This is a genomic window from Pseudoalteromonas sp. NCCP-2140, from assembly GCF_023708065.1.
Lineage (GTDB): Bacteria > Pseudomonadota > Gammaproteobacteria > Enterobacterales > Alteromonadaceae > Pseudoalteromonas.
In genome coordinates this window covers 230,687-346,029 of record NZ_BRCZ01000003.1, presented here as the reverse complement: position 1 = coordinate 346,029, position 115,343 = coordinate 230,687, and the positions used below count along the sequence as shown (strand labels likewise).

At 42.0% G+C, this 115,343-nt stretch carries 105 protein-coding genes, 1 pseudogene and 1 riboswitch (1 of these 107 cut by a window edge); of the genes and pseudogenes, 61 read left to right on the top strand and 45 right to left on the bottom strand.

Features of this window, described 5'->3' with window-relative positions:
* Both NFU46_RS08215 and NFU46_RS08210 read left to right on the top strand, forming a co-directional pair.
* Positions 1 to 739: the 3' portion of a capsular biosynthesis protein gene (locus tag NFU46_RS08215; protein WP_251601088.1), read on the top strand. Its footprint begins 332 nt before the window's first position; 739 of the gene's 1,071 nt are visible here — the last part of the coding sequence; its start codon lies off the left edge, out of view; its stop codon occupies positions 737 to 739.
* The gene (locus tag NFU46_RS08210) at positions 739 to 1,578 is read left to right on the top strand and encodes a sulfurtransferase (RefSeq protein ID WP_251601086.1); all 840 of its coding nucleotides are present in this window, start codon (positions 739 to 741) and stop codon (positions 1,576 to 1,578) included. Before NFU46_RS08215 ends, NFU46_RS08210 begins: the two co-directional genes overlap by 1 nt.
* Here NFU46_RS08210 and NFU46_RS08205 read toward each other — a convergent pair.
* The 3 genes from NFU46_RS08205 to NFU46_RS08195 form a co-directional block, all read right to left on the bottom strand.
* Entirely contained in the window at positions 1,553 to 3,091 is a 1,539-nt protein-coding gene (locus NFU46_RS08205; protein ID WP_251601084.1) for a sulfotransferase, read from the bottom strand. The two genes, NFU46_RS08210 and NFU46_RS08205, sit on opposite strands and share 26 nt — an antisense overlap.
* An 83-nt stretch (positions 3,092 to 3,174) precedes the next feature.
* Complete coding sequence (locus tag NFU46_RS08200; RefSeq protein ID WP_251601081.1) at positions 3,175 to 5,607, bottom strand: TonB-dependent receptor; 2,433 nt, start codon at positions 5,605 to 5,607, stop codon at positions 3,175 to 3,177.
* 180 nt (positions 5,608 to 5,787) lie between these two features.
* Complete coding sequence (locus NFU46_RS08195; protein WP_062566463.1) at positions 5,788 to 6,144, bottom strand: DUF5522 domain-containing protein; 357 nt, start codon at positions 6,142 to 6,144, stop codon at positions 5,788 to 5,790.
* A gap of 43 nt (positions 6,145 to 6,187) precedes the next feature.
* On the opposite strand from NFU46_RS08195, the gene NFU46_RS08190 reads away from it, so the two are divergent.
* On the top strand, positions 6,188 to 6,511 hold the full coding sequence (locus tag NFU46_RS08190; protein ID WP_251601080.1) for a hypothetical protein: 324 nt from the start codon (positions 6,188 to 6,190) through the stop codon (positions 6,509 to 6,511).
* 40 nt (positions 6,512 to 6,551) lie between these two features.
* Here NFU46_RS08190 and NFU46_RS08185 read toward each other — a convergent pair whose 3' ends face one another.
* Positions 6,552 to 7,520: a class 1 fructose-bisphosphatase gene (locus NFU46_RS08185; RefSeq protein ID WP_251601079.1), complete on the bottom strand. Its 969-nt coding sequence runs from the start codon at positions 7,518 to 7,520 to the stop codon at positions 6,552 to 6,554.
* A gap of 160 nt (positions 7,521 to 7,680) precedes the next feature.
* On the opposite strand from NFU46_RS08185, the gene NFU46_RS08180 reads away from it, so the two are divergent.
* Positions 7,681 to 10,110, top strand: a complete 2,430-nt coding sequence (locus NFU46_RS08180; protein ID WP_251601078.1) for a zinc-dependent metalloprotease — start codon at positions 7,681 to 7,683, stop codon at positions 10,108 to 10,110.
* 105 nt (positions 10,111 to 10,215) lie between these two features.
* Complete coding sequence (locus NFU46_RS08175; RefSeq protein ID WP_251601076.1) at positions 10,216 to 10,998, top strand: YggN family protein; 783 nt, start codon at positions 10,216 to 10,218, stop codon at positions 10,996 to 10,998.
* Positions 10,999 to 11,060: 62 nt separating this feature from the next.
* Here NFU46_RS08175 and NFU46_RS08170 read toward each other — a convergent pair whose 3' ends face one another.
* Together NFU46_RS08170 and rsuA are read right to left on the bottom strand one after the other, a co-directional pair.
* The gene (locus tag NFU46_RS08170) at positions 11,061 to 12,635 is read right to left on the bottom strand and encodes a methyl-accepting chemotaxis protein (RefSeq protein WP_054561198.1); all 1,575 of its coding nucleotides are present in this window, start codon (positions 12,633 to 12,635) and stop codon (positions 11,061 to 11,063) included.
* A gap of 154 nt (positions 12,636 to 12,789) precedes the next feature.
* Positions 12,790 to 13,488, bottom strand: coding sequence for a 16S rRNA pseudouridine(516) synthase RsuA (gene rsuA, locus NFU46_RS08165; protein ID WP_058585860.1), 699 nt, complete (start codon positions 13,486 to 13,488; stop codon positions 12,790 to 12,792).
* A gap of 58 nt (positions 13,489 to 13,546) precedes the next feature.
* On the opposite strand from rsuA, the gene zapE reads away from it, so the two are divergent.
* On the top strand, positions 13,547 to 14,659 hold the full coding sequence (gene zapE, locus NFU46_RS08160) for a cell division protein ZapE (protein ID WP_251601074.1): 1,113 nt from the start codon (positions 13,547 to 13,549) through the stop codon (positions 14,657 to 14,659).
* A 60-nt stretch (positions 14,660 to 14,719) separates the two neighbouring features.
* Here zapE and NFU46_RS08155 read toward each other — a convergent pair whose 3' ends face one another.
* Positions 14,720 to 17,740, bottom strand: a complete 3,021-nt coding sequence (locus NFU46_RS08155) for a TonB-dependent receptor domain-containing protein (RefSeq protein WP_251601072.1) — start codon at positions 17,738 to 17,740, stop codon at positions 14,720 to 14,722.
* 330 nt (positions 17,741 to 18,070) lie between these two features.
* Between NFU46_RS08155 and NFU46_RS08150 the strand changes: the two genes are divergently transcribed.
* Entirely contained in the window at positions 18,071 to 20,200 is a 2,130-nt protein-coding gene (locus tag NFU46_RS08150; protein WP_251601070.1) for a winged helix-turn-helix domain-containing protein, read from the top strand.
* On the opposite strand, the gene NFU46_RS08145 is transcribed toward NFU46_RS08150, so the two are convergent.
* Positions 20,201 to 20,530 (bottom strand): 5-carboxymethyl-2-hydroxymuconate Delta-isomerase, encoded by a 330-nt coding sequence (locus NFU46_RS08145; RefSeq protein ID WP_054560998.1) that lies wholly within the window; start codon positions 20,528 to 20,530, stop codon positions 20,201 to 20,203. It abuts the gene before it with no gap.
* A 10-nt stretch (positions 20,531 to 20,540) separates the two neighbouring features.
* Positions 20,541 to 21,128, bottom strand: coding sequence for an outer membrane beta-barrel protein (locus NFU46_RS08140; protein WP_251601068.1), 588 nt, complete (start codon positions 21,126 to 21,128; stop codon positions 20,541 to 20,543).
* Between the two features lie 103 nt (positions 21,129 to 21,231).
* Between NFU46_RS08140 and NFU46_RS08135 the strand changes: the two genes are divergently transcribed.
* From NFU46_RS08135 to NFU46_RS08110, 6 genes are all read left to right on the top strand, one after another.
* On the top strand, positions 21,232 to 21,702 hold the full coding sequence (locus NFU46_RS08135) for a CreA family protein (RefSeq protein ID WP_251601066.1): 471 nt from the start codon (positions 21,232 to 21,234) through the stop codon (positions 21,700 to 21,702).
* A gap of 3 nt (positions 21,703 to 21,705) precedes the next feature.
* A complete protein-coding gene (locus NFU46_RS08130; protein ID WP_054560995.1) occupies positions 21,706 to 22,488 on the top strand; it encodes a hypothetical protein in 783 nt (260 codons plus the stop codon).
* A gap of 6 nt (positions 22,489 to 22,494) precedes the next feature.
* Positions 22,495 to 23,115 carry a LysE family translocator gene (locus tag NFU46_RS08125; protein WP_251601064.1) on the top strand — a complete coding sequence of 207 codons (621 nt, stop codon included), beginning with the start codon at positions 22,495 to 22,497 and terminating at the stop codon, positions 23,113 to 23,115.
* 7 nt (positions 23,116 to 23,122) lie between these two features.
* Positions 23,123 to 23,638 carry a gamma-glutamylcyclotransferase family protein gene (locus tag NFU46_RS08120; protein ID WP_175078479.1) on the top strand — a complete coding sequence of 172 codons (516 nt, stop codon included), beginning with the start codon at positions 23,123 to 23,125 and terminating at the stop codon, positions 23,636 to 23,638.
* Positions 23,635 to 25,182 (top strand): serine hydrolase, encoded by a 1,548-nt coding sequence (locus tag NFU46_RS08115; protein ID WP_251601062.1) that lies wholly within the window; start codon positions 23,635 to 23,637, stop codon positions 25,180 to 25,182. Before NFU46_RS08120 ends, NFU46_RS08115 begins: the two co-directional genes overlap by 4 nt.
* A 68-nt stretch (positions 25,183 to 25,250) precedes the next feature.
* On the top strand, positions 25,251 to 26,171 hold the full coding sequence (locus NFU46_RS08110) for a histone deacetylase family protein (protein WP_130166215.1): 921 nt from the start codon (positions 25,251 to 25,253) through the stop codon (positions 26,169 to 26,171).
* Here the strand turns inward: NFU46_RS08110 and NFU46_RS08105 are convergent.
* The gene (locus tag NFU46_RS08105) at positions 26,168 to 26,461 is read right to left on the bottom strand and encodes a DUF4144 domain-containing protein (protein ID WP_251601060.1); all 294 of its coding nucleotides are present in this window, start codon (positions 26,459 to 26,461) and stop codon (positions 26,168 to 26,170) included. The two genes, NFU46_RS08110 and NFU46_RS08105, sit on opposite strands and share 4 nt — an antisense overlap.
* Positions 26,462 to 26,539: 78 nt before the next feature.
* Here NFU46_RS08105 and NFU46_RS08100 point away from each other — a divergent pair, with 78 nt between their 5' ends.
* Entirely contained in the window at positions 26,540 to 29,044 is a 2,505-nt protein-coding gene (locus NFU46_RS08100; protein ID WP_175078477.1) for an EAL domain-containing protein, read from the top strand.
* Here NFU46_RS08100 and NFU46_RS08095 read toward each other — a convergent pair.
* From NFU46_RS08095 to rsmD, 14 genes are all read right to left on the bottom strand, one after another.
* The gene (locus NFU46_RS08095) at positions 29,041 to 29,850 is read right to left on the bottom strand and encodes a DUF2797 domain-containing protein (protein WP_251601057.1); all 810 of its coding nucleotides are present in this window, start codon (positions 29,848 to 29,850) and stop codon (positions 29,041 to 29,043) included. The two genes, NFU46_RS08100 and NFU46_RS08095, sit on opposite strands and share 4 nt — an antisense overlap.
* Before the next feature lie 46 nt (positions 29,851 to 29,896).
* Positions 29,897 to 31,705, bottom strand: coding sequence for an EAL domain-containing protein (locus NFU46_RS08090; RefSeq protein WP_309296739.1), 1,809 nt, complete (start codon positions 31,703 to 31,705; stop codon positions 29,897 to 29,899).
* A gap of 50 nt (positions 31,706 to 31,755) precedes the next feature.
* Positions 31,756 to 32,394, bottom strand: coding sequence for a 7TM-DISM domain-containing protein (locus tag NFU46_RS20490; protein WP_309296738.1), 639 nt, complete (start codon positions 32,392 to 32,394; stop codon positions 31,756 to 31,758).
* Positions 32,395 to 32,488: 94 nt separating this feature from the next.
* Positions 32,489 to 33,775 carry a phosphoribosylamine--glycine ligase gene (gene purD, locus NFU46_RS08085; protein ID WP_175078475.1) on the bottom strand — a complete coding sequence of 429 codons (1,287 nt, stop codon included), beginning with the start codon at positions 33,773 to 33,775 and terminating at the stop codon, positions 32,489 to 32,491.
* A 15-nt stretch (positions 33,776 to 33,790) separates the two neighbouring features.
* Positions 33,791 to 34,612, bottom strand: coding sequence for a class I SAM-dependent methyltransferase (locus NFU46_RS08080; protein WP_058585847.1), 822 nt, complete (start codon positions 34,610 to 34,612; stop codon positions 33,791 to 33,793).
* Between the two features lie 102 nt (positions 34,613 to 34,714).
* On the bottom strand, positions 34,715 to 36,301 hold the full coding sequence (gene purH / locus NFU46_RS08075; protein ID WP_138619132.1) for a bifunctional phosphoribosylaminoimidazolecarboxamide formyltransferase/IMP cyclohydrolase: 1,587 nt from the start codon (positions 36,299 to 36,301) through the stop codon (positions 34,715 to 34,717).
* A 231-nt stretch (positions 36,302 to 36,532) separates the two neighbouring features.
* Positions 36,533 to 36,823 carry a DNA-binding transcriptional regulator Fis gene (gene fis / locus NFU46_RS08070; protein WP_002957804.1) on the bottom strand — a complete coding sequence of 97 codons (291 nt, stop codon included), beginning with the start codon at positions 36,821 to 36,823 and terminating at the stop codon, positions 36,533 to 36,535.
* 21 nt (positions 36,824 to 36,844) lie between these two features.
* Entirely contained in the window at positions 36,845 to 37,816 is a 972-nt protein-coding gene (gene dusB, locus NFU46_RS08065; protein WP_054551040.1) for a tRNA dihydrouridine synthase DusB, read from the bottom strand.
* Positions 37,817 to 38,087: 271 nt separating this feature from the next.
* Complete coding sequence (gene prmA / locus NFU46_RS08060; protein ID WP_055020740.1) at positions 38,088 to 38,969, bottom strand: 50S ribosomal protein L11 methyltransferase; 882 nt, start codon at positions 38,967 to 38,969, stop codon at positions 38,088 to 38,090.
* Positions 38,970 to 39,033: 64 nt separating this feature from the next.
* Positions 39,034 to 40,893 carry an RNA polymerase sigma factor RpoD gene (gene rpoD / locus NFU46_RS08055; RefSeq protein WP_175078471.1) on the bottom strand — a complete coding sequence of 620 codons (1,860 nt, stop codon included), beginning with the start codon at positions 40,891 to 40,893 and terminating at the stop codon, positions 39,034 to 39,036.
* Positions 40,894 to 41,016: 123 nt separating this feature from the next.
* Positions 41,017 to 42,768 (bottom strand): DNA primase, encoded by a 1,752-nt coding sequence (gene dnaG, locus NFU46_RS08050; RefSeq protein ID WP_251601055.1) that lies wholly within the window; start codon positions 42,766 to 42,768, stop codon positions 41,017 to 41,019.
* 136 nt (positions 42,769 to 42,904) lie between these two features.
* Positions 42,905 to 43,351, bottom strand: a complete 447-nt coding sequence (locus NFU46_RS08045) for a GatB/YqeY domain-containing protein (RefSeq protein ID WP_054551044.1) — start codon at positions 43,349 to 43,351, stop codon at positions 42,905 to 42,907.
* A gap of 21 nt (positions 43,352 to 43,372) precedes the next feature.
* Complete coding sequence (rpsU, locus tag NFU46_RS08040; protein ID WP_002957797.1) at positions 43,373 to 43,588, bottom strand: 30S ribosomal protein S21; 216 nt, start codon at positions 43,586 to 43,588, stop codon at positions 43,373 to 43,375.
* Positions 43,589 to 43,733: 145 nt separating this feature from the next.
* On the bottom strand, positions 43,734 to 44,351 hold the full coding sequence (gene rsmD, locus NFU46_RS08035; RefSeq protein ID WP_175082459.1) for a 16S rRNA (guanine(966)-N(2))-methyltransferase RsmD: 618 nt from the start codon (positions 44,349 to 44,351) through the stop codon (positions 43,734 to 43,736).
* 209 nt (positions 44,352 to 44,560) lie between these two features.
* Between rsmD and ftsY the strand changes: the two genes are divergently transcribed.
* The 5 genes from ftsY to glsB all read left to right on the top strand — a co-directional run bounded on the left by ftsY (position 44,561) and on the right by glsB (position 50,523).
* On the top strand, positions 44,561 to 46,702 hold the full coding sequence (ftsY, locus tag NFU46_RS08030; RefSeq protein WP_251601297.1) for a signal recognition particle-docking protein FtsY: 2,142 nt from the start codon (positions 44,561 to 44,563) through the stop codon (positions 46,700 to 46,702).
* Between the two features lie 53 nt (positions 46,703 to 46,755).
* Positions 46,756 to 47,433 carry a cell division ATP-binding protein FtsE gene (ftsE, locus tag NFU46_RS08025; RefSeq protein WP_054560978.1) on the top strand — a complete coding sequence of 226 codons (678 nt, stop codon included), beginning with the start codon at positions 46,756 to 46,758 and terminating at the stop codon, positions 47,431 to 47,433.
* Entirely contained in the window at positions 47,430 to 48,416 is a 987-nt protein-coding gene (gene ftsX, locus NFU46_RS08020; RefSeq protein ID WP_251601053.1) for a permease-like cell division protein FtsX, read from the top strand. Before ftsE ends, ftsX begins: the two co-directional genes overlap by 4 nt.
* Before the next feature lie 242 nt (positions 48,417 to 48,658).
* Positions 48,659 to 49,522: an RNA polymerase sigma factor RpoH gene (gene rpoH, locus NFU46_RS08015; RefSeq protein ID WP_054551048.1), complete on the top strand. Its 864-nt coding sequence runs from the start codon at positions 48,659 to 48,661 to the stop codon at positions 49,520 to 49,522.
* A gap of 80 nt (positions 49,523 to 49,602) precedes the next feature.
* Complete coding sequence (glsB, locus tag NFU46_RS08010; RefSeq protein ID WP_251601051.1) at positions 49,603 to 50,523, top strand: glutaminase B; 921 nt, start codon at positions 49,603 to 49,605, stop codon at positions 50,521 to 50,523.
* 6 nt (positions 50,524 to 50,529) lie between these two features.
* Here glsB and NFU46_RS08005 read toward each other — a convergent pair whose 3' ends face one another.
* A complete protein-coding gene (locus tag NFU46_RS08005) occupies positions 50,530 to 51,834 on the bottom strand; it encodes an inosine/guanosine kinase (protein ID WP_054560976.1) in 1,305 nt (434 codons plus the stop codon).
* A gap of 180 nt (positions 51,835 to 52,014) precedes the next feature.
* Here NFU46_RS08005 and tadA point away from each other — a divergent pair, with 180 nt between their 5' ends.
* Positions 52,015 to 52,512 carry a tRNA adenosine(34) deaminase TadA gene (tadA, locus tag NFU46_RS08000; RefSeq protein ID WP_054560975.1) on the top strand — a complete coding sequence of 166 codons (498 nt, stop codon included), beginning with the start codon at positions 52,015 to 52,017 and terminating at the stop codon, positions 52,510 to 52,512.
* Here the strand turns inward: tadA and NFU46_RS07995 are convergent, their stop codons facing one another.
* On the bottom strand, positions 52,513 to 52,683 hold the full coding sequence (locus NFU46_RS07995; protein WP_165385080.1) for a hypothetical protein: 171 nt from the start codon (positions 52,681 to 52,683) through the stop codon (positions 52,513 to 52,515).
* A gap of 102 nt (positions 52,684 to 52,785) precedes the next feature.
* The gene (gene mltF, locus NFU46_RS07990; protein ID WP_251601049.1) at positions 52,786 to 54,249 is read right to left on the bottom strand and encodes a membrane-bound lytic murein transglycosylase MltF; all 1,464 of its coding nucleotides are present in this window, start codon (positions 54,247 to 54,249) and stop codon (positions 52,786 to 52,788) included.
* 311 nt (positions 54,250 to 54,560) lie between these two features.
* Here mltF and purL point away from each other — a divergent pair, with 311 nt between their 5' ends.
* The 4 genes from purL to NFU46_RS07970 all read left to right on the top strand — a co-directional run bounded on the left by purL (position 54,561) and on the right by NFU46_RS07970 (position 61,574).
* Complete coding sequence (purL, locus tag NFU46_RS07985) at positions 54,561 to 58,445, top strand: phosphoribosylformylglycinamidine synthase (protein ID WP_251601047.1); 3,885 nt, start codon at positions 54,561 to 54,563, stop codon at positions 58,443 to 58,445.
* Between the two features lie 140 nt (positions 58,446 to 58,585).
* A complete protein-coding gene (locus tag NFU46_RS07980; RefSeq protein WP_251601045.1) occupies positions 58,586 to 61,054 on the top strand; it encodes a YdbH domain-containing protein in 2,469 nt (822 codons plus the stop codon).
* On the top strand, positions 61,047 to 61,229 hold the full coding sequence (locus tag NFU46_RS07975; protein WP_054551055.1) for a YnbE family lipoprotein: 183 nt from the start codon (positions 61,047 to 61,049) through the stop codon (positions 61,227 to 61,229). The genes NFU46_RS07980 and NFU46_RS07975 overlap by 8 nt, the downstream gene beginning before the upstream one ends.
* A gap of 9 nt (positions 61,230 to 61,238) precedes the next feature.
* Positions 61,239 to 61,574, top strand: a complete 336-nt coding sequence (locus NFU46_RS07970; protein WP_251601043.1) for a YdbL family protein — start codon at positions 61,239 to 61,241, stop codon at positions 61,572 to 61,574.
* A 75-nt stretch (positions 61,575 to 61,649) separates the two neighbouring features.
* Here NFU46_RS07970 and NFU46_RS07965 read toward each other — a convergent pair whose 3' ends face one another.
* Positions 61,650 to 62,192: a DUF1415 domain-containing protein gene (locus NFU46_RS07965; RefSeq protein WP_251601295.1), complete on the bottom strand. Its 543-nt coding sequence runs from the start codon at positions 62,190 to 62,192 to the stop codon at positions 61,650 to 61,652.
* Positions 62,193 to 62,242: 50 nt separating this feature from the next.
* Positions 62,243 to 63,502 carry a lipid IV(A) 3-deoxy-D-manno-octulosonic acid transferase gene (gene waaA, locus NFU46_RS07960; protein ID WP_251601041.1) on the bottom strand — a complete coding sequence of 420 codons (1,260 nt, stop codon included), beginning with the start codon at positions 63,500 to 63,502 and terminating at the stop codon, positions 62,243 to 62,245.
* 153 nt (positions 63,503 to 63,655) lie between these two features.
* Between waaA and NFU46_RS07955 the strand changes: the two genes are divergently transcribed.
* The 3 genes from NFU46_RS07955 to hldE are packed head-to-tail and all read left to right on the top strand — an operon-like array spanning position 63,656 to position 67,205.
* Positions 63,656 to 65,143, top strand: coding sequence for a capsule assembly Wzi family protein (locus tag NFU46_RS07955; protein WP_251601039.1), 1,488 nt, complete (start codon positions 63,656 to 63,658; stop codon positions 65,141 to 65,143).
* A 32-nt stretch (positions 65,144 to 65,175) separates the two neighbouring features.
* Positions 65,176 to 65,766 carry an SIS domain-containing protein gene (locus NFU46_RS07950; RefSeq protein ID WP_054560969.1) on the top strand — a complete coding sequence of 197 codons (591 nt, stop codon included), beginning with the start codon at positions 65,176 to 65,178 and terminating at the stop codon, positions 65,764 to 65,766.
* Complete coding sequence (gene hldE, locus NFU46_RS07945; RefSeq protein ID WP_251601037.1) at positions 65,766 to 67,205, top strand: bifunctional D-glycero-beta-D-manno-heptose-7-phosphate kinase/D-glycero-beta-D-manno-heptose 1-phosphate adenylyltransferase HldE; 1,440 nt, start codon at positions 65,766 to 65,768, stop codon at positions 67,203 to 67,205. Before NFU46_RS07950 ends, hldE begins: the two co-directional genes overlap by 1 nt.
* On the opposite strand, the gene NFU46_RS07940 is transcribed toward hldE, so the two are convergent.
* Positions 67,195 to 67,917, bottom strand: a complete 723-nt coding sequence (locus tag NFU46_RS07940; RefSeq protein ID WP_251601035.1) for a 3-deoxy-D-manno-octulosonic acid kinase — start codon at positions 67,915 to 67,917, stop codon at positions 67,195 to 67,197. The genes hldE and NFU46_RS07940 overlap by 11 nt on opposite strands.
* Positions 67,918 to 68,041: 124 nt before the next feature.
* Between NFU46_RS07940 and NFU46_RS07935 the strand changes: the two genes are divergently transcribed.
* The 6 genes from NFU46_RS07935 to glpG all read left to right on the top strand — a co-directional run bounded on the left by NFU46_RS07935 (position 68,042) and on the right by glpG (position 73,262).
* Complete coding sequence (locus NFU46_RS07935) at positions 68,042 to 69,100, top strand: glycosyltransferase family 9 protein (protein WP_251601033.1); 1,059 nt, start codon at positions 68,042 to 68,044, stop codon at positions 69,098 to 69,100.
* Positions 69,100 to 69,651: a D-glycero-beta-D-manno-heptose 1,7-bisphosphate 7-phosphatase gene (gene gmhB / locus NFU46_RS07930; protein WP_251601031.1), complete on the top strand. Its 552-nt coding sequence runs from the start codon at positions 69,100 to 69,102 to the stop codon at positions 69,649 to 69,651. The genes NFU46_RS07935 and gmhB overlap by 1 nt, the downstream gene beginning before the upstream one ends.
* A gap of 149 nt (positions 69,652 to 69,800) precedes the next feature.
* Positions 69,801 to 70,997: a glycine C-acetyltransferase gene (locus NFU46_RS07925; RefSeq protein WP_054560964.1), complete on the top strand. Its 1,197-nt coding sequence runs from the start codon at positions 69,801 to 69,803 to the stop codon at positions 70,995 to 70,997.
* Positions 70,998 to 71,052: 55 nt separating this feature from the next.
* Positions 71,053 to 72,078 (top strand): L-threonine 3-dehydrogenase, encoded by a 1,026-nt coding sequence (gene tdh / locus NFU46_RS07920; RefSeq protein ID WP_054551064.1) that lies wholly within the window; start codon positions 71,053 to 71,055, stop codon positions 72,076 to 72,078.
* A gap of 54 nt (positions 72,079 to 72,132) precedes the next feature.
* Entirely contained in the window at positions 72,133 to 72,450 is a 318-nt protein-coding gene (gene glpE, locus NFU46_RS07915) for a thiosulfate sulfurtransferase GlpE (RefSeq protein WP_054560963.1), read from the top strand.
* The gene (gene glpG / locus NFU46_RS07910; protein WP_251601029.1) at positions 72,447 to 73,262 is read left to right on the top strand and encodes a rhomboid family intramembrane serine protease GlpG; all 816 of its coding nucleotides are present in this window, start codon (positions 72,447 to 72,449) and stop codon (positions 73,260 to 73,262) included. Before glpE ends, glpG begins: the two co-directional genes overlap by 4 nt.
* Before the next feature lie 41 nt (positions 73,263 to 73,303).
* Here glpG and NFU46_RS07905 read toward each other — a convergent pair whose 3' ends face one another.
* Positions 73,304 to 73,672: a flagellar basal body-associated protein FliL gene (locus NFU46_RS07905; RefSeq protein WP_371351978.1), complete on the bottom strand. Its 369-nt coding sequence runs from the start codon at positions 73,670 to 73,672 to the stop codon at positions 73,304 to 73,306.
* A gap of 201 nt (positions 73,673 to 73,873) precedes the next feature.
* Here NFU46_RS07905 and NFU46_RS07900 point away from each other — a divergent pair, with 201 nt between their 5' ends.
* On the top strand, positions 73,874 to 74,419 hold the full coding sequence (locus NFU46_RS07900) for a chorismate lyase (RefSeq protein ID WP_175078456.1): 546 nt from the start codon (positions 73,874 to 73,876) through the stop codon (positions 74,417 to 74,419).
* Positions 74,416 to 75,294, top strand: a complete 879-nt coding sequence (ubiA, locus tag NFU46_RS07895) for a 4-hydroxybenzoate octaprenyltransferase (RefSeq protein WP_058585825.1) — start codon at positions 74,416 to 74,418, stop codon at positions 75,292 to 75,294. The genes NFU46_RS07900 and ubiA overlap by 4 nt, the downstream gene beginning before the upstream one ends.
* On the opposite strand, the gene NFU46_RS07890 is transcribed toward ubiA, so the two are convergent.
* The 4 genes from NFU46_RS07890 to NFU46_RS07875 form a co-directional block, all read right to left on the bottom strand.
* Positions 75,295 to 75,915 carry a 2OG-Fe(II) oxygenase gene (locus NFU46_RS07890; protein ID WP_175082443.1) on the bottom strand — a complete coding sequence of 207 codons (621 nt, stop codon included), beginning with the start codon at positions 75,913 to 75,915 and terminating at the stop codon, positions 75,295 to 75,297.
* Between the two features lie 140 nt (positions 75,916 to 76,055).
* Positions 76,056 to 76,943 (bottom strand): LysR family transcriptional regulator, encoded by an 888-nt coding sequence (locus NFU46_RS07885; RefSeq protein ID WP_251601027.1) that lies wholly within the window; start codon positions 76,941 to 76,943, stop codon positions 76,056 to 76,058.
* Between the two features lie 118 nt (positions 76,944 to 77,061).
* Positions 77,062 to 78,588, bottom strand: a complete 1,527-nt coding sequence (locus tag NFU46_RS07880; protein ID WP_058585823.1) for a response regulator — start codon at positions 78,586 to 78,588, stop codon at positions 77,062 to 77,064.
* A 51-nt stretch (positions 78,589 to 78,639) separates the two neighbouring features.
* Complete coding sequence (locus tag NFU46_RS07875; RefSeq protein WP_054560956.1) at positions 78,640 to 79,047, bottom strand: DUF2721 domain-containing protein; 408 nt, start codon at positions 79,045 to 79,047, stop codon at positions 78,640 to 78,642.
* Between the two features lie 86 nt (positions 79,048 to 79,133).
* Here NFU46_RS07875 and NFU46_RS07870 point away from each other — a divergent pair, with 86 nt between their 5' ends.
* The 3 genes from NFU46_RS07870 (at position 79,134) to tsaD (ending at position 81,149) form a co-directional block, all read left to right on the top strand.
* Positions 79,134 to 79,499 carry a DUF2007 domain-containing protein gene (locus NFU46_RS07870; RefSeq protein WP_251601025.1) on the top strand — a complete coding sequence of 122 codons (366 nt, stop codon included), beginning with the start codon at positions 79,134 to 79,136 and terminating at the stop codon, positions 79,497 to 79,499.
* The gene (locus NFU46_RS07865; protein WP_058585822.1) at positions 79,483 to 80,073 is read left to right on the top strand and encodes a YjaG family protein; all 591 of its coding nucleotides are present in this window, start codon (positions 79,483 to 79,485) and stop codon (positions 80,071 to 80,073) included. Before NFU46_RS07870 ends, NFU46_RS07865 begins: the two co-directional genes overlap by 17 nt.
* A 62-nt stretch (positions 80,074 to 80,135) precedes the next feature.
* Entirely contained in the window at positions 80,136 to 81,149 is a 1,014-nt protein-coding gene (gene tsaD, locus NFU46_RS07860) for a tRNA (adenosine(37)-N6)-threonylcarbamoyltransferase complex transferase subunit TsaD (RefSeq protein WP_054560954.1), read from the top strand.
* 9 nt (positions 81,150 to 81,158) lie between these two features.
* On the opposite strand, the gene plsY is transcribed toward tsaD, so the two are convergent.
* Positions 81,159 to 81,761, bottom strand: coding sequence for a glycerol-3-phosphate 1-O-acyltransferase PlsY (plsY, locus tag NFU46_RS07855; RefSeq protein WP_251601023.1), 603 nt, complete (start codon positions 81,759 to 81,761; stop codon positions 81,159 to 81,161).
* 228 nt (positions 81,762 to 81,989) lie between these two features.
* Here plsY and folB point away from each other — a divergent pair, with 228 nt between their 5' ends.
* From folB to NFU46_RS07815, 8 genes are all read left to right on the top strand, one after another.
* The gene (folB, locus tag NFU46_RS07850) at positions 81,990 to 82,346 is read left to right on the top strand and encodes a dihydroneopterin aldolase (protein WP_251601021.1); all 357 of its coding nucleotides are present in this window, start codon (positions 81,990 to 81,992) and stop codon (positions 82,344 to 82,346) included.
* A gap of 1 nt (position 82,347) precedes the next feature.
* On the top strand, positions 82,348 to 82,836 hold the full coding sequence (gene folK, locus NFU46_RS07845; RefSeq protein WP_251601019.1) for a 2-amino-4-hydroxy-6-hydroxymethyldihydropteridine diphosphokinase: 489 nt from the start codon (positions 82,348 to 82,350) through the stop codon (positions 82,834 to 82,836).
* Entirely contained in the window at positions 82,833 to 83,636 is an 804-nt protein-coding gene (locus NFU46_RS07840; RefSeq protein WP_054560951.1) for an undecaprenyl-diphosphate phosphatase, read from the top strand. Before folK ends, NFU46_RS07840 begins: the two co-directional genes overlap by 4 nt.
* Before the next feature lie 159 nt (positions 83,637 to 83,795).
* Positions 83,796 to 85,139 carry a UDP-N-acetylmuramate:L-alanyl-gamma-D-glutamyl-meso-diaminopimelate ligase gene (mpl, locus tag NFU46_RS07835; protein ID WP_251601017.1) on the top strand — a complete coding sequence of 448 codons (1,344 nt, stop codon included), beginning with the start codon at positions 83,796 to 83,798 and terminating at the stop codon, positions 85,137 to 85,139.
* 22 nt (positions 85,140 to 85,161) lie between these two features.
* On the top strand, positions 85,162 to 85,785 hold the full coding sequence (locus tag NFU46_RS07830; protein ID WP_054551081.1) for a flavin prenyltransferase UbiX: 624 nt from the start codon (positions 85,162 to 85,164) through the stop codon (positions 85,783 to 85,785).
* Entirely contained in the window at positions 85,782 to 86,711 is a 930-nt protein-coding gene (locus tag NFU46_RS07825; protein ID WP_054551082.1) for an ABC transporter ATP-binding protein, read from the top strand. Before NFU46_RS07830 ends, NFU46_RS07825 begins: the two co-directional genes overlap by 4 nt.
* Positions 86,711 to 87,478 (top strand): ABC transporter permease, encoded by a 768-nt coding sequence (locus tag NFU46_RS07820; RefSeq protein WP_251601015.1) that lies wholly within the window; start codon positions 86,711 to 86,713, stop codon positions 87,476 to 87,478. The genes NFU46_RS07825 and NFU46_RS07820 overlap by 1 nt, the downstream gene beginning before the upstream one ends.
* Complete coding sequence (locus NFU46_RS07815; protein WP_251601013.1) at positions 87,478 to 88,143, top strand: tRNA (guanosine(46)-N(7))-methyltransferase TrmB; 666 nt, start codon at positions 87,478 to 87,480, stop codon at positions 88,141 to 88,143. Before NFU46_RS07820 ends, NFU46_RS07815 begins: the two co-directional genes overlap by 1 nt.
* On the opposite strand, the gene NFU46_RS07810 is transcribed toward NFU46_RS07815, so the two are convergent.
* Complete coding sequence (locus NFU46_RS07810; RefSeq protein ID WP_251601011.1) at positions 88,140 to 89,990, bottom strand: GGDEF domain-containing protein; 1,851 nt, start codon at positions 89,988 to 89,990, stop codon at positions 88,140 to 88,142. The two genes, NFU46_RS07815 and NFU46_RS07810, sit on opposite strands and share 4 nt — an antisense overlap.
* 248 nt (positions 89,991 to 90,238) lie before the next feature.
* Here NFU46_RS07810 and panP point away from each other — a divergent pair, with 248 nt between their 5' ends.
* The gene (gene panP, locus NFU46_RS07805; protein ID WP_251601009.1) at positions 90,239 to 91,867 is read left to right on the top strand and encodes a pyridoxal-dependent aspartate 1-decarboxylase PanP; all 1,629 of its coding nucleotides are present in this window, start codon (positions 90,239 to 90,241) and stop codon (positions 91,865 to 91,867) included.
* Positions 91,868 to 92,142: 275 nt separating this feature from the next.
* Here panP and argE read toward each other — a convergent pair whose 3' ends face one another.
* A complete protein-coding gene (argE, locus tag NFU46_RS07800; RefSeq protein WP_251601006.1) occupies positions 92,143 to 93,309 on the bottom strand; it encodes an acetylornithine deacetylase in 1,167 nt (388 codons plus the stop codon).
* Positions 93,310 to 93,530: 221 nt separating this feature from the next.
* Here argE and argC point away from each other — a divergent pair, with 221 nt between their 5' ends.
* The 9 genes and pseudogenes from argC (at position 93,531) to NFU46_RS07755 (ending at position 101,397) form a co-directional block, all read left to right on the top strand.
* Entirely contained in the window at positions 93,531 to 94,541 is a 1,011-nt protein-coding gene (gene argC / locus NFU46_RS07795) for an N-acetyl-gamma-glutamyl-phosphate reductase (RefSeq protein ID WP_251601004.1), read from the top strand.
* Complete coding sequence (gene argB / locus NFU46_RS07790) at positions 94,541 to 95,302, top strand: acetylglutamate kinase (RefSeq protein WP_175082434.1); 762 nt, start codon at positions 94,541 to 94,543, stop codon at positions 95,300 to 95,302. Before argC ends, argB begins: the two co-directional genes overlap by 1 nt.
* A gap of 7 nt (positions 95,303 to 95,309) precedes the next feature.
* Positions 95,310 to 96,230 carry an ornithine carbamoyltransferase gene (locus NFU46_RS07785; protein WP_251601002.1) on the top strand — a complete coding sequence of 307 codons (921 nt, stop codon included), beginning with the start codon at positions 95,310 to 95,312 and terminating at the stop codon, positions 96,228 to 96,230.
* Between the two features lie 9 nt (positions 96,231 to 96,239).
* Entirely contained in the window at positions 96,240 to 97,442 is a 1,203-nt protein-coding gene (locus NFU46_RS07780) for an argininosuccinate synthase (RefSeq protein ID WP_054551091.1), read from the top strand.
* A 52-nt stretch (positions 97,443 to 97,494) separates the two neighbouring features.
* Positions 97,495 to 99,359: pseudogene (gene argH, locus NFU46_RS07775) on the top strand (argininosuccinate lyase).
* 251 nt (positions 99,360 to 99,610) lie between these two features.
* Entirely contained in the window at positions 99,611 to 99,817 is a 207-nt protein-coding gene (locus NFU46_RS07770; RefSeq protein ID WP_063527393.1) for a hypothetical protein, read from the top strand.
* 13 nt (positions 99,818 to 99,830) lie between these two features.
* Complete coding sequence (locus NFU46_RS07765) at positions 99,831 to 100,361, top strand: hypothetical protein (RefSeq protein ID WP_105174861.1); 531 nt, start codon at positions 99,831 to 99,833, stop codon at positions 100,359 to 100,361.
* 3 nt (positions 100,362 to 100,364) lie between these two features.
* Positions 100,365 to 100,871 carry a hypothetical protein gene (locus NFU46_RS07760; protein ID WP_251601000.1) on the top strand — a complete coding sequence of 169 codons (507 nt, stop codon included), beginning with the start codon at positions 100,365 to 100,367 and terminating at the stop codon, positions 100,869 to 100,871.
* Complete coding sequence (locus tag NFU46_RS07755; protein WP_251600998.1) at positions 100,864 to 101,397, top strand: hypothetical protein; 534 nt, start codon at positions 100,864 to 100,866, stop codon at positions 101,395 to 101,397. Before NFU46_RS07760 ends, NFU46_RS07755 begins: the two co-directional genes overlap by 8 nt.
* Positions 101,398 to 101,407: 10 nt before the next feature.
* Here the strand turns inward: NFU46_RS07755 and NFU46_RS07750 are convergent, their stop codons facing one another.
* Positions 101,408 to 102,784: a capsule assembly Wzi family protein gene (locus NFU46_RS07750; RefSeq protein WP_251600996.1), complete on the bottom strand. Its 1,377-nt coding sequence runs from the start codon at positions 102,782 to 102,784 to the stop codon at positions 101,408 to 101,410.
* Positions 102,781 to 103,263, bottom strand: coding sequence for a pantetheine-phosphate adenylyltransferase (gene coaD, locus NFU46_RS07745; RefSeq protein WP_058585805.1), 483 nt, complete (start codon positions 103,261 to 103,263; stop codon positions 102,781 to 102,783). Before coaD ends, NFU46_RS07750 begins: the two co-directional genes overlap by 4 nt.
* Before the next feature lie 217 nt (positions 103,264 to 103,480).
* Here coaD and NFU46_RS07740 point away from each other — a divergent pair, with 217 nt between their 5' ends.
* Complete coding sequence (locus NFU46_RS07740; protein WP_251600994.1) at positions 103,481 to 104,134, top strand: TetR/AcrR family transcriptional regulator; 654 nt, start codon at positions 103,481 to 103,483, stop codon at positions 104,132 to 104,134.
* Between the two features lie 108 nt (positions 104,135 to 104,242).
* Positions 104,243 to 105,700, top strand: coding sequence for a tRNA uracil 4-sulfurtransferase ThiI (gene thiI, locus NFU46_RS07735; protein ID WP_251600992.1), 1,458 nt, complete (start codon positions 104,243 to 104,245; stop codon positions 105,698 to 105,700).
* Between the two features lie 94 nt (positions 105,701 to 105,794).
* Here thiI and NFU46_RS07730 read toward each other — a convergent pair whose 3' ends face one another.
* Positions 105,795 to 106,688, bottom strand: a complete 894-nt coding sequence (locus NFU46_RS07730; RefSeq protein WP_251600990.1) for a ketopantoate reductase family protein — start codon at positions 106,686 to 106,688, stop codon at positions 105,795 to 105,797.
* Complete coding sequence (locus NFU46_RS07725; RefSeq protein ID WP_055021578.1) at positions 106,681 to 107,031, bottom strand: VanZ family protein; 351 nt, start codon at positions 107,029 to 107,031, stop codon at positions 106,681 to 106,683. Before NFU46_RS07725 ends, NFU46_RS07730 begins: the two co-directional genes overlap by 8 nt.
* 157 nt (positions 107,032 to 107,188) lie before the next feature.
* Here NFU46_RS07725 and NFU46_RS07720 point away from each other — a divergent pair, with 157 nt between their 5' ends.
* From NFU46_RS07720 to NFU46_RS07710, 3 genes are all read left to right on the top strand, one after another.
* A complete protein-coding gene (locus NFU46_RS07720) occupies positions 107,189 to 107,671 on the top strand; it encodes a YajQ family cyclic di-GMP-binding protein (protein ID WP_054551104.1) in 483 nt (160 codons plus the stop codon).
* A gap of 143 nt (positions 107,672 to 107,814) precedes the next feature.
* A complete protein-coding gene (locus NFU46_RS07715; RefSeq protein ID WP_054551105.1) occupies positions 107,815 to 108,054 on the top strand; it encodes a hypothetical protein in 240 nt (79 codons plus the stop codon).
* 165 nt (positions 108,055 to 108,219) lie between these two features.
* Positions 108,220 to 108,374, top strand: a riboswitch (cobalamin riboswitch).
* Positions 108,375 to 108,407: 33 nt separating this feature from the next.
* Positions 108,408 to 110,261, top strand: a complete 1,854-nt coding sequence (locus NFU46_RS07710) for a TonB-dependent receptor domain-containing protein (RefSeq protein WP_251600988.1) — start codon at positions 108,408 to 108,410, stop codon at positions 110,259 to 110,261.
* 148 nt (positions 110,262 to 110,409) lie between these two features.
* Here NFU46_RS07710 and msrA read toward each other — a convergent pair whose 3' ends face one another.
* The 3 genes from msrA to NFU46_RS07695 all read right to left on the bottom strand — a co-directional run bounded on the left by msrA (position 110,410) and on the right by NFU46_RS07695 (position 115,182).
* A complete protein-coding gene (gene msrA, locus NFU46_RS07705) occupies positions 110,410 to 110,943 on the bottom strand; it encodes a peptide-methionine (S)-S-oxide reductase MsrA (RefSeq protein ID WP_251600986.1) in 534 nt (177 codons plus the stop codon).
* Positions 110,944 to 111,027: 84 nt separating this feature from the next.
* Positions 111,028 to 114,126, bottom strand: coding sequence for an efflux RND transporter permease subunit (locus NFU46_RS07700; RefSeq protein ID WP_055021553.1), 3,099 nt, complete (start codon positions 114,124 to 114,126; stop codon positions 111,028 to 111,030).
* A 3-nt stretch (positions 114,127 to 114,129) separates the two neighbouring features.
* The gene (locus NFU46_RS07695; protein WP_105181361.1) at positions 114,130 to 115,182 is read right to left on the bottom strand and encodes an efflux RND transporter periplasmic adaptor subunit; all 1,053 of its coding nucleotides are present in this window, start codon (positions 115,180 to 115,182) and stop codon (positions 114,130 to 114,132) included.
* Between the last annotated feature and the right edge of the window lie 161 nt (positions 115,183 to 115,343).

Here is a 115,343-nt window from a genome sequence, read left to right as displayed (position 1 = left end):
CTTAGATCCTAAAGGTATTAACTTTGCGGCTTCTGTACCACGAGATAGTCAATTTTATTTAAACTTTGATCCGCAAGGGGAGTTACCATTCTCTGCACCTGATTTAATCCCAAGAGCAAATCATAAAAAGCGCTGCAAGTTTGACGCAATTGAGTTACCCAAAAAATACTTATTTGTGCCATTTCAAGTTCCACACGATACCCAAATAGCATGTTACTCTCCTTGGCTTAAGTCAATGGAAGAGTATTACGAAGCTGTAGTTTCAGCAGTAAATAAGTTAAATGACCCAGAACTTAAAGTCGTTTTTAAAGAGCACCCTTCATGGCATAAGCATTATGAACACTTGTACGATAAAGATAGTGTTGCCGTTTTTGCGAACGGAAATTGTACTCGAGAACTCATCAATGGCGCTGAGGCTGTGATCACTATCAACTCATCCGTTGGTTTAGAGTCCTTACTACTTGATAAAAAAGTGATTACCTTGGGGCTTGCTTGTTACAATATTGATGAGCTTGTACTACACGCAAGTGATCAAGGTACTTTAGTTAAGTGCTTAGAAAAATTGCAGAATGGCTGGCAGTCCAATAGTATTTTAAGGGATAAGTTTTTTACCTATTTAAAGCATGTGTATTGCTTGCCCGGTGTTTGGAAAGAATGTGCGACTGAGCATGTTAAAGCGGTCGAAAAGCGCTTAACTCAGCAAGATACATTTGCACAGCTATCGCAAAAGGAAAATTAATGAAGAACATCGTCTCGCCAGAATGGCTTAACGAGCATTTAAACCAGGATAACTTGGTTATCTTCGATGCAGGAATGGTGCGCCCTGGTCTACCGGGTGAGTATACTCCTAAGGCGATGCTTCCTAATGCACAGCGTTTTGATTTTAAAAAAACGCTGGCAGATAACAGTAATCCTGTACCAAGTATGATGTGCAGTAGCGAGCAGTTCACAGAACATATGCAGCTTGCTGGTGTTAACCAAGACTCTCTGGTTGTGATTTATGAAGACCAAGGCTTATTCAGTTCAGCCCGTGCGTGGTGGATGTTTAAAGCCATGGGCTTTAATAACGTAAAAGTTTTAAGTGGCGGTTTAGCTAAGTGGCAGGCACTTGGCTTTGCTACACAAGCAAGCTATTCAGCTGCTACTGGTCAAGGCAATTTTGTTGCAAGCCCGCGTATTGATTACTTTATTAGTGCTGAGCAAGTACTTAACTCACTTGATGAACAAAGCACACTAACACTCGATGCTCGTCCTTATGAGCGCTTTACCGGTGAACACGCTGAGCCACGCGAAGGTATGCGCAGTGGTCATATTCCAAATAGTCGTAGTTTATCACTTACAACAGTGCTAAATAACGGTGAGCTTAAACCCCTTAGCGAGTTGCAGGCATTATTTGAACAACACATAGCGCCGCATCACACCCAGTTGCAGTTTAGCTGTGGTTCAGGTGTTACTGCTTGTGCAATTGCATTGTGTGCCGATGAATGCGGTTACGCTAACTTACGTGTTTACGATGGCTCATGGAGTGAGTGGGGCGCTCGTCACGACCTACCTATTGAAACAGGCCCACATCAATAAAGTCAGCGTAATTTTGCCAGCTGCCGATACTGTTTTTATTCAGTGGCTGGCGAATTTGCTTTTTACTCGCCGTGGCTGATGCTGCATTGTTTTTATAAAAAGTGAGGCAGTTTTCCTGCCAGCTTAAATCACAAAACGCATAGAGCTTTTGCGTTTGTTGGGTAGGCTCTGCCACCAATTGCTCATAGCTTTGCAAAAAAACATTTTCAGGATACTTGTTAGCAAAATGGCTGACTAATGCCGAGTAATCTTGATGGAACGAGGCAATATCTTCAAGTGTAAAACTGTAGTGATGAAACACACTTTGCGGGCTATACATCTGCCTAAAATTGGCAATGCTGCAATCTTGCCAGCCCCGCTGCATACAAACGATTTTAGCATTAGGAAAAACCGCTAAAATAAAATCAATATAGTAAAAGTTAAATGGCTGTTTATCACAACTTCTTAGGCCGTCACTTAGCAGCTCGGCTCTCTGTTGATAGTTAGCCAGTGCTGTTTTTATTGCCTCTGATTCATATGCCTTATCGAGCATTTCGCTGTCAATCACACGAGCTGATTGCGTGGCGTGTTGTATGAGTTGCGCAATATCATTTAACTCCCCAACCCCTTGCAGTTGTGTACTTTGATTAAGGATTTTTTCAACTAAGGTTGTGCCAGAACGGGGCATACCAACAACAAAAACGGGTGAGAACTCAGAGTCAGTCCTTGCAGGTGCTTGTTGTTTGCTTTGAGTAATGAGCTTTTGACAAAAGTGGTGGTGTTGGCTTGCTTGATAGTTAAGTTTACCGGCTATCGCTTGCTTACTTAGTGCAAAGTATTTAAATGCATTTTTGTAGTCATTAAGGTGCTCATAATTAAGAGCAAGACTATGAAAATACACTTGTTGTTCAACAATGCTTTTTTCTTTATCCGCCAAGGCTTGAAGTTTTTGGATATGTTGCTCTGCATCTATAACAGTATTAAGTTCAGCCAGCGAATAGTGGGCTTGATAAAAGCTAGGTTGCTTTGTGGTTAGTTGCTGCAATAAGCTTTTAGCTTCATCGAACAGTCCGTGAATTTTATAACATACCGCCAAATTATAGCTAATTTGTGGGTTATCTTTATTGCGCTGGTAGGCTGCTTGTTGGAAGCTAAGAGCGTCGTCATAATGCCCTAAACGGGTCGCAATGTTGGCTAATGTATCAAAGTCTGCGCCACTAAAACCAGCTGTTTGTAGAGCGCTTTGATAATGCACAGCTGCATTACTTACTTTGCCTAACAGTACGTATAACTTGGCAAGTGCTAAATGATAAACTGCAAAAGGGGCTAGGCTTAGGGCTTTTTCAAGGAGCTTAATCGCTTTGGTGATATCGCCAGCTGCGGTGTTGACTTCGCTGAGTAAAAAGTAACAAACATGGTCTTCAGGATTTTGTTTTAGGCGCTGCACAAGTAAGTGATGTGCATCGGTTAGTTGTTTGTTGTTTAACAACTGTTGGATATGAGCGCGAAGCGCTTGTTGGGTATCATTTAGCATAAGCGCATAGTATACCAATTAATTATTTTCAGGTATTAAAAAGCCCTGCCTAAAGGTGGCAAGGCTTTTATGGGGATGTTTAATTACAGCTCAAAGTTGTAGCTAAACTTCATACCGATAGTACGAGGTGCTGTGGTGTAGTGACCATAAACACGCTGTAGCTCAGGTAGTTCTTTGTTTAGCTCAGCATATTGTGACATACCTGCCCAAGACTTATCACGACGTACAGAAGTAAATGCATATTTATCGAATAAGTTGTCTACGTAAAGCGTTGCAGACCACATATCACCAGTAATTTTGGCAGATAAGTTACTTAGTGCATAACCTGGTAATACTTCGCCGTCTGCTTTTAAGCCTACTTTGGTGATCACATCGCTTTGCGCTGTAATACCGTAGTTTACGCTTAATAGTTTATCGCCTAGGATATCTTGCTCGTAACGAAGACCAAACGAGAATTGATGCTCAGGAGCGCCCGGTAAACGGTCGCCTTTGGCACCATCATAGTAGCTTTGGTACTGCACTAAGTCATCGCCTAACACGCCAAACAAGTAAGGCGCATCTTCGGTCAATTCAGCCTTTGCATACGCGTATGTCGCATATGCAGCCCAATTATCACCAATCATTGCGCGAGTAGAAAGTTCAACACCTTTTGAATTAGCAGAGCCTGCATTCGAAGTAATTAACTCTTGGCCATTTACTGTACTGCTACCAACTTGCGCATCTTTCCAATCAACATTAAATAGCGCCGCATTGAAATGTAGGCGGTTACGTAACCATGATGACTTAAAGCCTAGCTCGTAGTTGACCGTTGTATCTGGTTTGTAATCTTCTTCGTTTGGCAGGGCACAAACAATTTGTTGTTCAGGCAATACATCAGGGCAAGGAGCAATACCGTTACCACCACCAATACGGAAACCTTCACTCACGGTAAAGTAAGCAAGTACACCATTATCGAATGTATAGTTAGCATTAAACTTAAATAAGTTACCGTTATCGCTAGCGCTCACATTTTCCATAGCTAGATTATCGAGTGAATCAAAATCACCAGAATAAAGCGGTGTAGCAGAGCCTGATGTTGTTGATACATCGTATTCGTAAAAACGAGCACCTAAAGTTATATCAAACTGCTCTGTAATGCTGTAGCCGATTTCACCAAAAAGTGCTTTTTCAGTGGTTTCGCTATCTGAAATTAGAATGTACTCAAGGTCTTGTTCAACATTTGGAATACCACCACCCCAGTACTCAGTCAGACCCGGCGTGTACTCACGGTCATCTGAATGACTTTCTAATTTGTTATAGAAGCCACCTACGATCCAGTTAAAAGCGCTGTTACTATTTGATACTAAACGAAGCTCTTGCGTAAAGGTATCGCGATCTGAGGTATCATGCGTGTAGCCAACAAAAGAAGGGAAGTCGGCATAACCTGACCAAATATCGTAAAGTAGGTCAGTTTGATCGCGCTGACCAGATTGCTCATAGCTAGACCAACCAGATGCAGATACCAGCTCAGCAAAACCAAGATCTGCTTTTACTTCTAAACTTAATAAATCGTTTTCTTCTTCACCTGGTTCAAGCACACGAGCTACGTTTTCGTATTTTCCAGGAATCCCTTGTAGTGCACTACTATCAGCAAGTGAGCCGTATTGCGATGTTGAGTTACCGCCATTTTCTTGCTTTTGATAGAAGTAGTTAAGCGTTGCATCAACATCTTCGGTTGCAAGCCAACGCAGTGATAAACGTGCTGTGGTGATTTGCTCATCATTAACATCGCTTACGCTTTTTAAGTTGGCATTTACATCGCTGCTGTCTGAAAAATCAGGATTTGGGTTTGATACACCCGGTTCTTGAACCACGTGGGTGTAGTCAATGTAACCAGGGTTATCGTAATAATTTAAGCTAGCACGAAGCGCTAGTTTTTCTTCAATTAGCGGGGTATTGAATACAGCGCCAAACTCACCGCCAGTGCCGTCACTTTCGTTAATGCTAAATACATCGCCGGTAACCTTACCTTCGGTGATATCAAGCTCAGGTTGCTTTAGCAAGTAACGAATTGCACCACCTAAAGTACCTGCACCATACAGTGTACCTTGTGGGCCAATAAGCACTTCAACACGGTCAACATCAGTTAAGCGTAAGTCGATGCTAAGTGGAATTTCACCAACATAGGTTGCCACTGTGCCGCTATCAGAAATACGGTCAGACGTATTCGTATTCAAACCACGAACGATAATCGGAGAACCTTCACGGCCACCTTGATCAGAAATTGTTAAGCCAGGTACCCAGCGTGCGACATCTTCTAGATCGCCAATGTTTTGGTCGCTAATTACATCGCCATTGAGCGCTGTGATATTAAGCGGTGCATCTTGCACAGAGCCTGCACGTCGTGTTGCAGTAATTTGAATAGTTTCAATTGATTTATCAACTTCGATAGCATCTTCTGCAGCAAACGCCATATTGCTATTGATTAAAACTGCAGAAATTGCACTTGCAAGTAGAGCAGGCTTAAAAGTGTTCATGATTGATTCCGACTTAGTTACAGTAAATTTATGCTTAAAAAATAGACATTACTAGTAATTTAAGCTTAAAAATTGATGATTTAGTGAATTTATATCCAATTATAATGTATTTTTATTCTTATCGTCCATGCGATATTTGCAATTAAATGCAAAATAATTGAATAAATACTCTGTAAGGGATTAGCTATCGGAATAAGGGCAATGAGTACAGCCATTACTACAGCAATGGCCGCGTTTTAAAAAGAACCAGCGGCTAAATACCATGTAGTTGTTTTGCATAGTGTAATCGAGATTTTCTATTAAATTACCTTGAGTAAAATAAGGCTTAGCAAAGGCAAGCTGCTGTTCAAGAGGCTGTTGGTAAAGTTTAGATAAAAATGAATTTATCTTTTTTATAGTACAGTCTCGGCATAAACACTCTGTTGCTGCCTCATCGAGTGGTAAAATGTTGGGCAGCTCATTACACCAACAGGCATTAATATTGTCGGCTTGGCAGTTAAGCGTTGCTTTGCATTGTGAGCAAGTAAGGGTTGTCATTAAGTAAAAAGATGCTTTGAGATTGAAAAGGTAAGCATAGCAAATGGATAAATTAGACGCATTAGATGAGTTTGCCCGCTTTGGTGATAACCGATTTGAGGCAATCTCAGTAATTACCAGTACTCCAGACACGCAAGGTGGTGTCTACATTCTGACGCAAGATGTTTTCTGCCAGGTTTTACAGCGTGCTATAGATGGCGAAATAGATATTGATGAATTAGAACTTTGGGCAAACGTAGTAGAGTCTAGGCAAGACATAGACGAAAGCGCCGTTGAAGGAGCTATTTATGCGCTAAGTAATAACGAGCAAATGGGTGAGTTGAGTACAAGTACGCTAAAGAAGTTATTAGCAGTGACTTTAGGCTGAAAGAATTTTATACCTTTCAGCCTAAGGCATTTACTGCTGGCTATTTATGGTAGCTTAAGCAGGTTTCCACTTCGTTCTTCGAACCTAAGATCACCGCCACACGTTGGTGAATAGCATCAGGTTGAATGTCCATGATGCGCTCAGTGCCTGTTGAGGCAATACCGCCAGCTTGTTCGATTAACATTGCCATTGGGTTTGCTTCGTATAATAAACGTAATTTGTTAGGTTTATTTGGATCTTTTGTGTCGGTTGGGTAAGTAAAAATACCACCTCGGCATAATACACGGTGCACATCACCCACCATTGCCGCAATCCAGCGCATGTTGAAGTTACGGCTACGTGGGCCTGTATCACCAGCAATTAAGTCATTGATGTAATTTTGCATCGCCGGTTGCCAATGGCGTTGGTTTGAAGCATTGATAGCAAATTCGCTGGTCTCTTCAGGTATGCTTGCAAAATCTTGCGTTAATAAGAAGGTACCGTGTGTTTTATCTAAGGTGAAAAAGCGTGTGCCTTTACCGGTTGTTAACGCCAGCACGGTAGATGGGCCATATAATACATAACCCGCTGCAACTTGGTTTTTACCCGGTTGCATAAAAATACTAGGATCAGCCGGATCAGCCCCTTCAGGCGCCGCCATAATTGAGAAAATCGTACCAACGAGTGAGTTGATATCAGTATTTGATGAGCCATCAAGTGGGTCGAATGCAACAATGTAGTTGGCATCTGGATTACCCGCAACAGTGAAGTCTTCTTCTTCAGAGGCAATGGCTTTTACGTAGCCCGATTCTAATAAAATATCTTTTAAAAGTTGGTTAGTTAGAACATCGAGTTTTTTCTGAGTTTCACCCTGAATGTTTTCGTCTAGGGTTGAGCCTAATACGCCAGATAGGGCGCCTTGACCAACACGAAATGAAATTTCTTTACATGCCGCAAGTACCGTTCTGATCAATGAGATCAGTTCACGAGGGCAACCATCTTCTAACAATACCGGTGGGAGTCTACGCATTCTATTTTCCTGATAACGTTGTAGCCAGACATTTTTAGTGTGAGAGAGAATGTCTTAGCAAGCGCTGAATTTCGTCTTAAATAGCTGATTTTTCTTGGCGGTACTTTATACTGCTTAATACCTATACAGTATTTAAAACGCGAATAACAAAGATAAGATTATGCAAAAAATACCATTACTACGATATCTGCTCTTAGCTGTGCTACTTACTATGATAACTCAAGCACACGCAGCAATTAAGTCTATAAATGATTTTACTGAAAAAATGACTCATTTTTCAGGCTATTTTTCATTTTACTACGACACAGAAAACGGCAAATTGTATCTTGAGGTGGATAAACTCGAGCAACAATTTTTATTACAACAAAGCTTACCTTACGGTGTTGGTTCAAATGATATTGGCTTAGATCGCGGTCAGTTAGGCGATACTCACTTAGTTCAATTTGAGCGTTTTGGCGATAAGGTGATGCTAAGAGCTATTAATACTTATTACCGAGCTAATACTAATAACCTTGCGGAACAACAAAGTATTAAAGAGGCGTTCGCATCAAGTATTTTAGCGGGCTTTAATGTTGTAGCTCAGTCAGACACTGCTGTAATTGTGGATTACACCCCTTATTTATTAAGCGATGTTCATGGTGTAAGCCGTCGTTTATCAGCAACCGGGCAGGGAAGTTTTAATTTAGATAGCAACCGCAGCGCGGTTTATTTAGCACGTTCAAAAGCATTTGAAAAAAATACTGAATTAGAAGCCGTGCTTACTTTTCAAGGTAATAACCCAGGTAAGTATGTACGCCAAGTGAGCGCAGACCCTTATGCACTGACAGTGCATATGCATCACTCATTAATTGAGTTACCGGACGATAACTACACCCCTCGCAAATTCCACCCTCAAGCAGGTTTTTGGAGCATTGAGCACAAAGATTATGCGGCAGCGCTGGGTGAGTCTATGTATGTGCGTTACATTCCACGTCATCGTTTAGCGAAAAAAGATCCGAGCCTGCCAATCAGCGAGCCCGTTGAGCCGATTGTTTATTACTTAGATCCGGGCGTACCAGAGCCAGTTAAAACAGCGTTACTTGATGGTGCTAAATGGTGGAATGATGCCTTTAATGCAGCAGGTTATAAGAACGCATTTATCGTTAAAGTGCTCCCTGATGATGCCGACCCTATGGATATACGCTACAACGTAATTCAATGGGTGCACCGTGCAACACGTGGTTGGTCGTATGGCAGTTCAGTGATTGACCCTCGAACAGGCGAAATTATCAAAGGTCATGTGACACTGGGTTCACTGCGTGTTCGTCAAGACATCCTAATTGCAGAAGCATTAGCAGCTCCCTATTTTGAAGGCAATGAAGTGGCTAAGCGTTTACAAGCCATGGCGCTTGATCGTATTCGTCAATTAAGCGCTCATGAAGTAGGGCATACTTTAGGTATTTCGCATAACTTTGCAGCGTCAGTGGCAGACAGAGCCTCTGTGATGGATTATCCACATCCACTACTGAGCTTTAATGAGCAAGGTAAATTAGATGTAAGTCGTGGCTATGCTGCAGGCATGGGCGTATGGGATACCCAAGTGGTTAAATACGGTTATAGCGACTTCACCAATCAAGATGAAGCACAGCAATTGGCCGCAATTTTAGCTGAAAACAAAAGCAAAGGGCTGGAATTTATTTCAGACAGTGATGCCCGCGCTCAAGGTGGTGCTCATCCAACAGGGCATTTATGGGATAACGGCAGTTCACCAAGTGATGAGCTAATGCGTGTACTTGATGTTCGTAAACAAGCGCTGACGAGCTTTGGTATCGAAAACATCAAAACAGGCACTGCTTTATCGCAATTAGAAGAAATGCTGGTGCCACTTTATTTGTTCCATCGCTATCAAGTAGAAGCTGCGGTTAAACTAATTGCTGGTGTGAATTATGAGTACGAAGTACGTGACGGCTCGCAACCAAAAGGGGCACAGGTTGTGGCAAAGCAAACGCAACAAGCAGCAGTAGATGCACTCCTTGCAACGCTAAAAGCCGAAAACCTTGTTTTACCTGAGTCAATATTAGCGCTTATTCCACCAAAAGCGTATGGTGAATCTAAATCACGCGAAAGTATTGTTGGTCGCACAGGACTAACGCTTGATGCGATGGCGCTGCCTGAGGTTGCTGCAGCACATAGCTTGAGCCTACTTTTTAATAGCCAACGCATTAACCGTTTAGCACAGCAGCAAGCACGAAGCGATGCATTTTATGGTTTAGATGCGCTATTAGCACAAACTTATCAGCAAGTTTTTGAGCAAAAAATTGCTTCAGGGATGGCAGGTAAAATTAGCCAACGTGTGCAGCTTTTAACTGCAAAACAGTTTGCTGACTTAGTGGCAAGCAATGAGGTGGCACCCGAAGTACAAGCACAGCTTCGTTACTACTTAGCTAAACTTGCAAAGAGTTACCAGCAAGAATCAATGCTAGGCAGTGCATCCGTTGGTAATAGTGCATTTAAGCAATACTTAAGCGAGCAAATCAGCTTATTTTTAGAAAACGGTGAATGGCCTGCAAACTTTAAAGTGTTGCCAATGCCACCGGGCTCACCAATTTAATCCATTTTTACTTCAAAGCGCCTAGCATAGCTAGGCGTTTTACTTGCATAAAATTGGATATTTGCTAATCTAGCGGCCTTCCTTTTTTGTCTTTTTGAGGTGTATATGGCGTTCTTTTCTCGCTCGTTGTTAGCAGCGGCCATTACATTCTCTAGCTTTTCCAGTTACGCAACCTTAGAAAAAAAACAATGCGATGTAGAGCTAAGCCATGGCTTAATCATCACTGATGATGTCATTCGTATTGTTGATAAAGGTCAAACTCGTGTACAGATCAACAACGATCACCAATTGTTTATAAGAGGCTACTGGGTTGATTTAAGCCCAGATGAAAGCAAAGTTGTGGAGCAGTTCAGTCGAGGCATTAGGCAAACAGTCCCTGAACTTGTTGACTTGGCGACCGATGGTGTAAACCTTGGCTTAAGTGCCATCGAGCAAGTTGTTGAGGGCATGTCAGACAAAGAGCCAGAAGTGTTAAAAACTCAGCTGCAATATGTTGAGCGTGCGCTGATGGATAAATTTAAGCGTGGTGATGACTTTTTCTTTATTGCCCCGCAATCGCTGTCGAAAATTGATGACTTTTTTACCAAAGAAATCAGCCAAAAAATTCACTCTGCAGTGCATGGCTCACTTGGCGCTATTTTAGTCTCGTTAGGTGATGCTTTTAAATCGCGCGAAGGTAATATCGAAGACCGTATCAATGATATGGGGCAGCGTATGGATATCATCTCAACTGAAATTGATAAATCACTGCAAAAGAAAGCAGAGCAGTTAGAGATGAAAGCGTCAGAGTACTGTGAGTGTTTGAACTCGTTAGATGTCACTGAATCGCGCTTACAACAAATGGTGCCTGGTATGGCCGATTTTGATTTGGTACAAATAAAGTCTTAATGCGAATTTAAAAAGAAAAAGCCCAGCAGTTGCTGGGCTTTTTCGTTTTAAGTTGATTTAAATTAACTGAATTTAGCGGTTTCAGTTTCTAAATTGCTAGTAAGACCTTTGATCAAATCGGTTGCTGTATGGGCCTGATTTGATACATCAGCCGTTTGTGAAGCCGTGTCTGAGATAGTCACGATACGTTTGGCGGTGTCTTCACCGGCATCAAGCTGCTCTTTTGCAGCAATGGCTATCTGATGGCTCATTTGCGCGATTGCGCTGAGTGAACTGGCAACGCGTTTTAGTTCTTCATTGGCTTTAGTCGACTTTTCAACGGTTTGTTCACTGGTACTAATACTAAGCGAAACAGATGACTTGGCATCTTGGGTTGCAGCTTGCAGTTTGCCAATCATATTGCGGATTTCTTCAGTGCTGGTTTGTGTGCGCTGAGCAAGCCCACGAACTTCATCAGCAACCACCGCAAAGCCTCGTCCTTGCTCGCCTGCACGGGCAGCTTCTATCGCCGCATTAAGCGCAAGTAAGTTCGTTTGTTCGGCAATACCTTGAATAACACTCAGCACATTTGCGATGTTATTTACCTCATCATCAAGCACTTGAATGTTATTACCAGCGCTGTCAATTTGCTGCTCTAAAAGCGCGATGGTATCAGCAGCCTCGCTGGTTAAGTGGCTGGCACTTTGACCTTGTTGCTCAGCTTCTTGCACTGAGTAAGCTGCTTGTTCAGCATGTTCTACAACGGTTTGCGCTGAGGCTGTTAACTCGGTAATAGCTGAAGCAACCATTTGAGTTTCTTCGTTTAGGCTACGAGTCAGTTTGTCGAGCTCAACAGAGCGAGATTCGTTATCAACACTTTGATTTTTTAAGCTATCAGTAACCCCTTTAATACCGCCAACAACACCACGTAAGCCTTGCTGCATATAATGCATAGCAGCAATAATGCTCTCAGGTGGGGCATCTTGGCGAATATGTGAGTTTAAGTTGCCACGAGAGACGTTTTTTACAATACCGATTACTTCATCAATTTCGCCGCCTAAGGCATTAGTGAGCGATGAACCAAAGCGGGCAATGGCAAAGGTCAGCGCAATGGCAATAAGCATAGATAAGCCAAGCAACCACTTTGCAGTATTCCAATAACGTTCATCAACTTCTTTGGCGCTAATGCCTGTACCAACATACCAGCCAAACAGCGGTGTTTTTTGTACTACAGAGGTTAAATCAACGGTTTCACCATCTCGCACTGAATCCCAGTGATAGGTAATGATTTTATTGGTCGTGTTGCCCACGAGATTTTCGACCATACGGCCGATACTGTTGCCGCTGGCATCTTTAAAATCGTTAAAGCTGGTGCCGTGTAGTTCTGGGTCGTGCGGAGTGGCGACAAAATCTAAGTTGTTGTCGACGACGTAGACATATTCTGAGTCGTGGTATTTATTTTCTCGAAGTACCTGAATAGCAAGCTTCTTTGCTTGTGCTTCTTCGAGTTGATTGCTTTTAACCATCAACTCAAATTGCTCAACAATATTGGTGGTGCTCTTCATGAGCTGGTTGATACGCGCGATGTTGTCGCTTTCGCTGGCATGGCGTAAAGATTGTAAGCCAAGTAACGCTATCGCAGATAACGCAATAAACATAGCGATAGCAAATAAGGTGATTTTTGTTTTTAAAGCTAGTCCTGATAACACAGTCAGCCTCCTTTATTATTTCCCCTGTTAACTTTTACCACGTTTGTCTGGTTTTATTAAGGAAAAATGACAGCGTTATCATGACTTTTGCTCAAGTACCTATTTAGAGCTTCAGTTCGGCTTCTGTAAGGGCACGATATTCACCGCTAGCAAGGCTTTCATCGAGGGTAATGTCAGCTATTTTTTCACGATGTAATTCAACAACTTTATTACCTACAGCAGCAAGCATTCGCTTAACTTGATGGTATTTACCTTCGCAAATTGAAAGGCGTAAGCTGTAGCTTGCAAGTTTTTCAACAATCGCAGGGCGAGTTAGCTCTTTTTCGTTGTGCAATTGCACCCCTTGCTCTAACGCTGTAATGGCTTCTTCATCAATAGGTTCTTGAGTTTCAACTAAATACGTTTTGAATTTGTTATGCTTTGGTGCAGTAATTTTGTGTGACCAGTCGCCGTCATTAGTGATGATCACTAATCCTGTGGTATCGATATCTAAACGGCCTGCAACATGAAAGTCGCTCATATTTGGTTCATCAAGCAAGTCAAATACAGTCGGGTGAAGGTCATCTTTATTGGCACATACATAGCCAGCAGGCTTGTGGAGCATGAAGTAGCGCTTACCTAAAAACACCAGCGGCTCGCCTTGCCAGCGCACGTCATCATCTTGGCTGATTGAATAATCAAATGAGGTGATCACTTCGCCATTAACAGTGGCGTATTTACGTTTGATACCTGCTTTGGTTTTGCTGCGAGGTAACTCGGCAATATGGCTGATAAATTTATCTAAACGGCATGGAAATTTCATTGGGATCACATTTTTAGTCGGCTACAATGGCGGCGAGTATAGCGGATACTAGTTACCTATGACAGTACAGCAAGGACAAATATTACAGCATTACCAAGCGCAAATAGCCAAAGGTGATTTGCAAGAAGACTGTGCCCAGCGCACAGCGATAAATGCTCTTGATAATCTAGCCACAGAATTGGCTGCACCAAGCCATTGGTGGCAAAGCGCTAAGCCAATAAAAGGGGTTTATTTATATGGCCCAGTAGGGCGTGGTAAATCCATGTTAATGGACGTGTTTTTTCGGCTTGTTAATATTGACGCTAAGCAGCGTTTGCACTTTCATCATTTTATGAAGCAAGTGCATGAGCGCTTAACTCAGCTGCAAGGGCAGAAAAATCCGCTGACGGTGATTGCTAAAGAGTGGGCAGAGCACATTCGCTTGATTTGTTTTGATGAGTTTTTTGTTTCTGATATTGGTGATGCCATGATCTTAGGTGGCTTATTCAAAGCCTTGTTTGAGCAGCAAGTAGTGTTAGTGGCAACGTCAAACTGTCAACCGGAGCAGCTATATCGCAACGGTTTACAGCGAGCACGATTTTTACCCACTATCGATTTATTAAATGAGCATTGCCATGTTTTAAGTGTTGAAGGCGACAAAGATCATCGCTTTCGCTTTGGCAAACAAACCGCACATTATTTTATTAATAACAAAGAGGCGCTAACAGAGCGCTTTTTAAAGCAAGAGCAAGTAATACAAAGGCAAACAACGATAGAGGTTTGCCACCGCGAGCTTAGCTGTATCTTGCTCGCTCAAGACGCCATTATGTTTGATTTTATGACGCTTTGCTCAGGACCTAGAAGCACCGCGGATTATATTTATTTGGCAGAGCGTTTTCAGCGCGTTTATTTACTCAATGTGCCAGTAATGGGGCGCGGAGCAACAGGTAAACAAATTGTGCATGGCATTGAAGATAGTTATCAGCGAGAAAAGCAGGATTTACAAGAACACTTTTTAGATGATGAAGCACGGCGCTTTATTGCTTTGGTTGATGAGTTTTATGATCGCAGCCGATTACTGGTGATTTCGGCCAAGGTGGGTATTAGCGATTTATATCAAGGCCAAAAACTGGCATTTGAGTATACACGTACCGAGTCTCGATTAGTTGAGATGCAAAGCTGGAAAAGATAAAAGGCGCAATAAAAATGCGCCTTTGATGTCAGCATAGCTGGGGATCTTCATATGAAACGGTTAAAAGCTATATTGAGCACCTACATACACGTAGCGACCAGCACCACCGCCGTATGCGCTGTAGTAGTTACCACGGCCATATGGATAAAAATCACCTTTATTATCAAACACGTTATTCACACCACCGAATACGCGCAATTGGCTCTGTTCACCAAGTGACATGGTGTAAGACGCTGAAAGGCTGTGTTTTAAGAACGAACCATAATCTTGGTAGGCAAGTTTTTCTGGATTACTGATACAAGTATCTTCACCAGCGTCACAGCGGGCATCATTTTCGGCAATATACTCTTGATAATCTTCTTCAAGACTCTGGCTTGCTTTAAACGAGCCTAAGTAATTTGTACGCCAGCGAATACGCAAGTTATCGTTACGCCATGTCAGTGACATTGAGGCTTTATCTTTGCTGCTGCCGTAACCTGCGTAGTGACTGGTTACTAAGCTGCCATCAAGGCCTTCATAAGTTTGCGAGTTTTCGATTACATGGTTGTAATCTAGTTTAAACGATAACTGACCTAGGTTATCTAAGTCGAGTTTGTACTGTGCAACCACATCATAACCACGTGCAGTTAGCTCATCGAGGTTATATTGACGCTGTAGAATCTTGATAATGTTACCTTCGCTATTACGGGTAATATCATTACAAAATACGTTGTCTTCACCCCATGCTGCTTCTGAGTCGTAACATTCACGCATGATGTTTTCATTGCTGATCTGCGAAATCGCATCAACAATAGCAATATCGTAGTAATCAACAGCAAGATTAAAGTTTTCTAAAAAGGCAGGAGCCACTGTCACACCAAAGGTATAGGTATCAGCGGTTTCTTCTTTTAGATTTTCGTTACCTGCCCCTGGAGAGTAACTGTTGTTCTCATCGCTAAATTCAAAGTTAGGATCAGCAGCAAGTTGAGCAGCTAACGTCGGCTCTTTGCGGCAGTTGTCGTGACCTGCTTTAGTTGATGTTGCCGTTAAACCGTCACAAATATCATCATAGCTGTCGTAATCGCCACGCGGTGGTGACATAAGCTCTGTGATTGTGGGGGCACGTTGAGCGCGAGCGTAGTTTGCTCTAAATGCATAGCCTTCGATTGGTTCCCAAAATACACCTAGCTTGTAGCTGGCAACGGTGTTGACGTTTTCCATGCTATAGTTAGCCAAACGTAATGAAGTTTCTGCGCTTAAATTCTTTGCTAAAGGAGCATCTTTTAAAAGTGGGATCGCAAGCTCTGCAAAGGCTTCATAGACCTCAACTTCACCATAAAAATTTGGTACATAGTTGAAGGTAATACCGCCTGCTTTCATGTCGTCGCTGGTTGATAGGTCTTGGCTGTCTTTACGGTATTCACCACCAAATACTGCGGATACTGAGCCTGCTGGTAATTCAAATAAATCACCCGCTACGTAGCCAACCACACCGTATTGTTTTATTTCAGTATCAATAATTGGGTTGGTACGGATCCAAGCAGCCATTTCTTCGGTGATAGATCCCTCACCAAATAAGTTAATTGGCACACAGCCTTCAGCGCGAGCTGCTTCATCAATACATTGAATGGTGCCATCCGCTAATTCTTCTGCTTGCAAAGCTTGATTAAGTTTTACAGTATTTAATTCATTGCTACGAATTTGGTGTTGGGTAAATCGACCATAACTTGCAGATAGATCCCAGTCCCACTCGTCGTTAAATAATGTGCCTTGAAGACCAGCCCAACTACGAATGGTTTTACGAGTATTATCGGTGCTGATATTACCCACTTCACTGAAGCGGCGATCCCAATAAATACGATCTTTGTATGGGTTGGCATCGAGGATTTCTTGCGGAACATATGGGTTGTCGATTGGGATGTAACCCGGTGCTACATCAGCAAGGGGCTCGCCAGTGGTAGGGTCATAACGCGGCACATACGCACCTTCGTATTCATCTTCAGGCGACTTATTGTTAAAAGAACCACTTTCACTGTATTGAACTTGCGCGTAGAACATCACATCGTCAGTTAAATCGTAATCAATTTTAACTGCAGCAGATACGTTATCGCTTGGTACATCAAGCATCACGTATTGATTTGAATTGATACCGTAAATTTCTTCGTTGCCTTTCCAGTCATCACGTAGAGTTTGACCGTCATACCAAAACTGTGTGTCGTTACGGCTGTTTTCTAAGAACACACCGCCAGGAATACCATCACTTTTGCTAACCCAATCAGCTTGTGTGATATCACGCATACATTGATCGCCATCTGCTGTTTGCATTACATTACACATGCGATCTGGATCGTAATCGTAACTATCTTCGATTTGTGCGCGTTTACGATCGTAAAAAGTCATACCGAAATCACGGTCCCAGTTGGCACTGAAATAGGCGTAACCGCGATCTTCAGCAAACGAGGTACCGTAGTTTAAATCAAGGGTAAATTCTTTACCGCCGCCATCGGTGGTTTCACCTGTGTTCGCTTTAAAATCAAAGCCTTCTTTTTTGGATTGGGTGATAATATTCACCACACCTGCTACAGCATCGGCACCATAGGTTGCAGATGCACCGCCACTGATTATTTCAACGCGCTCAACCATACCGCTAGGAATGGTATTTAAACTGACATAGTTGCCACTGTAGCTGTTTGAAACAACTCGGCGACCATCAATCAGTGTCAGAGTACGGTTAGCACCTAAATCTCGTAGTTGTACTGTCGATAAGCCAGTCGCTGAAACACTCGATTGGCTGGTGGTGTTACCTATGCTCTCGCTAAGAGCTGGCATGTTATCAACCAAAATGTCTGATAAGTTGGTTAAACCTGTATCGGCAATGGCTTCGCGGTCCATTGTGACCAGCGGTGTTGGAATTGAAAAGCTATCGCGTTTAATACGTGAACCCGTAACAACGATTTTTTCCGGCTCTTCAGTTTGTTCATTAGCTGCTGGAATGGTGTTGGCAGGGCGGGCAATCTCAGCATCATTGGCAAATGCATGTTGGCTAAAACCACTGGCAACAGCAAGTGCAATAGCACAAGGTTTGGTTAGTAGATTTCTCACAGGCGTTCCTAGTTGTTTTATTTTTAGTTTTTAGAACCAGAGTGATGCTCTTTTTAAGGGCAGTTAAAATTTACAGTGAGCAACACTCTGGTTGGTCGGTATTGACGTAAAAATTTTTATAGAAATGTGAACCTAACTACAATCTTAGGTGGCTCGTTTATGTCTCTATTTTATATCTATTGAATATCTATTTATTTAAAATCAGTGGCTTAAGAAATATTTATTGTTAACCGTTTTGCAACGTTAAAGCTGGTGAAAGGGCTGCTTTTACGATAAATTGATAGGGCTTTATACTGCTGTACTTCTAAAATGGGGTTTTATTTAGAGTAAATGGAAACATCTAATCGCGTTTATCAGCTGGGCTCATGTATTGTTAACCCACTCGAAAATAAACTGATCTGCAATGGTAGTGAACAGCTTTTGCAGCCTAAGTTTATTGAGTTGTTAGCTTGCTTAGTGGCGCGTTACCCCGAACCCATCACCCGTGAAGAGCTCATCAATAATGTTTGGGAGGGCAATTTTTACGTGGGTGAAAAAGCCTTAACAAATGCTATTTGGCATCTACGAAAAGCATTCAAAGAACTCGATCCAGAACAAACTTACATAGAGACATTACGTAAAACGGGTTATCGCGTTTTGTTAAAGCCCGAGCCAATAGATACAGCCGATAAAGAAAAACCTGTGGGTTTTAGTATCACAGCTGCGCAAATCCGCCAGCTGTTTGTGGCTTTGTGTGTCATTAGCTTGGTGGTAATGTATTGGCTGTTCTCTTCGCCTGTAAAGCAAACTAACTCAAGCTTTGTGTTACCGCTTAATAGCATCGAAAGCGTGACGGCAAGCCCTGGTCGTGAGATTTATCCTTCAATTTCTGATGATCTGCACTATTTGGTGTATTCATGGCGACAGCTTGGTAAACCAAATAACCTATATTTACGTGATTTACATTTTCCTGAGCACCCAGCAAAGCAATTAACGGACTCACCTTTTACAGAAGGGCGCTCTGTGTTTAGCCCAGATGCAAACACATTATATTATTACCGCATGGCCTCTGATGTTTGTGAAATTGTAAAACTCTCTTTGGTAAATGCCACCAGTGTCGTGCTAGGGGAGTGTAGTAATAACTATGCGCCTGATCTTGATATCAGTAGTGATGGTAAAACCTTGGCCTACATTGCTGATCATACGAGCAAGTCAGGTGACTATGTCACTCGTATCAAACTGCTCGATTTACAGGCAAAACATAGAAAAGAAACAGTTATTCCTTGTAATGATGACTGCGAAACTGTGTATGAGTCAGTGTCGTTTTCGCCAGATGCACAGCGAGTTGTGGTTACGCGTAATGTTAAAAACAACCAAAAAGCGCTGTTTTTAATAGATGTAAAAACAGGGCAAAGCCAACGGCTAACTCATGATTTTGTTGATATTCATGGTGTAGATTGGCATCCGTCTAAAGAGCAATTGGCGTTTAGTGCAGTTGAGGGCGGTAAACGTTATGGGTACTTCTTTGACATTAAGAATCAAACCCTAATCAACACGCAAATTGCGGGCATGAGTTCACCTAATTACAGTAGCGATGGCAGTGTTTATTACCATCAGTGGGATTTAGATAAGGTGATCACGCGCCTGAAAATAGACGAACAAGTGGCCAACTCGCCGTTTTCTATGTTGTCGACCAATTTTAGTTCGCTATTCCCTGAATATAATCAGCAGCAAAATAAACTGCTGTATGTGTCGAATGAATCAGGCAGTTCACAGCTTTGGATTGTTAACCCTGATAGCAGCTCGCGAAAGCAGCTTACTGACTTTGCACATAACACGGGGGAAGTTCGTGATCCAACTTGGTCAGCCGATGGACGCTATATTTTGTTTTCATTGTATGACAATGGCAGTACCCGCTTATATATTTATGATTTCAAAGTAGAGCAAAGTCAGCAAATCAAACTGCCATTTAGTCATGCAATTAAACCTAAGTTTAGCGCTGATAGCCAGCATATTTTAGTCTCTGATGGTGACTACTTATATCGTTATGACTTAACAGGTAAAAGCCTAGGTAAAGCTGTTGAAGTGCCGGCGCAGTATGGCGTTGAAATACAATCGGGCGATATTTTATTTACCAACTCGCGCCATGCTATTTGGATAAAACATCATGATACGGGTGTTGAAGAAATGCTGGTGAACGATGTTAAGTTGGCGCGCAGTTATGCATGGTTGCTAGTGGCAAAGAACGCGTATCATGAGGGGCGTATTTATTATTATAAAGAACGCTTAGGTGATTACCGTATTAGCTACTATGACTTAGCAAGTAAGCAGCATCATGATTTAATTGCTTTACCGGAGCGAGCTTATAGTCGCTCATCGGGCTTGACCTACATACCCAATGAGCGTTGGCTGGTTTATACAGCGTACTTATCGCCTGAGATAGAAATCAAGCGTTTACCCGCAGCCTATTTACCAAAGTAGTTAACACTTACGGTAGATGTCAGCATCCATATCGTAAATATTAACGCTTAAGCTATACGAGCGGCGGCAGTATGTTCTTAAGCAACTTAGTAATTGCTCACTGAGCATTTGCTTTTGCTCTATAGTTCTGCCTGCCATGATTGATGCGCCGATGTGAATAAAGCCATCTTTGCCTTCACCTAATTCGTAATGCTGATAAGCAATTGCACGAGTCTTTATGGTCGAAAGTTCAAATAAGCCTGAGTCAAAAACGGCTTGGTGAACTTTTTCAACTAACACTTGTGGCAGAATTGGCAAGTCTTCTGAGTGTTCTATAACAATGTGCGGCATGGGGTCTTCCTTAAAAGCGGTAACTAAAACCGATGTTTGTCTGAAATTGGTTTAACACATCACCATCAAAGTGCCATAGACATTGGTCGTCTTCTGATGTTGGCAATGTGCACGATACGTTACTTGCATTATTTACAATAGTTGCCAGCCAGCGAGTTTCAACATAAACCCGAGCTTGTTCAGTAAATAAATAATCTGCGCCAGCATATAGGCCAGAGGTAAAAAACGTATCAGAGTCGGCAAAGTCAGTGCTGACGTGGTTTGCGCCAATTTGGGCACCCACAAAACCAACTATACGGTCAGCTAATGGCACTTCTACGGCACTTTGAAATAGCAGGTATTGCATCTCGACTTGCTTGTTAGTTTGGTCTTTCATATCAAGTTCTGTTGCAGAATAAAAGAACCCATAACGAGCATTCTCAATGGTTCTATCTAGGCTGACAGTAAAATGGCTGTCATCCTCAAGCTCAATTTTTAGGTTTTCTTCGGTTTGCACCGAGCTAGTAAAGTTTTTGCCGAAACCAGCGCTAATAGAGTAGTCAGCGTGAGCTGTACTACTTAAGAACATTAAACACAGTAAACCAAGCGATTTTTTCATTGTTTAGGTGCTCGTTGTTGAAGATATTTTGAGATAGTATTGAAACATAGCAAGCAAATCGTTGTAAACGGACAACTATCGCTTTTTAATAAGGAACACTAGGATGAAGTTACTAAAATTAGCTGCACTTACTGCGCCACTGATTTTGTTGAGCGGTTGCTCGGATGATGCTGCTTCGGTGAGTTTGGGGTTATTTACGACCAAAGATATTAAAGTGGTATCACAACAAGATCCGCTTATAAGCGGTGTAACTTGTCACATTAGCCATATTGAAGCGAACCTTGATTTTGCTGATCCATCCGATATGTCTATTGCCTGTCGTCAAACCGGTCCCATTACCGCTGACCAATTACAACAAATTGACCGCAGTAAATCGGGCGAAGTGGTTTTTAAGTCATCGAAAAGTATTTTGTTTAAATCGTTAAAAGTACGTCGTATTTATGATGCGCCAACACGCACTTTATTATATTTGTCTTATTCAACGAAAGAGTCGAGTGGCAGCCATCATCATGCTTTATCAACCGTACCTCTTTACAATACAAATGCATGGCAATGGGCACAATCACAAGAGTAATTTATGTTAGCGTTATTTAAGTCAGCCCCACTTGTTGATGAGCAAGAGCAGCAGTGGTTAATCGATACCTTTTTATGGGCTGTTGAACACTTTGATAGTGAATATTTTTTAAAGCACACGCAAATCATTTTACCTAATGGGCAGTTCTTTCCGGATAGGGTGTCGAGCGTCAGTGAAATGGCTGAAAAGGTATTTAGTCGAGTTGTTGATTATGCGGGGATGCAGGCGTGGCCAATTAACTTAGTTGCGCCATCTGGGCTTACACCTCAGGTGTTTCCGCATTTTGAATTTCAAGATAATTTACGCGGTAGCGAGGCGAGCTTAATTGTGCCGGCAAATCATCCTGTGAATATCTCGTTTAACCCGAACCAAATCAATCAACCGCAAGATTTAGTGGCAAGTTTTGCTGGTACCTTAGCAACCATTTTGATTCACCATGTGGGTGTCTTACCTCCCGGTGGTAAAGAGTACTTACCGCAAGCAAGCGATGCGTTGGCATGCTATTTAGGCTTTGGGGTGATGATGAGTAATACGGTGTATCAATTTAAAGGAGGCTGCGGCTGCGGTTATAACCCTTATGCCAATCGCCAAGCAGCGCTGACTGAGCCACAAACGCTATTTATGCATGCGCTGGTTACGCATTTTAAAGGGGACAATCAGTCGAAGAAGTTTTTAAAACCCCATTTACGCAGCCAATATAAAAAAGCGCAAAAGCAAATTAAAGCATTGGTAAATGACAGTGCAAATCCGTTGTTATTAGCATTAGATGAACAAGCAGTAGGGTAATATTGAGTGCAGTATTTAGATGAGTTTTTATTGATAGCCATAGCTCACTTTTTTGCGGTAGCAAGCCCAGGCCCTGACTTTGCAATTGTACTCAAGCAAAGTATTCAACAAGGTCGTAAAAATGCGCTTTGGACCAGTGCCGGTGTTGGGGCGGCAATTCTGTTGCATATTGCTTATTGTGTATTAGGTGTGGCGTTAATTTTATCCCAGTCACCTAGCTTATTCATGGCTTTAAAATACCTTGCGGGGGCTTATTTGGCATACTTGGGTGTGCAAGCTTTACGAAGCGCAAAACCTAGCGATAGTAAACAGCAAACCCTTGCTTCTGCTGAGCCTGAATCGGTGTATAAAGCATTTCGACGCGGCTTTTTTACCAATGCCCTTAATCCCAAAGCAACACTGTTTTTTATGTCGTTGTTTACTCTTGTAATAAGCCCTGAAACACCTGCTGTAGTGCAGGCTGGTTATGGCGTGTATATGGCAATGGCGACTTGGCTGTGGTTTTCATTTTTATCATTGGTGTTATCAAAAGCATCAGTGCGAGCATTTTTCTTAAAAAGCGGATACTGGTTTGATAGAGGCATTGGCGTGATCTTAATTGCCTTAGCTATTCGCGTTGTTGTGTGAGGTAAGTATGACGCTATATAACTTTTCATTTGGTTCAAATATGTCATCGAGCAGATTGCTGGCAAGGCTGCCTGAAGCAAAGCGGGTAGGTACAGCTATTTTAAAGGGCTATGAGCTGACGTTTGATATGGTAAGTACCGACGGCTCTGCAAAGTGTAGCGTGCGCAAAACAGATCAGGCAGATGCCTTGGTATATGGTGTTGTGTATCAGTTAAACGAAGCTGAAAAGTCGATTCTTGATGATATCGAAGGGCCGCGTTATGACTGTGTAGATATCACCGTTGAGCTACTAGATGGCGAGCAACTTGCTGCCCATTGTTATATCGCTAACACCTTAGATGAGTCTTTACTGCCATTCGACTGGTATCTTCAGCATGTTCATCGCGGAGCGCTTGAAGCAGGTGTACCAAATCATTACAGTGAAGCAATACTCGCAAGACCAAGTTGCGATGATCCAGATAAAACCCGAGCAGCGAAAGAGTTCGCTATTCACAACAATAAAAATCACCAAGGGATATTATGATATTTCGTAAATTAGCCGTTGCAGCGGCGCTTTTATCGAGCTGTTCGTTTTACAGTTATGCCGATATTGATACTAAAAAAATTGAAAAAGTAATCGAAACGTCAATGGCACGTTTTGACGTACCGGGTATGGCTGTAGCGATTGTTGAAAATGACCAGGTCGTGTTAGCAAAAGGTTTTGGCGTATCTCACCTTGATACCGGTAAAAAAGTAAATAAAGACACCTTATTCGGTATCGCGTCAAACACCAAAGCATTTACCGCAGCAGCGTTAGCTAAATTAATTGATGAAGGTAAGCTTAGCTGGGATGACAAAGTAATTGATCATCTTCCTGAGTTTCGTCTGTATGACCCTTACGTAACACGTGAAATGACCATTCGCGATTTATTAAGCCACCGTAGCGGTTTGGGTTTAGGGCAAGGCGATTTAATGATTTGGCCAGATACTGACAAATCGATTGATGAAATTATCGCAGGCCTAAAATACTTAAAACCGGCGAGTAGCTTTCGCAGTAAATACGCCTATAACAACTTAATGTTTGTCACTGCAGGTGAGGTGGTAGCCCGTGTATCTGGCATGAGCTGGAATGATTACATCGAGAAAAATATTCTTCAGCCACTTGATATGAAAAACTCACGCGCAGGTTTTTCACGTATTCCTAGTAGCAATAAAAACTGGGCGACGGGTCATATTCCAATGGATGGCCAACTACACCCATTTTTTGTGAACTACCTTGAAGATTTCCGTGGCGCTGGTGCGATTGCATCTAGCGTAAGCGATATGAGCCAATGGCTACGCACGCAGCTTGCACATGGCAAAATGCCAAATGGCCAGCAGTTATTCACTGAAAAGCAGCAGCAACAAATGTGGCACCCGCACATTACGTCAATGGCATCAAAAGGTGCTTATGAAGCTTACCACCAACAATTTAGAGGTTATGGTTTAGGCTGGAGCATTGAAGATTTCCACGGCATTAAAAAGCTAGGCCATGGTGGTGGTATCTTAGGCATGGTGTCTCAAGTGACATTATTACCAGAGAAAAATCTCGGTATTGTTATTCTGAGTAACCAGCAAGCATTCAGCGCGCTCTCTGCGGTGACTTACGAAGTATTAGAAGATGCATTAGATCTTGAAGATAAAGACTGGATTGAAGACCTTGCTAAAAAGCACTTTGAAGGTAAAAAAGAAGCTTACGCAAACGCAAAACCAGAAACACCTGCTGATTATCAAGCGAAACTACCAAACATCAACTACACAGGCACGCTGCACGATAACTGGTATGGTGATGTGGTAATCGAGGAGTTAAATGGTCAGCTACGTATTGATTTTACTCATACAAAGCGTTTGAAAGGTCAGCTTGAGCATTACACGGGCAATACGTTTATTGTGAAGTGGGATGAAAAGTTACTTGAAGCAGATGCTTACATTGAGTTTCAAATGAGCCCGGATAACCGAGTGAGTAGTGCAAAAATGCGTGCTGTCTCAACGGCGGTCACAGACTTTAGTTTTGACTTTAGGAATTTAGATTTACGCGCTAAAAAGTAAACCAAAGTCGCAAAGCCACCATTAGGTGGCTTTGTTATACTGGGGGAAAATAATTCAAGGAGCGTATTATGAGAACGGCAGTTATCTCACATCCATTTTGTCGTAAACATAAAATGATTGAGGATCACCCCGAATGCCCTGCGCGTTTAGATGTGATCACCGACCGCTTGCTAGCAAGTGGTGTTGATATAGCAATTACTCACTTACAAGCTCCTAAAGCCAGCCGCGACGACTTTTTACGTGCTCATGATGAACCTTTGGTAAGCCATGTAGAGCAAACAATTCCCGCTGAAGGACTTGCTGAATTAGACGGCGACACTTGGTTGTGCCCAGATTCAATGAAAGCAATTGAACGAGCCGTTGGTGCTGGATTACTCGCCGTTGATGAAATCCTTGCTGATAAACTGGATGCCGCATTTTGCTCGGTTAGACCACCAGGGCATCATGCAAACCGCAGCACCTCGGCAGGATTTTGCGTTTTTAATAACCTAGCCATTGCCGTGAAATACGCGCAAAGCAAAGGTGTTAAACGTATCGCTATTTTGGACTTTGATGTACACCACGGTAATGGCACGCAAGATATCTTTTTAGATGATGACAATGTGTTGTTTTGCTCTTTGTTTCAACATCCTTTTTACCCAAATACTGCGGTTGAAAATAACGCGACTTTAGTTAACTCACCGCTGCCAATTGCCAGTGATGGTAATGACTTAAAAGCTGTTTACCTTGAGCAGTGGCTACCAAAACTCAACGAATTTAAACCTGAACTGTTGTTTATTAGTGCAGGTTTTGATGCTCACCTTGAAGATGACATGGCAAGCCTGAAGTTTGTTGAAGACGATTACGCATGGCTAACCACGCAATTAGCTGAGTTTTGTCAGCAGCAAGATTGCAAAGGGATTATCTCATATCTTGAAGGGGGCTATGCTTTATCAGCTCTAGGTCGTAGTGCCGTTGCGCACATTAAAGCGCTGGTGGATGCACCTTAATCTGCCAGCATCGCAAAGGCTTGCGTTGGTGTAAGCCGAGTAACCTTACTTAAACAGCATACTCCCTCTTGTGCTAGGTGCTCAGTCACTCTATTAGCAAGCTCTATATCAGTTAATGCTTTCACGCTTTCTTCCTGCAAGTTGACATAGTGCCCTGTTGCCAAAAGTAGCATCGCTTCTTGCTGCTGCTCTTTGCTTAAGCCATATAAAAAGCTTTCTATATCGGCTTCGTCTTCAACTAATGCTAATTCATGGTCTGAAAAAATAATCTTAGGAAATGATGAGTGCATTTATTGTCCTGTGTCAAAGTTGCATAGGTTGAAATGATTATAATTGCCAATTCATGTAAGAACTAGGAAAGTCGACTTATGAATCAACCAAGACGACATCAAAAGGTGAGTGATGTCTTTTCGCAAAAGCTGGTATCGTGTCCTGCGCATACGCCTTTGGTCGATGCGGTAAGGTTGATGCATGTTCACAATGTGACGGCGATTTTTATCAAGCATGAGCAGTCTGTAGTTGGTATTTGGACTGAGGCTGATTGTTTGAAAATTGACATCAGCAGCCCGCTCTATAAGAACCTTGCCATTCACGAGGTCATGTCGGCGCCTGTTATTACAGTACCAAATCAATGCTCAGTCAGTGATGCAACCTTGCGTTTTCAACAACATGGCATTCGTCATTTATTGGTGATGGATAGCGAGAATCAGCCTGCGGGTATGTTGAACTTATCTGATATTGTGCATAACCAAGGTTTGGACCACTACCTACAATTTCGACCCATTCATGACCAGTATCGCACTGATCTAGAGATAGTTGATGCGCAAACACCGATAGAAGAGGTTGTGCAACTGATGCGCGCTGGCCGCCTTGATAGTGTACTGGTTTATAACCGAGAGCTTGAACTGCACGGTATTATTACTCAGCGTGATATTGTTGAGCTGATCATTCAAACCGAGTGGCTAAATCCTTGTTGGCAATATGCTAGCTACCCGTTAATTGAAATTGATTGTGAAAGCAGTTTATTTGATGCGTATCGCACTATGACAGAGCGTAATGTGCGTCATTTAGTGGTTCGAGATGATGAAATTTGCGGGGTGATATCATTTGCTGATTTGATCACAGAGATTGAGTCAGCTTATTGCTGCGAGCTTGAACGGGCCATAGAGCAGCGTGACATTGCTTTGCAAAAGTCACAACGTAACCTATTTTTAGCAAATAAAATTATTGATGCCTCACTCGATGGCATTATGTTAACCCGTAAAGACGGCACTATTATTCAAGTTAACCCAGCTTTTACTAAACTGACCGGCTTTGCCGAGCATGAAGTAATCGGTAAGCGTCCCAATATTTTAAGCTCGACAAAACATAGCCGTTCGTTTTATCAAAAAATGTGGCATGCCATTGAATACGAAGGGGTCTGGCAAGGGGAGATCTGCAATTGCAAAAAAGATGGTGAAGAATTTGTAGAGTGGCTCACCATTATCCAGATTAAAGATCCTAACTTTGATGAAGTGCTTTATGCGGCAATTTTCAGCGACATTACAGAGCGTAAACGTGCCGAAGAAAAAATTGCCCAGCTTGCCTATTACGACGAATTAACCGGCCTGCCTAATCGACGCTTATTTCATGACAGACTCTCTATTGCGCTGAGTTCTGCCAAACGAAACCATGATCTATTAGCGGTGATGTTTATCGACTTAGACCGCTTCAAAGAGGTTAACGACAGTTTAGGGCATGACGCTGGTGATAACTTATTACAGCAAGTGGCAGAGCGTATTTTATCAATTCTACCTGAAGGGGATACTCTTGCACGTTTAGGTGGCGATGAGTTTGTTTTATTATGCGAAGTAAATCGGGTTGAAACACTGCTCAACTTTGCCGAACAAGTATTGCAGCAAGTGAGTATGCCGCTTGCTATTAACGAGCATGTGGTTGCAATTACAGCTTCTATTGGCGCTGCAGTTTACCCTGATGATGGCGTAGATAGCGCTACACTGCTTAAGCATGCAGATATTGCTATGTACCGTGCTAAAGAAGTGGGGCGTAATTCATTTCAATTATTCAAACCTGCGATGAATGCACGTTCTTTAGAGCGATTGGCAATGATGAGCCGATTACAAAACGCCATCGAAAGCGATGAGTTTGAGCTTTATTTCCAACCTAAGCAGCAATTAAATTCAGGCAAAATTTTAGGAGTAGAGGCACTGTTACGTTGGCATGAGCCAAACCTTGGAGTGATTTCACCTGCTAAGTTTATCCCTCTTGCTGAAGAACTTGGCCTAATTGTGAAACTTGATTTATGGGTTATCGAGCAAGCGTGTAAAGAGTTAGAAAAATGGCAGCAACAAGGCATTGAAGCAGGGCGCTTGGCAATTAATATTTCGGCAAATCACTTACGTCAGGGGCAACTAGCATCGAATGTTGAGCGCTTACTTGAGCGTTACGATGTAGATCCACACAAGCTTGAAGTAGAGCTTACTGAAAGCTGTTTTATCAGCCACTTTAGTGAGGCTAAGCAAGAGCTACTCGCGCTTAAAAAGCTAGGTGTGCATATTACGTTAGATGACTTTGGCACGGGCTATTCGGCTTTAAGTTACTTAACTAAACTGCCAATTGATACGTTAAAAATAGATGCCAGCTTTATCGCAAAAGTGCCCGATGAATACGGTAATAGTGAAATTGTTACGGCGATTATTAGCCTTGCCAAAAGCTTGAGTATTCATGTTGTCGCAGAAGGGGTAGAGAAGGTAGAGCAGTTAAATTACTTACGTTCACTTAACTGCGATACCATTCAAGGCTATTACTTTTGCCGCCCAATAGCGAAGCAGCAATGGTATGATTTTTATCTCAATAGCGAAAAAAGTGCCTAAGCTAGGCTAATTTCGTAAGAAGTGAACTTACGAATATTAATGACGCCAGTATCAAAAATTAAGTACTGGCCTTTAATGCCTTTTAAAATACCAGATACTTCTGGTGCTTTATCAAAATTGAAAGAGCTGATTTTGCTTGGGTATTCACTTACTGGGTAGTCTAGCTCAACTACATCTTCATCGAGCTTTTCAATGGCTGTTGCGCCAAATAGCTCTGCAAGTTCACTCAACTTAGCATCAATCTGTGGGATCAACTCTGCAGCAGCAGCTTTTAAATCAATCGATTCAGATTGGCCTTTTAGCATGTTTCGCCAATTGGTTTTATCAGCAATAAATTCGGCTAAGGCAACCTCAACTAAACCCGATTGAAGACGGGTTTGTACTTTGAAGATAGGTAAAGCTTGCGTCGCACCTTGGTCAATCCAGCGTGTAGGAATTTGAGTATGGCGGGTAATACCTACTTTTAGGCCTGAAGTGTTGGCTAAATATACGTAGTGCGGGATCATGCAGTTTTCTTCACCCCACTGTGGCTCACGACAGGTGCCTTTATCAAAGTGGCACGTTTCAGGTTTCATGATACACATGTCACAGCTAGCCAGTTTGCGCATACACACAAAACAGTGGCCTTGAGAGTAGCTTTTCTTGGTTTTCTTACCACAGTTACAGCAAAAAATATTGCCGGTAAAAGTCAGTGTGAGCGGCTTACCAATATAGTCATTTAATGAAACTAGCTCATCACCGATAGGTAATTGATATTCGACAGGAGAAGTCAGTGTCGACTTTAATTTTCTGATCGTACCTTGCATCTTTACATGGCCCCTAAAGATGTTAAAAAGGGCAGTGTAACACGGCCTATTTGAATTGTGAGGCAATAAAGCTTAGATACTCATTAATTGGCACCGCTTTGCTGTAATAATAGCCTTGCCCTTGATCTGCGCCCATCTTGATCAGCATTTTTTCTGTTTCTTGGTCTTCAATGCCTTCGATGGTGATATTCATATCAAGGTTATGAGCCATATCAATGGCGGTTTTTACCACTACCTGGTTGGTGGTGTTATTCACTAAATCAAGAATAAAGCTCTTATCGACTTTAATCGTGCTAAATGAATAATTTACCAAGTAGTTTAACGACGAGTAACCAGTACCAAAATCATCGAGTACCACCTTGCTACCGAGTTTATTAAGTTCGCTGATAAAGCTAACCATTTCATCATGGTTTTTGATAAGCGCAAACTCAGTTAACTCAAACTTTAACTGATCCGCAGTAATGCCATGCTTTAAAATGGTGTTTTCGACTTTTTCGACAAGCTTTGGGATAGCTAGATTTTTGGCACTTAAATTAACGCTAATGGTATGCTCGCGATAGCCTTGTCGATTAAGCTGGGCAGCTGCTAGGCAAGCCTGATCAATCACCCATAAGCTCAACTCGTTAATTAAACCAGTACGTTCAGCCAATAAAATGAGTTGCTCAATGTCCAGGTATTTACCCGCTGTAGGCCAGCGTAACAATGCCTCTGCGCCACAGATAGTACCATTGCGTAAATTAATAATGGGCTGTAAGTAAATGGCTAAGGTATTGCTTCGCATTGCTTGTTGTAACTCAGCGGCAAGGCTGACATCCATATCGATATGCGGTGTAGTAAAGTCGATGTTGTGCTGCTTTTGTGACAACCCTAAGTAGCCACGTTGTAGCCAAATATCAAAGCCATCATCATTAACCGGTTCGGTAATGCTATAGCGGTAGTAAAGCTGTAGGTCTAAGCCTGCCACTTTATATTGCTTAGGCAGCTGTTTGCATAAGTTGCTAAGTTCTTGGTGTAGCTCTGCTTGTGATTGAATTTTGGTAGAAATAAAAGCCAGCACACCATTGCCTAAGTCAGCCACTTTTGGACTGTTATCTAGCGCTGACTCTAAATTAATAAATTGCCTATTCTTATTAATTTGATGCTCTAAAGATTGAGCCACAGTGATAATTATTTGGCTGCTTTGGCTTGGCTTTAGAATGCTCATTAGGGCATTAAATTGCTCTATTTTCACTAAACAAAGATTAGCGAGTCTATGCTCCGAGGTAATCGCCATATAGGCTTGTTTGAGCATTGCTTGGTTGAGTAGCTCAGTTTGTTGGGTATGGGTTGCATGATACAGCGCTTTTTCACGTTGATAACGCACCCGGTCTGCCAGCGCCATTGCCATAAGCACAATCTCACAGAGAATGGCGACTAAAAATATGTGCCTAACTGCAAAGCTGTAGGGAATAAAGCCAGTTAATTCTAACGGCTGAATGGCTGCGCCTACAATCAATGGCACCCACGACATGACATAAAACTTCGCCCACCGAAAACCGCTCACCAATTTTTTGTAAATCATGCAAATACATAGAATGTATAACGGCACCATGATGGCAAAAAAGATTTTTGAAGAATGGTATTCCAGCATAAAAAAGCTGATAAGACTGAGGCTAAACAGCAGGGCTAAAAAGCTGATACTAAGCTTGTATAGGCGGCAATTGTCTTTATGGTAGCGTAAGAACATGGTGCAAAACGCCACGGTGAAAAATGCAATCGCATAGTTACTGAAGACCACTTGCTCATTAAAAAAGATTTGCCACGATAACGGCCATAAGTAAAAACCAAAGCCGAGCACTGAGCCCATAAGTAACAGTGCTGAGATGATGTAGCCTATATAAATAAGGTAGACGCGATCACGGATCCCTAAAATAATACCAAGTTATACAGGGCAGCCATGATCAGCACACCAATGAAGATCCCCCAAATTCCTGATTGCGAACGTAGTAAATCTTGAAACTCTTTTTCACCATAAATATTAATAGGTGTTTTGCTAATACCAACCGTATCAATTTTTATAATGAGGGATGTTTGCTCATAGCCCTGCATTGTAAGCATGCTGTGCGGTGTACTGTATTGAAACAAACTAAGACCAGATACTTTATCACCCAGCTCGGTTGTATCTATAAGCTGGCCCTTATCATCAACATGATAAACGCTAAGATAATCAACCATAGGGTTATCAAAGTGAATCGCCAGCTCAACAGGCTTTGCTTGGCGGTTTTCTAAATCAAGCTTTAACCAATAATCTTGCGCCGCTAAATCCCACTCAACATCTTTAAAAGGGCGCTGTTTAAGTTTGTCTGGTTCAGCTAAAAACTGCTCGAGAGTCAGCGCTTTACTACTATCAATTCGATAAGCTGTATTACTGTAGATGGGGGCTGTTTTATCTATGGTGTAGCGGGTAGGGCTGGCTAAATGTGCAGCTAGGGTAGCAATGATAAAAAACAAAATTGTCAGAATAAGAAATGAAACAAAGTTATATTTCAGTGCTTTATTATTCAAAATTAGTTCTTTATCTAGGTAAATGTTCTTAACAGTGTAGCATTAAAAAAGCGCAGATAAACTGCGCTTTTTTCAGAATTAGACTGGTTTGACCTTAATTCTGTTCGCGAGCAATTGCACGGTAAGCGATATCAGTACGATATTCCATGCCTTCCCAGCTGATTTGTTCAACCAGTTTATAAGCACGTTGTTGCGCTTCGGTTACTGTGTTGCCAAGTGCAGTAGCACAAAGCACACGACCGCCAGCAGTTACAACGTTTTCGCCATCTTGCTTAGTACCTGCGTGGAATACTTTCTCACCTTCAGGGTAAGTAACTTGCAAGCCGCTGATTGCATCACCTTTCGGGTAGCTATCTGGGTAGCCTTTTGCTGCTAATACAACACCGACTGCTGCACGCGGGTCGAACTCGATTGCTGTTTTATCTAGTTCTTCACGGTTAGCCGCTTCGATAAGCTCAACAAGGTCAGACTTAAGACGAAGCATCATAGGTTGTGTTTCAGGGTCGCCAAAACGACAGTTGTATTCGATTACTTTTGGCGTACCATCAGCGGTGATCATTAAACCAGCGTATAAGAAACCAGTGTATGGGTGGCCTTCTTTTGCCATACCTTCAACCGTTGGGTTGATCACTTCGTTCATAATACGTTGATGAATTTCATCAGTCACCACTGGAGCCGGTGAGTATGCACCCATGCCGCCAGTGTTCGGACCTTGGTCACCGTTGTAAGCGCGTTTGTGGTCTTGGCTAGTTGCGAATGGCAGTACGTTTTTGCCATCAACCATCACGATGAAAGAGGCTTCTTCGCCTTCTAAGAACTCTTCGATAACCACGCGGCTACCCGCTTCACCAAAGCTGTTGCCTGCAAGCATATCGCGGATAGCTTCTTCAGCTTCAAGCTCAGTCATTGCAACGATAACGCCTTTACCTGCTGCTAAGCCATCAGCTTTAATAACAATAGGCGCACCTTTTTCCTTTAGGTAAGCAAGTGCAGGATCGATTTGTTCAAACGTTTGGTAGTCAGCAGTTGGAATGTCGTGACGTGCTAAGAAGTCTTTAGTGAATGACTTAGAGCCTTCTAGCTGTGCAGCACCTGCTGTTGGGCCGAAGATAGCTAAACCGTTTTCACGGAAAGTATCAACGACACCTAAAACAAGCGGTACTTCTGGACCAACAATAGTTAACTCAACGTTGTTTTCTTTAGCAAAAGTAACTAAACCTGCTAGGTCTTCAACGTTGATAGCAACGTTTTCAAGTTTTGGCTCTAGTGCAGTACCTGCGTTACCTGGAGCAACGAAAACGGTGTTTACTTTAGTATTTTGTGCAGCCTTAAACGCAAGAGCGTGTTCGCGGCCGCCACTGCCGATGACAAGTACATTCATGGCGTATAATCCTATTTATAGCGGTTTTTTAAACTTCAGCGTCATACGATCACTCTCACCAATCGCTTTATATTTAGCAGCATCTTTTTCGTCAAGTGCTAAACGTGGTGGTAGTGTCCACACCCCTTTAGGGTGATCCGCTGTATCAAGAGGGTTTGCATTAATGTCACTGCTTGCCACTAGTTCAAAGCCAGCCTGCTTTGCAATTTCAATTACATAGCTTTGCTTCATATAACCTGATGATTTCTGATCTTCGTCGCTGCGCGCTTCAGGTAGGCGGTGTTCAACCACACCTAAAGTGCCGCCTGGTTTAAGTGCTTTATAAAATGCTTTAAACGCACTTAACGCGCCTTCTTTATCTTTACCCATGTACCAGTTGTGTACATTTCTAAATGTTAAGACAAGATCTGCGCTACCCGCTGGTGCAATATCAAGATGTGTTACTGGCGCAAATTCAGTTAGTTTAACTTCACTGAAGCGTGCGTCATCGCTCATCTTTTTCTTAAAACCAGCTAATGAACGTTGGTAATAACCCACCTCAGAATCAGCAGGGAAATGTGCCGCGTAGTAAACACCATGGCCTTTTACAGCTGGCGCAAGAATTTCGCTATACCAGCCACCGCCCGGTGCAATTTCAACAACTGTCATGTTTGGCTTAAAGCCAAAGAACTCAAGTGTCTCAACTGGATGGCGATATTTATCACGTGCGCTATTTTTAGCATCACGTTCGCTTGATTGCACAGCTTGTGTAAGCGCTGATTCATGAGAATGGCTTAAAGCCTGTGCTGATGTCAGTGCAAGGCTGGCAACAAGTAACGATTTTACGGCAAATTTCATCATCTGTTCCTTCATTATATGGGTAATTATTATTATTAATCAGAATACGTGAATTTGTGGCAAACAAAAAGGGTTAAGCTATGTGCTTAACCCTTTATGTGATTAGTGGCGGAAATGGCGCATACCTGTAAATACCATTGCCATACCAGCTTCGTCAGCTGCAGCGATAACTTCTTCATCGCGCATTGAACCACCTGGTTGAATAACAGCGGTGATGCCAGCCTCTGCTGCTGCATCAATACCGTCACGGAATGGGAAGAATGCATCTGATGCCATAACTGAACCTTTTACTTCAAGGTTTTCGTCAGCGGCTTTGATACCAGCAATTTTCGCTGAATAAACACGGCTCATTTGACCTGCGCCTACACCAATCGTCATACCGTCACGTGCGTAAACGATTGCGTTAGACTTAACGAATTTAGCTACTTTCCAGCAGAATAATAAATCTTTTAATTCTTGCTCAGTTGGTTGACGCTTAGATACAACTTTAAGGTCGCCTTGCGTAACCATGCCTAGGTCGCGGTCTTGAACTAGAATACCGCCATTAACACGCTTGATGTCGTGACCTGTTGCATTACCAGACCATTCACCACATTCTAATAAACGTACGTTTTGCTTAGCAGATACGATTTGGGCTGCAGCTTCAGATACTTTAGGTGCAATGATAACTTCAACGAATTGACGAGCAACAATTGCTTCAGCTGTGTCTGCATCAAGTTCTTTGTTGAATGCGATGATGCCACCAAATGCTGATGTAGGGTCAGTTTTGAATGCGCGATCATAGGCTTCAAGAATGTTGTCACCAATTGACACACCACAAGGGTTCGCATGTTTTACGATAACACACGCTGGTACGTCGAATTCTTTTACACACTCTAATGCTGCGTCAGTATCAGCAATGTTGTTGTAAGAAAGTGCTTTACCTTGCAATTGAACCGCAGTCGCAACAGATGCTTCAGTTAAGTCGTTTTCAACATAAAAAGCAGCGTCTTGGTGTGAGTTCTCACCGTAGCGCATATCTTGCTTCTTAGTGAACTGCATGTTGATAGTGCGTGGGAACTTAGTCTCTTCAGCAGCTTCCTCTGTGTAGTCAGGAACCATTTTGCCGAAGTAGTTTGCAATCATGCCATCGTACTGAGCTGTGTGCTCGTAAGCAGCAATAGCTAGATCAAAACGTGTTTTATACGTTGTTGAACCGTTGTTGCTTTGCATTTCGCTGATCACTCGGTCGTAATCTTTTGCATTTACCACGATAGTCACGTCTTTATGGTTTTTCGCCGCAGCGCGAACCATAGTTGGGCCACCGATATCAATGTTTTCAATCGCATCTTCTAGGCTGCAGTCTTCTTTCGCAACAGTGTTTGCGAAGGGGTATAAGTTAACTACAACGATATCGATAGCAGAGATGTTATTCTCGCTCATTACGTCTTCATCTTGACCGCGACGCGCTAGGATGCCGCCGTGAATTTTTGGATGAAGTGTTTTTACGCGACCATCCATGATCTCAGGGTGACCAGTATGGTCAGATACTTCAGTGACTTTGATGCCGTTATCAGCAAGTAATTTGCAAGTACCGCCAGTTGATAAAATATCCACGCCTTGTGCTTCAAGAGCGCGAGCAAATTCAACGATACCGGTTTTATCTGACACACTTAATAGTGCGCGACGAATTGGACGATGTGTATCCATTGTAGTTTTGATTACCTCAATGTTTGAGCTAGCTTAGAAAGGCGGTATTTTAACTGAATCTGCTTTAAAAAACGACGTTTAAAGCGTGAGGATTTTGCATAGTTTTTAACAGCTATAAAAAAAGCACCCTAAGGTGCTTTTTTCAAATAACTTATTACCAGTTACTATGAAGCTGTAAGCAATTATAACGATAGGTCGTTAAACTGATTACGGTTTCAAATATAACGGGTATTAGTTCATGCCGTACTTTTTAAGTTTCTTACGTAAAGTACCACGGTTGATACCTAGTAAGATTGCAGCACGAGTTTGGTTACCACGCGTGTACGTCATTACTTCTTCAAGTAATGGTGCTTCTAGCTCAGAAAGAACAAGGTCGTATACGTCTTGTACGTCTTGACCATTAAGTTGCTTTAAGTAGTGATGAACAGCTTTTTTCACTGCATCACGCAACGGCTGTGGTTTCTCGTGTGACTGTACATGAGGGTTTGTGATAAATGGAGAAGTCACGTTTTGTTCGAACATCGTTATATGTCTCTTTCTTTCTTAGTTAGCTGCTAGTGTTTTAAAGTATTCTTCTAATGCGTCGACTTGTGCCTGTGGGTTATCTAACGCATTAAATACTCGCCTAAACTGACCGTCACTGTCATGGGTTTGCAAATACCAAGATACATGCTTTCGAGCGATACGCGCTCCCATTGGCTCCCCGTAAAACTGATGAAGATTGTCTAAATGCTCCATCAAAATGCTACGCACCTCTGCAATTTCAGGTGCTGGCAAATGTTCTCCAGTTCGCAAATAGTGGTCTATCTCCCTAAAAATCCAAGGGCGACCTTGGGCGGCTCGACCAATCATAATGGCATCTGCACCCGTATAATCCAAAACCTGCTTTGCTTTTTCTGGTGAAGTAATATCACCATTGGCAACGACAGGGATAGACACTGAACGTTTAATATCCCTAATTGTGGCGTACTCTGCTTCACCTTTATACATACATGCGCGCGTTCGCCCGTGTACTGCCAGTGAGGCAATGCCATAACGTTCAGCTATTCTCGCAATCTCGACACCATTACGGTTATCCTGATCCCATCCGGTACGGATTTTTAAAGTGACAGGGACATCGACAGCATTAACAACGGCATCGAGTATCTCTTGTACTAATTCAGGAAACTGTAATAAGGCAGAGCCTGCGAGTTTCTTATTCACTTTTTTAGCTGGGCACCCCATATTGATATCTATGATCTGTGCACCATTGCTGACATTGAATTGTGCTGCCTGTGCCATAAGCTCAGGATCGGCTCCGGCGATTTGCACCGAACGAATTCCCGACTCACCGCTGTGATCCATACGGTTCATCGATTTTTCGGTTTTCCATACTTTCGGGTTTGACGAGAGCATTTCAGAAACAGCAAGGCCCGCACCTAAGCGACGGCAAAGTTGTCTAAATGGTCTGTCTGTAATGCCTGCCATTGGCGCGACAATTACATTGTTCTCAAGTTGGTATGAACCGATACGCACTGTTATTCAATTGGCCTCTTTTCAAGGGGCGCTAAGTTTACGGCTTTTTTAGCAAAAATCAAAGGCTATAAATTGAACAAAAGTGACTTTTTTTTGCTCTTTTCGTATTGACTTTTGATAACAGTTTGACGGGCTGGTTGATTTGTTTGATATTTGAACAGAAAAAATTTTACTCACAAAAAAAGTGAGAAACTACTAACTGTAAAAATAAGGTAAAGCCTGTTAAATACTGGCTTTACCTATTATGTTTGAGTAAATACTCTAGTGCTATTTAGGCTTTCTTGATGCCGCTTACTCGGGTCCATTCACCCTCAACAGCCACGTCATCAAGTGCTAAAAACGGGGCATAAACATCGGCTACAGACTGAGCTTGTTCTTCTAAAATACCTGACATAGCAATTTTACCATTCGGTTTTAAAAGGCCTAAAATCACTTCATGTAGTTCGCGAAGTGGTTGAGCTAAGATGTTTGCAACCACAATATCAGCTGTAAACTCTGGCTGATCTTCAGGTAAATAGACTTCAAGTTTATCTGCAACGCCATTACGTTTTGCATTATCGCGGCTTGCTTCAAGAGCTTGAGGATCTATATCGATACCGATCATACGCTCTGCGCCGAGTTTGATCGCCGCAATTCCTAAAATTCCTGAGCCACAACCAAAGTCGACCACGGTTTTACCTGTTAAATCTTGGCTTTCTAGCCACTTCAAGCAAAGCGCTGTGGTTGCATGGGTGCCTGTACCAAAAGCAAGGCCAGGGTCGAGCAATACATTAACAGCATCAGGATCTGGAATATCGCGCCAACTTGGACAGATCCATAAGCGCTCACCAAATTGAATTGGGTGGAAGTTATCCATCCATTCACGCTCCCAATCTTTATCTTCAAGCTGTTCAATTTTATAAACGAGCTTATCGGCGAGTGTTGCTTCAGCATTTAATGTTGCTACTACGCTGTCCATATCATGGTTAGCGTCATACAGGCCAATCACAGTGGTATCAGCCCATAACTGCACAGTACCAAGTTTTGGCTCATAAATAGGGGTATCTTTGGCATCAACATAGGTGACTGACGCACTGCCAGTGTCCATGAGTAAGTCGCTGATTAATTCTGCGTTGTCTGCATTTGCGTTGATGCGAATTTGGATCCAAGCCATGAATATCTCTCGAATAGAAAAAAGGCCGCAACAGCGGCCTTTTAGTTAATAACGCGATACTAAATTACTTAGCATCTAAGAAGCTTTTCAGTAAGTCAGAGCGAGAAGGGTGACGTAATTTACGTAACGCTTTCGCTTCGATTTGACGGATACGCTCACGTGTAACGTCAAATTGTTTACCTACTTCTTCTAATGTATGGTCAGTGTTCATGTCGATACCGAAACGCATACGTAGTACTTTAGCTTCACGTGCTGTTAAGCCCGCTAGTACATCGTTTGTTGCGCCACGTAGTGATTCCATGGTTGCAGAATCAATAGGTGAGTCGATAGTGGTATCTTCAATGAAGTCACCTAAGTGCGAATCTTCATCATCACCGATTGGTGTTTCCATTGAAATTGGCTCTTTAGCGATCTTAAGTACCTTACGGATCTTGTCTTCAGGCATTAACATACGCTCAGCTAATTCTTCTGGGCTCGGCTCACGACCCATCTCTTGTAGCATTTGACGAGAGATACGGTTTAACTTGTTGATCGTCTCAATCATGTGCACAGGAATACGGATGGTACGTGCTTGGTCAGCAATCGAACGCGTGATTGCTTGACGGATCCACCATGTTGCATAAGTTGAGAACTTATAACCACGGCGGTATTCGAACTTATCAACCGCTTTCATTAGACCAATATTACCTTCTTGGATAAGGTCTAAGAACTGTAAACCACGGTTGGTGTATTTTTTCGCAATTGAAATTACAAGACGTAAGTTCGCTTCAACCATTTCTTTCTTCGCACGGCGAGCTTTTGCTTCACCAATACTCATACGACGGTTGATATCTTTAATTCGTTCGATGCTAAGACCCGTGCTTTCTTCAATTGCACTTAGTTTGCTGATGCAACGAATGATTTCTGGTTTAACTGTTTCAAGTGCTACTGAGTATTTCTCGTTAGCAGCAATCTCAAGGTCAATCCAGCTTGTGTCAGTTTCGTTATTTGCAAAGTGCTTGATAAAGCTCTTTTTCGGTAACTTAGCAATTTGTACAGCTTGTTTCATGATGATACGTTCTTGTACACGAACGCGGTCCATCATTTCACGCATGTTGTTAACCATACGGTCAAACTGTTTTGGCACTAATTTAAAGGTTTTAAATAGTTCGCCTATTTCTGCAATAGCTTCAAGTGAATCAGGGTGCGAGCGACCTTTTTCTTCGAACGTTTCGCGTGCTTTGTTATAAAGCTCACGTAAGTTTTCGAAGTGAATACGAGCTTCTTCAGGATCTGGACCTGTGTCGCCATCGCTATCATCATCGCTATCATCATCACTATCTTCGTCATCATCGTCTTCGTCGTCTTCTTCGTCGAGTTGCTCTTCGTTTAACTCAGAACCGATGTGTGTTGCAGAGATTTGTGATTCTTCTTCATTATTAGGATCAAAGAAACCAGAGATAATGTCGCTTAAGCGCATTTCTTCTGCTTCGAACTTGTCCCATTGCTCTAGTAGATAAGTAATTGCTTCAGGGTATTCAGCAACTGAAATCTGTACTTGGTTAATACCTTCCTCAATACGCTTAGCGATAACGATTTCGCCTTCACGCGTAAGAAGTTCAACAGTACCCATTTCACGCATATACATACGTACAGGGTCAGTTGTTCGACCGATCTCTTTTTCTACAGTCGCAAGTGCAGCTGCCGCGGCTTCTGCTGCGTCTTCGTCTGTCGTTGTTTCTTGCATCATTAATTCATCGGCATCAGGTGCGTTTTCGCTTACCTTGATACCCATATCATTAATCATGCTAATGATATCTTCTACCTGATCTGAGTCGATAATGTCTTGTGGAAGGTGATCATTAACTTCTGCAAAAGTTAAATAACCTTGCTCTTTACCTTTTTGAATCAGAAGCTTTAATTGTGACTGAGGAGTTGGATCCATAGAGATTTATTCTTCCACTCTGAAAGTTGATACAACAGGCGCCAGCTCGCTTACTAATTAAGCGACACGAAAACTAACTAGACGCAGTGAATAGCACAGTATAACAGCATTATTCAATTCTGACTAGCTGTTGCTGCCTTTTAACGCTTGCGTCAGTAAGTGGCATTCTAGCCTTTCTTCGCTGCTTAAGCCTTTGGTCTTGTCTTTTATTAATAGGGTCTCTAGTCGATAATTTAAACACTGGTCTTCAATAAATTTAAAAGTATTTTTAAAAACCGTCTCTAAACGATCGTCATTTATTTGGTGCTGCCAAGTTGCTAGTTTCACTAACGCGTCATATTCAGCGCCATCCCTAAATGACTCTAAAATTTGTGCCGTCGTGATACCTTCACGTTCTAGTGCTAAGTGCTGAATGCGTAAAAATAGCTCAATACCGGCTATTTTCATCTCAGCTAATTCTGGCATATAAGCAATGCTGGTCGCCAAATTTGGGTGTTGCAATAAAATACCAATCGCTTGACGCATCGGCGTTATTTTAAATTTACGCTCAATCGCATGCTGTTGCTTTGGCGACTTAACGCGATTATTTAATTGCTCTCTTGTCCGACCAATTAAGCGGCCAAGATGTTCCAAAATATTTTCTTGGTAAAAGTCACTAGGGATTTTTTCAATTAGCGGCAGGGCATCACTAAGGAGCTTTGCTTTACCTGCGTCTTGAGTAAGGTCTATCTCTTGGCTGAGCTTATTAAACAGCACCTTAGTAAAATCATCCGCTTCGCTTAACCTAGCTTCAAAAGCGTCTTTACCTTCTTGTTGTACCAGTGAATCAGGGTCTTCACCATCTGGTAAAAACACAAACTTTAACGACTTACCATCACCAAGATAAGGCAGTGCATTTTCTAGTGCACGCCAAGCTGCATCGCGACCTGCACGGTCACCGTCGTAGCAGCATATCACTTTATCTGTAGTTCTAAATAAAGTGTGCATATGTTCTGCGGTCGTTGCTGTGCCAAGGGCGGCAACGGCATATTCGATGCCTTGCTCAGCTAAAGCAACAACATCCATATAACCTTCAACAATTAAAATATGTTCAAGTTTCTTATGTGCTTGCTTGGCTTCGTATAAACCATAAAGCTCAAAGCCTTTATGGAAAATACGGGTTTCTGGTGAGTTAAGGTATTTAGGACCTTGATCCGCTTGCATAACACGGCCACCAAAGGCAATCACCCGACCGCGTTTATCGCGTATAGGGAACATGAGTCGATCACGGAAGAAGTCAAATTGACGACCAGGCGATTTTTCAGAGGCTAGTTTTAGTTCTACAAGCTGCTCTTTTTGTTCTTTGTTGCGGCCAAGTTGCTGGCATAGCGCTTCCCATTCACTTGGCGCATAACCAATCATGAATTTTTTCGCTGTTTCACCGCTTAAACCACGACCCTTGATATAGTCGATAACCGTTTTTGAGTTGGCATGATGCTTTAACTGATGCTGATAAAAGCGAGCTGCATGTAACATTAAATCGTAATCAGAGCGCTTTTGTTCTGCAGTGCGTTGCGGGCCTGAGCTTGTGCCTTGTTCGCGAGGTACGTCTAAATTGAGCATACTCGCTAATTCTTCAATAGCATCAACGAACTCTAATTTGTCATATTCCATAACAAACGAAATTGCATTGCCATTGGCACCACAACCAAAGCAGTGGTAAAACTGTTTATCTTGAGAAACGGTAAATGAAGGTGATTTTTCGTTATGGAATGGGCAACAGGCTTGGTAGTCTTTACCTGCTTTTTTAAGGCCAACTCTCGAATCAATTAACTCAACAATATCTGTGCGAGCGAGTAAATCATCAATAAACTGTCGAGGGATTTTTCCGGCCATAGCTGTTGTATTTTCCTGCGCTATCTATGCGTTGTAAAATAAGATTTGAACACAATTACTGTGTTTATGAAAGACTAAAAGCAAGAAACCGAGCACTAGGCTCGGTTTGCTTGAATCATACATCTGTATGTGGGGGTTAGGCAGTTAATCGTTGCTTGATTAAGCCAGAAATCTTACCTAAATCGGCACGACCTTCAGCTTTGCTTTTGATAACTCCCATTACCTTACCCATGTCTTGCATACCCGCTGCGTTTGTATCAGCTATAGCCGAGTCAATAAGAGCAATGATTTCTTCTTCACTCAATTGTTGAGGTAAGAATTCTTCAAGTGCTTTAATCTCACTGGCTTCAATTTCAGCTAAATCTTCACGACCCGCATCAATGTACTGGGTGTAAGAATCGCGACGTTGCTTAACAAGCTTTACTAAAACAGCGGTAATACCGTCGTCGTCAAGCGTAATTTGCTCGTCAATCTCACGTTGCTTGATTGCAGCAAGTACCATGCGGATAGGCTTAAGACGTTCTTTGTCTTTTGCCTTCATCGCATCTTTTTGCGCATCTTTTAGCGTTAATAAAAGGCTCATTTATACAAGACCAAATACTGATTAGTATAATTTAACGCGACGTGCGTTATCGCGAGAAAGCTTCTTCATGTGACGCTTTACTGCAGCAGCTTTTTTACGCTTACGCTCAGCTGTTGGTTTTTCATAGTGCTCGCGACGACGAACTTCTGAAAGGATACCTGCTTTTTCACATGAACGCTTGAAGCGACGAAGTGCTACGTCAAACGGTTCGTTCTCTCTTACTTTAATTACTGGCATTAAAAATTCACCTACCTAAATAATGAGCGTTGCTCAAGTTGATCGAATAACGACCAAGTGGTTCAAAAATGGTGCGGTATTGTAATCCGAAGCAACACCACATGTAAAGAATAATATTAACAGAAACTAGGTTTGCAAAACAGAGTTAATTTGTCTCGCGTTGATATAGTCGACAAATTACTTGTCCGGCAGCTTTTTCTTTTAAAAGCATCCAGTTATCTGGGGTGTCTAGGTCGCTTAGTTCGCTTTCGACCTCAACATATATAAGTGCTTGGGCAGATAACCAGCTATTTTTTTCGAGTAAAAAACAACTTTTTTCAGCCAAGTTTTGTCGAAATGGCGGGTCAACAAAAATTAGATCAAATTGTTCGTTTTGCGTGTTTTGTTCCAATAATGAAAGGCTATTGCCTTGTTTTACGGCGGCATTATCCAATTTAAGGGTGCTAATGTTTTCTTTTAGTTGGCTAGCGGCGCCTTTATCTAGTTCGAAAAACACAGCATGATCAGCAAAGCGCGATAACGCCTCAAAACCTAAACCGCCGGAACCGGCAAAACAATCGAGTACCGCTGCGCCTCGGGTATCTTGCATTAGCCAGTTAAATACAGTTTCTTTTATTCGGTCTGTGGTTGGGCGCAAGCCTTGCACATCTTTTACGGGTAATTTTCTACCGCGAAATTGCCCACTAATAATACGAATAAAACCATTTGCTGATTTATTGTTCGCTGCTTTTGCTTGGCGGTTAGCTGTTGATTTTTTTCTCATTTAACTCACTAATCATTGGTAACTGACCACTAGCTCAGATAATATTGTATGCAATAGCTAGCGTGTCATTTTTCTACTGCGCTAAAAGTGATAGTATTGCGACCTTAGCGATAGATGGTACCTGTTTATGTTTGGCTAAAAAGCTGAACTGTCACCAAACTATTATTCATGTAAGTTTATCAGATTTTTATAAGTGGTTATTAGCAAGTATGGCAAAAAAAAGTAAATTCCTGTCTTGGTTTGGTTTTGGCAAATCAGATAAGCAACAAGCAGAGCAAGCAGCAAAAGAGGCTGATAACCAGAAGCAAATAGAAGAACAACAGCGAATTGAAGCCGAAAAGGCAGAAGCTGAACGTTTAGAACAAGAACGCATTGCTGCAGAAAAGGCAGAAGCGGAGCGTTTAGAGCAAGAACGCATTGCTGCTGAACAAGCAGATGCTGAACGTTTAGAACAAGAACGCATTGCTGCAGAAAAGGCAGAGGCTGAACGTTTAGAGCAAGAACGCATTGCTGCAGAAAAGGCAGAGGCTGAACGCTTAGAGCAAGAGCGAATCGCTGCAGAAAAGGCAGAGGCTGAACGTTTAGAGCAAGAGCGCATTGCTGCAGAAAAGGCAGAAGCTGAACGTTTAGAGCAAGAACGCATTGCGACAGAACAAGCAGAAGCTGAACGTTTAGCTCAAGAACAGCAAGCGGCAGAACAGCAACGTCAAGAACAACAAGCTCGTCTTGCTGAGCAAGAAGCAGCAATGAAATTAGAGCAAGAGCGTGCTGCAGCAGAACAGGCGCAGCGTGAAGCCGAGCAAGTTGCTGCACAGAAGGCCGAGGCAGAACGTCTAGAGCAAGAACGCATTGCTGCAGAAAAGGCAGAGGCTGAACGTTTAGAGCAAGAACGTATCGCGGCAGAAAAGGAAGAAGCTGCTCGCTTAGAGCAAGAACGTATCGCAGCAGAAAAAGCAGAAGCGGATCGTCTAAAGCAAGAACGTATTGCTGCAGAGAAAGCAGAGGCTGCTCGCTTAGAGCAAGAACGCATTGCTGCAGAAAAAGCAGAAGCTGATCGTCTAGAGCAAGAACGAATTGCTGCAGAGAAGGCAGAAGCTGCTCGCTTAGAGCAAGAACGTATCGCAGCAGAAAAGGCCGAGGCAGAACGTCTAGAACAAGAACGCATTGCTGCAGAAAAGGCAGAGGCGGAGCGCTTAGAACAAGAACGTATCGTGGCAGAAAAGGCAGAAGCTGAACGTTTAGAACAAGAACGCATTGCTGCAGAAAAGGCAGAGGCGGAGCGCTTAGAGCAAGAACGTATCGCGGCAGAGAAGGCAGAAGCTGAACGTATAGAACAAGAACGTATCGCTGCAGAAAAGGCTGAGGCTGAACGTTTAGAGCAAGAGAAAGCTGCTCAAGCCGCTGCTGAAAAACCAAAGAAAGAAGGTTTCTTCGCACGCCTTAAAAAAGGTCTATTAAAAACTCGCGTTAATATTGGTTCTGGCTTTGCGTCTATTTTTAGTGGTAAGAAAATTGACGATGAGTTATTTGAAGAACTAGAAACACAATTACTAACAGCCGATTTAGGTGTTGATACAACAATGAAGTTGATTGATAACCTAACCGATGCCGCTGATCGTAAACAGTTAAAAGATGGCGATGCTTTATATGAGTTAATGAAGCAAGAAATGGCTAGTATGCTTAAAACCGCCGAGCAGCCGCTGGTTGTAAGTGGTGACAAAAAGCCATTTGTTATCTTAATGGTGGGTGTAAATGGTGTAGGTAAAACCACCACGATTGGTAAATTAGCTAAGCAGTTCCAAAACGAAGGTAAGTCAGTGATGCTTGCTGCCGGTGATACGTTCCGCGCTGCAGCGGTTGAGCAGCTGCAAGTATGGGGTGAGCGTAATAGCATCCCAGTGATTGCTCAGCATACAGGTGCAGACAGTGCGTCAGTGGTATTTGATGCATTTCAGGCTGCAAAGGCTCGTAATGCTGATGTGTTAATCGCCGATACAGCAGGTCGCTTGCAAAATAAAGATAACCTAATGCAAGAGCTTGAGAAAATTGCCCGTGTAATGAAGAAAATTGACCCAGATGCGCCGCATGAAGTTATGCTAACTATTGATGCAGGTACAGGTCAAAACGCAATTAGCCAAGTTAAATTATTTAATGAATGTGTTGGTTTAACGGGCATTACTTTATCTAAACTAGATGGTACCGCTAAAGGTGGTGTGATTTTCGCCGTTGCAGATAAATTTAATATCCCAATTCGTTACATTGGTGTTGGTGAAGGTATTGATGATTTACGTACCTTTAATAGTAGTGACTTTATTGATGCACTATTTAGCCAAGACGAGGATGACGCATAATTAACTAAAGGGAGCTTGCTCCCTTTTTCGCTGCAAGATGATTGATAACTAAAATGATAAATTTTCAGCAAGTCAGTAAAACATATCCAGGTGGCCATCGTGCCCTTGAAAAAGTCAGCTTTCATATTAAGCCTGGCGAACTGGCCTTTTTAACCGGGCACAGTGGGGCAGGTAAAAGTACACTATTGAAACTTATCAGCTTGATGGAGCGTCCATCAGCCGGGCAGGTGCTTATTAATGGTGTTGATTTAAATGCTGTTAAATCGCGTCAGATCCCTTATGTGCGCCGCGATATTGGTATCATCTTTCAGAATCACCGTTTACTAGAACGTTACTCAGTGTTTGATAATGTTGCCTTACCTTTAATCATTGAAGGTACGCACCATAAGCAAATAGCTAAACGTGTTCACGGTGCGCTTGATAAAGTAGGGTTACTTGATAAAGCTAAGTGTAATCCAGCAACCTTATCAGGTGGTGAGCAGCAGCGTGTTGGTATTGCCCGCGCTATTGTCAATTCTCCGCCTATTTTGCTCGCCGATGAGCCAACCGGTAACTTAGACCCTGAACTTTCGATGGACATTTTACGTTTATTCGAAGACTTTAATAATCATGGTACAACCGTGCTGATTGCAACCCATGATATTGGTTTAATAGCGCGTATGCGTTATCGCAGTTTAACACTGAAAGATGGCCGTATGATTGACGATCCGTTAGCTGAGGGGGCACTATGAGTTTATTGTTTAAAAGCCGCAACAGCCAAAACGAACGTCAGAAGAAGTCATTTTTAGCAGCGCCTTATTTCTTCTTTATTAACCTTATTCGCCAAGGTGTGCACAGCCTCGGTGAAATGTGGCGAACGCCTTTAGCCTCATTGATGACCATTGCGGTATTGGGATTAAGCCTAACACTACCAGCGACGCTTTATTTAGTGGTTAAAAATGTCTCGCAAGTGAGCAGTGGCTTTGAAGATGCCGCAGAGATCTCGTTGTTCGTAAAAGAAACTATGAGCGAACAGCAAACGCAAACCTTGGTTAAGCGTTTAGCACTCTACCCTGAAGTAGATAAAGTGGAGTTTATATCAAAAGGCGATGCCCTCACTGAATTTAAACAAGTATCAGGGTTTGGCCAAGCACTTGAATATTTAGATGCGAACCCGTTACCTGATGTTGTTATTGTTACGCCGACAGCACGATACCGTCAGCCAAATACGGCAAAACAATTACTGCAAAAGCTTGAAGCCGAAAGAGAAGTTGATTTTGGTAAACTCGATATTGCTTGGCTTGAGCGATTAAATGCACTTTTAAGTTTATTAAAAGAAAGCGTGATCACCATTGCTCTACTATTATTAACCTCCGTCACCCTGATCATTGGTAATACTATCCGCTTATCAATCATGGATAAGAAAGACGAAATTCAAGTTATGAAGTTAGTTGGGGCGACAAACACCTTTATTCATGCGCCATTTTTATGGACAGGGATTTGGTACGGTATTATTGGCGGTTTGTTCTCTTTTATTTGTGTTGCGTTAATGATGTGGTGGCTTGGTGCTGCTGTAAGTGATGTTGCGGGTGTTTATGAAACCAGCTTTGACTTGATTGGTTTAACACTCACAGAGTTTGGCATTTTAGTCGCTCTTGCAACAGGCTTAGGATTTGTTGGTTCATACTTATCAGTTAACCGCTACATAAAAGAAATTGAACCCGATAAAGTGTAATACCCGAAAAAGTGTAACAATTCATTGTTACACTGCTCTTTTAGCGATAAATAGTAGTCGCTGTTAATTTATCAAAATATCACTCCAAGCTAGAATTCATCGCTTATTCAGCGTGTTAGCGTAGACTAAAAATAGATACAAAAACCACTTGATTTGAACTTTAAAAAAGTTTTTAATTGAAGTTAGCACTCTCGCTTAAAGAGTGCTAAGATGGTTTCAAATGTTTATCACTGAGGTGAAAAATGAGTAAAGATTTATACGCAATGGCACTTACTGCAGGTCAACAGAGCGCAAGTATGGACGGCTACCTTCAAGCGGTTAGCACTATTCCTATGCTTGATGCAGAGAAAGAAAAGCAGTTGGCGACACGTCTTCAGGAAGAAGGTGATCTTGAAGCTGCGAAGCAACTCATTATGTCGCATCTACGCTTTGTTGCTCATATTGCGAAAAGCTATTCAGGTTATGGCTTACCGCAAGCTGATTTAATTCAGGAAGGTAACATCGGTCTGATGAAAGCGGTAAAACGTTTCGACCCAAGTGTAGGTGTTCGCTTAGTTTCATTCGCAGTACACTGGATCAAAGCTGAGATTCATGAATACGTTCTGAAAAACTGGCGTATCGTGAAAGTTGCAACTACAAAAGCGCAACGTAAATTATTCTTCAACCTACGTAAAAACAAAAAGCGTTTAGGTTGGTTTAACCAAGCTGAGGTTAGCACAGTTGCTAATGAGCTAGGTGTAAGTGAAAAAGAAGTACGTGAGATGGAATCACGTATGAGTGGCCAAGATATGGGCTTTGACTTAACGGGCGACGACAATGACGACGCACCGACAAGCACATACTCGCCAGTACAGTATTTAACAGATGGCAGTGCTGACCTTGCTGATGATATCGAAGAGCAGCAATGGCAAGAGCAGTCTCATGCACGTTTATTCAGCGCGTTAAAAACCCTTGATGAACGTTCTCAAGACATCGTAAGTGCACGTTGGTTAGCTGACGATAAAGCAACATTACAAGAGCTTGCTGAGAAATATAACGTTTCAGCAGAGCGTGTTCGCCAGCTAGAAAAAACAGCGATGAAAAAACTGCAATCAGCGATGAGCTAATAGCAATCGCTATAGCAAACCATCTTTAGTAGACTACAAAGCCTCGCAAATGCGGGGCTTTTTGTTTTAAAGGACGCGGTATGTCACAGATTGATTATCAACATGTATTAGATGAAATCACAAAAGAAGTTCAACCTTTACTGAGCCAAGGTAAGGTTGCTGATTATATTCCTGCGCTTGCAGAGGTTGAGCCAAACCAGTTTGCCATTGCTATTCATACAGTAGATGGGCAAACCTATTGCGCGGGTGATTGTAGTGCGCGTTTTACAATTCAATCTGTTTCGAAAGTAATGACCTTAACTTTAGCACTTCAGCGTTATGGTGATGAGCTGTGGCAACGAGTCGGTAAAGAGCCTTCAGGCACCGCTTTTAACTCACTTACACAGCTTGAGTTTGAACAGGGCATACCACGCAACCCATTTATTAATGCCGGCGCGATTGTCACCTGTGACGCGTTATATAGCCGTTTATCTGCGCCGATGCACTCTATGCTTGAGTCGTTTCGCCAGTTATCAGGAAATGCTCAGGTTGTTATTGATAAGAAAGTGGCAAATTCTGAATATGAGTTTCGTCATCGCAACGCCGCGATGGGGCATCTAATGAAGTCATTCGGCAACTTTAATAATGAAGTTGATGATGTGTTATGGGCTTACTTTAACTTCTGTGCCATAGAGTTAAACTGCGTAGAATTAGCAAAAGCCTACAATTACTTAGCAAACCAAGGTAAAGATGCCAATGGCCAAGAAGTGCTCAGTGCAAGGCAAAATAAGCAGTTAAACTCGTTACTGTTTACCAGTGGTTTATACGATGCTGCTGGGGATTTTGGCTACCGTGTTGGTATGCCGGGTAAGTCAGGGGTATCTGGTGCTATATTAGCTGTATTACCAAATCAATTTACTGTGGCTGTGTGGGCGCCAAGACTTAACTCGTATGGTAACTCAGTAGCTGGGATAGCGGCTCTTGAGCGTTTATCCCAGAAACTGGATATTTCGATTTTTTAGTTGCCGTTACTGATCCCAGTAAACTTGCTCTAAACAATCTTCACGTTCAGGTAAGCCACGAGATAAACGTGGCGAGTGCTGAACAAGTACTTCATAACTTGCACGGTTAGCGTATTTACTAATTTGTGCAAGCGATGAGTAGGTCATAGCAGGTTGCTGATGCTTCGCTGAGTTTGCCACATTAAGTTTGTGGTAAACGTTTGCTGATAAGTCATGCAGTACCGCAGCCAGAGCACAATCGCCTGCGCCATTGGTATTTTTAATACTATCTGGGCCGCCCATAAACGGTGCTGTATGGCTGTACGCACGAATAGGGTTTTGGCAGTCGTCTTTACGCATTGCGCGCGAAAATTCATAACGGTTAAAGTCAGCAATCGCGCCTGGTAATAGTGGGTATTCTGTTTCACGCTTGAATGAGTCGTCTACGTAACCAGCCATAAACAAGCCTTTTTCGCCAGCTGTACAAATAACTAAATCAGTCCAATCAAGCGCTTTGTCGGCAGCTAGAAGCGGATCTTCAAAGCCGGTAATCGCAAGGCCTTCCTCTTCGTTCATAGCAAGAATATCAACATGCTCTTTTACAAAGTCAGCCCACCAAGCAGGGTCTTGTTCAATTAGGAACTTAGTACCAAGGGTTAAAACCACAGGGACACCTGCATCATTGGCATATTTTACTGCCTGCATGGTCGCTTCTGTCATGGTTTCATCACCTTGAGTACGCATTAGGTATGCGCTGATCACTAGTGCTGATGAATTCTCAATAAGTGCCTGATCGATTGATTCAGGGCGAAGGTGATTCATAAGCCCCGCGCTGATTGCGAAGGTACGCTCACCGGTCTCGTCAATTAAGGTAAAACAACGACCAATAGGGCCATCTACAGGCTGAAGGTAGTCAAGGTCAACGCGGCTAGAGGTGTTACATAAAAAACGGTATGCATAGCTGCCGATTTTGATATTTTCACTCATTACCCCTAACAACACTGAACGGTCGTCAGCTAGGGTAGAGTAGTTGTGCATGGTGTTACCTACCGTACCACCGGCAAACTCATAATCGATCATATTGTCGAGTTTTAGTCTGTCGTATAGCGCGTTGGTAATATCGTTATCGATCACTTGCGACATGCCACGGCGCAATTGAAATTCATCTAGGAAAGCTTGATCAACTTTCGCTTCAATATCTACCACAATTTGGTCGATACCCGTAATATAACTACGTTGTAGTCGGTCGGTTGAGTTAAGTTGATTCGTCAGTGGATCTTTGGCTTCCACCGGAAAATAATGTTTATGCCTGCGGCGTCCAGGAAATTTCATTTGCTACCCGTGTTGTAAGCTAAATAAAAAAAGCGCGAGATTATAGCGCAATATGGGTCCATTGAGCCATGAAAAAGCCACTAAATTTTGCGTTAATTTTTAAGTGTAGCAGTATTTAATGCCGACATTTTTCACTAACTAGGTATAATTACTCACAGTTTTACAAGATTTGTGTGATATATGAGCGAACAATTTAGCGACCAATATTGGATGGAAAAAGCATTAAACTACGCTAATGAAGCGGCTGCTATTAATGAAATTCCGGTTGGTGCTGTGCTGGTAAAAGACAATCAACTGATCTCCTATGGTTATAACCGCTCAATTATCGATAACGACCCATCCGCTCATGCTGAAATGATGGCAATCCGCGAAGCAGGTAAAGTACTTAATAACTACCGATTAATCGATTGCACTTTGTATGTAACGTTAGAACCTTGTTCTATGTGCGCAGGCCTGTTGGTACATAGCCGCATTAAGCGATTGGTATTTGGTGCTAAAGATGCCAAAACGGGATCGGCAGGATCAATTATGAATCTGCTGCAAGAACCTAGGCTTAATCATCAAGTTGAAGTAACCGGTGATGTTATGAGTGAGCAGTGTGGGGCGGTAATTTCAGCGTTTTTTAAGCGTCGTAGAGAAGAGAAAAAGGCGGCAAAGCAGGCTGCTCGCAACGCCTAGTTATACAACCGGCGTTGCAGGAACTTGTGCTTCCATTAACTGCATCGCAAATAAGCGGCGACGCCAAATAACTTTTTTGTGTGTATTACGTAGCATGATACGACGGCGGGTCGCCGTTGAGTAAATAACATTACGCTTGAACTTATGTGTCGTGCGTCTTCTTTTTAACATGAGTGCTCCTTAAGTGAGAGTAAAGCATGGCATGGTCCATTCCATTTCTACTAAAAGATAATGATCATTTGATGACAAGTAAACAGATTTCGGTGCTTGAAGTTAGTTGTTTTCTAATTCTTGCTGCTCTGAGTTGGTTTGTTGCGTGTTGTCATTTGGCTCGCTTGCTTGCGCTTCAGGTTTAGCTTCTTCAGTGCTTTGTTCTTCTTCGCTTGGGTTAGCAATCGCATCATTTTCATCAAGCCAAACCAGTGCGTCGTAATAGCGACGGATATTATCAACGTACTTTACTGCAACATCGCCACGGGCATAACCATATTTGGTTTTTCGATAGTAACGCTTTTTAATTAAAAGCGGTAAGCGCTTTTTAACATCAGCCCACTTATCGGGGCTTGCACCTTCTTGCTCGGTAATAATACGTGCGTCGTTGACGTGTCCCCAGCCAACATTGTAAGAGGCTAAGGCAAACCAGGTTCTGTCGGGCTGCGGAATGCGTTCAGGGATCCAAGAAATCACTTTGGCAAGATACTGCGCACCGCCTTTAATATTTTGCTCAGGCTCTAGTCGGTTTGTTACGCCGACCTGTTTTGCTGTTGCTTGGGTTAGCATCATTATGCCACGTACACCGGTTGGTGACTTAGCCCTTGGGTTCCACATTGATTCTTGATAACTCAAAGCTGCCAGTAATCGCCAGTCTATGTTACCTGCGTATTGCTCAAACCAAGGTTGGTATTTAGGTAAGGTGTCTTTTATTGCTTCGATATAAGCAAGGGTATTCACATAGTTAAACTGACGAACATGGCCGAAGTATTTTTCTTCTAACACATAAAGCTGGTTGCTTTTCTTAACGTCACCAAAAAATGGCACCATCAAGGCATATAAAGAGTCGTCACCATCTTTTCTTAGTAACCAAGCGATAGGGTCATTACGGGTAACCGAAAAGCCGATACTCAAATTTGGGTGATAGCGGCGAAACAGCGATAAGGTGTGTGAATCTGCTAGAGTGTAATCAATTTCACCGTCGATAACTGCTTGCAGAAGCTCTTCTTCATCCATGTCTTCTGTTTCGTTCCAGCTAAGTTCAGGATGCAGTTGTTTTAATTGCTGTAGTGCCAACGAGTGGCTGCTTTTGGCTAAAACAGTGAGGTTACCAGTTAAATCCTCAAACTCTCGAGGGCGAGTACGGCCTTGTTTATAAACTAATTTTTGGCTAATTGTGCGATAGGTTGGGCCAAATCGATAATGCTCTGCCCGAATCGTATTATAGGTAAGACCTGAAGCTATAATATCTAAATCGCCACTTTCTAAGCGTGCAAACATATCGGATAGATTAAAAAAAGGCACCATCTCGAGCTCTACACCAACATAGTCAGCAAACTCTTGGGCTAACTCATATTCAAAGCCTTGCACACCTTGTGGAGCCTGATAGTAGTTACTCGCGCCAGCTAATGTGCCGACTCTAATTTTGTTCTGCGCCTTGATATGAGCAAGTTGCGACGGTTGCTGTTGCATATCGCACGCACATAACATGAGCACTAAACTAAAAATAGCGAGTAACTTTTGCATAAATTATAAATGCCCCTTAAACCATTACCTTAGTGTTATAACAAAACTTCTAAGCCACGTCACTTGGCGAATAGTGTTATATATCTATTTAAAAATTAATAACTATAACAAGGCAGCTGGTAGATAAGTCATACAGAACAAGAACCTGCAGAGAAATAAAGACGACTAAGCTAGTTAATTGTTGCAACCTTAAAAGCGGTTATGAAGATTATTTAAATAAAAGCGTAATTTTGAGTTAAATCTAGACGTTATTTGCACTATAATATGCGCCTAAAATATCGTTCAATCCCTAACCCCGGATGAAAATACCTATGTTGATCCTTCGTGGTGCACCAGCACTTTCCGATTTTAGAGTTCAGAAAATTTTAGCGCGTTGCCAACAGGCACAACTTCCAGTCACTGACGTTTATGCTGAGTTCATGCATTTTGCTGATCTTACAGCCGAGCTTTCAGCTGATGAGCAAACCAAGCTGGAAAAATTGCTTACTTATGGTCCAACAATTGCCGAGCATACCCCTGCTGGCACGTTAATTCTTGTAACGCCGCGTCCAGGTACTATCTCGCCTTGGGCATCAAAAGCAACTGACATCGCACATAACTGTGGTTTAAGCCAAGTTCACCGTGTTGAGCGTGGTATTGCATACTACGTAGAAGGTAATTTATCAGCTGAGCAAACAGCTGAAGTTGCAGCGTTATTACATGACCGTATGACTGAAGCAACGCACGCGGATATGGCTGATGCAGCTAAATTATTCCGTCACGATGAGCCGCGTCCAATGTCATCAGTTGACATTTTAGGTGGTGGCCGTGAAGCGCTTGCTAAAGCAAACGTTGAGCAAGGTTTTGCGCTTGCAGATGACGAAATTGATTACTTGGTAGAAAACTTCCAAAAGTTAGGGCGTAACCCGAACGACATCGAATTATTCATGTTCGCGCAAGCAAACTCTGAGCATTGTCGTCACAAAATCTTTAACGCCGATTGGACAATTGATGGCATCGAACAGCCAAAATCATTGTTCAAAATGATCAAAAACACTTACGAGCAAAACCCTGAAAACGTACTATCTGCATATAAAGATAACGCAGCGGTAATGAAGGGTTCGTTAGCAGGTCGTTTCTTCCCTAATGTTGAAGGTGAGTACGCGTACCATCAAGAAAACATCGAAATCTTGATGAAAGTTGAAACTCACAACCACCCAACAGCAATTGCGCCATTCTCAGGTGCATCAACAGGTTCTGGTGGTGAAATCCGTGATGAAGGTGCAACAGGCCGCGGCTCTAAACCTAAAGCTGGTTTAGTTGGCTTCACAGTATCTAACCTACGTATTCCTGGCTACGAGCAGCCATGGGAAACAGACTTTGGTAAGCCTGGTCGTATCGTTAATGCACTTGATATTATGACTGAAGGTCCATTAGGTGGCGCGGCATTCAATAACGAATTTGGTCGTCCTAACTTACTTGGTTACTTCCGTACATACGAAGAGAAAGTATCAAGCCATAACGGTGAAGAAGTACGTGGTTACCACAAGCCAATCATGCTTGCAGGTGGTTTAGGTAACATTCGTTCTGAGCATGTTCAAAAAGGTGAAATCCCTGTAGGTGCTAAGCTAATTGCACTAGGTGGTCCGGCAATGAACATCGGCCTTGGTGGTGGTGCTGCCTCTAGTATGACATCAGGTCAATCAAACGAAGACTTAGACTTTGCATCTGTACAGCGTGAAAACCCAGAAATGGAACGTCGTTGTCAGGAAGTTATCGATAAATGTTGGCAGCTAGGTGATGCAAACCCAATCGCTTTCATCCACGATGTGGGTGCAGGTGGTCTTTCTAACGCATTCCCTGAGCTTGTAGACGACGGTGGTCGTGGTGGTAAATTCCAACTTCGTGACATTCCAAACGATGAGCCGGGTATGGCACCACACGAAATTTGGTGTAACGAATCTCAAGAGCGTTACGTATTAGCTGTTGCAGCAGAAGACTTCGCGCGCTTCGAAGCAATCTGTAAACGTGAGCGTGCAGAATACGCTGTTATTGGTGAAGCAACAGAAGAGCGTCACTTAACGGTTGAAGATAGCCACTTCGGTAACAACCCAGTTGATCTTCCGCTTGATGTTTTACTTGGTAAAGCACCAAAAATGCACCGTGAAGTTGAATCGAAAAAAGCACAATCGCAACCATTAGACGTTGCTAATATTGATGCTGCAGATGCTGCACAGCGTTTATTACGCTTACCAACGATTGCTGAGAAAACATTCTTAATTACCATTGGTGACCGTACGGTAACGGGTTTAGTTGCGCGTGACCAAATGGTAGGTCCTTGGCAGGTGCCAGTAGCAAACTGTGCGGTAACAGCCGCTGCGTTTGATACTTACCACGGTGAAGCAATGTCATTAGGTGAACGTACACCAGCTGCACTTTTAAACTACGGTGCTTCTGCTCGTTTAGCTGTGGCTGAGTCACTAACGAACATCGCGTGTGCTAACATCGGTGGCCTTGAAAATATCAAGCTATCTGCAAACTGGATGGCTGCAGCAGGTCACCCTGGCGAAGATGCAGGTCTTTACGAAGCTGTTAAAGCAGTAGGTGAAGAGCTTTGTCCGGCACTTGGTTTAACTATTCCTGTGGGTAAAGACTCAATGTCGATGAAAACTCAATGGGATGAAAACGGCGAGCAAAAATCGGTTACTGCACCATTATCATTGATCATTACTGCCTTTGGTCGTGTTGAAGATGTGCGTAAAACAGTAACGCCACAGCTACGTACTGATAAAGGTGAGTCATCACTATTATTAGTTGATTTAGGTGCGGGTCAAAACCGTATGGGCGCATCAAGCCTTGCACAGGTTTATAAGCAACTAGGGGATGTAACGCCTGACGTTGATAACCCAGCACTATTAAAAGGCTTCTATGAAGCAATGCAAGCGCTTGTTGCTGATAACAAGTTACTTGCTTACCATGACCGTTCAGATGGTGGTTTATTCACAACTATCGCTGAAATGGCATTTGCTGGCCACACAGGTGTAACAGTTGACCTTGCTGGCTTAACAGGTTCAGACATCGAAGCGCTTTACAATGAAGAGCTAGGTGCGGTTATCCAAGTGGCAAACGCTGACTTAGACGCAGTGAAAGCTGTTCTTGCAGACCACGGCTTAGCAGCTATCAGCCATGAAATTGGTTCACTAAACGATGATGACCGCGTGGTATTCACTCGTGGTGATGATGTGGTTCTTAACCACACGCGCACTGAACTTCGTACGATTTGGGCAGAAACAACTTACCAAATGCAAGCACGTCGTGATAACCCTGAGTGTGCTAAGCAAGAGTTTGATGCTAAGTTTGACGCCAAAGACCCTGGTCTTAATGTAAAACTAAATTTTGACTTAAACGAAGATGTTGCAGCGCCTTACATTGCAACTGGTGCGAAACCGAAAATGGCGATTCTACGTGAGCAAGGTGTTAACTCTCACTTAGAAATGGCGGCGGCATTTAACCGTGCGGGCTTTGCCGCCGTTGACGTGCACATGAGCGACATTCTTGAAGGTCGTTTAACACTTGAGCAATTTAAAGGCTTAGTAGCATGTGGTGGTTTCTCTTACGGTGACGTATTAGGTGCAGGTGAAGGCTGGGCTAAGTCAATCTTATTTAATGAGATGGCGCGTGAGCAGTTCCAAAGCTTCTTCCACCGCGAAGATACATTCAGCTTAGGTGTGTGTAATGGCTGTCAAATGCTTTCAACATTGAAAGAATTGATCCCGGGCACTGAGCACTGGCCACGTTTCGTAACGAATAAGTCAGAGCGTTTTGAAGCTCGCTTTAGCCTTGTAGAAGTACAAGAAAACCCATCGGTATTCTTTAACGGTATGGCAGGTTCACGTATGCCTATCGCTGTTTCTCACGGTGAAGGTCATGCTGAGTTCGCAAACGGTGATGCAGTTAAAGCAGCGCTTGAATCAGGTACTGTGGCAGTGAAGTTTGTTGATAACTACGGTAACCCAACAACGCAATACCCAGCTAACCCGAATGGCTCGCCAGAAGGTATCACAGGTATTACCTCTACTGATGGCCGTGCAACGGTTATGATGCCGCACCCAGAGCGTGTATTCCGTACTGTTGCTAACTCATGGCACCCAGATGAGTGGACTGAGGATAGCCCATGGATGCGTATGTTCCGCAACGCTCGTAAAAACGTTGGCTAGAAGTTAATTGTGTACCTAGCTATACAAGCTAGGTTCATACAAACCGTTTAAACTAAAAAGGCTGCACTATCATGTGTGGCCTTTTTGTTTATAATGATCTGAGAAGCGAGAAGCGAGAAGCGAGAAGCAAGGAGAGTTTTTTGAGTTTTAAGCGGGCGTGTGTTGGGTTACTTGGTATCGTGCTAAGCATGGTGCTGTTGGCGTATCTATTCAGATTACCACTGACATCGTGGTATTTAACGCCTTTGCTCAGTAAAAATGGCGCTGAGCTTCACTGTATTGATTGGTCATTAACTCGCCAGCTTGATTTGAATATCGAGAAATTATGCTTAACCTACCAAGGACAGCAAATAGAGTTAGCAGGCATTATAGCGAATAAGCAACAGGTTAGGGTTTCTCGAGCCAATCTTATAATTAGCAATCAAACTAATAATCAACAACCTGACACTTCACAAACTGAATTTAAAAAGCTTGCCTTGGTATTACCCGAGCAAAGACCGCTAATAAGCATTGAGCAGCTTGACGTAGTCTCACCGTTTACCGACACCCCTGTTAGGCTGGCGATACAAGAAAAACGTCTAAATCATTTTACGATTTCGCGGGATCTCAAAGCTGACGTTGTAATATCTAATTACGAAGTCAAAGCCAACATCACGTTTGATGAGCAAGTGGCAGAGCGGTTCGTAACATTGCCAACAAGCAGCCATTTTACCACTCAGTCACACATTAAGTTTGATGGAATTACGGTTGCAATTGAAAGCTCAATTAATGCAAGTTATCAGCATGCAATAAAGCAGTGCGAATTAGGTTTTGCCAGTGAAGGGCAATTGAGTGCTAAGTATCAATTAAATCAACAGCACTTATACGCGGATTTATCAGCTTTACAAAATCAGCTTAGCGCAAACCGAGATTGCTTAAACACCATAGCAGATCAACAGCATCAATCATTTATTGAAGCGCAGTTACCGCTTACTTGGCAGTTACACATTGAAAAACCAGTTAGTGTAGAAGCCGAGCAGCTATCAGTCCCAATCGTAAAATTGCTAGCAACTGAAGGGCAAAGTGAGGTGACAGTCAGTAATACGAGCCTTTCTTTGCTGGAGCCGCTCGCATCACTTAATAGCCAAGTTAGCATTGATTTTAATAGTAAAGATATAGATAAGCTTAAACTCAATGCGCATTTGCATGAAAGCAGCGTTAGCGCTGATTTTCAACTGTCGGTGGAGTCATTACCAGCATTTTTAGATTTTCAGGCTGATGGCGCTCTGGTTGAGGGGGGTGGGGCTAAAGGAGAGCTAGATATCGATGAGTTATTTACTAGCCCGACAGCTAAACTGAATACCAATATCAGTGTTAAAAATGCCCTAATATCGGGTGCACAGATAGCTGATTTTAGCAGCGCACTTAACGCTGAGTATAATGCCCAGCAGCACCTCGTTGTTAAAGCCAATAGCAAGGTTAAATCATTAACTTATGATGATATTAACGCAGCAAAAATTAGCAATGAGCTTACTCTTAGTACAGATCTCAGTGTGGGGGAGTTATTTGCTGATATTGATGCCAAAACCACTGCCGCTAAATTATCAACAGCAGAGCTTAGCTTAAATAAGCTGTCAGTTGTTTCAAAGGCTCTTCAAAGCCGCGCCTTGCAGGCAACGCATCATGTATTTGCAGATGGATTTGAAGCACTTGTTAGTCATCATATGTCTGAGGTTGCTCACCCATTTGAATTGGTGATACCAGAGCAGGCAGTATCCAAACTAAACCCGATTATTGCTCAGTTTGAGCCGCTTGCTACCGTCACTGATGGGGTCGTTTCAGGCATTATAAAAGGGGATGTAAATCTTCAACAAGCACAAGGGCGCGTGCAAATAAGTAAATTCAGTGCGCTTTATAATGATTATCTAGCGAATGATTTTGCAGTGAATTTGAACGGCACGTTTAATTCAGGGCAGCTTAATATTGCAGCGACTAAATTTACACTCAATGAACTGCGCGCAGGTGCCGTGCTCAAAAATATACAAGGTCAGTTGCAGGTAACGGCTAATCAGCCTTGCGCAGCTAATCTAACTGGTCAGGTTATGGGCGGGGCATTTGTGGTGAATAAGTACTGCCCACTCAGTGATAACCAAACAGCGACTGTTAAATTTGAAAACATTGATGCCAGCAAATTGGTCACCCTTGATGCTGAATCAGGGATTAGCTTAAGTGGGCGCTTAGCAGGCACCTTACCCGTAGTAATAAGTAAACAGGGCATTGAGGTAAAGCAAGGGCAGTTAGTTAATCAGGGTGATGGTAAATTACTGATCACCAATAATGCGGGTTTTGACGCTGTAAAAGCGCAGCAACAGGAACTGAGTACCACGCTGAGTTTACTTGAGAATTTAGATATTAAAAAACTACGTAGCAGTGTTAACCTCAAACCGGATGGGTGGTTACATTTAGGTGTTAATTTAGAGGGTTATAATGAAGCGCAGCAGCAAGCAGTGAACTTTAATTATAATCATGAAGAGAATGTATTTACTTTACTTAGAGCGCTGCGTTTAAGTGATGAAATTACTCAAAGAGTTGAGAAAGAGTATGCAAAAAAAGGAAGCAATGATGGCTAAGTGGTTAGTAATGCTGACGGCAGTAGGCATGCTGAGTGCCTGTACGCACCGTGTTGAGGTGGCAGCAAAAGAGCCGATTACAATCAACTTAAATGTAAAAGTTGACCATGAGATCCGCGTAAAAGTGGATAAAGAACTTGATACCTTATTCAGTGATGACAGCGAATTATTCTAAGGAGCACACATGCGTAAATTACAACTTAAAAAACTAAATGCGATCACCTTGATCAGTGCTGTTTGTTTATCTTTCTCTGCTTGGGCTATCAGCCTTGATGATGCAAAAAGCCAAGGCTTAGTAGGTGAAGACAGCTCAGGCTATTTAGGTTTAGTGGTTAATAATAGCGAAGCAAAAGCGGTCGTTGATGAAATTAATGCAAAGCGTAAAGAGCAATATTTAAAACTTGCGAAAAAGAATAATCTTTCGTTAGCACAAGTTGAAGCCCTTGCTGCGGCAAAAACTATCGAAAAAACTAAGCCGGGTCACTACATTGAAGTGAACGGTGAGTGGGTAAAAAAATAGCTCACTAAATTTAATAGCTATAAAAAATAAAAAGCCAGCATTGCTGGCTTTTTATCTATTAAACGCCGGTAGGTGTTAGCGCTTATCGATGCAGTTTTGCAGCAGCTGCTGCCAAAAGTCGATGCCTTTGCGTCTTGCAAGTTTAATATTGTGCTCTGGGATCGATTCAGGTTCATCGTAGTTATCTAATGCTTCGCTCATGCTGGCTTCACGGATCAGATGCAGTGTTGGGTAAGGTGCACGATTCGTATAGTTTGCAGCATCGCTGTCATCGCTATCAGCAAATACATAGTCAGGATGAAAGTTGGCTATTTGATACTTACCTTCATAGCCTTGTGCAGCTAAAAGCGCATTGGCTAAATCGACTAAATCTAAGAACTCTTCAAAATCCTTAAAGCCTTGCTCAAACATCAACAAAGTGGTTTCGCGCTCTGCAGCTTGGTCTAACGCGCTACACTGCTCAAGCATATCCATTACTGCATCATCAAGCGTAATAGACTGACTGATTTGATAATGAATGCAATTGCTTTCAACTTCTTTACGGGCAAACGGGCAGAAATTGTATTTTACGATTACGCTTGATACCCATTCGCGCATTTGTATTTCTGGGCGATTCATCGCTTGCTTTGAAGTCACATTATTTCTCTATTCTATTTTACTTTTCTATCTTACTTTTCTAAGTAATGCTCAATTAAATTAACCGTTTTACTGATGGCGCCTTGATTGTTAGCAACGCATTTCGCAGCTTGCTGACCGAGCTTAATCGTCTTTTGTACATCAGTACTCAAAGCGATAAGTGTGTCAGCAAGGTGATTTTCATCGGTAACGGTTTTAGCTCCTTGAGCACTAATCAGCTCAGGATAAATATGGTCAAAGTTATAGGTATGAGGACCAGCTAATACGCCAACAGAAAACGCTGCTGACTCTAACGGGTTATGGCCGCCTCGCTCGATTAAACTACCACCAACATAGCTGATGTTTGCCACACCATATAAGCATTGTAACTCACCTAACGTATCAGCTAACACAACTTGTTGGTTGTTATAGTTATCTTCACTGCGACGACTAAAGCTCAAATTTGAACTTTTTAAAACTTCAGCGACTTTATCAAATTGCTCTGGGTGTCGCGGAGCAATTATCAAAAGAGCGCTAGGTAACGCTTTTAATAGCTTCTCATGAGCAGTTAAAATAAGCTCATGTTCAACAGGGTGAGTGGAGCCTGCAACCCAGATAAAGCGCTCGTTGTTATATTGGTTTTTAAGTGCTGCGACTTTATTTAATTGCTCTTCTGTAGGCGTGATATCAAATTTAATTGAGCCAAATACGCGTGCCTTTTCAGGTTTTAAGCCAAGTTCAATAAAACGTTTTGCATCATCTTGATTATGACTAGCAAGATCGCTAATTGACTGCATGATCACCTTAGTTAAAGGCATTACCTTTTGGTAGCCTTGCTGTGATTTAGCTGAAAGTCGGGCATTTAAAACAAGTACTTTTGTGCCGGTGTTGTTGCTTTGCGCCATAAGGTTTGGCCAAAGCTCAGTTTCTAAAATACACAGTACCTTTGGCTGGATACGTTTTAAAAATCGATTCGTAGCGAAGAAAAAATCAATCGGTAAATAACAGCAGCTAACCGCATCTTTAAAGTTATTTTTTATTTGCTCGCGACCCGTTGGGGTATTACAGGTTACTAAAATAGTAAGTGCTGGATTTTCTGATTGAACGGCCTTAATAAGCGGCGTTGCTGCTAACACTTCCCCTACAGAGGCACAATGGAAAACAACATCGTGATGCGACAAATTCGAAAAGCCAAAGCGCTCAGCAAAATGCTCACGGTAACCCTTATTCTTTTTGCCACGTAAAACATACAGGTAAAAAACAACCAGTGGGCTTAGTAGGTATAAAAGTAAAGAGTATAAAATGCGCGCCATTGCTTAGCCTAAATGGGTAAAACGTTATGATAGCGTGGAACATATGCAATCTAAATATAAAATGTTAAAAACGGTTATCAATGAGAGTTTTAAGTGTTTACTATTGGCATATTTGGTAGTATTTCGGTTACTTAACAAATCAACGAAGCAATTATGAAATTTAAAATGATAAAAGCCTCGGTAATAGGTGCCTTATTAAGTTGCTCAATGCCTTTATTTGCAACACCAACCGCTTATTTACCAATGGGTATGGATGCACAGCTTGATCATCAATTAGATACTTTGTTTGCACTAACAATTGGCACTCCTATGGCTAAGCCTTACCGTTTAGCAGAAGTCGAGAAAGCACTTTTGGTGCTTGAAAAGCAAAAGCCAAGGTTAGCTGCTGCGATTCGTTCAAAAATAAAGCCATATCAAAGTGATGATGCAGTAACTCGTGTTGGTGTAAAACTGCAAGTAGACACAGATAATACAAAGAAAATTGCTAATCAACGCGGTCTCAGCTCTGATGAGTGGGGACAAGGCTTTTTCGAAGGTATTTGGCGTGCCAATGATTACACGTTAGTACAAGTTGGTGTTGATTATCGAGCCAAAGCAAATAAGTTTGTAAATTACAATTCGTTTATCAGTTTTGCTGGTGAAGATTTACAGTTGAATCTGGGTTATAAAGAACATTGGTTTTCGCCGTTTAAGCATTCTGCGCAGATCATTTCTACCAACGCTAAAACTGCACCCTCTATTTCGATTGGTATGGTGAAGCCTGCCCATAACTGGTGGAATTTTGATTTTGAATTGTATTATTCAGAATTAGAACATGTTGATAATGGTATTCTTTATCAAGGTGAACTTCATAGTGGTACACCAAAGCTTGCAGGAACGCATTTTAGTATTGAGCCACTTGATGGTTGGAAGCTGGGTCTTAATCGAATGATGCAGTTTGGCGGTGGTCCTCGTAAAGTAGATGCTGGTGATGTGGTGGACGCATTTTTTGATCCGGCAGGTAATGACAACTCAGGCCTTACTGGTAGTAAAGATAATGAGTTAGGTGACCAATACGTAACAATTACCAGCACTGTGAATTTTAATTGGGGAATGCCAGTTGAGCTTTACTTTGAATACGGTGGTGAAGATACAAAAAATCATAAGAACTACCAATTTGGTAATACTGTTAGTAATTTTGGTTTCTTCTTACCAAAGCTGAGTAATGAGGTGTCGCTTAGGTATGAATATACCAATATGCACAGCTTGTGGTACGTCAATGAAATTTACCCTGTATATGGTAATACGGTTGGTGGTTTTGTAACGGGTCACTATGCAGCTGATCAGCGATATACTGACTTACATGCCAATGGCGTTGCGAGAGTTTACGCCGATGCGCCTCCCACACAAGTGCACAGTATGGAGTTAACTTATAGTGAAAGCTACCGTTCATTCTGGCGTAGTAAGCTAACATTGATAGAGAATGAAAGTAACTATTTAAATGAGTGGGGTCAAACGACTGGTGTTTATGAACGTGCCGTTGAACTTCAACTAAGTAACACTCGTCAATTAGACGAGCATACATTAGAGACAACTCTTACCTATGGTGAAGATGTATTTGGAGATAACTATACTTGGTTATCTGTTGCCTATTTTTGGTAAGCAAAGCCGTTAATACTTTTTAAGGAATTTATATGTCTAATCTTGATTCTGTAGCGGCAAGCTACCTCGAAAGTTTAAACCGTCATCAAATGTTATTTGAAACGATGGAAACCTACCATCCTGAAGTAATGCAACTACTCGAAGCTTGCCACAGTGCTTTGCAAGCTGGTGGTAAGGTTATTTGGTTTGGTAATGGTGGTAGCGCGGCTGATGCACAGCATTTAGCGGCAGAGTTTGTTGTGCGTTATAAATTGGAACGTGGCCCGCTTGCTTCTATCGCATTAACAACAGACACCTCAATTTTAACCGCTCACAGTAACGACTATCATTTTGATACTGTATTTGAGCGCCAAGTGCAGGCGTTATGTAAACCTGAAGATTTGGTGATTGGCTTAACCACCTCAGGCACTAGTCCTAACATCAATCTTGCACTGGCAGCGGCAAATGAAATCGGCGCCTTTACTGTGGCATTAACTGGCCGAGATGGTGGCAAGGTAAAAGATATCGCTAAGCTACCTATTATTATTAAAAATGATGAAACCGCGCGTATCCAAGAAGCGCATATGTTCATCGGACATTGGCTATGCGAAGCCATCGATATGGTTGTAGCGGAGCAAAAGTAATGGATTTAGCGTTACTAAAAAACCTTTCAAAGGCACGTATTTTAGTCGTTGGTGATGTCATGCTAGATAGATATTGGCATGGCGATTCAGGACGTATTTCGCCTGAAGCCCCTGTACCTGTTGTTAAAGTCAGTAAATTTGAAGACAAAGCTGGTGGTGCAGCAAACGTCGCAAAAAATATTGCCCGTTTAGATGGTAGAGTGGGCCTACTCGGCTTAGTTGGTGAAGATGAAAGCGGGCAAATCCTCGAAACAATTTTAAGTTCAGAGAAAATTGATTCGCAACTAGTAAGTGTTTGTGATTTACCGACTATTTCTAAAATGCGAGTAATCAGCCGTCATCAGCAAGTTGTTCGATTAGACCTTGAAGAGAGCTTTACTGAGCAACACAGCCAATTGTTATTAAACCGTTTAGAGCTGGTTTTAGATGACTACGATTTTGTGTTGTTTTCTGATTACAACAAAGGCTCACTGAGCTTAATTCAACAAATGGTTCAGGTTGCAAAGAAAGCAGGTAAAACGGTTCTTATTGATCCTAAATCATCTGATTTAAACTTATACCGTGGTGCCGATTACATAACCCCTAACTTAAACGAATTTAAGCTTGCTGGTGGTTTGACGGACTCTGAGCAAAACTTGACTGACAGCGCTCGTAAGTTAATTAGTGAAGCGGGCATCGCTGCGATGCTATTAACGCGCTCAGAGCAGGGGATGTCGTTAATCAGCCAAGCAGAAAAACATGATTTTGCAGCCCAGCAGCTTGAAGTTAGCGATGTTACTGGCGCCGGCGATACCGTAATCGCGACGCTTGCAGTGATGCTTGGTGCGGGAATGGCAGCAAAAGATGCGGTCGAAATTGCCAACCTTGCTGCCGGAATTGCGGTGAGTAAACTGGGTGCCGCAACTGTGTCGCCAGAAGAGTTGAGCCGTAAGCTTGGCCAATATTTGCAGCAAACTGGCGAGCATTACCAAACGCCGTTTGAAGATGTGCTTCAGCATATTGAATTTGCTAAGCAAAATGGTGAAAAAATAGTGTTCACTAATGGCTGTTTTGACATTCTTCATGCAGGCCATGTACGCTACCTTGCTCAGGCTAAAGCGCGTGGCGATAGACTTGTTGTTGGCTTAAATAATGACGAATCAATCTCTCGTTTAAAAGGCCCAGAAAGACCAATTAATCCGCTGGATGAACGTGCCATGGTATTAAGTGCGCTAGCGTCAGTTGATTGGGTTATTCCATTTGGCAGCATTGAAGAAAATGACACGCCAGCTAAGCTTATTGAGCAAATTAGCCCTGATGTACTGGTTAAAGGCGGTGATTACACCGTTGACCAAATTGCTGGTGCCGATCATGTATTACGCCATGGCGGCAAAGTCGAAGTACTTGAGTTTCTTAATGGATGCTCAACATCAAACGTAATTAGCAAAATTAAGTCTTAAGCAACTCTTGGTAGTCACACACCAGTGACTGCCAATCACTTTGTTGCCAATGCATCACTTCATTACGGCCTTGCTCTTTTGCAAACGAACGGGCAAGGCGCTTAATGTTCTCTGTTTGCCAGCTAGCATGTGGCTGTTTGATTTCACCGCGGTCAAAGTCGATGATAAACACCTTACCTGTATCATCGAACAAGATGTTATTGATGTTTAAGTCTGCGTGATAGACGCCATGATTGTGAAACTCGCTGAGAGTCACTGCTATCGCTTTTAGCTCAGACTGGCTAAGTGGGCGCGTGATTAAAATATCTAACACACTTTTTGCGCCTGTCACTGCCTCGGTAATGATATCGCCGCGATAGATTAAGCCACGGGTGGTCACTTTTGCCGCAATGGGTGTTGGCACATTTAGGCCAAGCTCAAGTAAGCGCATCATCAGTGTAAACTCTTTATAGACACGAGTTTGCTTTAAACCAACATATAGGTACTGATCGCTCAGTAACTTACCTACTAACCCACCGCGCCAATAGTGACGCAGAACGCCTGTAAGCTGTTGATGTTTAAAAAACCATGCTGTTGCGCGGCCTTTTTTTGCGCCAACTATTTTATCTTGTTGTTTCCAATAATTGGCATCGAACCACTGTTGCGTGAGCTCATCTTTGTAAGCTGGGTGACACAAAAGGGTGGTGTTTTGCAGATGCTGAGTTTCAAACATAACAACTTCAAGATTAAATAAAATTAGCGCTATCTTACCGTATTTTTAGCTTTTCGCATAAGTGCTTGCATTAGCATCAAGTTAATTTAAGATCGCATATTATTTGCTGTAGCTAAGGGCGCACGTGACTCAATCAACCTCCTATTCAGATATTTGTATTTTAAGGCTTTCGGCTATTGGTGATGTATGTCATGCCGTATCAGCAGTGCAAGCGATTCAAAAGGCACATCCGAAGGCAAAAATTACCTGGGTGATTGGTAAAGTAGAGGCCATGTTACTGGCTGATTTACCAGGTGTTGAGTTTGTTGTATTCGATAAAAAGCAGGGCAAGCAGGCTTATCAGCAACTAAAAGATTCGTTCAAGGGGCGTAAATTTGATGTGCTATTACATATGCAAGTAGCACTAAGAGCAAATCTAGCAGCCCGTTGTATTCCGGCAAAAGTCAAAGTGGGGTTTGATTGGGCGCGCTCAAAAGAGTTACATAGCTTGTTTATTAATAAGCGTATTGCCCCGCAATCAGAGGCGCATGTATTAGAAGGCTTTAAAGGTTTTGCTCAAGCAATAGGGACCCCTGATTACAAACCTCAATGGCAAATGCCAATTACTGCACAGCACCAAAAAGCAGCCGATGCGCTATTAGGCGATGAGCGTTTAGCCGGGCGTATTTTTGTTATCTCGCCTGCGGCAAGTAAAAAAGAGCGTAATTGGTTACCTGAGCGTTATGCTGCACTTGCTGAATATGCTCATCAACAAGGCTTTTCGGTGGTTATTACTGGCGGCCCAACCCCTTTAGAAATTGAACTTGCCGAGCAAATTATCGCGCAGAGTTCGGCACCTGTGCTTAACTTAGTAGGGAAAACTCAACTAAAAGAACTGTTATGTGTTTTGAAACGTGCGGCGTTAGTGTTAACTCCTGATACTGGGCCTGCACATATGGCTGTAACGGTAGGAACGCCTGTTATTGGTTTGTATGCCCACTCAAACCCAAAACGCACAGGGCCTTATTTATATCAAGATTATGTTGTTGAGGTTTATCACCAAAACTTACGTGAGCAAACAGGCAAAACAGCGCAAGAGCTACCTTGGGGAACACGCGTTAAAGGAGCTGATTTAATGGCGCAAATAAGTGTTGAAAAGGTGATTTCGATGTTTGACCTCGTGGTAGATAAAGAGCAATTGTAATGAGCAAAGTTTTATTTTTAGACCGTGATGGTGTGGTCAATATTGATCATGGCTATGTATACAAACCAGAAGAGTTTGAATTTGTACCCGGTGTATTTGAGGCGTGCAAAGCCTTCACTGATGCGGGCTATAAAATTGTGGTGGTAACTAATCAGTCAGGTATTGGCCGTGGTTATTATTCAGAGCAAGATTTTTACAACCTCACTGAGTGGATGAAAGGCGAGTTTTTACGCCATGGCGTTGCTATTCTTGATGTCTATTTTTGTCCGCATCATCCAAGCAAAGCAGAACCTGCCTATTTGCAAGAGTGTAATTGTCGTAAGCCTTCTCCAGGTATGCTTTTACAAGCCATTGATGAGCATCAAATCGATCCATCTCAAAGTATTATGGTTGGTGATAAGCTTGGCGACCTTCTTGCCGCTGAGAGAGCCAATATCGCTACCCGCGTTTTAGTTCGTTCAGGGCAAAGTTATGCCGAGTCAACAGAACAACATGCCGATGTAGTCTGTGAGTCTTTAGCTGAGTTACCTGCTTTAATTTTACAGTCTTAGCAGGTAAGACCAGTTTTATTTCGCAAGCCTTAAGGTCTGCGACGAACTGCAAACAGTGCAATTGTTCGTCTAAGCTTTTACAATAGGCGCAAAATTTAATGTCATGCTAATCATTTCTGGTTAGATACAAGAATATGTGGAGATTACAGATGAGAGCATCTGCGTTTTTTAATCAGTTGCAGCAGCAAATTGATGAAGTGAAAGCTGAAGGCTTATACAAAAGCGAGCGTGTTATCACGTCACAGCAACAGGCTCAAATTGAAGTTGCCTCTGGTGATAAGGTCATTAACTTTTGTGCTAATAACTACCTTGGCTTAGCAAATAGCCCAGAGTTAATTAAAGCAGCTCAACAAGGCCTTGACGATCATGGTTTTGGTGTTGCGTCTGTACGCTTTATTTGTGGTACTCAAGATATTCATAAAACTTTAGAGCAAAAGATCTCTGAGTTCTTAGAAACCGAAGACACTATTCTTTACTCATCATGTTTTGATGCCAACGCAGGTTTATTCGAAACAATCTTGGGCCCAGATGATGCAATCATCTCTGACGCGCTAAACCACGCTTCGATCATTGACGGTGTGCGTCTTTGTAAAGCAAAGCGTTTCCGCTATGCAAATAACGACATGAGCGACCTTGAAAAGCAACTTATTGCTGCTGATGAAGCGGGTGCTAAAACTAAGTTAATCGCCACTGACGGTGTTTTCTCAATGGACGGTGTCATTTGTAATCTTGAAGCGGTTTGTGACCTAGCTGATAAATATGATGCATTAGTGATGGTTGATGACTCTCACGCGGTTGGTTTTGTTGGTGAAAATGGTAAAGGTACGCCAGAGTATTGTGGTGTACTTGACCGTGTTGATATCATCACAGGTACCCTTGGTAAAGCACTTGGTGGTGCATCAGGTGGTTACACTTCAGGTAAAAAAGAAATTGTTGAGTGGTTACGCCAACGCTCTCGCCCATACCTTTTCTCAAACTCACTTGCACCATCAATTGTTACTGCATCAATTAAAGTACTTGAGATGCTAAGCAATGGCGGCGAATTACGCGCTAAGCTTTGGGATAACGCAAAGTATTTCCGTGAACAAATGGAAGCAGCAGGATTTACCTGTGCAGGTAAAGACCACGCTATTATCCCTGTCATGTTAGGCGATGCTAAAGTTGCCTCAGCCATGGCTGACAAATTACTTGCTGAAGGTATTTACGTAACAGGTTTCTCATTCCCTGTAGTACCAAAAGGCCAAGCACGTATTCGTACGCAAATTTCTGCGGCGCATACAAAAGAGCAATTAGATACCGCTATTGCTGCCTTTACCCGTATTGGTAAAGAAATGGGTGTTATCTAATTTTATTTCCTAAACCGAAGCTTTTGCTTCGGTTTTGTTTAATTGAGTGTAAATCATGAAAGCATTATCTAAATTAAAAGCAGAACCAGGGATCTGGATGACTGATGCGCCAAAACCTGAAGTTGGCCATAACGATCTGCTTATTAAAATCCGCAAAACAGCAATTTGTGGAACAGATGTCCATATTTATAAATGGGATGAGTGGGCACAAAATACAATTCCTACGCCAATGGTTGTTGGTCACGAGTATGTAGGTGAAGTGGTTGATATGGGTCAGGAAGTACGTGGTTTCCAAGTGGGTGACCGTGTTTCTGGTGAAGGCCATATTACCTGTGGTCACTGTCGTAACTGTCGCGCTGGTCGAGTGCATTTATGCCGTAATACAACTGGTGTTGGTGTAAACCGCGAAGGTGCATTTGCTGAATACCTTGTGATCCCAGCTTTCAACGCATTTAAAATTCCAGATAACATTCCTGATGAACTAGCATCAATCTTTGACCCATTCGGTAATGCAGTGCACACAGCGTTGTCGTTTGACTTAGTTGGTGAAGACGTATTAATCACAGGTGCTGGCCCAATTGGTATCATGGCAGCTGCTGTTGCCAAACACGTGGGTGCACGTCATGTGGTTATCACTGATGTGAACGAATACCGTCTAGATTTAGCGCGTAAAATGGGCGCGACTCGTGCTGTAAACGTAGCAACTGAAAAGCTTGAAGATGTAATGAAAGAGCTTGGCATGACCGAGGGCTTTGATATTGGTCTTGAAATGTCAGGTGTGCCAGTTGCATTTAACAGCATGCTAAACAACATGAACCACGGTGGTAAAATTGCCATGTTAGGTATTCCACCTTCAGATATGGCGGTTGATTGGAACCAGGTTATTTTCAAAGGTTTAATCATTAAAGGGATTTACGGCCGTGAAATGTTTGAAACTTGGTACAAGATGGCGAGTCTAATTCAGTCAGGCCTTGATCTGAAACCAATTATCACTCACCAGTTCTCTGTGGATGACTTCCAGGCAGGCTTTGATACAATGATTTCAGGCCAATCAGGTAAAGTAATCCTCAACTGGGATTAATACCGAGTAATTTGATAAGGCGGCTTTGGCCGCCTTTTTAGTTTAGAGAGTACTATGTCGTATAAACATATTTCAGTGAGCGAAACATTTGCGCTGTTAGATAAAGAAGAGGTTGTGATTGCTGATATTCGCGATCCTAACTCATTTCAAACGGGTCATATCCCAGGTGCTGAGCATTTATCAAATGCCAACATCAGCGAATTTATGATGCATAAAGAGTTTGATCAGCCAATCATCATCGTTTGTTATCATGGTGTGAGCTCTCAAGGTGCTGCGAGCTATTTAGTAGAGCAGGGGTTTGAAGACGTATACAGCATGGATGGTGGCTTTACAGCTTGGCAGACACAACTTCCGGAGCACATTGAACGATGATTGAGTTGGGTAGCATAAATAATCCTCGCGCCGCACAAGGCTTTATAGATTACATAAAAAGTAAGGGCTTACATGGAGAGCTGCGCTCGCAAGATGGACAAACTGTGATTATTTGTGTTGCTCCAGAGCACTTTCATCAAGCTCAACCACTTTGGCAGGAGTTTGCTGCTAACCCTCATGACGAAAAATACCAACAAGCTTCATGGCAGGTAGGCAGTACACAATCGCCTCTGTCATATCAAGGCCAGTCCCTTAATTTAAAAGCCCGCTTTAAGGCATTAAGTTGGCTAAACCGTACGGTTACTTTAGTCTCGATAGCTATATTTATTGCCTTCTTATTAGGTGGTTTTGAAACTATTTACAGTATGTTGCAGTTCAACCCTGCACAGCCACTAACTTGGTTTACACCTGCCATTGTGCATTTTAGCGCTATTCATCTTATTTTTAATTTGATCTGGTGGATGACGCTGGGTAACGATATAGAAAAACGCAGTGGCAAATTAACCTTAGTCGGTTTATTTTTAGTGACGGCATTCATTAGTAACTGGGCACAGTTTTTAGTAGTTGGGCCTAACTTTGGTGGTCTAAGCGGCGTTGTGTATGGCTTACTGGGTTTTTGTTGGATTTACAGCGTAATGAGGCCAACAGAGCCGCCACTAGTAAGTAATAGCATTGTCGGTTTTATGCTGGTATGGCTTATTCTAGGCTTTGTAGATATGTTGCCTGTGAGTATGGCGAACTGGGCGCATTTAGCGGGGTTATTGGCTGGTATAGCTTATGCTGTGTCAGACAAGCTGCTTTCACGGAAATAATCGCGTAAATAAAAATGGCGGCTTATGCCGCCATCTTACAATTAATGATATAAATACTTAGTAAATAACACTTCTCGGACAATCTCTTGTCCTGTTTCTTGTTTTAGTAGTGCTTTTAGTTTTTCGGTGCAGCGTTTTCTGATTTCTTCGCGACCGGTAAGCGATTTAATGTTTTCTTCAGGCTCTTTTGAGAGTATTTCAACAATCGCATCACGCAATAGTGGAGTGTGATGTTCTACGATTGCGATATCAGATAGATCATTGAGCATGAGATCCACCGTTATACGAACATAGCCAAGTTTTTTATTACCTTGACCTATGTAGTTTGTGATGATGTCAGGCTCAAAACCAAAGTAGCCAACATTTGATTCAGCGCGTACAGACCAACTTGTTGCAGTAACAAGTAGCATGCTTATCAAGTAAATTGATAACAATGATTTTTTCATAGTTAAGAATATTCCACCCTTTCAATGATTTTTAGTCTATACCCAAATTCACTTAAGATACAGGCTGTTCTGCGTTTTTTAACCCTGCTTGAGATTAAATCATGACTTTTTCGAAACGTGCAGCAGTGATATCATTTGCACGGTTTTTAAAAATAATGAGTCGTTGTGATCACATTCCCAGTTTCATTAGCTGCAAGTTGGCAGCCTGCTTCAGCATTTCCAGATTTGACGCAACAACAGCAAAGTTGGTTGCTTGAAGCTGGGTCATTAACAGCCAAGCTTAAAAGTCACTGTCAGGCTTTTTCAGTTGAAGTTTTAAACGAGGCGCCATTTGACCTAACCGCCGAGCAACAAGCGTTACTCAATACCTCTCTAAGTCAGGCATTAAATCGCGAAGTGTTACTTCTATGCGATGGTAAACCAATGGTTTATGCACAAAGCTGGTTGCCGGCAGATGATACATTAAAAAAGCAGCAGTTACTAAGTATGGGAACAAGGCCGCTTGGTGATGTTATTTTTCAAGACCCAAGCTTATCGCGCACAGAAATAGAAGTTGCTAAATTTTCACAGCAGCACGCTATCCAAGCTTTAACAGCTGAAATTGGCTTCTCTTCACAACCATTGTGGGGAAGACGCAGTGTTTTTAGCTTATCTAATGCTCATTTTCTCGTGGCTGAAGTATTCTTACCTGGAGCGTATATTTACCTATGAAGCTAGCTGCACTTAAGGTCGCACATATACCTTACTATAAACAGTTAATGCGTACCGATAAGCCAATTGGCACCTTGTTGCTATTATGGCCAACTTATTGGGCGCTGTGGCTTGCTGAGCTTGGCACACCGAGCTTATTAAATTTTGTGGTTTTCAGTTTGGGCGTCTTTGTGATGCGCAGTGCTGGGTGTGTAATTAATGACTTTGCCGATCGTAAGATAGATGGCTCTGTTAAGCGCACAGCCCAGCGACCGCTGGCAGCAGGTTTGGTATCAAGTGGTGAAGCTCTGAGTTTGTTTGTACTGCTTATTGTGGTGGCCTTTGGTTTAGTGTTAACACTCGGATGGTCAACGATATTACTATCGTTTGGTGCCTTAGCACTGGCGTTTTGTTATCCCTTTATGAAGCGCTACACGCAACTACCGCAAGTTGTGCTTGGTGCTGCATTCAGCTGGGCTATTCCAATGGCCTATATGGCATCGATTGGCTCAGTGCCATTAGAAGCCTGGCTACTATTTACCGCGAATCTTGTTTGGACTGTGGCTTATGACACTATGTATGCCATGGTTGATAGAGATGATGATTTAAAGATTGGCGTTAAATCAACAGCAATCTTGTTTGCCAGCTATGACAGACACATCATTTTTTTACTCAATGCCTTGTTTATTACGATTCTTGCTTACATAGGTATGAGTAATCACCTTGGTTTTCCTTATTGGCTGGGCTTAGCTGCAGCGGTTGGTTTTTTACTTTATCAACAAATGCTTATTCATAAACGAGAGCGAGATCCTTGTTTCAAAGCATTTTTGAATAACCATTATGTAGGGTTAGTGATTTTTATCGGTATAGCAGCATCCTTGCCACTGCCATTTTAATTACCTTGGTGGGTCGATAATGCCGCTGATTGAGGCATTTTTTCTGAACCAGCCCGCAATAGAGTAGCGTACATCGCTTGCGGGTAATACTTCATGCATAAAGCGTTCGCTTTCAAACATAACCAATAAGCCCGCTTGAGGTTTAATAACTATTTCAATGTCTTTACTTTTTGGTTTGTAGATCACCAATTCACCGCCAGACTCTGGCGTATTTAAGTAACAAACCGTTGTAAAAATGCGATTCGAACGGCCTTTGAAGGCATCATAGTGCTTTTTATAAAAGTCACCTTGTTGATACTTTGCATAATGGCATTCATAATCAAATAAGCCTAAATAGAAGCTACGGTTTAACTGTGTCTTTATTGCTTCCATGGTCGCCAGATAAGTAATTTGTGCTTGGCTAGAGCTATCAAACCAAAAGGTTTTATCTTTACGCACAGTTTTATCTATTTGTTGGTCGTTTAATCGGCCAATACCTGCGGTATGAAAATGCGGATTAATGCGATAGCAATCTGCAATTAAATCAGCAATTAAGCTTTCATCAATCGCGTTTTCAACAACAGCATATCCTGTACGTTCAATAGCATCTAAGTATGTGTCGGTAATTAGCGGTGCGGTCATTCATGTGCACAATCAAAAAAAGGTGCGTAAGTGTATATGAAAAATTCTGCGATGCACGCTTTTTATGCAGTAAAAGATGAAGAAATAAAGGGGATTGGCTAGCCTGATTAATTACAGGCTAGCAGTATATATTATAGCTATTAGCTTTGGCTTGATAACGCCGTTTTTTCAATGAGGTCAAGTAAATGACTAACATGAGAATTCTCATTGATTTGTTGATTTGTTTGGATCACAAGCTGCTCGTGTGCGATGCCTTTATTGGTTTTCAATAATAGTAATTCTGGGTCTGAAGAGACAATATTTGTGTGTTCAATACTGGCAATGGCGATGTGATTTGACTTTTTAAGGCCATCCATTACTTGTTCAATGCTACCTACTTTGATACTTGATGTTTTATCAAAAGATTCGATTGCATCGTTTAGCATAGACTGCACTTGTTTTGACTGTGAAAAGCAGCTGTACATTGGGTAGTCTGCAAAGTCGCGTTTGCTAATGTCGCTCTTATTTGCAAGCGGGTGGTTTTTAGCCACGAAAATGATCAGTTGATCAGGTAAATGAATGTCACTGCCAATGCTGTTCATCGCTTGAGAACATACACTGATATCAATTTCACCTAATTGTAGTTTACGTACAAGCTCACTTTGCTCTTGTAACTGCATCTCAATTTTAACGTGTGGATATTGCGCTAAAAACTGACCGCAAGATACTGGTACTACCGTGCTTGCTTTGTTGGTATAGCCAATAACTAGTTTCTCGTTAGCACAGCCATTTAAAGATTCGAATAAACGTTTTTTGGTTTCTTCAAGGTTGTCGAGGGTTTGTTTAGCGTACTCTAGGAAAAGTTCACCTTCTTTGGTTAACTTTACAGAGCGAGTAGAGCGGGTAACGAGTTCATAGCCAATTTCATCTTCAAGCGTTTGGATGCTACGAGTTAACGCTGAAGTGCTAATTTGGGTTTTTTCCGCTGCTTGGCGAAAATGCCTCAGCACGCCTAGTGCTACAAATTGTTCAAGTTGTTCAAATCTCACTTTAATAGTCCCTTGTTATAAGTAAGCCTTTTACGTCCAGGCAATATTATTATACTTCACGGTAGGCATAGTAAATTATTGTACCTTTTTTGGGAAGTGTTTTACAGAAAAGTTACATCTAATCAGGGTAACGGTCTTTAATCTCTAAGAAAAGTGGTAAATTTTCAAGTAGTAAGTCGACTAGAATTGGATCAAAATGTTTCGCGCGCTGATCTTTTATGAGAGTTAACGCCTCTTCTAATGGCCAAGCCTTCTTATAACAACGGTCGCTGCAAAGGGCGTCAAACACATCGGCGAGGGCGGTTATGCGGCCAACTATATTAATATCGTCTGCCATTAAACCTTGCGGATACCCTGAACCGTCCCACTTTTCATGATGCTGGTAAGAAATTAAAGCACCGCATGTCAATATCTCGTTACTTGAGTTTTTTAATATTTCATAGCCGATTTCTGCATGGGTTTTCATTATTTCCCACTCATCATCAGTGAGTTTACCAGGTTTATTCAATATGCTGTCTGGAATGCTGATTTTACCAATGTCATGTAGCGGTGAAGCAAGCTTAATAATTTCACATTGAAATGGGTTAAGCTCTGAAAGCTGAGCAAGTAACTCACTATATAAAGCAACACGTTTAACGTGAGAGCCGGTTTCTTTAGAGCGTTTTTCTACAGCTTCTCCAAGAATGTACGACAGCTCTTTTTGCGATTCTTTTACCATTTCTCTGAGTTTTAAATTATCGTAAGCAAGCGCGATATTGTTGGCATAAAACTCTAACAGTTGATGTTCTGTGGCCTGTAACTTACTGCCTTTATGAACATAAAGCATGGTTTCAAGGCCGGCTTTGGTAGGAAAGTAACCAATATAATCATTACTTGTTTTTAGTGATGATTTTCGCTCATGTGCATCTATAAATAAGTTTTTTACTTCATCAGGAATGGTGTTTTGCTGTGGTGTGGGGCCTACACCTGAGGCTGCAAGTAATTGAAAATCTTTTGCTGGTGACGATTGTAGATTAACGGCCGCAGCACAATAAATTTGCGTGTCATTAATGCCCATCACGTTAGTAACATGGCTTAAAATTGTTGAAGCAAATTCATGAACACTGTCACATTTTAAAAAGTTAGCAGACGCGTTGATGATCTGTTCAAGACCATGCTTGTGGCGGTCAATAATTTGAATATCGCGGTGTGCTCTTAACGCCGAGTAGAGCAAGGTTTTAATTTTAATCGCGGTGAGCTCAGTTTTGTTTTTATAATCGTTAATGTCGTAATCGCGGATAATCGCTTCTTCAGGGGCTTCACCTGGCTGACCTGTGCGCAGAATTAAACGAATATCGTGGTTTTCTATTTCATCGCGAATGTATTGAATAAGCTCAAGACCAGCATGGTTGGTTTCCATTACCACATCAACGAGGGCAACAGAAAAGGGAATATCTTTTTTTAAAAACTCTTTTGCTTCGGCCGCAGAGTAGGCGTCATAAAAGCGCAGACCTTTATTTTCGAAAGTGAAGCCAGCTAATACTAGTTTCGTAACTTGATGGATATCTTCTTCATCATCAACAACAAGAATATGCCAGTATTCAGGCTCTTCAGTTTCTATATTATTTTCTTCTAACTGTTCTTCAGAAAATAAGAAATCATCCACAAAAACACCACTTATTGTTGTATCTCATACAATAAGTATAGAGGCAGAAATTTACTCTGCCTTATCTGAAACTGGTTTTTTTTCGATATTCTTTAATTCGATTTCAATAGCATCACAAGAAATGTGGATCTCATACAAAGAGGTGAGAAGTGATAAGGCTAAGCAAGCGAGGCTGATACCAAATAAAATAATTCCTGTAGTATTAAACTCTATAAATAATGCAAACATTGATAAGGTACACATCAGAAAAGAGGCAACACCATAAACCTGCATCACCCTAATGAGTTTAATGCGTTTTCTTAAATTGGTAATTTGTGCAACAACTAATGGGCGGATACTTTCCCCTTCACGTGCATTGAGTTCTCTAATAAGCTGAGCAAGCACCAAAAAACGGTTGGTGTAAGCAAGTAACAGTAAAGAAATTGCTGGGAATAACAATCCCGGTGTTGTTAAAGTCATGTGGCTACCTTGAAATAAGCATTGCAGCGAAGTTAGTTGCTAGCGTAGTTTAGGATTTAAAGATAGAAAAGTAAAAGGGAAGTGATTTGCAAAACAATAATTTAAATCAACCTGCTAAGCAGGACCCATTCGCTTGGGTGAAAGTGTTTCAGGCTGAAAATGGCTTAGAAGCCAACATTATTAAAGGGCTTTTAAAAAGTAAAGGGATCGAATCGCAACTGCAAGGTGAGCTTTTACAAGGGGCGCTTGGAGAGATCCCATTTGAACAAACAGGGGTCGATATACTCGTTTACGCATTAAAAGAGCGCCAGGTGCAAGAAATATTGCTAAACTACCGGCAATTAAAACAATCGGCTCCTGACTGGGTATGCCCAAAGTGTCATGAGCTTAACGGAGCAACATTTGAAATATGTTGGTCTTGTGGGACTGTAAAGAATGACAAAAGCGAATAATTTTCAACGTATTAGAGAATTAAACTATTTGCAAAAAGCGGTATTAGGTGGCGCATTACTTGAGCGTATGCTGCCTAATTACAGCTTATTTAGTGAAGCAACAGGGTTTGGTGATGCCGCGGTTTTTCGTAGCGCATTAAGTGTCTGCTGGGAAAAAATCTTACTACCAAAAAGTAAAATCAGCCTTGAAAAGCAAATTGAAAAAATAGAGCCGAATGTGCCAGAGCTTACTGACTTTGACATGTTCGGGACTTATCCCGCAATCGATACAGCAACCGCTTTGCTTGGCATGTTGCACGGTTTGATAGCTAAAGATGAACAAGAGTTTTTAAATATTAGTAAAATTTCACAGGCTTCAGTGGCTCGTTTTATTGAATATCAACTAACAGTAGATGGTGAAATTGCTGATAACAAAGCTGTTCGTGAACACCCTTTAATGCAGTATGAAATTGATGTACTTGCTGAGCTTATTGATTTTGTAGAGCAAATGGGCCGAATTACCTCCCAGAACGTAAAAGAGCTTAAGCAACTTGCAGTATCTGACGGCCAAACCAACATCGGTATTGCAATTTAATATTCAGTAATGCGTATTTTCACTGTAAAATACGCGTTTGTTTTTTCTTGGCGGAGTAATTGATGCGAATTTTAGGTATTGAATCATCATGTGATGAAACGGGTATTGCCATTTATGATGATGAACAAGGCTTATTAGCACATCAACTGTATAGCCAAGTAAAAGTGCATGCCGATTACGGCGGTGTGGTACCTGAGCTTGCGTCACGCGATCACGTACGTAAAACCTTACCTTTGATTGATGCTGCTTTTGCACAAGCTGGTTGTGGCCCAGAAGACTTAGATGGCATTGCTTACACCGCAGGCCCTGGACTTGTTGGTGCACTCCTTGTGGGAACCTCTATTGGTCGCTCATTGGCCTATGGTTGGAATATTCCTGCTGTTGCTGTTCATCATATGGAAGGCCACCTACTTGCGCCAATGCTTGAAGAGGACAAACCGGAATTTCCGTTTATCGCACTACTGGTGTCTGGCGGTCATACTATGATGGTTAAAGTATCTGGCATTGGTGAATACGAAGTGCTGGGAGAGTCAGTTGATGACGCTGCCGGTGAAGCATTCGATAAAACCGCGAAGTTATTAGGTCTTGATTACCCTGGTGGTCCACGTTTAGCAAAACTTGCGGAGCAAGGTACGCCTGAGCGTTTTGTATTTCCACGTCCGATGACTGATAAACCAGGCTTAGATTTTAGCTTCAGTGGCTTAAAAACAGCGGCATCCCTTGCGATTCGTGATAGCGATGATGACGAGCAAACCAAAGCTGATATTGCTCATGCATTCCAAACAGCGGTAATAGATACCCTAATCATTAAATGTAAGCGTGCATTAAAGCAAACAGGTATCAAACGTTTAGTGATTGCCGGTGGTGTAAGTGCAAACGTGCAATTGCGTGCGCAACTTGAACGAGTAATGCAAGGCATGAAAGGGCGCGTTTATTACCCGCGCACAGAGTTTTGTACAGATAACGGCGCTATGATTGCTTATGCTGGTATGCAGCGTTTGAAAGCAGGTCAGTTTGCTAGCCTTGATATGAAAACAAAGCCGCGCTGGCCTATTGATTCACTCGAAGCACTTTAATTTATAACACTATTCCTGTTCTGGGGCTTTTTTCTTAGCCCCTACTTTAGGCTCTTCCCCTGCCATCAAGCGAGTAATATTTGCTCTGTGACGGAAAATTATCAACACGGTTAAAAAGGTAACTGGCAAGGTATACAAAGGTTTTATCCACCAAGTATAAAGAGGTGCTAAAGAAACCGTAACCAGTGCCGCAAGCGATGAATATCGTGTGATAGCAACAATTATGAGCCAGGTTACGATCAGCATCCCACCTAGCGATAAACCAATGGGTAATAACGTGCCAAAAGCGGTCGCGACAGCCTTACCACCTTTAAAGCTAAAAAACAGCGGATACATATGCCCTAAACAGGCTGCCACACCAATTAAACCTAGCATTAGCGGGTCTATTTTTAAAAAGTAGGCACCCCAGACAGGGATGGTTCCTTTTAAAATATCAAAGACAAGAACTAAAACAGCGGGGACTTTTCCACCAAGGCGATAAACATTTGTAGCACCAGGGTTATTCGATCCATGACTGCGTGGGTCTGGTAGTTTAAACAGCCGTGATACAAGGATAGCGGAAGAGACCGATCCCAGTATGTAAGCTAAAACTAACATTAAAACTTCTAACACGCGCTTCCTTATTTTTTAATCTGCACTTTTGGGCTATCATTGGCGGCAAAACCATCTGCCGCTCTCATCGAGTAGAATGTAAGCACCTTATTGCAATGCATCTATCCGTTATTGTAGGGGTAATTTTTATATATTAAAACAGTATGACAGCTTATATAGCGCATTATTGTTATCAATAAGCGTTTAGTATGAGGAGTTGTTTTAATATTCATGTCACTTGGAGTATCAATGGACAAGGTATATATATCACAACTACATGTAGACACCATTATTGGCGTGTATGATTTTGAAAAAGAAAGTAAACAAAGCCTGTATTTTGATATCGAAATGTTATGTGATATTTCTGCCGCAGCGGCAACTGATGATATAAATTTAGCGCTTGATTACGCCAAAGTGAGTGAGCGAGTGGTTGAGCATACAACGGCAAAACCAGTTGAGTTACTTGAAACTTTAGTTGAGCAATTAGCTGCCATTATTTTAGCTGAGTTTGCGACTAGCCAAGTCACTATACGTGTTAGTAAACCAGCCGCAGTGCCACAAGCGCAAACTGTGGGAGTTGAGATCACCCGTCGTAAGGCAAACTAACATGGCGCAAATATTTATAAGCTTAGGCTCTAATGTCAATAAAGAGCATTATCTTCGACAAGCGCTTATTGCCTTAAAGCCTCACTTTCCAGGCTTTATACATTCGTCTGTTTATGAAAGTGAAGCGGTGGGGTTTGCAGGTAGTAATTTTTATAATTCAGTGGTCGCAGCAAAAACAGATATGCCATTAGCTGAACTATGTAAACTACTGAAAAAAATTGAGCTTGATAATGGCCGCACTCGTGAGGATAAAAAGTTTAGTCCTCGCACATTAGATCTCGATCTATTGTTTTATGATGACATTATCTGTGATTCGCCTGCGCAATTACCGCGGGATGAAATAACCAAAAATGCGTTTGTATTGCAGCCTCTAGCTGAAATTGCTCCCGATTTTTATCACCCCGTAGCTAAGCTAACTTTGGCTGAGTTATGGAGTAATTATAACAACCCACAACAAAAACTATGGAAGGTGGAGTTTTCTAACCCATGAGTATTATTGAGATAATTGTTTTAGCCTTAATTCAAGGATTGACTGAGTTTTTACCTATTTCGAGCTCAGCACATTTAATTTTACCCTCACAAGTTTTGGGTTGGCACGACCAAGGCCTGGCATTTGATGTTGCGGTACACGTAGGTACGCTAGGTGCTGTGGTACTGTATTTTCGTAAAGAAGTGGTGGATATTCTCGGTGCGTGGTTTAAATCGTTTGGTTCACAAGGCGCAACCGACGATAGTCGTTTAGGTTGGTGGATTATTGTTGCGACTATACCTGCATTATTAATTGGTTACCTATTCAAAGATTTTGTTGAAAGCTACTCGCGTAATGCCTGGGTTATTGCTACTTCAACCATCGTATTTGGTTTGTTACTTTGGTATGCCGATGTAAAAGCAAAGCAAGTTAAGAATATTTACCAAGTAAACTTTTTCAGTGCGCTTTTATTAGGCTTTTCACAAGTTCTCGCTATGGTATTTCCTGGCACATCCCGTTCAGGTATTACCATTACTGTGGGTTTAATGCTGGGCTTAAACAAGCAAAGCGCTGCCCGTTTTTCGTTTTTAATGTCAATTCCAGTAATTGCAGCAGCAGGTTCATATTATGTGTATCAGTTGGCTACAGCGGGTGAGGCGATTGATTGGCATGCAATTCTATTAGGCGCAGGTTTATCATTTGTGTCGGCTTATGCCTGTATTTTCTTTTTCTTAAAAGTGATTGAGCGCATGGGCATGATGCCATTTGTTATCTATCGCTTACTTTTAGGTGTAGGTTTGTTTGCATTCTTAATGCTGTAAAATAGGCTTTAAACTTAATTAAAAAACACCTCAAGTTGAGGTGTTTTTTATGTTGGCTATTTGGCAATACTCTAATGCCGTGTAGTAATGGTAAGTAAAGCTTATATTTGGCATTATAACGCCTTACTTATCTCTTATTCATTTTGCTCAGGACAGTAGATGCATATTCATATTCTTGGAATTTGTGGCACCTTTATGGGTGGTATTGCCGCAATCGCTAAATCGTTAGGTCATACAGTGACAGGCTCTGATCAAAATGTGTACCCGCCGATGAGCACGCAATTAGAAGAGCTAGGAATTACGCTCACCCAAGGTTATGACGTTGCCCAACTAGAACCCGCGCCAGATATGGTGGTGATTGGTAATGCTATGAGCCGAGGCAACCCTTGTGTTGAATACGTTCTTGATAAAGGCTTGCCTTATACTTCTGGTCCAGAATGGTTAAAGCATAATTTACTGCAAAACTCTTGGGTGTTGGCTGTGGCCGGAACACACGGCAAAACGACTACAGCCAGTATGCTGGCATGGTTACTAGAATACGCAGGAATGAAACCGGGCTTTTTAATTGGTGGTATAGTACAAAACTTTGGTGTGTCTGCTCGTGTTGGCGAAACGCCATTTTTTGTTATTGAAGCCGACGAATACGACACGGCGTTTTTCGATAAACGCAGTAAATTTGTACATTACTTACCACGGACCTTAATTCTAAATAATCTTGAATTTGATCATGCTGATATTTTTGAAGATTTAAACGCGATAAAGAAACAATTTCACCACTTGATGCGTACATTACCCTGTAGTGGCAAAGTGATTTGGCCAAGCCAAGACGAAGCACTACAAGATGTGATTGAACGCGGCCTTTGGAGCGAGAGCGAAACACTGGCGGGTGATTGGGATTACCGCTTACTTAAAGCTGATGGTAGTGAGTTTGAAGTGCTACTAAATTCACAAGTGCAAGGTGTTGTCAGTTGGCAAGCTATGGGCGAGCACAATGTCAAAAATGCCATTATGGCCATTGCAGCAGCCAGACACGTAGGCATCGCGGTATCAGTCAGTATTGCAGGCTTAACTGAGTTTATCTCTCCGAAGCGCCGTATGGAGCTTAAAGCCGACGTTAACTCAATAAAAGTGTATGACGATTTTGCTCATCATCCAACGGCAATTAAAACGACCTTAGCAGGGCTACGTGCAAAAGTAGGCACTGATAAGATAATTGCTATTTTAGAGCCTCGTTCAAACACAATGAAAATGGGCGTGCATCAACAAACCCTGATTGATTCACTCGATGCAGCAGATGATGTGTATTTATTTGAGCCAGAAAATTTAAGCTGGTCACTTAAAGAGTACGCAGACAAAGCAGGTATGCATTGCATGAAAAGCACAGAGGAAATCATTACTCAGGTTGTTGGCAACAGTGCGCCGTCACAGCATATTTTAATTATGAGTAATGGTGGTTTTGAAGGTATTCATCAGCGTTTAATCACAGCCCTTGAACAAAACTAACCAGTATACGGAGCTTAACTGTATGCAATTTAAAGATAAAATAACGTTAGCTTTTAGCGGTGCCTCTGGGGCTCCTTATGGCTTAAGGTTATTAGAAGTATTACTTGAACAGCAGTTTCAGGTGTATGTATTGATCTCAAGTGCGGCAAGAGTGGTCTTTGATACAGAATCGAATATCAAACTTTCGGGTAATGAAGACAAAGCGACAGAGCAGCTTAGTACACTTTTTAATGCCGCTCCTGAGCAACTCAAAGTATTTGGTAAAGACAACTGGTTTAGCCCTGTTGCATCTGGCTCTGCTGCGCCGAAAAAAATGGTGGTATGCCCATGTAGTGCAGGTTCAGTATCTGCAATTGCGGTCGGGGCATCAGATAACTTACTCGAACGCGCCGCTGACGTGGTTATTAAAGAGCGTGGGCAGCTGATTTTAGTCCCGCGTGAAACGCCATTTAGCGAAATCCATCTTGAAAACATGCTGAAGCTAGCAAGGCTAGGCGTAACTATTATGCCTGCGGCACCGGGGTTTTATCATCAGCCAGAGCAGATTTCAGATTTGGTTGATTTTATGGTGGCGCGAATTTTAGATCATTTAAACATTGAACATACTTTGACGAAACGTTGGGGTTATGGAGAGGGCAAACAGTGAGCGAAAAAACGATCGCATTAAATATTGAAGGCCTAAAAAAGGTTTATAAAAATGGTGTTGAAGCCGTAAAAGGCATTGATTTACAAGTTCAGCAAGGCGACTTCTTTGCCTTACTTGGACCAAACGGGGCAGGTAAATCAACCACTATTGGTGTTATTTCATCGTTAGTGAATAAAAGTGCCGGTCGTGTCCAGGTATTTGGTCACGATATTGATACAGACCTTGAAGCTGCTAAGTCTGAACTTGGCTTAGTACCGCAAGAATTTAATTTCAGTCAGTTTGAAACACTAAATCAAATCTTAGTTAACCAAGCAGGCTATTACGGTGTACCAAGAAAGCTGGCACATGAGCGTGCTGAAAAATACTTAAAGCAGCTAGGTTTATTTGAGAAAAAAGATAAACAAGCGCGCACCCTTTCAGGTGGTATGAAACGCCGTTTAATGATTGCTCGTGCACTGATGCATGAACCTAAATTACTCATTTTAGATGAACCAACAGCGGGTGTTGATATTGAGCTACGCCGCTCTATGTGGGATTTTCTTCGCGAGATTAATAAGCAAGGTGTGACCATCATCTTGACCACCCATTATCTAGAAGAAGCCGAGCTGCTATGTAAAAACATCGCGATTATCGACAGTGGTGTGATTGTTGAAAACACCACCATTAAAGCGTTACTTGCCAAGCTTGATAAAGAAACTTTCGTACTTGATTTAAAGCAACCAGTGCAGCCAATTAGCATTGAAGGTTATAAATACACACTGACCGATGATCACACTTTAGAAGTTGAAGTGGCGAAGTCTCAGGGCTTAAACCAGGTGTTTAGTGCACTGACTGAACAAGGTAATACTGTGCTGAGTATGCGAAATAAAGCAAACCGTTTAGAAGAGCTGTTTGTAGGGTTATTAGAACAAGGGCGAGGCGAATAATGTTTAAATATGGAGTAGCGCTAAAAAGTATTTGGATCAAAGAGTGTATTCGCTTTTTACGTATTTGGGTGCAAACCTTAGTTCCGCCGGCAATCACGATGAGCCTGTATTTTGTGATTTTTGGTAATCTGATTGGTTCTCGTATCGGTGATATGGGTGGCTTTAGTTATATGGAGTTTATTGTCCCGGGTCTGATTATGATGTCGGTGATCACCAACTCTTACTCGAATGTTGCCTCGAGTTTTTATTCCACTAAATTTCAAAAAAGCATTGAAGAGCTCTTAGTTGCACCAGTGCCAAACTACATCATTGTACTTGGCTACATGGGCGGTGGTATGACACGAGGTATGCTGGTTGGTTTAATTGTTACCTGTGTCTCTTTGCTATTTGTTGATATTCAAATTCATAATATTTTTGTGATTATGGCTACGGTTATTTTAACGTCGGCTGTATTTGCATTAGGCGGACTTATCAATGCAATTTATGCTAATAGCTTTGATGATATTAGTATTATCCCGACCTTTATTTTAACGCCGCTGACTTATCTCGGTGGGGTGTTTTACTCTATCACCTTGTTGCCAGAATTTTGGCAAGGCGTATCGCAAGTAAACCCAATTATTTATATGGTGAATGCATTTAGATATGGGTTCTTAGGTGTGTCTGATGTCGACTTATCGGTAGCATTTGGTGTACTTGGTTTATTTATTGTGGGTTTATTTACGTTAGCGTTAACCCTTATTAGACGTGGTGTGGGGCTTAGACACTAATGACGGATGCAAATTCGAGAAGTATTGTATCGAATCAACCTGGCTTACATGAAAAGCTAGACGAAATAGTTTTAAAGCACTTAAGTGCTGAATTTAAAAAGCCGATTGCAGAGCATACGCAAGCAGCTTTTGATCAGGTAAACGAAAAGGTGCAGGCATTTAACGGGCCTATTATTCTTGATTCGTGTTGTGGTGTGGGTGAAAGTACTGCTAACTTAGCTAAACGTCACCCTGATGCATTAGTGATTGGTATTGATAAGTCATCACATCGTTTAGATAAGCATGATATTGAATACAAGCAAACAGATGCAGGGCAGTACATTTTAGTACAAGCTGATTTAAACGATTTTTGGCGCTTAGCAGTGGCTGCAAACTGGCAACCTAGTCATCATTACCTGTTGTATCCAAATCCTTGGCCAAAAGCAAAGCACTTGCAAAGACGCTGGCACGGCGCTGCAATTTTTCCGTATATCGTTAAATTAGGCGGCCGCTTAGAGCTGAGAAGCAACTGGGATATATACGTAAAAGAGTTTGCCCGCTCATTAGAGCTTGCAGGGCATAAGTGCGATGTTGAGCTATATGAAAGCGATATTGCAATTACCCCATTCGAACGTAAATATTGGGCCAGTGGTCAACAAAGTCACCGTTTGGTGATCAACCTTTAATGAATATAGGGGGTCGGTGGTGCAAAATGACTCCCTTGCATTAAAGTCACCCCCGCACGAGCAAGCGCATCTGCTATCTGTTCGTTATCAACTTGCTCAGCAATTACATCTAACTTTAGTTGCTGAGCATATTTCACCAAGTTTTCAATAAACAGATAGTTATCTGTATTGGTATGAATTTGGCTCACCAACCCTTTATCTAGCTTCAAGCCATCAATTTCTAGCTTCCTAATGTGGGGTAAGTTTGAAAAGCCCGCGCCGAATTCATTGATAATAACTTGAGCACCTTTATTTTTTAGGGTGTTAATAAAGGTTTTTACTTCACTAAAGTAAGCGATAGCATCACGCTCATAAAACTGAAAAATAATATTATGAGGCTGCGGATAGCGCCTAAGTTGTAACTCTAAAAACTCGCTTAAGCTTGGGTCGAGAATATCTTGTGCGGTAATGTTGATACTCCAGCGCACATTGGTTTTTCTAAACTGCTCAATGCATCGAGTGAACATGGTGCGTCTTAAAAGACCGTCCATACGTGAGCGCTTTAGCACCATCATAAAGTAATCTGGCGCATGAATACGACCTGTAGCACTAGCCATTCTGGCTAGGCATTGATAATGGTCAATGTGTTTGCTTTGGTTATTATAGACTGCTTGAAAGTAAGGTACGATACGGTTGTTATCGAAGGCTTCTTTTACTTCTTTGGCAAGCGTAACATTGCTTCTAAATTTCTCTTCAACCTGCTTGAACACATTTTCATAACGTACAATACGCTGATTATTAAGCTTTGCTTGTTGCAGCGCAACATGGGCGTTTTCAATCAACATTGACTTATTACTCGTGGCGATACCTGCGTACAAGCTCACGTAGATATAAGGCTCTTTCAACGCAGGAATAGCATAGTTAAAAGCATTAATTACATCATCGATATTACGCTCATCACTATGCGTTCGTAATAGCGCAATTTTATTAGTTGCTAACCGATAGACAAACCCTTCGCTAGGCATCCTTGATTGAAAATAGCTAAGCAAGTTAGCCATTACTTTGTCGCTCACTTCAGTGCCATAAAAACTGCTAATATCTTCTAGCTCATTAATGGCAATAACTGCCAGCTCCATACGGTGTTTGGTGGTTTTCTTTATGTAGTATTCCAGCGCGACATGGTTCGCAAAGCCGGTGCGGGCATCTGTTGAGAGAGAGCGTTTTAGTTGTAAAAAATACAGCCCAGCAATTAGCGCTGCAATAAAGAAAAAGAAACAGCCTGTGATCATTGCACGGGTCACACTGTGCTGCAGTTGCTGATTTAAGTCACTAATGGTTATGTCGGCACCAGTTATATAGGTGTGACCATTATCATCGACAAAAGTGACAAAGATGCTTTTAAAATAGCCCCATTGATCTTTTGATACCTCAAATACCGGCTCTGTTGAAAAAAAAGCTTCTTTGTTAAGTTCTGTCGCTTCGGGGTAGGCATCTAGAAACTGTGTTACGCGGCCATTGTTTTGATCTTTTTGCGTGTAACTCGACGCACTAAAGTAGACTTTGCCGTCGCGCAGTACCATTGCGTACACATAGGCAAGCTGCATTTGTTTTGCATACTCAGATAGGGCTCGGCTTTTGTCTTTATATAGTGCCGAAGAGATTGGTAAGCCCGCATTAACTATATTGTGATAGTCATCACCTAGGATATGTTTGACACTGACCGCAGCATTAAGCAGTTTGGTATCGATATTCTCCATGATCTCACTACGCGTGGTTTCATAGGTGTAATAGATATAGCCAAATAAGCTAATAAAAAATGCGGCGAAGCCATATAGCAGCCAGCTGGTTTTTTGCATTCCTTTGGGCATAGAGGTTCCCTTTGCAGTTATCGTTTGATTATACTCAAAAAAAGCGTATCTGATAGTATAAAATGACTGCAAATTTCATTAACTGATCACTTTTTTGTCATCGAAATTAGCGCTTTTTTGCTTTATGCGAGACATTTTCGTGATATTCCAGTAAAGTTAGCCAATTTCGTAGAAACAGTGCCGCAAAAGTGCTTACCTAGATGTCCCATCATCGGGTGCATTTTTAGCTGCTAATTATGGGTATTAGGATGGATCAAAAGCGTTGTGCCGTCGCCTCTAAAGAAAGCTTGATTCGTATTTTTACGGTGCCAGAAGCACCAGACTCGACATTAAGTAAAATCGAATCTGAAATTTCTAGCAATTTAGCTGGGTTCTTAAATGAGAACATAGCTGCTATCGAAAAGCCTTTGCACGAAATTGAAAAAGACTTTCAAACGGCTACTATTCCAGAAGAGCCGACCTTTGTTTCTGACTATGCCCAAGACATTATGGAGCAGTTAGTTGCTCATTCTGTGCATACCGCTGCGCCGAGCTTTATTGGCCATATGACCTCAGCATTACCGCATTTTGTGTTACCGCTGTCTAAGTTAATGGTCGGTCTTAACCAAAACCTAGTAAAAATTGAAACTTCAAAGGCATTTACGCCTCTAGAAAGACAAGTTTTGGGTATGATGCATCACCTTGCTTATGGTGAAGACGACAGTTTTTATAGTAAATGGATGCACAGTGCGAAAACGTCATTAGGCGCATTTTGTTCAGGTGGCACTGTAGCTAACATTACTGCACTATGGATTGCCCGCAACCGTTTATTAAAAGCGGATGGTGACTATAAAGGTATTGCTGCACAGGGTTTAATCGCTGGAATGCTGCATTATGGTTATAAAGGCTTAGCTGTGCTTGTTTCTGAGCGAGGCCATTACTCATTAGGCAAAACCGTTGATTTACTGGGTATTGGTCGCGATAACATTGTCGCAATTGCAACCGGCGAAAATAATAAAGTCGATGTTGATGCGATGCGTAAAAAGGCTCATGAGCTTGAAGCGTCTGGCATTAAGGTAATGGCACTCGTGGGTGTTGCTGGGACGACTGAAACAGGCAGCATAGATCCACTAAATGAAATGGCTGATTTGAGCGAAGAACTTGGCTGTCATTTTCATGTCGATGCTGCATGGGGTGGTTCAACCTTATTATCTTCAAATTACCGCCACCTATTGAGCGGTATCGAACGCGCTGATTCAATAACCATTGATGCACACAAACAAATGTATGTACCAATGGGGGCTGGTCTGGTGTTATTTAAAGACCCAGCTGCGACGGATGCTATTGAGCATCATGCGGAATATATTCTTCGTAAAGGCTCAAAAGATTTAGGCAGTCATACCCTTGAGGGCAGCCGCCCTGGTATGGCAATGTTAGTGCATGCTTGCTTACGTGTTATTGGCCGTAAAGGCTACGAGATGCTAATTGATCGCAGTATCGTGAAAGCCCGCACTTTTGCCGACATGATTAAGCAGGATGAAGACTTTGAATTAATCTCAGAGCCTGAGCTTTGCTTATTAACCTATCGTTACGTACCAAAAGAAATCCAAGCGAAGCTTAAAGATGCTGACGAAGAAACGAAATTAGATATTTACGCTTCGTTGAATCGCTTTACTGCAAGCATGCAAAAACGTCAGCGTGAAGCGGGTCGTTCTTTTGTATCGCGTACTCGTTTAACTCCTGCAAAATATGACCATCAACCCACCGTGGTATTTCGCGTTGTACTAGCCAACCCGTTAACCTCTAAAGCAATTCTAAAAGATATTTTAGCGGAGCAAAAAGAGCTGGCGAAAACTGATCCGGTATTTAAAAAGTACTTGAGTAAGTACATGAATTAGAAAAGGGAGCGTGATGCTCCCTTTTTATTATACCCAAGCCACCTCAAGATGCAGAATTCAGCGTTTCACAGGTGCTTAATATCAAGGCGTTACTTTGCAAGAATGGTAGTCCCTTTTAAGAAGTAACAACGATGAGAGTAAGTGCCTGTGAAGCGCCCGAAGGGTTGGTTTAAAAGCGATTTATACTGCGTTATTGATCTTAACAATAGAACCACTATTACTTGCAATCAATGCCTTGTCTAAATCGCTTTTAATTCCAACTGAAACTCGCATCTTTAGGTGGTTTGGGTATATTCACTAAAGCAGCTTGCTTTAATCATGTTACTGATAATCGCTTGCGAAGGTTTAATTTTTTCCATCGCCAAAAACTCATCTGGCTGGTGGGCTTGGTTAATTGAGCCGGGCCCCATGACGATGGTTTCACAGCCAAGCTGTTGAATAAAAGGGGCTTCTGTACAATAGTTTACAGCGACAGCTGGTTGACCTGAGACTTTTTCGGCCAGCTTTACAAGTGCTGTATCAGTGCTACCACTAAATGCTGGGATAGGTTCATGCATGTCGATAACGCTCACTGCATTTGGGTATTGGGCATTAATTTCTTCAGCTGCAGTTAGCAAAATCGCTTGTAGTTCTTGCACACTTAAACCAGGTAAAGGCCGCATATCAATGTGCATTTCACAGCAACCACAAATGCGGTTGGCATTATCGCCACCATGGATATGGCCAAGGTTCAAAGTAGGGTACGGAATTTCAAAGTGCTCAACTGAATATTTATTCTTTAATTCTTCTTTGATGATTAACAATTTTGTAATCATTTTATGCATGACTTCGATGGCGTTTAAACCACGTTCAGGATCAGAGCTATGGCCTGAGCGACCAATTACTCTAATGGCTGTACTCATATGGCCTTTATGAGTAAATACTGGTGTCATATCAGTTGGCTCACCAATAATACAGCGCGCTGGTTTTAAGTCTGGGTGGCGGCAAATTTGTTGTGCACCCGCCATTGTGGTTTCTTCATCGGCTGTGGCTAATATTAATAGTGGCTCTGTTTGTTTAGTTTCATCGAGCTCACTAATTGCTTGCAATACAAAGGCAAAAAAGCCCTTCATATCAATACTACCTAAACCGTAAAGTTTATTGTCATGTTCGCTGAGTTTAAACGGATCGTAATTCCAGCGGCTATCATCAAATGGCACTGTGTCAGTATGACCTGCAAGCATTAAACCGCCATCTCCTTCACCACGTTTCGCTAATAAGTTGTAACGGCCTTTACCATTTTCAAGCTCTGTGATTTCACATGTAAAACCAAGGCTTTCGCACCAGTCTGCGAGCAAGGTAATAACCCCTTTATTGCTCATGCACAAAGAATCTTCAATCGCACTAATTGAAGGGGCAGCAATCAGCTGCTGATACATAGATATAAAAGAGGGTAGCGACATAAAAAAATCCAAAAATAATTATTCAATCTAATTGCATAACAATATAAAAGTATTTATGATGAATATCAATTCACTTTTTAAGCATAAATATTAGTAAAGCTGTACGATGAACACGAAACGACGATAACCTGATTTCATTACTTTAGACAGTGTTTTTATTCGCAATTGAGCGAGTAATTTTAGGCGTATCGATAAATAGATTTAATAGGTAAAAGTAAGCAATGAATGTAGTGATTATTGGCGCAAGTGGTTATAGCGGCGCAGAGCTGGCAAGTTTAGTTGCTAAGCATCCAAAACTGACCCTACAAGCATGTTATGTGTCTGAAGGGAGTTTAGATAAAGGTAAATTATTAAGCGATTTATACCCTGAGCACCTTGGATTGTTAGAGTACCCACTACAACCTCTAACTGCTGGAGCGTACAAAGATATCGAAAGCAATGCTGACTATGTATGCCTGTGTACAGATCACAAGGTCAGTGTTGATCTTGCTCCGCAATTTTTAGCCATGGGTAAAAAAGTATTCGACCTATCTGGTGGTTTCCGTTTAGCTGGGAATGAGGATTACCTGACTTATTACGGTTTCGCACATGAACACCCTGATCTTTTAGAGCAAGCAGCATATGGTTTAGCTGAATGGAATGGCGATGCGATTAGTAAAGCGAACCTTGTAGCTGTAGCGGGTTGTTACCCAACCGCGGCTCTTAATTCTTTAAAACCACTTAAAGAAGCAGGTTTATTAGCTGATCAAGCCATTATTGTTAATGCGGTGTCAGGTGTTACAGGCGCTGGCAGAAAAGCCAGTGTTAATACGCACTTCTGCGAAGTGTCACTTGCTCCTTATGGCTTGTTTAATCACAGACATACACCTGAGATTGAGCAGCACCTTGGTCACCCTGTGTTATTCACCCCACATTTAGGTAATTTTCCTCGCGGAATTTTAGAAACTATTTATGTGCAATTAAAACCGGGTGTAACAGCAGAGCAAGTGAGCGCGGCATATCAAGTGTTAGCAAACGAGCCGTTAATTCGCTTACTTGGCAATAAAATTCCAAGCATCAAAGGTGTCGCTAAACAACCATTTGTTGATATTGCATGGCAACAAAAAGGTGAGCAACTCATCGTTATGTCAGCGATTGATAACCTTCTAAAAGGCGCAGCTGGGCAAGCATTACAGTGCATTAATTTAGCCATGGGTGAACCTCACCACACTGGTTTAGTAGGAGCGCTGTAATGAAAACTTGGATCATTAAAGTCGGTGGTGCTGTGTTAAATAGCGCAGATGCCGCAAAAGCGCTTTTTGATGTTTTAGCTTCTGAGCAACAAGATAACTTTGTCATTGTTCATGGTGGTGGTGCCTTGGTGGATGCTTGGCTTAAAGACGCCGGCTTTGTAACTGCAAAACATCAAGGTTTACGTATCAGCCCAAATGAGCAAATGCCATATATTGTTGGTGCTCTTGCCGGTTGTGCCAATAAACAATTGATTAGCCAAGCAATTAGCGCTGGCCACAAACCTGTGGGTTTAAGCCTTTATGAAGCGGGTGTACTGGTATCTGAAAAACTTAAAGTATTGGCGCAAGTAGGTCAGTGCTCAGGTAGTTGTGACAGCGTGCTACCTAGCATGCTTGAACAAGGTCGTTTACCTCTTGTGAGCTCTATTGGCTTTGGAGAAGATGGCCAATGGTACAACGTCAATGCAGATGAAGCTGCAGCGGCTATCGCTAAAGAGCTTAATGCAGAACTTATTTTTATGACAGACGTAGAAGCTGTGCTTGATGCCAATAAGCAGCCACTACATCAACTTAATACGCAGCAAATCGAAACACTTATCCTTGAAGGAGTTATTCAGGGCGGGATGGAGGTCAAAGTAAAGACCAGCCTTCTTGCTGCCCAACATTTACGACGTGGTGTGTATATCTCAAGCTGGCTTAAGCCAGAGAATTTAGTCGCTTTATTAAAAGGCGAACATGTAGGAACGAAAATTACACCATAGGTATTTCATGTTAAAGAATTTCTTAAATGGTCTTGAGTTAGACCAAAAAGGCGCACTTAAATTACTAAACTTAGCGCAAAAAATTAAAGCAAACCCTGCAGACTTTACCCAAGCATTAGCGGGCAAATCAGTGGTTACATTGTTTGAAAAGCCAAGTTTACGTACTCGTTTATCATTTGATATTGGTATTAATAAACTAGGTGGTCACGCAGTTTATTTAGATTCACAAAATGGTGCTATGGGCGCTCGTGAATCAGTTAAAGACTTTGCTCTTAATATCTCAACTTGGGCAGATGGCATTGTTGCTCGCGTGAATGCACACAAAACACTGACCACACTTGCTGAATATTCATCGGTGCCTGTTGTTAATAGCTTATGTGACTTATATCACCCGTGCCAAGCGCTTGCTGACTTTTTAACGCTGCAAGAAGTCCATGGCGATGTTAGCAAACTAAAGCTTGCTTACTTAGGTGAAGGTAACAACGTAACACACTCTCTAATGTTATTAGCAGCCACTTTAGGTACTGATTTTGTTGCAGTTTGTCCTAAAGGCAGTTCGCCAGATTCGCAAATTCTTAAGCAAGCAGAGCAAATTGCAGCAATGAATGGTGCGTCTGTTATGGTGAGTGACAGAATTGAGGCGGCAGTTGGCGCAAATGCAGTCTATGCTGATACCTGGGTTTCAATGGGTGATAAAACACCGCTTGAGCAGGTTAAAGCTAAATATATGCCATATCAGCTTAACCAAGCCCTACTAGAGAAAACCGGTGCGCAAACTGTACTGCATTGTCAGCCAGCGCATCGTGAGTTTGAAATTACCTCTGAGGTAATGGATGGCCCAGCATCAAAAATTATTCAACAAGCAGAGAATCGTATGCATGCGCAAAATGCTCTACTTGTCACATTATTAAATCCAAATTTTGTTTAAGGAACACCAATGAGTTCAATTAAAAAAGTCGTATTAGCCTATTCTGGTGGTCTTGATACATCGGCAATCGTGCCATGGTTAAAAGAAAACTACGGCTGTGAAGTAATCGCGTTTGTTGCTGATGTTGGCCAAGGCGCAGAAGAGCTTGAAGGCGTTGAAGAAAAAGCCATAGCTTCAGGTGCGTCGGAATGTCATATCGTTGACTTAAAAGACGAAATGGTCAGTGACTATATTTACCCAACTTTAAAAACGGGTTCTATTTACGAAGGCACTTATTTATTAGGTACGTCTATGGCGCGTCCAATCATTGCTAAAGCGCAGGTTGAAATTGCCCGTAAAGTAGGTGCTGATGCGCTTTCGCATGGTTGTACTGGTAAAGGTAACGACCAGGTGCGTTTTGAGTCATGTTTCGCAGCCCTTGCACCTGATCTAAAAGTGATTGCACCGTGGCGTGAGTGGGACTTATCAAGCCGTGAATCATTACTTGATTACTTAGCTGAGCGTAATATCCCGTGTTCTGCATCAGCAACAAAAATTTATAGCCGTGATGCTAATGCTTGGCACATTTCTCACGAAGGTGGTGAGCTTGAAGATCCATGGTGCCAACCAAGTGATCAAGTATGGACTTGGACTAACTCGCCAGAGCAAGCGCCAAATGAAGCAGAATATGTAACATTAAACGTTGTTGAAGGTGAAGTAGTTGCTGTTAATGGTGAATCACTAAAACCATATGACTGCTTAGTTAAATTAAATGACATTGCTGCGCCGCATGGTGTGGGTCGTGTTGATATCGTAGAAAACCGCTTGGTGGGTATGAAGTCGCGTGGCTGTTATGAAACACCAGGGGGCACAGTGATCATGGCTGCTCTTCAAGCGATTGACGAGCTAGTACTAGATAAATCAAGCCGTAAATGGAAAGAAGTACTTGGTGGCGAGTTCTCTCACTTAGTCTATGACGGTCGTTGGTTTACGCCATTAAAAGACTCGATTCTTGCAGGTGCTGAATCACTGTCTAAGTTAGCAACGGGTGAAGTAGTGCTTAAGCTTTATAAAGGCCAAGTCACGGCGGTACAGAAAAAATCACCGAATAGCTTATACAGCGAAGATTTCGCAACCTTCGGCGAAGATGATGTATATGACCAATCACATGCAGAAGGCTTCATTCGTTTATTCTCGCTTTCAAGCAGAATCTCAGCACTAACGAAAAAGTAATTTAATTATTGCCCTGCATTGCAGGGCAATAGCCGAATTTGGAGACAGTTCAATGGCACTATGGGGCGGACGTTTTTCTACGGGTCCAGATGAAGCGTTTAAACAATTCAACGATTCACTTCCTTTTGATTATCAACTTGCAGAGCAAGACATTATTGGTTCAGTTGCCTGGGCTGGGGCGTTAAAACAAGTCAACGTTCTAAACCAGCAAGAATACGATGACCTCGTTGCAGCACTTAATAAGCTGTTAGATGAAGTTAAAGCGAACCCACAAGCAGTGGCTGTAGCAGGGCATGAAGATATTCATTCTTATGTTGAATCAGCACTGATTGATAAAGTGGGTGACCTTGCTAAAAAGTTACACACTGGTCGTAGTCGTAATGACCAAGTTGCAACAGATTTCCGCTTGTGGTGTCGTGATACAGCTGAGCATATTCTTGAAGCAATCGCAGAGCTTAAAGGTGAATTTATTGCCTTAGCTGAGCGTGAGCTTGGCACTATTTTACCGGGTTACACACACTTACAACGTGCACAACCTGTGTTATTTAGTCATTGGTGTATGGCCTATGTTGAAATGCTTGAACGTGATGAAAGCCGTTTAAGTGATGCCAAAAACCGTATGAATTATTGCCCACTTGGTAGCGGTGCATTAGCCGGGACTGCGTACCCAATTGATAGGCAAACTCTTGCCGAAAGGTTAGGTTTTACCGGTGCCACACGCAATAGCCTTGATGCTGTATCAGATCGTGATTTTGTAGTTGAGCTATTAAGCTGTGCATCGATTTCGATGATCCACTTGTCGCGCATGGCTGAAGATTTAATTTTCTATAACTCGGGTGAAGCGGGCTTTATTGAGCTTTCTGATGGGGTAACATCAGGCTCTTCACTAATGCCGCAAAAGAAAAACCCAGATGCACTAGAGTTAATTCGTGGTAAAACTGGCCGCGTTTTTGGCGCATTCAGTGCCATGATGATGACACTTAAAGCGCTACCACTTGCTTACAATAAAGATATGCAAGAGGACAAAGAGGGCTTATTTGATGCGATGCCAACTTGGCTGGCATGTATTCATATGGCGCAAGCGTGTATCAAAGGCATTAAAGTTAATGCAGATAAAACATTAGCAGCTGCAAAAGGTGGCCACTCAAATGCGACTGAACTTGCTGACTATTTAGTGGCTAAAGGTATTCCATTTAGAGAAGGTCATCACATTGTTGGTACGCTCGTGCAAATGGCTATTGCACAAGGGAATAACTTAGAAGATTTAAGTTTAGAGCAATTTAAGTCAGTGCATAGCATTTTCGAATCAGATGTATATCCTGTATTAGAAATAGACGCCTGTATTAAAGCAAGACAAGCGCAGGGTGGCACCTCTCTTGAGCAAGTAACTAGTGCCATCAAATACGCAAAAAAAAACAGCAAATAGCGGTACGTGACGCAACCTTAAATGATGTTGAGTCTATTGCTAAGCTAATTCAGCATTGGGCTACGGTAGGTGAAAACCTACCACGAGCTAAAAGCGACATGATTCACTCAATTAATGAGTTTGCTGTCACTGAAGTTGAAAACCAAGTTGCAGGCTGTGCCTCGCTGTATATTTACGACACTGGTCTTGCTGAAATTCGCTCGCTCGGGGTGGACCCCGAATCACGAATTGCCGGGCAGGGGCGTCAACTTGTTGAACATTTGCTAAAAAAAGCCAAAAGCTTGGCGCTTAGTCGGGTAATTGTCCTGACAAGAGTGCCAGAGTTTTTTGCAAGCCAAGGTTTCAGCTTTTGTAGCAAAGACAGTTTGCCAGAAAAAGTGATCAAAGATTGTGAGCTTTGCCTTCGCAAAGAGAACTGCGATGAAGTGGCAATGGAATATATTTTAAAGCCAAGTAATAGCGCGGTGATCCCGTGTAAACACGTGGCTTAAATTCCCTGGATGAGAAAAACGCACGGTTACCCCTGTGCGTTTTTTTATGCCTGAAATTTAGATTTGCTGACTTTTATGATCAAAAAGATCAAAATTTATAAAAGTTGGATCGTTAATTGCTTTTATTATCAGCGCGGTGGCAACGTCGCGATGAAGTACAAAAAAGCGTCAAAAAAATGAGAACGCTTAACTCAGCTTGCAAGCTATTGTAAGCTGTACTGAAAAAACAATTAACTTAAAGGAATTAACTTATGCAAATTTCAAACAATAGCCAATTGCAAATGCAAGCATACAGCCAAATGCAACAAACAAAGCCTGCTTTGGAACAAACTACTAGTAATAAAACCCTGCAATCTGATACAGTAACTTTATCAAGTGAAGCGCTGTCTTTATCAGGTGGTGCAGAGATTCAACGTGGCGGTGGTATCATCATTGATCCAGATAAGAGACCACAATAAAAATGGATAGTCGATGTTTTTGACAGATCATTTCGGTTTATCATTAGGAGCCCTAGTGGTTTGGGGCTTCATGATGGCTTTTTTCTTTAATATCTTTTTATATACAGCTACTCCGAAGAAAAATCTCATTTTATTATTTTCTTCTTTCATAATGTTTGTATCTTACTTTTCAAGTGATTCTTTCTTTTCTTGGTTCTCGACAACTGAAACATACCTCCACTGGGCTGTTTGGGATTTAGTCACCCTCTCTTTGATTCTCTTTTTTGCTAAGTTTGTAAAAGATCATAAACCAACTGCATTTTATTATGTTTCTGCAGGGCTGTTGGTCAATACAGTATTGTTTCTTGCTATCTACTATGACATCTATATCAAATACACAAAAGAGCCTTGGCTTCTTTGGGATATATACTCTTTTGGTGTAAACATCGCAGATTTTGTGATGATAGTAGCACTAATTGTCGATAGAGACTTCTTAGGTTTAGTCAAACTTAAGTCATACCTTTCAAGCTTATTTAAACAGAAAGTTGCCCACCCTCAAGCTTAAATTATGTATATAGATGCTTTTTTGGGGGACTTATTAGGGGCCTTCATAGAGTGGGGCTTTTTGATGGCCTTCTTATTTAACTTAGCTATTAATATCAATAAAACAGATAGTCGAGTTCTTGTTTTATCTTTTATTATGATGGTTTCATACTTCATTAGTGGCTTTGTTAAGCTTTCCATCTATAGCTATTTGAATTGGTTGTATTTTGACTTATTAACGATTTTTGTAATCTTGGCTTGGATGTATTTTGCTAAGGTAGCTAACTTTTATGGAACAACATATATCCTCTTCGGACTCACTCTCAATTCCATTCTAATGTTATCGATATACATCGATATTTTTATATACGAAAACAAGTCAGAGTGGTTTCTTTGGACGTTGTACTCATTTGGCGTAAATACCATTGATGTAATTATGATTCTCGTACTGCTTTTTAATAAGGATTATCTAAAGCTTCATCGTTTAGTAAGTATGGATTTTTCAAAAGAAAAGGTAAAAAGTTTTGGCTGAGTTTCATAAGTATGTAAGTGCTTATCTAGCAACATTTATTATGTGGGGTTTTCTGATGGCTTTCCTATATAACATGGTTAGTAAGTCAATAGTTCCCAATGGTGATAAAACTTTAATGTGGATTTCGCTAACAATGTTTTTGTCTTATTTAGCCTCAGATCCACTAACCTCCGCTACTTTTCAGATTGAGTCGATGAGCTATGCAACAGCATATGTAGTTTGGACCACCCTAGATCTAACTTGTATAGCTGCAATATTTTTGATTACTAAGGGTAAATCGATCAATAGTTATCCTGCAAAACTCTATGTAATATTAGGTTTATTAATTAACAGTTCTCTTTTTATCAGTATGTATATAGATATTAATATACTCGAGAATACAGAAGAGTGGTGGTTATGGGGATTTTATACGGTTACTGTCAATATTGTGGATGCAATGATGCTCATCGCACTTTTCAGTAATAAAGACTTTTTAGGGCTTGTGAAACTATACAGGAAAGTTCGAGGTCAAGCTGAACTAGCTTGACCCCAATTGGTTAGAAACGATATTCCCAGCTAGTTCTAAGGGCTGTGTTTGTTTCTGACTCATCACCTATTTCATCTTTTGAAACAAGTCCTGTCACTTTCCACAGGCCGTTAAACACAGATTGCTGATAACCGAGTTCTAACTGCAGCTGACTCATATCTGATGCGAGCTCAGCGTGTGTGGTTGCGCTTTCAATCCAACGAAGCTTAGCATGGCCACCATAACCATTTAGAGTGTGGTAATAGGCGCCAAGGATAGCAGATTTACTTTGTTGCGGTGTTGAGCTGCCAATTAAGCGCGAGCGTTGTGTATAGCTACCAGAGCCATATACGCAATCGCTAATTTGCTCACAAGTTTGCTCTGTATTTGAGTATTCAAAGTAACTTTTTAGTAGGCTCTCTTTCGAGCCAAAATAGCTTTCAACACCCAGCGTATAAAATGGATCGCTTGGTGCTAAGCCACTTTCATTTCGACCCATCACTTCAGCATAAAATGCCATTGGTTGCGCCGCTAAAGTGGTTGAGTACTTAACATCTAAACTAGTTAAACGATGTGTTGATTCATTGCTTTCAAGTGTAACTGGGTCAATTTCTAGGTTAGTTAAATAATCAGAACCTGCACTGTTAATTGCTATTTCAAGGCCTGTTAATGGGGTGCTTGCAAATCGGAGCGCCCAAAAGTCACCGTCATCTGAGCTATTTAGATATGGTTTTTGTTTGGCGTAAATACCTGTTAACTGCCAGTTACCGATAAACGACAACCAACTTGGGCCTACATATTGTGTATTTGCTCTGGTAAAGCGCACGCCCTTCATTGGCGACGCATTATTTGATAGTAGTAGGGCGTTATCGTTACTTGGCCCCCACCAATGGCTAACTTGCTCTGCACTGATTGACCAATTACCCAGGAGTACGGCTAAATAGCTATCTTGGTAAGTAACATGCTGCTTATCAAGGGCGTCATCGGCGTAATTTACACTGACTTTAGCGCTAACACGTTTCCCTGTGATTGAACCATAACTATTTACACCGCTTTCTTGCTGGTGGCGTTTACCAAACCCTTGCTGAGTGAGTGGTTCGTTGTTGTAGTTTAGGCGAATACCTGAGCTGGTTCTTTGTTTAGCATTATCAAGGGCATGCTTAACATGCTGGTAGGCAAATAAGCCTCGTTCATCTAGTTGGCTGGTATTGGCAACGTCTAGGTCGCGTGCGATACCTTGCCACATTAATGGGTAGCTATTAATAGGCTGTTTAATAATGCCTTGGTTAAATAGCATTTCGATTGAAGCGCGAAGTAAAGGGTCGTCACTTTCTATCCATGGCCCAGCAACACTTGGTGCAGATATCATTAGTAATGCAGTTAAGCTAATGAACTTTTTTAATTTCATCCGTGAATTTTATCCTGTAAGGCTTTAGCTACAATAGGGTCAACAAACTCGCTCACATCGCCATTGTGGCGTGCGACTTCTTTGACGAGAGTCGATGAAATAAATGAATTTTTTTCTGCTGGTGTTAAAAATACACTTTCTAAATCTGGATTCAGGCGACGATTCATATTCGCTAACTGAAATTCATAGTCGAAGTCAGATACCGCACGAATACCACGAATAAGCACTTCGGCATTATGGTCGCGAGCTAAATCAGCTAATAAGCCTGAAAAACCAATTACATTCACGTTATCAAGATGCGCCAAAATTTTATTAGCAAGCTCAACGCGCTCATCAAGGGTAAAGCAGGGTTGTTTACTTGGGTTATGCGCAATGGCAACAATTACTTTATCGAACATTTTTGCCGCGCGATGAATTAAGTCTGTATGGCCATTTGTAAGTGGGTCGAAAGTGCCCGGATAGATTGCAGTAACGTTCATAACTATCAGCGATTTATAAATTTGCCTGCTATATTAACAGTGTTTTCTCGACGATGCAGCTTAGAAAATACGCGTATTGGATTAGGAGCCTTCACCTATATAAGGTACTAAGCCGATTGAGGTTAATATTTTTCAAGGTAGTATTTAATTGTCGCGCATTTGTTTATACTGCTCGGCTGGGGACCGTAATAATCATAAAAAACAGAGTAAATAGTCTATGAGCACAAAGGACAAGATCATACACACCAGCATCGAGTTATTTAATCGCCATGGTGAGCGTGCCATAACAACCAACCATATTGCTTCGCACATGGGGATAAGTCCAGGTAACTTGTATTATCACTTTAAAAATAAAGAAGATATTATTCGCCACATATTTGCTTTGTATAGTGAACATTTACACACTCACTTTAAGCCACTGGCTCCTGACGATGATGCGTTAGAAAACCTGGCGGGTTATCTAGATTCACTGTTTGAATTAATGTGGCGTTTTCAGTTTTTCTACGACAATTTAGGCGATATTTTATCTCGTGATGAAGAGCTGAAAAAAGGTTACATTGCGTTTCAAGCTGAGCTTTTAGAGCAAGTAAAAGATGTACTGTTTGCATTGCGTGAAAGCGGTGTTATTTGCATTGAAGATGAAGATGTCACAGAACTTGCGCATATGCTTAAAATGACCGTAAGCTTTTGGACGCCTTACATCAAAGCTCGCCGCTTAAGTCGTGAACTTGCCAGAGCTGATATTTACAATGGTATTTTAAAAGTATTACTACTATTAAAAGCTCATTGCACTGAGCAACACCTAGAGCAAGTTAACCAATTAAGAGCTAAGTATTTAGCCCTTGCTGAAACAGAGCAAAGCGAACAATAATCCCGCAAAGCAGTTTATTTCCTAGACGCTATAATTTTTGTTATAATCGCGCGCCCTTGAGGTTGCTATACCTTAGGGCGTGTGAAATCCACAGTCTAAGAGTGAACTATGCTTAAATTTATCGTCAAATTACACCCTGAAATCGCGATCAAGAGTAAATCTGTTCGTAAGCGTTTTACCAAGTTATTAGAAAATAACATTAAGATCGTTTTGCGTCGTGTTGACGAAAAAGTTCAGGTAAGAAACAACTGGGATAATATCTCTGTTGTTAGCTTGCTAGAATCTGAGCAAGTTCGCTTAGATATTATCGATGGCTTAAAACGCATTCCAGGTATCGTACAGTTTATTGAAGTAACAGAAACAGACTTCGACTCAATCGACGATATTTATCAAAAAGCACTTGAGCTAATTGGCCATACGATTGCGGGCAAAACCTTCTGTGTACGTTGTAAGCGTTCTGGTAAGCATGATTTCACATCGAGCGATGTAGAGCGCTACGTAGGTGGTGGTTTAAACCAGCATGTTGAAGGTGCGCGCGTTAAATTATCTCACCCTGAAGTAACTGTTCGCTTAGAAGTGCGTGATGATAAAGCATACATCGTTACTCAAACTCACTTAGGTATGGCGGGCTTCCCGCTGCCTACACAAGAAGATGTATTGTCGCTTATGTCGGGTGGCTTCGACTCTGGTGTTGCCAGCTATCAAATGATCCGTAAAGGTGCGCGTACTCACTTCTTGTTCTTTAACTTAGGTGGTGCTGCGCACGAAATTGGTGTTAAGCAGGCGAGTTATTATATCTGGAAACAGTTTAGCTCTACTCATAAAGTGAAGTTTGTTACTGTTGATTTTGAACCTGTTGTAGCAGAAATCTTAGAGAACGTTGAAAACAGCCAAATGGGTGTTGTGCTTAAGCGAATGATGATGCGTGCCGGTAGCCAAGTTGCAGAAAAACTAGGTGTACAAGCACTGGTAACAGGTGAAAGTATTGGCCAGGTATCAAGCCAAACACTGGCTAATCTGAGTGTGATTGACCGTGTGACGGAAACTTTAATCATTCGCCCGTTAATCCAACACGACAAGCAAGATATTATCAATATTGCGCGTCAAATCGGCACGGCTGAGATGGCAGAAAGCATGCCTGAATACTGTGGCGTAATTTCTAAAAAGCCAACGGTTAAAGCGAAAATCAAAACTATTCTTGCCGAAGAAGCTAAGTTTGACTTCGACGTGCTAAATACAGTTGTTGAAAATGCGCGTGTGATGGATATTCGCGATATCGACACCGAAGCAAAAGAAGAAGTGAAAGAGGCTGAGTCTGTATCTGATTTACCTGAAGGGTCGGTTGTTGTTGATATTCGCTCACCTGAAGAAGAAGATGCAAACCCATTAGAGCTTGAAGGTATTGAAGTTGTACATTTACCTTTCTTCCGCTTAGCGACTAAATTTGGCGACTTACCAAAAGATAAAGAATATTACTTATATTGTGCTAAAGGTGTGATGAGCCAATTACAAGCGCTGATCTTGCACGAAGAAGGCTTTAGCAACGTAAAAGTGTATCGCCCGTAAGGGATAGTGAGAAAAGCGCGACATGTTCGCGCTTTTTTAATGCCTGAAATAATTACGAGAAACTTTACTCTTTCCCCTAGTAACTAGCAGCTAATTAACTTTTTATTTTTACCATGCTCAGCATGGCCTGATTATAGGGAGTTTTTACCCCTAACTTAGCACCTTGCTCGCACACATAACCACAAATTGCATCAATTTCAGATTCTCGATTATGGCTGATGTCTTGCTGCATAGAAGAAAAGTTTTCAGCGGTGGCTGTCATCACAGAATAGGCTTGATCCAGCGCCTCGCTGAGTTTTACTTTAACCCCTTGTTTATTGGCTACCAGGCACGCTTCACTAAGTAAATTGATTATGCGCGTGCTAAATTGCGGTGCACGTAGCTGGCCATTTTTTACATTATGAATCGCTGTTAACGGGTTAATTGCAATATTCACTAACAGTTTTTGCCATCGCAATGAGTGAATATCATCGCTCACAGAAAAGTGTGGTAAGTAACTAAACTGCTGCTTAAGCTCACCGAGGTTTTCGCTTGCAGCCGCATTACATGCACCTAGCACACTTTCGCCATTACCTGTATGGCTCACACTATAAGGTGTTGTTTTAAAACCAGCTAAACGCGTTGTTAAAAACGCTAACCCTTGCGTGTTTAAAAGCTGGGCATTGAGCTCATCGACATTCCCCATGCCGTTGTGAGAAAGAACGATTTGGCATGTTTTACTGAGGTAAGGTTTTACTTGTCCAAAGGAAGTTTGCACCTGAAATGCTTTTACTGTTATTAACACCAAGTCAAAGGGGGCGGATTGGCTTAGCTCTTTGTGGTGAATAAGGCGAGCTTTAATTGGGTGTGATTTACCATTACTCGCTTGATAAAAACGCGTGGTCTGGGTCGGTTTACGGGTCAGCAATGTAATGTCATGCTGTGCAGATAAAAAATGGCTAAACAACAAGCCAATTGCACCGTCGCCAACAATTAAAATGTTAGCCATTACGTTGTTTACTACCTAAATGAAATCCAAGTTTTATGATAAAGTAGCTAACTGCACCGATAAAATCAGCGACAAAATCCCCAACCGAAGCTTGACGGTAAGGCAGCATATCTTGCATAAACTCTATGGCTGCACCATATCCGGCTAACAGTAAAATTTGCACCATAAGTGGCAATTTAAAGGCTTTGTCCATCACCATGGCCAGTACAAAGAAAATACCAAAATGCGCCACTTTATCTACGTGTGGAAAGAGGTTGCTCACCCCTTTAATTTCTTTGGCAAATAAAATTGTAAAGCCAATAATGCTGGCTAAAAAGATAACTTGGTAAACACGCCTTGTCACAATAAACCCTAAAAATGCCGAAATTGAATGGCCAGTATATCAAACAATTTTTGCATCGCACCTGAACAAGTTGGATAAAAATAGAAAGAATCGACAAATAAGCGTTATAATTGCCAACCATAAATGAATTTAAAAAAGACTATGTTAGGAGAACCCCATGCCTTCATTTGATATTGTTTCTGAAGTAGAAATGAACGAAGCGCAGAATGCAGTAGATAATGCGAAGCGTGAACTAGAGACGCGTTTTGATTTTCGTGGTGTTGATGCATCAATCGAACTAAGTGATAAAGTAATTAAGTTAAAAGCAGAAGCACCACAACAAGTTATGCAACTTTTTGACATTCTTGCTGCGAAAATTTCAAAGCGTGGCTTAGATGTATCTAGCCTTGAGCTTAAAGATGAGTCGCGTAGCGGTAAATACGTAATGCGTGACGTTGCTCTTAAGCAAGGTATCGAAAAAGACGTAGCGAAGAAAATCGTTAAGCTAATCAAAGACTCAAAGATCAAAGTACAAGCTGCTATTCAAGGTGAAGAATTACGTGTAACTGGTAAAAAGCGTGATGATTTACAAGAAGCAATGCAAGTTGTTCGTACTGCTGATTTAGGTCAACCTTTCCAGTTCAAAAACTTCCGCGATTAATACTCTATGTTTTTAGCTTTAAGCTGTAAGTTTTAAGCTATAAGCCTACAAGTTTCTGAACTTTACAAGGAGCGTATTTTGAGACAAATATTAGGTTACAGAGAAAAAGATATCTTCTAGCTATTTTCAGCTAGAGGATATTTATGTCAGTAAAAAACAAAGCAATAGACCGTAATAAACACGGTAAAATAAACAGAAAATACACAGGCCCACACAGTACTTATTTTTACCAACAAACACCAAGTTGGTGGGTGAAAATGACGATGACCAAGCCAAGAAGACGTTTAAATAAAGCTCTTTGTAAGCTTGTGCTGAATGGTGCTGACCCAGAAGGAATTGTTTTTCCGTTAGGAAACTCGAAACCTCATGAGTATTTCTGGTAATCATTGTTTTAAAAAAGCCAATCAGCCATGCTGATTGGCTTTTTTACTTTCGGCTTACAGCTTAAAGCTTAAAATTTCATTTTAGCAGTATAGCCGTCCATTGATTTTCTTCCCCAAAATCATCACAATAACGGCCTATTTTCGAGGTGCTTGCTGTATCTTCTGATACGTTTTATTTCAAAGGGTGAAATAGTCGCAAGATAATCGGGAAGTCGGTGCGTTTTCAGGGAGAAAACAATGCCAACACTGCCCCCGCAACGGTAATGTATATGCCATGCATGTACAGAGTCCGGAGACCGGCCTTGAAGTAACTTACTATTCGCGTGTGCGGTGGGCACAGGCTAGGGGATATCATGCTAAATAAATCTGCGTTAGGCGTAGCGGTTGCTGCTGCGTTGTCTTTTTCTGTATCTGCTGACGAGCAATCGATCGAGCATATCACAGTTACTGCCAATAAATTCGAACAATCAATTAATGATGTATTAGCCAGCGTTACTGTTATAGACCGTGCTGATATTGAAGCAAGCTATGTTCGTGACTTACCAAGCTTACTGGCCACCCAAGCAGGCTTTCAAATTAATGCCAATGGTGGTTTTGGGCAAAGCTCAGGAGTTTCATTACGTGGTGCAAGTTCTCGTCATACGCTAATTTTAATTGATGGTGTACGCACCGGCTCTGCAACACTTGGCTATAAAAGTATTAGCAATATTCCTTTAAACAGTATTGAGCGTGTTGAAGTAATTAAAGGCTCACGTGCTGCTGTATATGGTTCTGATGCGCTAGCTGGTGTGATTAATATCATTACCCGTAAAGCACAAAACACGACCCTAGATGTTACTTTTGGCTCAGACTCTTACCAAGAGTACCAAGTAGCGACAGGTGGTCAGTTTGCGGGTGTTGATGTTGCCGTTAATGCCGGTTATGAAAAAACAGATGGATTTGATGTTCTGCAAGGCTTAGCGCCAGATGAAGACGGCTACGAGAACAGAAACCTTGGCTTTAACCTAGGTTATCAAAATGAGCAGTTAGGTGAGTTTTTAGCGCAAGCACAATACTCAGAAGGCGAAGCAAAATACGATAGCGCTTATAGCCCTGCAGACAGCACTGTAGAAAAAGGCGAGTTCGAAAACTACCAAGCTTCACTAGGTTGGAAAAAAGCTTTCGAAAAACACAGTCATGCCATTGATATTGCCATATCAAGTGATAGTTCAGATGACTCACGTATTGATTACACAGGCGCAACGGTGGTCGATAAGTTTGAAACTGAGCGTGAGCAAATCGATTACAATGGCCAATACTTTTTCAATCAAGCTCTGACTCTTAGTGGCGGTTTGAATTGGTATAAAGATGAAGTGAACACTAACTCAGGTACTTACTTAAAAGACAGCCGTGAAGTATTCGCTGCGTTTGTTGGTGCTTATTATGACGACGAGCAAGTGCTGGCAAACCTAACCGTTCGCCAAGATGATGATCAACAGTTTGGTGATGAAACAACTTACACCGCAGCTATTGGCTATCACTTAAATGACATTGCTACATTCCGCGTAAGTCAAAGTACGGGTTTTAAATCTCCAACATTTAATGACTTATACTACCCAGGCTCAGGTAACCCAGAGTTAAACCCTGAAACATCAGATAACCAAGAGCTTGGCTTATCACTCAATGTGAATGATATCAGCCTTGATATTGCGATTTTCCGCAGTGAAATCGACAACAAAATCGCTTGGGCACCAAATGCATCAGGGCAGTGGATCCCAACCAATATAAACGAAGCTCGCCACGAAGGTGTTGAGTTTAGCTTTAAAAACCAAGTGTTTGGCTTTGATCACAGCTTTAACTTTACCTACCTTTCAGCGGAAGATACTGAGACAGGTCAGTCACTAACCTATGTGTCAAATCACAGTGTGAATTGGTCATTAAACAAAGCATGGGGTGATTTTGATGTCGGTATCGATATGCAATACCGTGGTGATCGTGATGGCAAGTTAACGCACTTACCTTCGTATACATTATGGAATTTAGTTGGTCACTACCAAGCGACTGACAACTTAACTGTGTCACTACGTGTAGAAAACCTATTCGATAAAGAGTATAACGCCGTTGATGCCTATGGTACAGACCTAGATGGTGATTACATCAACGACGAATTTTATTACTACAACACGGCTGAGCGTCGCCTGTTTGTAGGTGCCCGTTATCAGTTCTAATAACCACTAAGGTCAGTTGAGCTGTTTGCTTAAAGCGAGTAATTGACATTAATTTGCCCGTTGATGTCATTAGTCTTAAGTTAAAACAAGCTCAGCGTTATTATTAGTTCTGCGTCTAAAAGCTCGCTACCTACTTAGCGGGCTTTTTTCATTTTAGTTTATCTGCGTAATACTGTTCGAACTTTGCAAGCTTAGGGGCAATCAGAATACTGCAATAACCTTGGTTTGGGTTTTCATTGTAATAGTCTTGATGGTACTGCTCTGCAGGGTAAAAGTTTGTAAGCGGGCTAAGCTCGGTGACTATCGGCTCACGAATTTGCTTTTGTAAAGCATCAATCATGGCTTGAGATTCTGCTTTTTGCTTTTCATCATGATAGTAAATAACACTTCGATACTGGGTGCCGACATCATTACCTTGGCGGTTTAACTGTGTGGCATCGTGTAAAGTGAAGAACATTTCAAGTAGGGTGTTATAGCTTACAATACTGCTGTCAAAATCGAGCTGAACAACTTCAGCGTGACCCGTTAAGCCAGTACAAATTTGCTGATAACTTGGGTTTTCAATCTCACCGCCGGCATAGCCAGAGCTGACATTAAGCACGCCTTTTACGCGTCTAAATGCGGCATCAATACACCAAAAGCAGCCGCCGCCAAAAGTGGCTATTAGTATGTTGTTATCCATATTTCACTCCCTTACCGTTTTGCTGACTATAGCCGAAAAAACAAAACGCCGTAAAGACGGCGTTTTGTTAAAGCTCAAGCTTGTTTAAATTTCTTCTAACGGCTTGTCTTTTGCTTGTTGTTCTAACTTGCTCTGCAAGTACTCAGGCGACTGGGTATTTCGGGCAAGTGCGCTGTATGCTGCAGGTACTACGAACAAGGTTAGTAAGGTTGCAACAATAACACCTGTAAATACCACCACACCAATTACCATGCGACTTTCTGCACCTGGGCCACTTGCAAGAACTAGTGGTACCGAGCTCATCACTGTGGTTAGTGAGGTCATAATAATTGGGCGTAAACGTTGTGTCGCAGCTTGGCTAATCGCTTCGTTAAACTCAACGCCTTTATCGCGCAGCTGGTTTGCAAACTCAACAATCAAGATACCGTTTTTCGCACTTAAACCTATCAGCATTACGATACCAATTTGGCTGTAAATATTCAGAGTAAGCCCGGTGTACCACAAGCCAAATAACGCACCCACTAAACCAAGTGGTACAGTAAGCATGATCACAAATGGGTGAATAAAGCTTTCAAACTGGGCTGCAAGTACTAAGAAGGTCACAGTCAGTGCTAGTATGAATACATAGGTCATTGCCGATGCACCTTCATAGAACAGCTGCGATTCACCCTTGTAGTCGATTGCACCGTCGATGTCGTTTTCTTCCGCTGCCACTTGATTTAAAAAGTTAAGCGCTTCTTCTAGGGTATAACCATCTGCTAAGTTCGCACTTAACGTAATTGCGCGCATACGGTTATAACGGTTTAAACGCGATGCAGTGGCTTCTTCTTTTAAGCTAATTAAGCTATCAAGCGGTACTAATTCGCCACTACGTGATTTTAAATAGATATTTGAGATATCAGTTGGGTTAGCAAAGTCTTCTTTGGTGCCTTTTAAAATCACATCGTATTCTTCACCACGATCGATAAAGGTTGTTACGCGGCGTTGCCCTAACATGGTTTCGAGTGTGCGGCCCACATCCGATACAGAAACCCCTAAATCAGCGGCTTTGTTTTTATCAATGTTGATTAAAAACTGCGGGAATGTTTCTTTATAATCATGATCGATTCTTACCAAGCCCGGGTTTTTCTCAGCACGTTTGATAATACGGTCTCGCCAATCGGCTAGCTGGTCGTAATCGTTACCTTGCAGTACAAATTCAATCGGGCGAGATGAACCACCGCCACCAATACCACGGCGCATAATGGCAAACGCACGCACATCGGTCACTTCAGTCATTTTACCGCTGATTTCATCCATTACTTCCCAGGTCGAGCGCTTACGCTTATCCCAGTCGGCCATACCGATGATAGCAACACCACCTTGGCCGCCCCATCCAGGTACACGAACAAGCACTCGGCTCAATTCACCAGACTCAGAGTAAGGCATTAAACGTTCTTCAATTTTAGCCATGTTTGCAGCGTTATTTTCATAACTTGCGCCCTCTGGGCCACTCATCATGATAAAGAAAGTACCGCGGTCTTCTTTTGGAGTAAGCTCTGAAGGCACTTTTTGAAACAGCATAAAGCTGGCAACACCGGCCAAAATCATAGTCAGTAGTAAGCTCCACTTACGGCCCATATTTGAAGCCAGAGAGTTACGATAGGCGTTTTCGATTTTGTTAAAGGTTCTATCCATCCACTGGCTAAATTTACTCTCTTTTTCTGAAGCTTTTAATACTTTAGAACAAAGCGCCGGAGAAAGGGTTAATGCAGTAATACTCGAGAAGAACACCGCGGCACTTACTGCCATCGCAAATTCTGTGAATAGAGCACCAATACGGCCATCCATAAACACTAGTGGCACGAACACCGCAATCAATACGAGGGTAGTGGCAATAATCGCAAAGCCAACTTCACGGGCACCACGGAACGCAGCAAGTAGTGGCGGCTCACCCAACTCTATACGACGATGAATATTCTCAAGCATTACAATCGCATCATCTACCACTAAACCGATAGCAAGCACGAGTGCCAGAAGAGTTAACAAGTTGATTGAGTAACCCATAGCGAGCAAGAACATAAAGCTGCCTACTAACGCCACTGGTACGGTTACAGCAGGTACTAGGGTTGCGCGGATATTGCCTAAAAATAGGTAAATAACCAAGACAACTAGCGCCATTGAAATCCCAAGGGTTCTATACACTTCATCAATAGACTCTTTGATGAAAATTGATGAGTCATAGCTGTCTTGAATGGTGGTGCCTTCTGGCAGGTTACGCTTAATTTTTTCAAGCTCTGCGCGGGCATTATCAACCACGGTTAGGGTATTGGCTTTGGCTTGTTTGACGATACCTAAACCAATCATATTACGGCCATTGCCACGGAATAAGCTTTCGTCGTCAGCAGCTTCTAAGTGAACATCAGCCACTTCACCTAAACGTACTAAATAGCCATCATCGCCACGTTTGATTACTAGGTTTCGAAAGTCTCGCTGATCTTTATAACTACGCGCGGTACGTACTGTAAAATCACGGTCGATAGATTCGATTTCACCGGCAGGTAATTCAACGTTTTCAGTGCGTAAGGTGTTTTCAATATCGCTACTGGTAATACCGCGTGCTGCCATCGCTTTACGGTTTAACCAGATTTTCATTGCGTATTTACGCTCGCCACCAACGCGTACATTAGAGACACCATCAACAACCGCTAATCGGTCAACAATAAAGCGCTGTGCGTAATCAGATAACTGCAATGAATCCATAGTGGTACTGTTTAGTACGAACCAGGCAATTGGGCTTTCATCACTGTTTGATTTAGAGACCTCTGGTGGGCGAACTTGCTCTGGCAAGCTATCAAGGGCACGGGCTACACGTTCACGTACATCGTTTGATGCAGCATCAATATCGCGGCTGATATTAAACTCAATGGTTATATTTGAGCGGCCATTTCGGCTTGATGAGTTAATACTTTTAATGCCTTCGATACCCGAAATGCGGTTTTCGAGTACTTGGGTGATTTTAGTTTCAATAATCTCTGCGCTGGCACCAGTGTAATCGGTGCTAACGCTGACAATCGGTGTTTCAATATCTGGGTATTCACGCAGGGGTAGCATAGAAAAAGCCACCAAACCAAAGGTGAGTAACAACAGGTTTATTACGATCGCAAAGACCGGGCGTTTAACGCTAGTATCAGTAATTTTCATGGTTTAGCCCTTGATACTTACTTTGCTGCCAGTACGGATCTTAATGATGCCTTCAGTCACAACTTGCTGACCATTTTCAAGGCCTTTATCAATTGCTACCCAGCCATTGTGACGACCAGCCACATGTACTTCAACTTTGTTAGCAACGCCATCTTCAATTTGGAACACGTAGTGTTTGTCTTGCTGAGGAATGACGGCTTTCTCTGGTACCATAAGCGCTTGGTTTGAGCTTAACTCTAATGCGGTATTTAACAGCATACCTGGGCGTAACAGGCCTTTTTCATTGATAAAGCTTGCAGTCACTTCAACGCTACGAGTGACTGAATCGATACGCGAGCTAATATGCGTCACTTTACCGTTAAAGGTTCTATCTGGGTAAGCATCGTTTTGTGTCATTACTTTCATTCCTAGCTGTAACTGCGCTAGGTATTTTTCTGGTACTTTAAAGTCGACTTTAATGATGCTGATATCATCAAGGGTGGTGATGTTTGTAGTATTGCTAACATAAGTACCAATTGAAATTTCGCGCTTACCAAGTAAGCCAGAAAACGGTGCTTTAATCGTCATTTCGGCAAGTTTTGTTTTAGCGCTTTCAAGTTGTGCTTCGGTTGCGTCAACGCGAGATAGCTGCTCTTCTAGTAACGATTTAGCCGTAGCCTGTGAGCGAGATAGCTCAGTAAGGCGTTCAAGTTGACGGCGTTCTTCACGTAAATTAATGCTTAGCTCTTTAACAGCTAACTCTTCTTCTTGAGATTGCAATTGAACCAGTTTTTGACCTTTACTAACTAAGTCGCCATCATTGAAAAAGATATCGGTAACATAATCGTTTTGTGCACTGCGAATATAAATAGCTTGGTTAGCACGAGCACTACCAATTGCTTCTATTAGCACAGCATTTTCTTCGGCTGTAACAGTGTGTGCAGTCACCTGCGTTGCTCTGTCGCCAAAGTTGCTTTGCTCACCTTGGCTTGAAGGTAAATACAAATAAATACATAACCCTAGCAAAAGGGTAATAATAAAAGGAAAAAGTGCTTTACCAGATTGTGTAGAATACATCATCGTGTTACCAGAAAATTAGTTGAGTGTAGTGTACAAAATTAGTACGTGCCCCGTATGTCAGGTATCTCATAAATTTGTGCATTTGGCGTAAAAGTTAAAAGTTCGGCTAATTTGTTCCTTTATTGTGACTAAAAGAGAGGTTTTAGTATGGGTAAAGA

What these genes read in the sequence shown, in the direction of transcription:
- NFU46_RS07780 (WP_054551091.1), top strand. Translation starts at nt 96,240, where the DNA reads ATGAGTTCAATTAAAAAAGTCGTATTAGCCTATTCTGGTGGTCTTGAT.
- NFU46_RS08170 (WP_054561198.1), bottom strand. Translation starts at nt 12,635, where the DNA reads ATGTTTATTGCGTTATCTGCGATAGCGTTACTTGGCTTACAATCTTTA.
- NFU46_RS07865 (WP_058585822.1), top strand. Translation starts at nt 79,483, where the DNA reads ATGACAAAAGCGAATAATTTTCAACGTATTAGAGAATTAAACTATTTG.
- NFU46_RS08110 (WP_130166215.1), top strand. Translation starts at nt 25,251, where the DNA reads ATGAGAACGGCAGTTATCTCACATCCATTTTGTCGTAAACATAAAATG.
- NFU46_RS07940 (WP_251601035.1), bottom strand. Translation starts at nt 67,917, where the DNA reads ATGTTTGAAACTCAGCATCTGCAAAACACCACCCTTTTGTGTCACCCA.
- NFU46_RS07975 (WP_054551055.1), top strand. Translation starts at nt 61,047, where the DNA reads ATGGCTAAGTGGTTAGTAATGCTGACGGCAGTAGGCATGCTGAGTGCC.
- ubiA (WP_058585825.1), top strand. Translation starts at nt 74,416, where the DNA reads ATGAAGCTAGCTGCACTTAAGGTCGCACATATACCTTACTATAAACAG.
- NFU46_RS08145 (WP_054560998.1), bottom strand. Translation starts at nt 20,530, where the DNA reads ATGCCGCACATTGTTATAGAACACTCAGAAGACTTGCCAATTCTGCCA.
- NFU46_RS07785 (WP_251601002.1), top strand. Translation starts at nt 95,310, where the DNA reads ATGTTAAAGAATTTCTTAAATGGTCTTGAGTTAGACCAAAAAGGCGCA.
- NFU46_RS08005 (WP_054560976.1), bottom strand. Translation starts at nt 51,834, where the DNA reads ATGAAATTTCCTGGACGCCGCAGGCATAAACATTATTTTCCGGTGGAA.
- NFU46_RS07765 (WP_105174861.1), top strand. Translation starts at nt 99,831, where the DNA reads ATGTTTTTGACAGATCATTTCGGTTTATCATTAGGAGCCCTAGTGGTT.
- NFU46_RS07955 (WP_251601039.1), top strand. Translation starts at nt 63,656, where the DNA reads ATGAAATTTAAAATGATAAAAGCCTCGGTAATAGGTGCCTTATTAAGT.
- NFU46_RS07950 (WP_054560969.1), top strand. Translation starts at nt 65,176, where the DNA reads ATGTCTAATCTTGATTCTGTAGCGGCAAGCTACCTCGAAAGTTTAAAC.
- NFU46_RS07815 (WP_251601013.1), top strand. Translation starts at nt 87,478, where the DNA reads ATGACGGATGCAAATTCGAGAAGTATTGTATCGAATCAACCTGGCTTA.
- NFU46_RS07965 (WP_251601295.1), bottom strand. Translation starts at nt 62,192, where the DNA reads ATGAATCGCCCAGAAATACAAATGCGCGAATGGGTATCAAGCGTAATC.
- NFU46_RS07715 (WP_054551105.1), top strand. Translation starts at nt 107,815, where the DNA reads ATGTCAGTAAAAAACAAAGCAATAGACCGTAATAAACACGGTAAAATA.
- tdh (WP_054551064.1), top strand. Translation starts at nt 71,053, where the DNA reads ATGAAAGCATTATCTAAATTAAAAGCAGAACCAGGGATCTGGATGACT.
- prmA (WP_055020740.1), bottom strand. Translation starts at nt 38,969, where the DNA reads ATGGCTTGGATCCAAATTCGCATCAACGCAAATGCAGACAACGCAGAA.
- tsaD (WP_054560954.1), top strand. Translation starts at nt 80,136, where the DNA reads ATGCGAATTTTAGGTATTGAATCATCATGTGATGAAACGGGTATTGCC.
- glsB (WP_251601051.1), top strand. Translation starts at nt 49,603, where the DNA reads ATGTCACAGATTGATTATCAACATGTATTAGATGAAATCACAAAAGAA.
- NFU46_RS08135 (WP_251601066.1), top strand. Translation starts at nt 21,232, where the DNA reads ATGAAGTTACTAAAATTAGCTGCACTTACTGCGCCACTGATTTTGTTG.
- rpoD (WP_175078471.1), bottom strand. Translation starts at nt 40,893, where the DNA reads ATGGATCCAACTCCTCAGTCACAATTAAAGCTTCTGATTCAAAAAGGT.
- msrA (WP_251600986.1), bottom strand. Translation starts at nt 110,943, where the DNA reads ATGGATAACAACATACTAATAGCCACTTTTGGCGGCGGCTGCTTTTGG.
- glpG (WP_251601029.1), top strand. Translation starts at nt 72,447, where the DNA reads ATGATTGAGTTGGGTAGCATAAATAATCCTCGCGCCGCACAAGGCTTT.
- coaD (WP_058585805.1), bottom strand. Translation starts at nt 103,263, where the DNA reads ATGAACGTTACTGCAATCTATCCGGGCACTTTCGACCCACTTACAAAT.
- NFU46_RS07700 (WP_055021553.1), bottom strand. Translation starts at nt 114,126, where the DNA reads ATGAAAATTACTGATACTAGCGTTAAACGCCCGGTCTTTGCGATCGTA.
- NFU46_RS08140 (WP_251601068.1), bottom strand. Translation starts at nt 21,128, where the DNA reads ATGAAAAAATCGCTTGGTTTACTGTGTTTAATGTTCTTAAGTAGTACA.
- NFU46_RS07740 (WP_251600994.1), top strand. Translation starts at nt 103,481, where the DNA reads ATGAGCACAAAGGACAAGATCATACACACCAGCATCGAGTTATTTAAT.
- glpE (WP_054560963.1), top strand. Translation starts at nt 72,133, where the DNA reads ATGTCGTATAAACATATTTCAGTGAGCGAAACATTTGCGCTGTTAGAT.
- ftsY (WP_251601297.1), top strand. Translation starts at nt 44,561, where the DNA reads ATGGCAAAAAAAAGTAAATTCCTGTCTTGGTTTGGTTTTGGCAAATCA.
- waaA (WP_251601041.1), bottom strand. Translation starts at nt 63,502, where the DNA reads ATGGCGCGCATTTTATACTCTTTACTTTTATACCTACTAAGCCCACTG.
- hldE (WP_251601037.1), top strand. Translation starts at nt 65,766, where the DNA reads ATGGATTTAGCGTTACTAAAAAACCTTTCAAAGGCACGTATTTTAGTC.
- rpsU (WP_002957797.1), bottom strand. Translation starts at nt 43,588, where the DNA reads ATGCCAGTAATTAAAGTAAGAGAGAACGAACCGTTTGACGTAGCACTT.
- NFU46_RS08100 (WP_175078477.1), top strand. Translation starts at nt 26,540, where the DNA reads ATGAATCAACCAAGACGACATCAAAAGGTGAGTGATGTCTTTTCGCAA.
- panP (WP_251601009.1), top strand. Translation starts at nt 90,239, where the DNA reads ATGGATCAAAAGCGTTGTGCCGTCGCCTCTAAAGAAAGCTTGATTCGT.
- NFU46_RS07830 (WP_054551081.1), top strand. Translation starts at nt 85,162, where the DNA reads ATGCAATTTAAAGATAAAATAACGTTAGCTTTTAGCGGTGCCTCTGGG.
- purL (WP_251601047.1), top strand. Translation starts at nt 54,561, where the DNA reads ATGTTGATCCTTCGTGGTGCACCAGCACTTTCCGATTTTAGAGTTCAG.
- tadA (WP_054560975.1), top strand. Translation starts at nt 52,015, where the DNA reads ATGAGCGAACAATTTAGCGACCAATATTGGATGGAAAAAGCATTAAAC.
- NFU46_RS08210 (WP_251601086.1), top strand. Translation starts at nt 739, where the DNA reads ATGAAGAACATCGTCTCGCCAGAATGGCTTAACGAGCATTTAAACCAG.
- ftsE (WP_054560978.1), top strand. Translation starts at nt 46,756, where the DNA reads ATGATAAATTTTCAGCAAGTCAGTAAAACATATCCAGGTGGCCATCGT.
- purH (WP_138619132.1), bottom strand. Translation starts at nt 36,301, where the DNA reads ATGGATACACATCGTCCAATTCGTCGCGCACTATTAAGTGTGTCAGAT.
- NFU46_RS08105 (WP_251601060.1), bottom strand. Translation starts at nt 26,461, where the DNA reads ATGCACTCATCATTTCCTAAGATTATTTTTTCAGACCATGAATTAGCA.
- NFU46_RS07695 (WP_105181361.1), bottom strand. Translation starts at nt 115,182, where the DNA reads ATGTATTCTACACAATCTGGTAAAGCACTTTTTCCTTTTATTATTACC.
- NFU46_RS08130 (WP_054560995.1), top strand. Translation starts at nt 21,706, where the DNA reads ATGTTAGCGTTATTTAAGTCAGCCCCACTTGTTGATGAGCAAGAGCAG.
- NFU46_RS07840 (WP_054560951.1), top strand. Translation starts at nt 82,833, where the DNA reads ATGAGTATTATTGAGATAATTGTTTTAGCCTTAATTCAAGGATTGACT.
- fis (WP_002957804.1), bottom strand. Translation starts at nt 36,823, where the DNA reads ATGTTCGAACAAAACGTGACTTCTCCATTTATCACAAACCCTCATGTA.
- NFU46_RS07995 (WP_165385080.1), bottom strand. Translation starts at nt 52,683, where the DNA reads ATGTTAAAAAGAAGACGCACGACACATAAGTTCAAGCGTAATGTTATT.
- NFU46_RS07810 (WP_251601011.1), bottom strand. Translation starts at nt 89,990, where the DNA reads ATGCCCAAAGGAATGCAAAAAACCAGCTGGCTGCTATATGGCTTCGCC.
- NFU46_RS07760 (WP_251601000.1), top strand. Translation starts at nt 100,365, where the DNA reads ATGTATATAGATGCTTTTTTGGGGGACTTATTAGGGGCCTTCATAGAG.
- NFU46_RS08190 (WP_251601080.1), top strand. Translation starts at nt 6,188, where the DNA reads ATGGATAAATTAGACGCATTAGATGAGTTTGCCCGCTTTGGTGATAAC.
- NFU46_RS08045 (WP_054551044.1), bottom strand. Translation starts at nt 43,351, where the DNA reads ATGAGCCTTTTATTAACGCTAAAAGATGCGCAAAAAGATGCGATGAAG.
- NFU46_RS07925 (WP_054560964.1), top strand. Translation starts at nt 69,801, where the DNA reads ATGAGAGCATCTGCGTTTTTTAATCAGTTGCAGCAGCAAATTGATGAA.
- NFU46_RS08150 (WP_251601070.1), top strand. Translation starts at nt 18,071, where the DNA reads ATGGAAACATCTAATCGCGTTTATCAGCTGGGCTCATGTATTGTTAAC.
- NFU46_RS07875 (WP_054560956.1), bottom strand. Translation starts at nt 79,047, where the DNA reads ATGACTTTAACAACACCGGGATTGTTATTCCCAGCAATTTCTTTACTG.
- NFU46_RS08180 (WP_251601078.1), top strand. Translation starts at nt 7,681, where the DNA reads ATGCAAAAAATACCATTACTACGATATCTGCTCTTAGCTGTGCTACTT.
- NFU46_RS08115 (WP_251601062.1), top strand. Translation starts at nt 23,635, where the DNA reads ATGATATTTCGTAAATTAGCCGTTGCAGCGGCGCTTTTATCGAGCTGT.
- ftsX (WP_251601053.1), top strand. Translation starts at nt 47,430, where the DNA reads ATGAGTTTATTGTTTAAAAGCCGCAACAGCCAAAACGAACGTCAGAAG.
- gmhB (WP_251601031.1), top strand. Translation starts at nt 69,100, where the DNA reads ATGAGCAAAGTTTTATTTTTAGACCGTGATGGTGTGGTCAATATTGAT.
- mpl (WP_251601017.1), top strand. Translation starts at nt 83,796, where the DNA reads ATGCATATTCATATTCTTGGAATTTGTGGCACCTTTATGGGTGGTATT.
- rsmD (WP_175082459.1), bottom strand. Translation starts at nt 44,351, where the DNA reads ATGAGAAAAAAATCAACAGCTAACCGCCAAGCAAAAGCAGCGAACAAT.
- argE (WP_251601006.1), bottom strand. Translation starts at nt 93,309, where the DNA reads ATGTCGCTACCCTCTTTTATATCTATGTATCAGCAGCTGATTGCTGCC.
- NFU46_RS08205 (WP_251601084.1), bottom strand. Translation starts at nt 3,091, where the DNA reads ATGCTAAATGATACCCAACAAGCGCTTCGCGCTCATATCCAACAGTTG.
- NFU46_RS07710 (WP_251600988.1), top strand. Translation starts at nt 108,408, where the DNA reads ATGCTAAATAAATCTGCGTTAGGCGTAGCGGTTGCTGCTGCGTTGTCT.
- NFU46_RS08200 (WP_251601081.1), bottom strand. Translation starts at nt 5,607, where the DNA reads ATGAACACTTTTAAGCCTGCTCTACTTGCAAGTGCAATTTCTGCAGTT.
- NFU46_RS07890 (WP_175082443.1), bottom strand. Translation starts at nt 75,915, where the DNA reads ATGACCGCACCGCTAATTACCGACACATACTTAGATGCTATTGAACGT.
- NFU46_RS08120 (WP_175078479.1), top strand. Translation starts at nt 23,123, where the DNA reads ATGACGCTATATAACTTTTCATTTGGTTCAAATATGTCATCGAGCAGA.
- NFU46_RS07730 (WP_251600990.1), bottom strand. Translation starts at nt 106,688, where the DNA reads ATGGCTAACATTTTAATTGTTGGCGACGGTGCAATTGGCTTGTTGTTT.
- NFU46_RS07970 (WP_251601043.1), top strand. Translation starts at nt 61,239, where the DNA reads ATGCGTAAATTACAACTTAAAAAACTAAATGCGATCACCTTGATCAGT.
- NFU46_RS08185 (WP_251601079.1), bottom strand. Translation starts at nt 7,520, where the DNA reads ATGCGTAGACTCCCACCGGTATTGTTAGAAGATGGTTGCCCTCGTGAA.
- argC (WP_251601004.1), top strand. Translation starts at nt 93,531, where the DNA reads ATGAATGTAGTGATTATTGGCGCAAGTGGTTATAGCGGCGCAGAGCTG.
- NFU46_RS07820 (WP_251601015.1), top strand. Translation starts at nt 86,711, where the DNA reads ATGTTTAAATATGGAGTAGCGCTAAAAAGTATTTGGATCAAAGAGTGT.
- argB (WP_175082434.1), top strand. Translation starts at nt 94,541, where the DNA reads ATGAAAACTTGGATCATTAAAGTCGGTGGTGCTGTGTTAAATAGCGCA.
- NFU46_RS07770 (WP_063527393.1), top strand. Translation starts at nt 99,611, where the DNA reads ATGCAAATTTCAAACAATAGCCAATTGCAAATGCAAGCATACAGCCAA.
- folK (WP_251601019.1), top strand. Translation starts at nt 82,348, where the DNA reads ATGGCGCAAATATTTATAAGCTTAGGCTCTAATGTCAATAAAGAGCAT.
- NFU46_RS07720 (WP_054551104.1), top strand. Translation starts at nt 107,189, where the DNA reads ATGCCTTCATTTGATATTGTTTCTGAAGTAGAAATGAACGAAGCGCAG.
- NFU46_RS08195 (WP_062566463.1), bottom strand. Translation starts at nt 6,144, where the DNA reads ATGACAACCCTTACTTGCTCACAATGCAAAGCAACGCTTAACTGCCAA.
- thiI (WP_251600992.1), top strand. Translation starts at nt 104,243, where the DNA reads ATGCTTAAATTTATCGTCAAATTACACCCTGAAATCGCGATCAAGAGT.
- NFU46_RS07750 (WP_251600996.1), bottom strand. Translation starts at nt 102,784, where the DNA reads ATGAAATTAAAAAAGTTCATTAGCTTAACTGCATTACTAATGATATCT.
- folB (WP_251601021.1), top strand. Translation starts at nt 81,990, where the DNA reads ATGGACAAGGTATATATATCACAACTACATGTAGACACCATTATTGGC.
- zapE (WP_251601074.1), top strand. Translation starts at nt 13,547, where the DNA reads ATGACAGTACAGCAAGGACAAATATTACAGCATTACCAAGCGCAAATA.
- rpoH (WP_054551048.1), top strand. Translation starts at nt 48,659, where the DNA reads ATGAGTAAAGATTTATACGCAATGGCACTTACTGCAGGTCAACAGAGC.
- NFU46_RS08175 (WP_251601076.1), top strand. Translation starts at nt 10,216, where the DNA reads ATGGCGTTCTTTTCTCGCTCGTTGTTAGCAGCGGCCATTACATTCTCT.
- rsuA (WP_058585860.1), bottom strand. Translation starts at nt 13,488, where the DNA reads ATGAAATTTCCATGCCGTTTAGATAAATTTATCAGCCATATTGCCGAG.
- NFU46_RS08080 (WP_058585847.1), bottom strand. Translation starts at nt 34,612, where the DNA reads ATGAAATTTGCCGTAAAATCGTTACTTGTTGCCAGCCTTGCACTGACA.
- purD (WP_175078475.1), bottom strand. Translation starts at nt 33,775, where the DNA reads ATGAATGTACTTGTCATCGGCAGTGGCGGCCGCGAACACGCTCTTGCG.
- NFU46_RS07905 (WP_371351978.1), bottom strand. Translation starts at nt 73,672, where the DNA reads ATGCTACTTGTTACTGCAACAAGTTGGTCTGTACGCGCTGAATCAAAT.
- mltF (WP_251601049.1), bottom strand. Translation starts at nt 54,249, where the DNA reads ATGCAAAAGTTACTCGCTATTTTTAGTTTAGTGCTCATGTTATGTGCG.
- NFU46_RS08095 (WP_251601057.1), bottom strand. Translation starts at nt 29,850, where the DNA reads ATGCAAGGTACGATCAGAAAATTAAAGTCGACACTGACTTCTCCTGTC.
- dnaG (WP_251601055.1), bottom strand. Translation starts at nt 42,768, where the DNA reads ATGGCCGGAAAAATCCCTCGACAGTTTATTGATGATTTACTCGCTCGC.